This is a genomic window from Pseudomonas sp. R5-89-07 (assembly GCF_003851685.1).
Taxonomy (GTDB): Bacteria; Pseudomonadota; Gammaproteobacteria; order Pseudomonadales; family Pseudomonadaceae; genus Aquipseudomonas.
The window spans coordinates 746,545-861,157 of the sequence record NZ_CP027727.1 but is presented as its reverse complement, the minus strand read 5'-3'; the positions used below and the strand labels follow the sequence as shown (position 1 = coordinate 861,157).

The window sequence follows — 114,613 nt, the reverse complement described above, 5'->3', positions numbered from 1 at the left end:
CGCTCAGCTCGCGCACCAAAGGCCCACTGGAAGCCCTCGCCCAGCGTTTTCCGGGGCAAGTGCTGGTGGTGGCCGGCGACTTGACCAACAGCCAGACCGTACGCGAGATCGGTGAGCGGATCGGCGAAACCTGGGGCAGCCTGGACACAGTGATCCTCAACGCGGGCACCTGTGAATATGTCGACGCCAGGCAATTCGATGCGTCGATCATCGAACACGTGGTGCGCACCAACCTGCTGGCCAGCAGTTATTGCATTGAAGCCGCACTGCCACTCTTGCGGGCCGGGCGTACGCCGCACCTGGTGGGCGTGGCCAGCGCCGTGACCTACCTGCCCATGCCGCGTGCCGAAGCCTACGGTGCATCGAAGGCGGGCCTGCGCTACCTGTTCGAATCCCTGCGTATTGGCCTGTCGCCGGAGAATATCGACGTCACGGTGATCAGCCCGGGGTTTGTCGATACCCCGCTGACCGAACGCAATGACTTCCCGATGCCGTTGAGCTGGTCGGCCGACAAGGCGGCCAGGCATATCTTCGCCAAGCTGGAAAAGCGCCCACTGGAGATTGCCTTTCCAGCCATGTTCATCGCCACTTTATGGCCGCTGTCGAAGCTGCCTAACCGTGCCCAACTGATCATCGGCAAGCGCATGTTGCGCAGTCCGCCGCCGCAAAAGGACGACCTGTGAAGATCGCCATTATCGGCAGCGGCATCGCCGGGCTGACCAGCGCCTACCTGCTCAGTCGGCGCCACGACATCACGCTGTTCGAAGCGGGTGACTGCCTGGGCGGACACACCCATACGGCCAACGTCACGGTCGAGGGCCAGCGCTATGCGGTGGACACCGGTTTCATCGTGTTCAACGACTGGACCTACCCGAATTTCATCCGCCTGCTGGGGCAGATCGGGGTGCGGTTCAAACCCACCGAGATGAGCTTTTCGGTATGCGACCAGAGCACCGGCTTCGAATACAACGGCAATAACCTCAACAGTTTGTTTGCCCAGCGCCGCAACATCCTGTCGCCGGGGTTCTGGGGCATGCTGCGCGATATCCTGCGTTTCAACCGCCAGGCGCCGCTGGACCTGCAAGAGCAGCGCATCAAGGCGGACATGACCCTTGGCGACTACCTCGACGCCGGCGGTTATGGCCCGCGTTTTATCCAGCACTACATCGTGCCGATGGGCGCGGCGATCTGGTCGATGTCGTTGGCCGACATGCTTGGCTTTCCGTTGCAGTTCTTCGTGCGCTTCTTCAAGAACCACGGCCTGCTGTCGGTGAGCAATCGCCCGCAATGGTGCGTGATCGAAGGCGGCTCCAGCAGCTATATCGAACCGCTGAGCCGCAGCTTTCGCGAACAGGTGCGCCTCAACTGCCCTGTGCATAAGGTGCAGCGCACCGACGACGGCGTGGTTATCCACAGCCCGGCGGGCAGCGAGGCGTTCGACCGCGTGGTCTTCGCCTGCCACAGCGACCAGGCTCTGGCCTTGCTCGCCGACCCAAGCGAAGCCGAACAGCAGATCCTCGGCGCCCTGCCCTATGCCGACAACGACGTGGTGCTGCACACCGACACGCGACTGCTGCCCGACCGCAAGCTGGCCTGGGCCAGTTGGAACTACCGGCTGACCGGCCATCAACAGCATCAGGCCGCCGTCACCTATGACATGAACATCCTGCAAGGCATCGACAGCGCTACCACCTTTTGCGTCAGCCTCAACCAGACGCCGATGATCAACCCACTGAAAATCCTCGCGCGCTACACCTACGCCCATCCGCAATACAGCCTGGCGGGGGTGGCTGCGCAGGCGCGCTGGGAAGAGTTGCATGGCGCACACAACACCTTCTACTGTGGCGCCTACTGGGCCAACGGTTTCCATGAAGACGGCGTGGTCAGCGCCCTGCGCGTGGCACAGGCCTTTGGGGAAACCCTGTGAACAGCGCCCTGTACAGCGGCTGGATCGCCCATCGGCGGTTTTCGCCCAAGGCCCATGCGTTTCGCTATCGCATCGGCCTGCTGTACCTGGACCTCAGCGAACAGGACGCCGTGCTCGGGCTCTCGCCCCTGGCCGGCGCGAGTCGCCTGGCGCCGTTCGGCTTTCGCCAGCAGGATTACCTGCGCCAATTCACCCGCCAAGGCATGAGTTTGAGCGATGCGGTACGCCACGAAGTCGGCAAGGCCCTCGGGCGTACGCCGCAGGGCACGATCTGCCTGCTGACTCAGGCCCGCAGCTGGGGCCTGGCGTTCAATCCGGTGAGCTTCTTCTACTGTTTCGAGGCTGATGGGCAGCTGGCGGCGATCCTGTGCGAAGTCACCAACACACCGTGGCGCGAGCGCTATCACTATGTGCTGCCGGCCCAGGCGCTGGCTGGCGATGAGCACCAGCATTTTGCCGTGGCCAAGGCGTTCCATGTGTCGCCCTTCTTGCCGCGCGACCTGGAATACCGCATGAGCTTTAGCCCGCCCGCCGCCAGACTCGGCGTGCACATGGCCGACTGGCAAGGTGCGCATAAAGTTTTCGACGCTACCTTGAGCCTGCAAAAGGAAGCCCTGAGCCGCGCCAGCCTGCATCGTTATCTATGGCGCTTTCCGTGGATGACCGCCAAGACCTGCCTCGCGATTTACTGGCAGGCCCTGCGCCTGTTGCTCAAACGCTCACCGATTTTTTCCCACCGGGCCGCCGATGGCGTCTCCAGCACCGCAGTCGGGTATACCAAGGATCGCCGCCATGAAATCCCCTAGCTTATCGGTCAAGGCTAATCGCCTGAACGTCAACGGCATGACCGCTGCGCTGTTGCGCAAGGGCGTGTTGCGCCAACTCAGCCAATTGCGCCATGGCCAATTGGTGATCGTCGAGGACGGCGAGCGACAAGTGTACGGCGCACGGGAAGCGCACCTGTTGGGTGAAATCCAGATCCTCGACTCGGCAGTGTGGGGCCTGGTGGCCGCCAACGGTTCGATCGGCGCCGGCGAAGCGTTTATCCATGGCTACTGGAGCAGCCCGGACCTGACCGCCGTGGTGCGCGTGATGGTCAGCAACCTGGACGTGCTCGATGCGATGGAGGGTGGCCTGGCACGTCTGGCGCGACCGTTCACCCAGGGCCTGCACTGGCTTAACCGCAATACGCGCAAAGGCTCGCAGAAAAACATCGCGGCCCATTACGACCTGGGCAACGACCTGTTCGAGGAATTCCTTGATCCGACCATGATGTATTCGGCGGCGCAGTTTCTGACCCCCGACGACACTCTTGAGCAGGCGCAACTGAATAAACTGGAACGCATCTGCCAGAAACTGTCGCTCAAACCCACCGATCACCTGCTGGAAATCGGCACCGGCTGGGGCAGCATGGCGCTGTATGCGGCGCAGCACTATGGTTGCAAGGTCACTACAACCACCTTGTCCAAAGAGCAATTTGCCTACACCGCCAAGCGCATCGAGGCGTTGGGCCTGCAGGATCAGGTGACATTGCTGCTGCAGGATTACCGCGACCTTACCGGTGAGTATGACAAGCTGGTGTCCATCGAAATGATCGAAGCGGTGGGCCATCGCTTCCTGCCTACGTATTTCAAGCAGTGTGCACATTTGCTCAAGCCCGACGGCCTGATGCTGCTGCAAGCCATCACCATCCGCGAACAACGCTATGAGCAAGCCAAGAACAGCGTCGACTTCATCCAGCGCTACATCTTCCCCGGTGGCGCCCTGCCCAGCGTGCAAAACATGCTGCAGATCGTGTGCCGTGACACCGACATGAACCTGCTGCACATGGAAGATTTCGGCCTGCATTACGCGCGAACCCTGCGCCTGTGGCATGAGAATTTTCGCCGCGCCCATGGCCGTCTCGCCGAGCTGGGCTACGACGAATACTTCCTACGCCTGTGGGAATTCTATCTTTGCTACTGCGAGGGCGGCTTCATGGAGCGCACGATTGGCACCGCGCAGTTACTGCTGGCCAAGCCGGCTGCGATCAACCCGCCGTTGCTAGGGCGTTTCAGTGCTTAAAACCCTGGCCAATGCGGCGCTGTTCCAATGCGGCTGGTTTGCCTGTGTGCTCGGCGGCGATGGCCCCTGGTTGCTGGCGGGGCTGGCGGTATTGGTGGTCAACCTGCTGTGGATAATTTCGCTGGCCGATGACGGTGCGCTGATCGTCAGCGTGACACTCGCGGGCACGGTGCTCGACACACTGCTGCGCACGCTGGGGGTTTTCCATTTCAGCGAGCCGGGGCCGTTGATTCCGTTCTGGCTGATGCTGCTGTGGGCATTGCTGGCCACCACCTTGCGCCACTGCCTGGCCTGGACTGCCCGTCCCTGGTGGCGCGCCGCCCTGCTGGGCGCCGTGGGTGGGCCGTTATCGTATTACGCCGGTAGCCAATTGGCCGATGTGCAGTTTGGCTATGCCCTGGGGCCGACAATGGCCGGGCTGGGGCTACTCTGGGCCGCGGTGTTCGTTGGGCTGCATCGGCTGGCGCACTGACGCCCGTCGAGCATTCATACGCGCTTCGCCTGCTTGGCTTACACTGCGCGCCTATGACCAACATCCCTCACACTCAAATCACCGAACCCGCCGTCACCTGCTCGACGTGCGCGGCCTGCTGCTGCCAGTTGGAAGTGATGCTGATCACCGACACCGGCGTGCCGCAGCGCTATATCGATACCGATGACTGGGGCGGCGAAGTGATGCTGCGCCTGGACGATGGGTGGTGTGCGGCGTTGGACCGGGACACGATGATGTGCACGATTTATGAGCTTCGACCGTTGATATGTCGGGAGTTCGAGATGGGGGCGCCGGAGTGCCTGGAAGAGCGCAAAGGCATTGCCACGGTCTACCGCTGAGACTGAAATGCATGAAGATCCAAATGTGGGAGGGGGCTTGCCCCCTCCCACATTGGTTTTTCGGTGTTTCTTAAACGTTACAGCGGCATGGTGTAGTGCAGCGAGTAGCTTTCTACCCCATCGTTATTGCTGCTGATTCCGGCGTTGGAATAGTGCGTGGCGCGAATACCCACTTCATGTCCACCGGCAAACCGCAGGCCGAAACCCAGGCGGTCTTCGAACTGAAAGGACTGGCCGATGTTGTTGTCTTCCAGCCTGGTGCGAGAGAACAACGCCACCCCGATCCCGGCCTCGATGTAAGGCTTGACCGACTCTCCGGCGAACTCATACACAAACACCGGCGAGAACGACAGGCTGCTGGCGCCTGCACGCTCGTCACCTTCCCAATAGGTGTAAGCGCCGCTCCAGTAGCCCGTCAGGCGACCGACGTTGCTTTGCACCCAGCTTTTATCCCAATCCGAGGTCAGGCCCAGGCGGTAGGTCAGCGTCGAGTCGCTGGTGCTGCCCAGCCCGAACTCCAGGCCAGCGGCCTGGGTGGTAATAGAGTGTCCCACCATCACAGCCGCAATAGCAGCCATACAGAACAAGCGCTTCATAGAAACTACCTTTGCGAACGAAGTTGTTGGTTATTTACAGGCTATCTCGCTATAGAAGCTGGCGTAGAGTCAGAAGTTCAGCGAGATTTCACGAAATTTTCACGAGCCGAAGCTTCGCACAACTCCAGGATGTTTCCAAAGTGTCGGTAGGATATTTCTGAGGTGGTACACATCGCCGCTGGTCCAGAACTGCGCAGGCACGGGTGCGCCGCTGGCCAGCAAGTCGCGCTCGCCCAGCAAACGCTTGAGCTGGCGTGCGACGGCGGCGCCGGTGTCGATCAGGATGATGCTCGGCGGTAGCATCTGCGCCAAAAGTGGCTTGAGGAAAGGGTAATGGGTACAGCCGAGGATGATGGTGTCGCAACCGGCGCTGAGCAGCGGTTCGATATAACCCTGCAATAACTGGCACAGGGCCCGGCTGTTCAGATCGCCGGTTTCAATGAGTTCCACCAGGCCCGGACACGGTTGGGTAATCACCCGCACGTCGGTGGCAAAGCGGTCGAGCAAGGCGGCGAACTTGGCGCTTTGCAGGGTGCCGGTGGTGGCCAGCACGCCGACCACGCCGCTGCGCGTCGCCGCCGCTGCCGGCTTTACCGCGGGTTCCATGCCGACCAAGGGCCATTCGGGGTAGTCCTGGCGCAAATCGGCCACGGCGGCGACCGTCGCGGTGTTACAGGCAATCACAAACGCCTTGGCCCCCTGTTCGCGAAAGAACTCGGCGACCCGCCGCGAGCGCTCACGGATGAAGGCCGGGGTTTTCTCGCCGTAGGGAATATGCCCGCAATCGGCCACGTAGAGCAGCGATTCGTGGGGTAACAGCTGCTGGATTTCATCCAGCACCGACAAGCCGCCGACACCGGAATCGAACACACCGATGGGCGCGTTCTCAACCATGTTGCGTCCCGCATACGCTGCAGCCCGGATCGCGCTTGACGCGCAACTCACGAAACCGCGAGGTCAACGCGTCGACCAGCAACAAGCGCCCAACCAGCGGCTCACCAAAACCGGCCAACAGCTTCAAGGCTTCCAACGCTTGCAGGCTGCCGACCAGCCCTACCAAAGGGCCGACCACGCCGGCTTCGCTGCAGGTCAGTTCGGTGTCGCTGCCATGCCCATACAAGCAGTGGTAGCACGGGCTGTCGGGGCGACGCGGGTCGAACACCGACAATTGCCCTTCCAGGCGAATCGCGGCGCCGCTGATCAAGGGCTTGCCGGCGGCAACACAGGCGGCGTTGACCGCTTCGCGGGTAGAGAAGTTGTCGCTGCAATCGAGCACCACGTCGACGGCGGCGACGGCCGATGCCAACGAATCGGCATCCAGCGCGGTGCGATGGGCGAGCAGCGAAATCTCGGGATTGATGGCGCTCAGCCGCCCCATGGCCGAATCGACCTTCGTCTGCCCGACGCTGTGGGTGTCGTGGATGATCTGGCGTTGCAGGTTGGTCAGGTCGACCGTGTCGAAATCCGCCAGGTGCAACTCGCCTACCCCAGCAGCGGCCAGGTACAGCGCGACCGGCGCGCCCAGCCCACCCAGGCCGACGATCAACGCGCGGCTGTTTTTCAAGCGCAACTGGCCTTCGATGTCCACATGCTGCAACAGAATCTGCCGGCTGTAGCGCAACAGTTCGTGGTCGGTCAGCACGGGCGGCGTCCCAAGGTGATGCGTTCATGGCCGCCGAGGTCGATGCGGCTGTGCACCTCGTCAAAGCCTTCACTGAGCAGCAGGTCGCGCACGGCCGGGGCCTGGTCGTAACCATGCTCCAGCAACAGACGGCCACCGGCCTGCAAATGGGCCGGGGCCTGTTTGATGATCAGGCGCAGGTCGTCCAGCCCGTCATGGCCGGCCACCAGGGCACTGGACGGTTCGAAGCGCACGTCGCCCGCGGCCAGGTGGGGATCGTTGGCGGCGATATACGGCGGGTTGCTGATGATCAGGTCATAGGTATCGCCTTGCAGCGCGCTGAACCAATGACTGTTGAGCACCACCGCGTTATTGAGGTGCAGCCGCTGGCGGTTGCGCTCGGCCAGGGCCACGGCTTCCAGCACGCGATCGACGGCGGTGACCTTCCACATCGGGCGTTCACTGGCCAGGGCCAAAGCGATAGCTCCGCTGCCGGTGCCCAGGTCCAGGACCGTGGCGGGCGTGGCGGGCAACAGTTCCAGAGCGGCTTCCACCAGCAACTCGGTATCCGGACGCGGAATCAGCGTGTGCGGCGCGACCTCCAGGTCCAGCTTCCAGAAGCCTTGCTGGCCGAGGATATAAGCCACCGGCTCACCGCCGCGACGGCGTTGCAGGTACCCGGCAAACGTCAGCGCATGCTCGCTGCTGACGATTTTTTCCGGCCAGGTGTGCAAGTAACTGCGGGACTTGCCCAGGGCAGCGGCCAGCAGCAGTTCGGCATCCAGGCGCGCGGTGGGCGAGTCGGGCAGGTCAGCGGCACGCAACAGGCTGGCAATGATGGTCATTTTTTATTCACCTATCGCCGCCAATTGATCGGCCTGGTATTCGGCGAGCAGCGGCTCGATCACCGCATCAACGCCACCGGCGAGAATTTCATCGAGGGAATACAGGGTGAGGTTGACCCGGTGGTCGGTGACCCGGCCCTGGGCAAAGTTGTAGGTGCGGATGCGCTCGGAGCGGTCGCCCGACCCCACCAGCAGCTTGCGCTCACTGGCAATCGCGTTGGCGGCGGCGCTGGTCTGCTGGTCATTGAGCTTGGCCGACAGCCAGGACATCGCCCGTGCACGGTTCTTGTGCTGGGAACGTTCTTCCTGGCACTCCACCACGATGCCCGACGGCAAGTGGGTGATCCGGATCGCCGAGTCGGTCTTGTTGACGTGCTGGCCGCCCGCGCCCGACGAGCGGTAAGTGTCGACGCGCAAGTCCGCCGGGTTGATCTCGATCGCTTCCTGCTCGTCCGGCTCGGGCAACACCGCCACGGTACACGCCGACGTATGGATACGGCCCTGGGACTCGGTCGCCGGCACACGCTGAACGCGATGCACGCCGGATTCGAACTTCAGCTTGCCGTAGACGTTATCGCCCTCGACCCGCGCGATGACTTCTTTATAGCCGCCGTGCTCGCCTTCATTCTCGGACAGGATTTCCACGCGCCAGCCGCGACGCTCGGCATAGCGCGAGTACATGCGGAACAGGTCGCCGGAGAAGATCGCCGCCTCGTCGCCACCGGTGCCGGCGCGAATTTCGAGGAACACGTTGCGTCCGTCGTTAGGGTCTTTGGGCAGCAACATGCGTTGCAGGTCGCCTTCCAGCTCGACGAGCTTTTCCTTGGCCTCGCGAACCTCTTCCACGGCCATTTCGCGCATGTCGGGGTCGCTGTCCTTGAGCAGCGCCTGGGCGCCTTCGAGGTCGGCCTGCACTTTGAGCAGATTCTTGTAGGTGGCCACGATGGGCTCGACTTCGGCGTATTCCTTGGAATAGGCGCGGAACTTGGTCTGATCGGAGATGATCTCGCCATCGCCGAGCAAGGCGGTCAGTTCTTCGAAACGGTCCTGGAGCACATCCAGCTTATTGAGCAGTGACGCTTTCATTGCGGTTTTTTATCCGAAGAGCTATCTGACGCGCCCTCACCGAGGGCAAAGAGTTCCTGAGCCATGGCCAGCGCATCGAGGCGGCCTTCGGCAGTCAATTTTTTCAGTTGTACGCTGGGAGCATGCAGCAGTTTGTTGGTCAGGCCACGGGCCAGCTGCATCAGCACTTCTTCGGCGCTGCTGCCATTGGCCAGCAGCCGCTGGGCCTTGATCAGCTCCTCATCGCGCAGGCGTTCGCCCTGCTGACGATACGCCTTGAGCACATCCACCGCCGCCAGTTCGCGCAGGCGCACCATGAAGTCTTCAGCGCCGGTGCTGACCATCTCTTCTGCGGCCTGGGCAGCGCCCTGGCGACTCTTGAGGTTTTCGGCGACCACTTCATGCAGATCATCGACGCTGTAGAGGTAAACGTCGTCCAACTCGCCGACTTCAGGCTCGATATCTCGGGGAACAGCAATGTCCACCATGAAGATCGGCTTGTGCTTGCGCAGCTTCAGCGCACTCTCGACCGCGCCTTTGCCGAGGATCGGCAACTGGCTGGCGGTGGAGCTGATGACGATGTCGCTGCGCACCAGCTCGGCAGGAATGTCCGACAGCAGCACGGCATGCGCGCCGAACTGCTCGGCCAGGGTGCTCGCGCGCTCAAGCGTACGGTTGGCCACCACGATACGCTTCACGCCCAGGTCGTGCAGGTGCCGCGCAACCAGGGTAATGGTTTCACCGGCACCGATCAGCAACGCCTGGCTGCGCTGCAAGTCGCTGAAGATCTGCTTGGCCAGGCTGACGGCGGCAAACGCCACGGAAACCGGATTCTCGCCAATGGCGGTGTCGGTGCGCACCTGCTTGGCGGAATTGAAGGTGGCCTGGAACAGGCGGCCCAACAGCGGGCCGACCGTGCCGGCCTCGCGGGCCACGGCATAGGCTGATTTCATCTGGCCAAGAATCTGCGGCTCGCCCAGCACCAGCGAATCGAGACCGGACGCCACGCGCATCATGTGACGAACGGCCGCATCTTCTTCGTGCACATAAGCACTGGCGCGCAGGTCATCGAGGCTCAAATGATGGTAATCAGCCAGCCAGCGCAGCACAACATCGGCAGACAGATGCTCCTGCTCTATATAAAGCTCGCTGCGATTGCAGGTCGAAAGGATTGCAGCTTCGCGGCTGTCGGTGAGCCGGCAGAGCTGCTGCAAGGCCTCAACCAACTGCTCTGGCGTAAACGCTACGCGCTCGCGTACGTCTACCGAGGCAGTCTTGTGGTTAATACCGAGTGCGAGAAAGGCCATTCACTATCGCTGATGATGTCGGGAAGCCGACAATTGTCCTACTTCGAAAGATCCAGAACAACCACCGTCGTCTATTGTCCCTATACGTTGTGCCTATAAAGGCCCCTGTAGGAGCGAGCTTGCTCGCGAAAAACCCAGGAACACCGCTGAGTGCCAGGCTTTTCGCGTTATCGTTGACCTTCTTCGCGAGCAAGCTCGCTCCTACAAAGGCAAAAGGCAGCAATAGTCGTATTCCGAGTGCCCCGGTTATGTTTGGCCGAAGGCTTGTGTCATGATGATCCGACCGCAGGTTAGTCGTCCTCTTCCTATATGAATAGATCTTCCGCGTTGCTCCTTGCTTTTGTCTTCCTCAGCGGCTGCCAGGCCATGGCCCCCGTGTCGCCGGACGGTACACCGCCGGTGGAAGACAACACGCCCGCCCCTGAAAAGCCCAAGGTTTATTCCTCGTTCAGCGAAGAAACGGTCTATAGCCTGCTGACCGCGGAACTCGCGGGCCAGCGTAACCGCTTCGATATTGCCTTGGATAACTACGTGACCCAGGCGATCAATACCCAGGATCCCGGTATCTCGGAGCGAGCGTTTCGCATCGCCGAATACCTGGGAGCCGACCAGGCCGCGCTGGACGCCTCGCTGATCTGGGCGAAAAACGCCCCGGAAGACCTCGAAGCCCAACGTGCGGCCGCTGTGCAGTTGGCACGCGCCGGGCGCTATGACGACTCCATGGTCTATATGGAGAAAGTCTTGCAGGGCAAGGGCGACACGCATTTCGACTTCCTTGCGCTGTCCGCCGCCGACACCGATCAGGACACGCGCAATGGCCTGATGAAGAGTTTCGACCGCCTGCTGCAAAAGCATCCGAAAAACAGCCAGCTGATTTTCGGCAAGGCTTTGCTGCTGCAGCAGGACGATGAAGCCGACGCCGCGCTCAAGCTGCTGGAGCAGAACCCGCCGGAAGACGGTGAAATCGCCCCGATCCTGCTGCGCGCACGCCTGCTGCAGAACCTCAACCGCGGCAAGGAAGCGATTCCGCTGCTGGAAAAAAGTATCAAGAAATATCCGGACGACAAGCGCCTGCGCCTGACTTACGCGCGGATGCTGGTTGAGCAGGACCGCATGGAGGACGCCAAAGTGCAGTTCGCCAACCTGGTCCAGCAATACCCGGACGACGACGAATTGCGCTATTCCCTCGCGCTGGTGTGCCTGGAAGCCAAGGCCTGGGACGAGGCCAAGGGCTACCTGGAAGAGTTGGTCGCGCGCGAAAGCCATGTGGACTCGGCACACCTGAATCTGGGCCGCATCGCTGAAGAGCGTAACGACCCGCAGGCGGCGTTGCTTGAGTACGCCCAGGTCGGCCCGGGCAATGATTATCTGCCGGCCCAGTTGCGCCAGGCCGATATTCTGATGAGCAACGGTCGTACCGACGAAGCGGAGAAACGCCTGGCCGCGGCCCGCGATGCCGAGCCGGATTACGCGATTCAGTTGTACCTGATCCAGGCCGAGACCCTGTCGGCCAACAATCAGGGCGAACGCGCCTGGAAATTGCTGCAGCAAGCCTTGCTGCAGTACCCCGACGACCTGAACCTGCTTTACACCCGCGCCATGCAGGCCGAAAAACGCAATGACCTGGCGCAGATGGAAAAAGACCTGCGCCTGATCATCAAGCGCGACCCGGACAACGCCATGGCCCTTAACGCCTTGGGTTACACCTTGTCCGACCGCACAACGCGCTATGCCGAAGCCAAAGTGCTGATCGAACAGGCCCATAAGCTCAACCCCGAAGACCCGGCCGTGCTCGACAGCCTGGGCTGGGTCAATTACCGCCTGGGCAACCTCGACGAGGCCGAGCGCCTGCTGCGCCAGGCGCTGGAGCGCTTTCCAGACCAGGAAGTCGCCGCACACCTGGGCGAAGTGCTCTGGGCCAACGGCAAGCAACGCGAAGCGCGACAAATCTGGGAAAAATTCCTCAAGGAACAACCCGAAAGCCCCATCCTGCGCGGCACCATCAAGCGCCTGACCGGATCCGAGACCCTATAAGCTTATGTTCTTGCGCCACGTTATCGTTTTCAGCTTCATCGCCCTGCTCGCCGGTTGCGCGGGCATAGGCAACCGCGAATCCGTTGAAGGCCAGGGCAACCCGGCACAATGGCAACAGCACAAGGATCACCTCAGCAGCATCGACGGCTGGCAGATCGAGGGCAAGGTCGGGGTGCGTGCACCGAAGGATTCCGGCAGCGGCACCCTGTTCTGGCTGCAACGCCAGGACTATTACGATATTCGTCTGTCCGGCCCGCTGGGTCGCGGCGCGGCTCGCCTGACCGGCCGGCCGGGGCAAGTGAGCCTTGAAGTGGCCAATCAGGGGCGTTACGAAGCGACGTCACCGGAAGAGCTGCTGGAGCAGCAGATCGGCTGGAAACTGCCCGTGTCGCACCTGGTCTGGTGGGTGCGCGGCCTGCCGGCACCCGACAGCAAAAGCCGCTTGAGCCTCAACGGCGACAGTCGCCTGGCCTCCCTTGAACAGGATGGCTGGCAGGTCGAGTACCTGAGCTATGTGCAACAGAACGGTTACTGGCTGCCCGAGCGCATCAAACTGCACGGCACCGACCTTGACGTCACGCTCGTCATCAAGGACTGGCAACCGCGTAAATTGGGGCAATAACGTGACCGCCACAAAACTCACGCTACCCTCCCCCGCCAAACTCAACCTGATGCTGCACATCCTGGGGCGCCGTGAAGACGGCTACCACGAGTTGCAGACGCTGTTTCAATTTCTCGACTACGGCGATGAACTGACCTTCGCCGTGCGAGACGACGGCGTGATCAAGCTGCATACCGAATTCGATGGCGTGCCCCACGACAGCAATCTGATCGTGAAGGCCGCAAAAAAACTTCAGCAACAATCCGGTTGCCCCCTCGGCATCGATATCTGGATCGATAAAATCCTGCCCATGGGCGGCGGCATCGGTGGCGGCAGCTCGAATGCGGCCACCACATTGCTCGGGCTCAACCACTTGTGGCAACTGGGCTGGGACCTTGATCGCCTGGCCGTACTGGGCCTCACACTCGGTGCCGACGTCCCGGTTTTCGTGCGTGGGCATGCCGCATTTGCTGAGGGTGTGGGGGAGAAACTCACCCCCGTAGAGCCCGAAGAGCCGTGGTATCTCGTGCTTGTGCCGCAAGTATCTGTAAGTACAGCAGAAATTTTTTCAGATCCGTTGTTGACACGTAACTCTTCTCCCATTAAAGTGCGCCCCGTTCCCAAGGGAAACAGTCGAAATGACTGCTTACCGGTTGTAGCAAGGCGTTATCCAGAGGTACGTAACGCTTTGAATTTGTTAGGTAAATTTACCGAAGCAAAATTAACCGGAACTGGAAGTTGTGTGTTTGGGGGCTTCCCAAGCAAAGCTGAAGCTGATAAAGTCTCGGCCCTTCTTACAGAGACCCTTACAGGGTTTGTAGCAAAGGGAAGCAACGTTTCGATGTTGCATCGCAAGCTGCAAAGTCTGCTCTAAAAGGAATCGAGTGTTAGGCACTCGTTGCAACAGATACAGGGGCGTCGCCAAGCGGTAAGGCAGCAGGTTTTGATCCTGCCATGCGTTGGTTCGAATCCAGCCGCCCCTGCCATTTTCTAATACTCATCCAGGTTACCCTCAGCCTCTAGGTACTGCGCGTGTCCAAGATGATGGTCTTTACGGGGAATGCCAACCCCGATCTGGCTCGACGTGTCGTACGTCAGCTGCATATCCCTCTCGGTGACATCTCTGTCGGTAAATTCTCCGACGGCGAAATTACAGCCGAGATCAATGAAAACGTTCGCGGTAAAGACGTATTCATTATTCAGCCGACCTGCGCTCCGACCAACGATAACCTGATGGAACTCGTCGTGATGGCTGATGCCTTCCGCCGCTCCTCAGCGACTCGAATCACAGCTGTAATCCCTTACTTTGGTTATGCCCGTCAGGATCGCCGTCCGCGCTCCGCACGTGTGGCTATCAGCGCGAAAGTCGTTGCTGACATGCTGACCGTGGTAGGTATCGACCGTGTTCTCACGGTTGACCTGCACGCTGACCAAATCCAGGGGTTCTTCGATATTCCGGTAGATAACATCTACGGCTCCCCCGTTCTGGTGGATGACATCGAAGACCAGCGCTTTGAAAACCTGATGATCGTGTCCCCGGACATTGGTGGCGTCGTGCGTGCACGGGCTGTTGCCAAATCCCTGGGCGTGGACCTCGGTATCATCGACAAACGCCGCGAGAAAGCCAATCACTCTGAAGTGATGCATATCATCGGTGATGTCGAAGGGCGTACCTGTATTCTGGTTGATGACATGGTCGACACCGCCGGCACCCTGTGCCACGCGGCGAAAGCCTTGAAAGAGCACGGTGCCGCAAAAGTCTTCGCCTACTGCACACACCCTGTGCTGTCGGGCCGAGCGATCGAGAACATCGAGAACTCCATGCTGGACGAACTGGTGGTGACCAACACCATCCCGTTGTCCGCTGCAGCTCAAGCCTGTTCGCGTATCCGTCAACTGGATATCGCACCGGTAGTTGCCGAAGCGGTTCGCCGCATCAGCAACGAAGAATCGATCAGCGCGATGTTCCGCTAAGGGTCAAACCTTCGGAGCATTTAGCTGACGAAAAGCGCCCCGCCCCAGCATTCCGCTGGGGCGGGGCTTTTTTGCCCATGTCGAGTTCGGCGCTGGTCGCAAACGCCCCTCGATGATGGCTATTTTGGAGATACAACATGAACGATTTTACTCTGAACGCCCAAGCGCGTACTGACCTGGGGAAAGGTGCGAGCCGCCGCCTGCGTCACGCCGCCAACATCCCAGCCGTTGTCTACGGTGGTAACAAGCCTGCTGAATCCGTGACCATTCTGGCCAAGGAAATCGCCAAGCTGTTCGAAAACGAAGCGGCCTACAGCCACGTTATCGAGCTGAACGTCGATGGCGCCAAGCAGAACGTAATCGTTAAAGCAATGCAGCGTCACCCTTCCAAGCAGTTCATCATGCACGCTGACTTCGTTCGCGTTGTAGCTGGCCAGAAACTGACCGCTATCGTGCCTGTGCACTTTGTTGGTGAAGAAGCTCCGGTCAAGAAAGGCGGCGAAATCTCGCACGTCCTGAACGAAATCGAAGTGACCTGCCTGCCGAAAGACCTGCCTGAGTTCATCGAAGTCGACCTGTCGGCTCTGGAAATCGGCGCCATCGTTCACCTGTCCGACCTCAAGGCTCCTAAAGGCGTTGAGTTTGTTGCACTGGCTCACGGTGATGACAAAGCAGTTGCCAACGTTCACGCTCCACGCGTTGCTCCAGAAGCTGAAGAAGGCGCTGCAGAGTAATCCACTCTGTATTGCCGGAGCTTGAGGAAACATCGCGGACCGAAACGTAGCGAGAAAGCGGGCGATAACGCGGCGTTTACTCTTGAGTAAATGATGTAGTGTCGTTCACTTTCGCCGCACTGCGGTCTGGCGATCTTATCCACAACTCCAAAGGAAGGGCCCCTGTCGTGACTGCCATTAAACTGATCGTTGGCCTGGGAAATCCAGGCGCCGAATACGAACAGACCCGGCATAACGCGGGGGCCCTTTTTGTTGAGCGCATCGCCCACGCCCAAGGCATCAATCTCGTGGCCGATCGCAAATATTTTGGCCTGACCGGGCGTTTCTCGCACCAGGGTCAGGATGTTCGTCTACTGATTCCCACCACCTACATGAACCGCAGCGGCCAAGCTGTGGCGGCGCTTGCAGGCTTCTTCCGGATCAAGCCCGAAGAAATCCTGGTGGCCCATGACGAACTGGACTTGCCACCCGGCGTTGCCAAACTCAAGTTGGGCGGCGGGCATGGCGGCCACAATGGCCTGCGCGACATCATCGCGCAGCTGGGTAATCAGAATAACTTCTACCGCCTGCGGCTCGGCATTGGCCACCCAGGCGTTGCCAGTATGGTTTCAAATTTCGTCCTGGGTCGTGCGCCACGCGCCGAACAGGAAAAGCTCGATGCCAGCATCGATTTTGCCCTCGGCGTGCTGCCGGATATCTTCGCCGGTGAATGGAACCGTGCGATGAAAAACCTGCACAGCCAGAAGGCCTGACTTTTACCGAGGGGAAACACCATGGGATTCAATTGCGGCATCGTCGGCCTGCCCAACGTCGGCAAATCCACCCTGTTCAACGCCCTGACCAAGTCCGGTATTGCGGCGGAGAACTTCCCCTTCTGCACCATCGAGCCCAACAGCGGCATCGTGGCCATGCCTGACCCACGTCTGGCGGCATTGGCGGCCATCGTCAATCCCAAGCGCATCCTGCCGACCACCATGGAATTCGTCGACATCGCCGGCCTGGTCGCCGGCGCCTCGAAAGGTGAAGGCCTGGGCAACAAGTTCCTCGCCAACATCCGTGAAACCGATGCCATCGCCCACGTAGTCCGCTGCTTTGAAGATGAGAACGTGATTCACGTTTCCAACAGCGTTGACCCCAAGCGTGACATCGAGATCATTGACCTGGAACTGATCTTCGCCGACCTCGACAGCTGCGAGAAGCAGCTGCAGAAAGTCGCGCGCAACGCCAAGGGCGGTGACAAGGACGCAGTGGTCCAGAAAGGCCTGCTGGAGCAGTTGATCGCGCACTTCACCGAAGGCAAGCCTGCGCGCAGCCTGATGAAGAACATGAGCACCGACGAAAAAGCCGTGATCAAGGGCTTCCACCTGCTCACCACCAAGCCTGTGATGTACATCGCCAACGTCGCTGAAGACGGCTTCGAGAACAACCCTTTGCTGGACGTGGTCAAGGCCATCGCCGACGAAGAAGGCGCGATCGTAGTCCCCGTGTGCAACAAGATCGAAGCGGAAATCGCCGAACTGGATGACGGCGAAGAAAAGGACATGTTCCTCGAGGCCCTGGGCCTGGAAGAGCCTGGCCTGAACCGTGTGATCCGCGCCGGCTACGAAATGCTGCACCTGCAGACTTACTTCACCGCCGGTGTCGAAGAAGTACGTGCCTGGACCGTCAAAGTCGGCGCCACCGCGCCGCAGGCCGCTGGTGTGATCCACACCGACTTTGAAAAAGGTTTTATCCGTGCGGAAGTGATCGCTTACAACGACTTCATTCAGTACAAGGGTGAAGCCGGTGCCAAGGAAGCCGGTAAATGGCGCCTGGAAGGCAAGGAATACATCGTCAAGGATGGCGATGTGATGCACTTCCGCTTCAACGTGTAAGAGTTACCTGCGGTTGATACCGAAAAAAAGCCGATGCATTTGCATCGGCTTTTTTGTGGGCATCTGTATGACTCGCCTTAATAAGAAAGACCATTAAACCCAATCCCAAACGTGTGCAGAAAACTCCTATTCAAAAACACTCTTTTCAATAAAAACATTTTCAACACAGTCACAAGAAAACTTATCCTACGCCATTTAAGTAATTACCCACTCTAAATACTGGCAACAACTCCTATAGACTTCGATGTACTGAACCCAGGCCTGTGCTCCTAGTTCAGCAGTGAAGCAATAACAATGATGGAGTAATCATTCAATGTCGGCCTTCGACCACATGGAAAATGAAACGGACATTTCACTCGTTGAAGACCCCTATATTAAAAAGATCTTGTGCAGCACAGCCACCCTGAACATTGACATTTTGCTGCTGGGAGAAACCGGCACTGGCAAGGATACCTTGGCGCAACGGATTCATCGGCTTTCGGGACGGCGGGGCAGCTTCGTCGCTTTGAACTGTGCCGCCATCCCTGAAAGCCTGGCGGAAAGCCAGTTGTTCGGTGTCAACAGCGGGGCCTATACCGGGGCGCTACAATCACGGGCAGGCTCTGTCGAAGCCGCGCATATGGGCACACTGTACCTGGACGAAATTGACAGCATGCCTTTGAGCCTGCAGGCCAAGCTGCTGCGTGTGCTGGAGTCGCGTGGCGTGGAACGCCTGGGTTCGACGCGATTTATCCCGGTGGACATGCGTGTCATCGCGTCCGCCCAGCATTCGCTATTCCAAATGGTTGATCAAGGCGCTTTCAGGCGCGACCTGTATTTTCGTCTGAATGTCATTAACGTCCAGCTTCCGGCGCTACGAGATCAACGCGAACGCATCATCCCTTTGTTCTTGAAAATGATCGAAGAAGAAGCGGTGCGCTTCAACTGCACTGCACCGCCGCCTTCGGGGGCGCTGCTGCAGCAACTGCTGTGCCATCCCTGGCGAGGCAATGTGCGCGAGCTGAGGTCGACGGCAAAACGCTTCGTCCTGGGCTTGCCGCCGTTTTCAGACACCATGCAATGCGCGACTGATAGCCAGCCTCACCTTAAGGCACGCATGCAGCAAATCGAAAAAACACTGATTGAGGAGTCGTTGCGTCGTCATCAGTACTGTGTAGATAAAGTTGCGGTAGAGCTAGGGGTGGCCAAGCGGACGTTGTACTACCGGATGAAGCAGCTGGAAATACATCAGGAATAAAGCAGTCCTTTACGATCTGCCGCTTCAGAAACATCCAGAAACCTGTAATCGAATTTTATATGGAACGCCCTGCACTTATGTGCCACATATTCAGTGCCAACGGTAATTTGTAAGGAAACCTGAAAATCCTTCCAACGTCATGCTGGCATCACGTTCATTTTAACCCGACACATGGAGTACTGTTATGAATCCAGTCAGCAACTATTCTGGCTCACAAAACGCCTATTACAACACTCAAAACTCAGTCGGTTCTGGCGCAGGCGGCGCAGGCCAGGCGGAAAACAACTTCGATCAAGGGGAAAAAATTAACGACTACACCACCAAGAAGCAACTTGAAGCCAAATTGATATCGGGTATCAACCAAGCTGCTAAAGGTTTCCAATAAGAACGACTTACCTCTCCGGCCTATCAGCCGGAGAGGTAACCCTCTCGGTACAACGGGTGGTTGTGGCGACTCCCTTCAAAACCAATATATAGCCGTTAACTCAATGGGCATCTCATGCAAATAACCCGCAAGCTCTCCGAAGAAGATGCAGGTTTCGATTCCGCCGACATCACGCGAGCCCCGTCGACGTGTCAGGGAGACGCCTGTTTCTTTACATCAATGCTAGACCCCGCCTCCACGACGAGTACGTTCGCTGGCGAAGCGTATAGTTCTCCCGTACTGGCAGAAGCTGTCGCCCCCTTGAAAGACTCGAAGAAACGCATGGCAATGTTACTGAAATCAACCAACAAAGAGCTGGACATAGAAAAGTTCAGGAAATTCCCAAGTGTATTATCCAATATTCAGCTGACGTCCCAGCTGTTAGTCAAGTGCCTTGCCAAGACCACACAAGGCATCGAAAAAATATCCAACTTGCAATAGCGATCATGAAACTTATCCCCCCTATTGCAGTGTTCGTGGTTATTGCACTCCTATTGAATGGGTGCAGCGACCGTGTCGAACTTCACCGCCAACTCTCAGAACAAGAGGCTAATGAGGTCATCGCGGAATTGGCAGACAAGCATATTCGCGCACAAAAGGTTCCGGCTAAGGATGGTGTGGTCGTAACAATCAACACCAGCGACATCGGGCGCGCGGTGCGCACGTTGGAGGCAGCCGGCCTGCCCAGAGTGGCCAGAACCACGCTGGGCGATACGTTTCGTAAAGAGGGTGTCATTTCCACGCCCCTGGAAGAACGTGCGCGCTACATCTATGCGTTGTCACAGGAACTTGAGGCTACGCTTTCCAATATTGACGGAGTCATCGTCGCCCGCGTGCACGTGGTATTGCCGGAACGCATTGCGCCCGGTGAGCCGGTCCAACCCGCCTCCGCGTCAGTGTTCATAAAACATGACCCACGCCTGGATCCCGACAACATCAGCGCACGCGTCCGCCGGCTAGTGGCCAGTAGCATCCCTGGCATGGCCACCGCCATCGACAATCCGCAAAAACTCAGCGTGATATTCGTACCCGCCGCCGCTTATCAGGAGCAACAACGCCTAGTGTATTTTGGTCCGTTCCTGGTGCCCGACGAGGATCTCGGTCTATGGCGAAACAGCGTAACCATTTTCCTGCTCGCAGTGATGGCCGCTATTGGCGCCACGGTGTATGTCTACCGTCAACGCCAGCGTTTTGTGCCTGAACCACTTGCCGTCAGCGAATTGAGCGGTACGGCTCATGACATCTAGCAACGAGCTGTCAGTGAGTGAACACTTGGCTTGGGCCCAATGGTGGGCATTTCCCTGGAAGTATGCCCATGGCGACTGGGTTGGCAGCCAGTACTCTACGATTGAAGCGCTTTATCAGAGCGGGCGCCGGGTGCCGGGCCACCTTATGGATATAACAGCCTGTCTACCCCCGGCTCCGCAACCCACGGTGCTGCGCCTGGCCCTCTCGTCAAATGCGCAACTGGGCCTGGCGTTATCGCTGGTTCACGACACCTTCAATCCCGAGGCCGTCCGATCCTTGAGCGACAACCATCAGCAGTGGTGCATACGTCTTTCCAAGGCGCTCCCGCCTGCCATGCTGTCTCCCGAGGACGATCCGTTGCGACTCCTTCATAGCTGGCTCGACCCCACTATCTGGCAACGCATCAGGTTGCGCTTCGCCCGTGAACGCGCGAATGAAGTTGAAAAGAGACATCTGTACCTGGAGAACGCGAGCAGCCGATTAGACACGCTCTGGCAGGCGGTGGTCTGGCGCGTCACGTCATTGCCAGGCGAACCGATAGCCCCTGGATTGAACAGGTAGAGAGATCAACCATGTTATGCCGATGTGTCATTGAGCTGTTCAGAGACGTGCCTGGGCTCCCACGCAGCGTGATTCCAAGAGAAGAACTTGCCAATTGGAGGCAGGCAGAGCTGCTCTTGAAGGACGCCAATGAACAAGCCGAACAACTGCTGAGCCTGACGGAAAAAAAATGCGAAGCGCTACGCGAAAAGGCGTCGCTGGAGGTTTGGCTACGCGCCGATGCCCAGCTCAAGCGATGGGAGCGTGACCGTCAAGCCATGTGCGAGAAGCTCGAACAATATGCCAGTGCGATTACCAATGAAGCGCTTCTTCGCCTGCTCGATGAGACGGTCGCGCCCGCCAGGCTGGTCGCCCTTCTTAATCAATTACTGACGATCCAGGTCCCGGAAGTCAGCGCAACCCTACTCTGCCACCCGCATGATATGAATGAGATAAAACAACATCTTGCCTATCAAAAAACCACTGTTTGGAAACTTCACGCTGACGAGACAATTATTCCCCAAACACTGGTTTTGAAAACGGACGAGGGAGACTTTCGTATTAGCTGGAACTCTATGCTCACTTCATTTTTTAAACGCTGCGAAGCGATAGCGCCCATCGCCTAATTCCAAACGACTCAAGTGTTAGCCGCTGGCGAATAACAATCCAAACAACGCTAAACAGAGGAATAAGTATGAGCACACCTAGGACTCTCTCTTCTCAAGCACTAAAAAACGCCGACTCTGCTTATAAAAGCTATGACTCTTTTCCTATCGAAGACATGCAAGGAGAACAAGATGCCGAGCTGTTCTATAGCTTAACTAAGCAGATGACCGTCACCAATGCGCTTTTTACCGAAAACCTACGAATTGAGCATCAATCTCTGAAAACAACCATTGAAAGTTTTCAATAACATGCAAATTCTTATCCGTGATTGGTTAAACCGTCGCGAACATCAACTCACGTTAGTGGAAGGTGACGACGAGATCACTCTGAAACGCCAGGACGCTTTCATTCTGATGGCCGCCCAGTTGACATCGACACCTTCAGATAACGCGACCTTACTCACTTGGCTGCGCTTGGGCGCCGCCAGCTTGAATGTTTTCCAGGGCGCATTGGCTCGAAAAGCGGACAGTGGCGAACTTTGGCTCATTCAAACCCTGCGCGATGAAATGGCAGAGGCGCACGTGCTCGCCTGCCTTGAGACCTTGCTCGACCAACGCGACATATGGCGTGCAACGTTCGTACGCCTGGGCCGCCCGGCCCAGCCTAACAGGCCCACTTCGCTACGTTCACTGCCGTATTAACCAGAGAACTCCCTATGTATAACAAGAACCACAAGCACCAGCGCTTGCGCCAGGATTTGCCTGGCGCTCCAACCAAACGAACGTCTTGGTACAACCTGCTTCTGCTCTCGTGTTTGCTGACGCCAGTGCAAAGCGCGCTGGCCGCCATTCCACCTGAGTGGAAAAACACTGCCTATGCCTATGAAGCCGAACATAAACCTCTACGAGAGGTGCTTGAGGACTTCGCGCAGACTTTCGGCACGCAATTGCAAATCGAGGGCCTGCTGGAAGGTGATGTCAACGGCAAAATTCGCGCGAACACGCCGCAGTCACTGCTGGACAGACTGGGCGTTGAGCATCGCTTCCAGTGGTATCTCTATAACAACACCTTATTTATCAGCACACTGGACCAACAGGAGTCCGCGCGCCTGGAAGTCTCTTCCGAGACGGTTTCCGACCTCAAGCAGGCGCTCACCGATATTGGCTTGCTCGATAGCCGATTCGGCTGGGGCGAGTTGCCGGAGGACGGCATTGTTTTGGTATCCGGCCCCAAAAGCTATATCGAACAGATCAAGCAATTCAGCAGCCAGCGTCGCTCTGCGGATGAAAAACAGAGCGTGCTGACGTTCCCACTGAAATTCGCCAATGCCGCAGACCGCCAAATAGAGTATCGCAACGAAAAAATCGTTATTCCAGGCGTCGCCAGCATGCTGCGCGGGCTGTTGGAGCCGCGCTCTGCCACGACGCTTTCCGGCCTGGCTCAACGCTCCCCGTCCCAGTCCCAGCCCGCTCCTATCACGCCCAGCTCTGCGCGCCTGGGCAACCCGCTGCTGGGGCAAATGCTCAGCGCCCCTGCGCCCCCGGATGCCGGCATGTCGATTACGCCTCGGGCGCCAGTGGGCACCAGCCGGATCCGCGTCGAGGCGGATGTGCGTAATAACGCCATCCTGATTTACGACTTGCCGGAGCGACAAGCGATGTATCGCGAGCTGATCAGCCAACTTGATGTGGCGCGCAAGCTGGTGGAAATCGACGCGATCATCCTCGACATCGAGCGCACACAATTAAATGAATTCGGTATCAAGTGGGGCTTTCAGAACAGCCGCTTCCGTGGCGGCGTCAACATGGCGCCCGGTACCGCGTCGCAACTATCGATCGGACGCCGTGATCGCTTTTATGCCGATATTCGCGCGTTGGAATCACGTGGGCTGGCCACCATGGTATCCAACCCCTCAGTGCTGACCCTGGAAAACCAACCTGCGATCATTGACTTCAACCGTACTCAATACCTGACTGCCGGCACCAGAAACGCGACGATCCTGCCCATCACCGTGGGCACCAGTTTCCAGGTGGTTCCCCGGGTGATCACCAGTCGGGGCGGCCATCAGATCCATCTGGCGATAGACATCGAGGACGGTAACTTTGACGAGTCCAACCCCGAACGTATTGGCCCGGATGTACGCCGGGGCAAAGTCAGCACCCAAGCCGTAATGGCAGAAAAACGTTCGTTGGTGGTGGGTGGGTTCCACGTCACCGAAAGCACCGATAAACAAAACAAGGTCCCCGTGCTGGGGAACATACCTTTGCTGGGCAAGGCACTGTTCTCCTCGACCGAACGACAGAATAACCGGCGTGAGCGGCTGTTCATCCTGACCCCACGGGTGATCGGCGATCAGTCGGATCCTTCACGCTATTTGCCTCAGGACGATCAGGTCGAACTGCAGGCTGCGCTCAAGCCACTGGCGCGGCGCTACGCCCCCCATCAGCCGGTGATTAACCGCAGCGACATCACCAGCACTCTGGCGCACCTGGTCAGTGGCGAAGTGCCCAAGACGTTCAAAGCCGAGCCGATGCCGCTGGGGCTGAATACGCTGTGCAGCACCCGCGACTTGCTGGCGCTGAATACCGAACGCAGCCAGTGGTATGCAGGCCCGCAATACAACGTGGCGGTGGTGGTGCTGCGCAACCAGTTCAAGCGCAATGTGCGCATCGATGAGAAGGAATGCAGCAATTCACAAACGCTGGCGGTCACCGTATGGCCGCGTGCCTGGCTCAAGCCTGGTGAAGAAGCTGAAGTGTTTATCGCCATGCGTCCGGTCATCAAGGATGAACATCTGAGCGAGCCACGCCCTTCCCTGCTCACCCCAACCCGGACGACCTCACCATGAACCACCGACTGATGCATGCCACCCTAATGGCTGCCGTACTGCTTGTTACCGGTTGCACACCGACCTGCAAAGGCGACTCCTGCTCACGCCCACAATCGAGCAAAGACAAGATGGTGGTCTGGTGGCCACCCCAGATGCGTGTCGAACCCGGTCCTGCCGGCGAACGCTCGGACTACCAGACGATATCTTTGGAGCGTTGAACATGGAGGCAGCGTCAGACGTTTATCTCAAGCGCCAGATGCTCATCGACAACCTGGTGAGCGGGGGCTGCGCTCATCAGCAGTTGTGCCAGGGCGTCACATTCGGTTCCTGCGAGGCCGGCACCCGCAAGGGTATTACATTGCAAATCGCGAGCATGGCCCTGCAGTCCGGACAATTGGAACGGGTACTGGAACGTCGTTTTGAACAGGCGCTGGCGTTTGACGGCTGCTATATCTATCTGGACAAACAGGGCTCACTGATTATCTGGCACGCCCTGCCTACCGAACGCCAGTCCCTGGACAATATCCTCAGCCGGATGCTGTCTCTGGCCAACTTACAAGCGCTGGACCTGCTGGTTACGCGCTGATCAGCGCTGCGCAAGCTCCGGCAACGTGAGGGTTTCACGCTTGGCTTCATCGTCTAGCTCACGCAAGGTACGGTAGATCAACGCCACGGCTTGCAACGTCTCGCGGGGAATCGGCGCGCCGATCTTTTTCTCGTAGATTGTGCGGGCCAGCCACACGCACTGAATGACCGGAACATCCGCTGCCTTGGCGCGATCGATCAGCTTGCGCGCCTGTGCATCCGTGCCCTTGGCCACCAACTGCGGCAACGGCGTCTTGCCGCGACGATAATACAAAGCGACGGCAAAATGAGTCGGGTTGACGACCAACATGTCCGACTCCTCAAGCTTGGGCAACTTGACCTTGGGCTCTTCCTGAGCCAACTGGTACGCCAGCGAGCGGCGCTGCCCCTTGACGTGAGGGTCACCCTCCATGTCCTTGTATTCCTTGACCACTTCGACCTGGGTCATGCGCATGCGCTTGGCAAAGAAGTACTTTTGCAGGGTCAGGTCGGTCAGTGCCAACACCAGCAGCAATCCGATACAGGCATGGAGCAGATAGCGAAACAGCGCAATCAGCGCCAACAGGTAACTTTGCAGATCGCTGTTGGCCAGGTTAATCAGGGTGCCCAGAGAGGGCCAGACCACCAGGTACACAATCAGCCCCAACAGAAACGCCTTGGCCACGCTCATCAACAGGTTCATCACCGACTGGGCGGAGAACATTTGCTTGAGCTGGCTCATGGGATTGACCCGATTGAAATCGAGCTTGAGGGCCTCCGGGGCAAACAGAAAGCCGATCTGCATCCAGCTGCTGATCAGCTTTGTGGCAATCGCCACCCCGACCATCAACAGGGCGAACGATAAAAATACCGTCACTCCATCGAACAGCACTTCTTCCAGCGCTCGCACAAAGGGCTGATTGATCCGTGAGATCGGTAACACCATCAGTTGTTCGAAACGTTGCAAACTGCGTTGGGCGGTATACAGCGCGATTTCGCTGATAGCGGCCTGCACCAGCAACTTACCCACGTCCTGGCTCTGGGAGACCTGGCCTTTCTTACGCTGGTCACGCAGCTTTTTGGCCGAGGCAGGGTGTTTTTTCTCTCCTGAGTCACTCATGGCATCGCTACCTTGAACAACAGCCCAAGGGAATGCTTGAGGTCACCCAGCAGGCTCATGCGCCCGACGATCAAATCTTGCAACAACGCAAAATACAGCAAGAGAACACCAATACCCACCAGGCTCTTGACTGGCGGAGCCAGCGTACTCACCTGCAATTGCTGGCTGTAGACCCCCAGCAGCGCGATGCCGAACTCCAGTAATAGCAACACGGCAATGAAGGGCGCGGCGTAAAGCATCATGTGCATGAACGTATCCCCGAGCAGCGCAATAAATACGCTGAACCCATTGGGCCCCGGCAGCGGGAACCACACCGTCGGCGGCCAGATCAGGTAACTGTCCCAGATCACCTGGGTCAGCGCGCCAAGCCCCAGGCTGATCATCAACAGAAAAATCGCCAGCTGCTTGAGCATGTGCCCGATGGGCGTCGCATCCGGGCCCAGCGATGGGTTGAGCTGGCCTCCTGCCAACGCGCCTCGCTGGTTATCCAGCAGCGCGCCCACCGACTCGAACATCCAGAACGGCATCGACAGCAACACGCCCAGCAACACCCCAAGGGCCGCCTCCTTGAGCGCCAGGGCGGCGAGCATGAGCGCCGAGTAATCCAGCCCCGCCAATGCGCCATGGATGCCTGGCGCGGGGATCAGCGCAATGACCATCACGATCGTGTGCCGGGGCATGCCACGAATATGTTGAAAACTGAAGGCCGCGACCAGTAACGCGCAGGGATAGATGCGCGCCATGGCGATCACCAGACTGGGCAGGAACTCAAGATACAACAGCACAAAAGCAACCTCAGTGGAGGGCCGAGCGGCCGATCATGTCGAACGTCAGGTTGATCAACTGGATCAACTCCACGCCGATCCAGCGTCCGGTCATGATCAGCGTGATTCCCACCGCCACCAGTTTGATGCCGAACGGCAGCGTCTGGTCCTGCACCTGCATCAGCGCCTGGATCAGCGAGGTCAGCACGCCCACCACTACGGCCACGATCAGCGGTGGTGCGGTCAGTACCACTACCAGCAACATGCCCTGCTTGAACAATACGATCGGGTCCATGGTCGGCTCAGAGATAAGAAAGGAACAGGCTGTCGAGCAGCCGCGACCAGCCGGACACCATCACAAACAGCAGCAATTTGAGCGGCAGGGAAATGGTCATGGGTGAAACCATCTGCATGCCCAGCGCTAATAAGAGGTTGGAGACAATCAGGTCAATCACGATAAAGGGGATGTAGATCAGGAAGCCGATCTCGAACCCCGCCTGCAGTTGCGACAACACATAGGCAGGAACCAGCAGGATCAGATCTTCACGCTGGACCTCCTGGGCCATCTGCGCGGGCCAGAGGCGGTGGGTATTCTCCAACAGGTGGGTGAGCACGTCTGGGTCGACATTGCGCAGCATGAATGCACGCAACGGCTTGATGGCCTCTGCGCCCGTCTGCAGCACCGTCTGCACATTGCTCGTGTCCAGCGGAGAAACCTTGAGGCTTTCTGCGATCTGGTAGCCCACCGGCGCCATGATAAACAGCGTCGCGGCCAATGCGATGCCGTTGATAGCCATGCTTGGCGGCACCTGCTGCACGCCGATGGCATTGCGGGTAATCATCAGCACAATCACGATCTTCAAAAACGATGTGCAGATGATCAACAGCATGGGCATCAGCGTCAGCGTGGCAAGGAACAGTGCCAGAACGAGGGGGTCCAGCCCCTGAAGTATCATCGACCGAAAAGCACGCGCGACAGCTGCAAGCCCAGGCGGCCGTCGACTTCCACCAACTGCCCCTGCCCAATCGGCCGATCGCCGTAGTACAGGCCTGCCAGGCCAGGCGCGTAACCAGCAATGCCCAGCACCGAGCCTGGCCCCAGATTGCGCAATTCGCCCAGCGTGAGGTTCAGTGTGCCGCAGCGAACGTTCAGCGCCATGCTCAACTCGTCAAAGGGCTCGTGGCCAAAGATATCCACCACCGGCTCATCCTGCGCATCCTCGGAGTAGGCATGCGCTGCAAAATTGTCGTCCACAGACGTGTCCTCGATAGAAGAAAGAGTCAGGCACATAGTCCCGTTTTCATCGTCAATAACGCCCCGCAGCCGGTGCCTGCCCACCTGGACATACCCGCTGCCCTGCGCCTGAAAAAGCGCGAGTTCGGGAACCAGCACATCACCGGCGCGCAGGCCGCGCACTTGTGCAATGGTCAGGCGCATGCGCCCCAGGGTGACGGCAACCGCCAGTTGGAACCGCGCTGGCAGCGGGGCTGCGATAGAGCACCATGGGGCGGCCTCGCACAACGCGAGCAAAAACTGTCAGGCGCCAGCCACACATAGCCCACCACCCGCGACGCTCCCAGGCTCACGCTGAGCCGGCAACCGAACCCCGTGGGGCGGTCGGTGTCCAGAAGCCGCACGTACCCGAACAGGGCACTTATCTGCGGGCTCAGGTAGTGCTGAAGCAAGGCCCAGAACCAGGAGTCCGGATCGTTGCCGGCCTGGGCCAATGTCACCGGGCACTCGCCCATCAAGCTCAATTGCGGCCCTGGCTCGCTGAGCGCCAATACCCCACAGGCGGTTTCGAAGCACAACGATTGAACGCCAAACGGCTCAGTGCCAGGCTCGAGGCGCAATTCACCACGCTGCTCGGCAACCTGGAACGGTAGACGCAACCCGCGTCCCAGCCGCCGCCGAGCAGCCACTGCATCGGCCCTGACACTGGGCAAGGCCAGAGATGGCAGCATCATGCCGGTGCCGAATTCGCCACGCACAGCTCCACCGGCAATGCCAGGCTTGCGGCGAGCCTATGCTCACATTGGTGCCGTACGCCGCAGAGCCAGCTCGTCGTCGCTTTCTGCTGTGCCTCAAGCTCGATGTTCCATCCAACCCTTTCCCGTCGAATACGCGCGTTGATCCGCCCCAGACGTGGCAAGTACATGGCCACCGTCAGCGGCCACGTTGAAACGCTTTGCAGCCGAGGCACCAACTGCTCGGTCAACGCCTCGACCATGGCGAGATCGCCGGATGCCTTGGTGCCGGCCTGTGAGGCGCTGCGGCCCGAACCCTGTTCGTCATCACCGAACAACCGGGTAAAGAGCTGCCGTTGCTCCCAAGGCACAGGAGCGCCCACCTCGTGGACACGGTCTTCGCGAGAATCACGTCGACGGTGGCGTTCAGGCGTGTTGGCTGAAATGGACGTCATATCGATTCCTGCGTGAGTAAATTGGCCAGTTCCTGGAGTTTTTCGACTTGGCGCAGGCACGCGGAGACGTGCTTCTGCGCCATACCTACCTCTACTTCACGCTGTTCCTGCTGCCCTTGCAGCTGTTGCAACTGGCCTTCTTCACGCCGGGTGCCCGCAGACAGGCTTTGTTCCTTGCGGTTCCAGGACTTCAGCGCCTGGAAGCTCACGACCTGCCCCTGGTGTTCGCTCAACAGTTGTGCGCATTGCCGAGCCTCTTCCTGGCGGGTGTGCTCAAGCAGGTCTTGCGCTTGCTGGATATGCACCACCAGCGCTTGCTGGGATCGCTTGGCCTCGCGCAGCGCACGCTCGGCACGATCGGCGCGGTATCGACGCAAACGCCGCAAGGTTTCGATCTCACTCGGCAACGATTCAGAATGGGACATAGGCAGTCAGCTCCGTCAGTTGGGCCATGGTCGTGTCGATCGCGCAGGGCTCACGCAAGTCCTGGCGCAGGAAGCTATCCACCGCCTGGCGGCTGTCCACCGCCATATCGGTCAGGGCATCGTTGCCCGCCTGGTACTCGCCCAGCTTGAGCATCAGTTCGATCTGCTGATAGGCCGATAACAGCCGCCGCAGTGCGGTACCGGCGTGGATATGCCGAGGCTCGGCGACATTGGTCAGAATCCGCGACAGGCTGGCCAGCACATCAACGGCCGGGTAATGGCCACGCTCGGCCAGCTTGCGTGACAGCACGATGTGGCCGTCCAGCAGCGAGCGAACTTCATCGGCTACCGGGTCATTCATCGAGTCCTGCTCGATCAGCACCGTGTAGATCGCGGTGATCACGCCCTCACGCGTCAACCCGGCGCGCTCCACCAGGCGCGGCAACAGGCTGTACACCGAAGGTGGCAGACCACCACGCCCCAGCGGCTCGCCCGCAGCCAGGCCGATCTCACGCTGCGCCCGCGCAAAACGCGTCAGCGAATCGATCAGTAACAGCACACGCAGGCCCTTGCGCCGAAACCCCTCGGCGAGCGCCGTCGCGGTAAATGCCGCGCGGGCGCGTTCCATGCTGGAACGGTCGGAGGTGGAGCACACCAGCACCGCCTTGGCACGCAGCTGGTCATCCAGTTCATGGTCAAGAAACTCGCGTAACTCACGACCCCGTTCGCCGATCAAACCGAATACGATCACATCGCACTCCACGTTCCGGGCGATCTCGGCCAACAAGGTGGTCTTGCCACAGCCTGCGCCCGCAAACAGCCCGACGCGCTGGCCTTCACCCAGCGTCATCAGGCCGTCGATCGAACGCACACCGGTAGCCAGAGCGCGGTTGATCCGCGGCCGCTCCGTGGGTAACGGCGCCTCGCACAGTACGGGGGTCGCATCGGGCGTATCCGCTTCGGCGAACGCACTGGGCCCGTTGCCGGCAATCGGCCGGCCAAAGCCGTCCAGCACCTGGCCCAGCAAATCATCCCCCACGCGAACCCTGTGCGGCACGCCAAGGCGCTCTACGCCGGCGCCCACGCTCACGCCTTCCAGATTGCCCAGGGCACTGAGCACCGCGTCCTGTTGATCGAAGCCAATAATTTCGGCAAGCATGTAATCGCCAGGTTGCTTTTCAACCTGGCACAGATCGCCAATGCGTGCCTGGGGCAGCCGGCACTGCATCAGCATGCCGTTGACGCGCTGGATGCGACCGCGCATTGTGACCGGCGCAAAGCCGTCCAACGTCGCCAATTGTCGGCGTTGCCAGGCCTCCAGGCGCTCTTGCAACGAGCCGCTCACCAACGCACCTCATAGCGCTGCGCCCCGTCGAACACCACTTTGCTGTTATTGATCAGCACCAGGCGCAAACCATTCACTTCGTCGCCCACGAACAGCCGGGTACCCTCGTCCAGCACAACATGGCCGTTCGGGCCGCTGACGATCTGTACGATCTTGAACGGCAATGCGCCGTCGCGCGTGCGTACGCGGCTGATCACCGGCACAGCCGTTTCGAACTGCCCGGCAAATCGGTCGAGCATGCGCGCAACCAGATCCGCGTCCTCCTGGGAAACATCACCGGTCAGGGAAATCTGGCCATTGATAACCTGCAGGCTGACCCGTGAGGTCAACTCCCGCTCGCTGAGCATCTTCAACAGCTGCTGGCGCACCTCGAACGGCGAGCCCAGTTCGGGCTTTTGAATCACTGGCGGCATCAGCGATGCCTGCGCCTTGCGCTCTCCACTGAAGATAATGCCGGCTGCTGCAATGAGCACGGCGAACGCAAGCACCAGACTAAGCAAACGTTTTTGCTGGGACGATGGGATCGATGACAGTTTCAACGTGAGCGGCGCCTGGCCCGCAGCCTCAGGAGCGGGTGCTGCAAGCACGGGTACCGGTGGCCAAGGCTGATCGGCAGGGCTGACGCACAAGCGAACGGAGCCGATCGAAAAGACCATGTTCAGCGCAAGCTCGCCGATTTGCGCCAACACTTGCCCATTGCTGTCTTTAAGCAGCCCTGCCTCGGCCTGTACCGACCAACAGCCATCGGCCAAGTGCAAGCGTGCGTGATGCTCGGCAACCCCGGGATCGTTCAACAGCAGATCAGCGTCCGGGTTGGCACCCAGGCTCCACTGCTCACCAAACAACGGCAGCGCGGCGCCCTGATGCAAACCATCCAACACCCGCAGCTCGAACATCATGGGGCCACCCTCGATCCGCATAAGAATAAGGCGCTCATGCCGCCGCCCCACGCATCGGCGCGTCCTGCCCCAGGTCGAAACGGCCCAACACCTTGACCTTGGAACTACTCCCCAGCTCAGCGAAAGACATCACCGGCACGTGGTTGAACTCATCCAGCAAAAGGGCGCGCAGCGGGCTGCGCAGATCCTGAGCCACCAACAGCACGCTCTTGGTTTTCGGCCGTAGCACAAAGGCCTGGTTGAGCAGCCCGACCAACGCCGCACTGCTATCGTTATCGAGGGCGAAAAACACTCCGCTCTGGGTCTGGCGCAACGCTTCGCGCAGGGTGTTTTCGGTCTGGGGCGACAGTAACCAGGCGTGCAGGCCATCAGCCTCGCTGTACTGGTGATAGATCTGGGACTTGAGGGCAATGCGTGCGTAATCGGCCAGGGCGTCCGGTTCGCGCTCATGCTGGCCGTACTCGATCAATGACTCGACGATCAAGCGCACGGCGCGCAATGGCACGCCCTCACCCGCCAGGCGCTGCAGCACCGACGAAAAGCGCGAAAGCGGCATGATGCGCTGCAGTTCCTGCACCAGCTCCGGCTGGTTGTGTTCAAGCCAACTGAGGATCGACTTGCTTTCCTGAATACCGAGAAACCGCGGCCCGCTCAGCAACATCGCCCGCTTCATGCGTTCGATGATCAGGCTCTGGGCAGTGAAATGTTCAACCTCGGGGTCACCAAGCAACGGATCATCCGGGTCGAGCCACCACCAGTGCGCTTCGTCCCGCTCAGGCAGCCCTCTCTCCCCTCTGTCCGGGGGCTGCGCCAAGCCGGCGTACTCGACCGCCACCCGGTCGCTGAGGGTTGCTGTCACCACCGGTACTTCATGCACGCAAAAGCGCATCTCATCGACAGCCAGCGACTCACTGAACTCAGCTTCGAACGGCGGCAGCGTCAAACCGATATTGGCGACCAGCGCATTTCGGGCCTGACGAATCTTATGCACGATGTCGATGACTTCAGGCGTGTTGTACAACTTGGGGTTGAACTGCAGCAGATACGGCCGAGACGGGTCGAAGCCACGCAGGTCTTCATTACCGTTCTGTTCTGGAGGGACCGCTTTCTCGTCCGGCGCCGCCGGTGAGTCCTCACGCTGACGCTGGCGCATGAGGTAGTAGCCCAGGGCACCGGTCATCAGCGAAATCAGAATGAACACCAGCGTCGGCATGCCCGGAAGCGTGGCAAAGGCCAGCATGCCCACCGACGCGATCATCCAGCTCTTGGGTTCGCTGGTCATCTGCCGGGCAATTTCGGCGCCCATGTTGCTGATGCCCTTGCGCCCGTCCGGCGCCACTCGGGTAATGATCATGCCGGCCGTCAGGGAGATCAGCAGCGCGGGAATCTGCGCGATCAGGCCGTCGCCGATGGTCAGTACCGAATACAGCGCCATCGACTCACCCGCGCTCATCCCGTGCTGGAACATACCGGTCGAGAAGCCCCCCAGCAGGTTGATGACCACGATGATCAAACCGGCAATGGCATCGCCCTTGACGAACTTCATGGCGCCGTCCATGGCCCCGAACAGCTGGCTTTCGCGCGACAGCTGTTCACGCTTGTCCCGAGCCTGCACACCATCGATCAACCCGGCGCGCAGGTCACTGTCGATCGACATCTGCTTGCCCGGCATCGCATCCAGGCTGAAGCGGGCAGCCACTTCGGCGACCCGCTCCGAGCCTTTGGTGATCACCAGGAAGTTGACGATGGTCAGAATCATGAAGATCACCAGCCCCACCGCCAGGTTGCCGCCGACCACGAAATTGCCGAACGCTTCCACAATGTCGCCCGCGTCCTGCTCCAGCAGGATCAAGCGCGTGGTGGCAATCGACAGGGCCAGGCGAAACATGGTGGTCAACAGCAGGATCGATGGAAACCACGAGAACGCCAACGGCCCCGGCAAATACAGCGCCAGCACGATCAACAAGCAGGAAATACAGATGTTCAACGCGATCAGGATGTCCACCAGCCAAGTGGGCAGCGGCACAATGAAAATAAACACGATGGCCATGACCACCACCGCGCCGAGCACTTCGGCACGCCGCGCTACCTTGAGCAGCACGCCATTGATCGATGACAGCAATGTCACCCGTACGTCCTCGTCTCGCCGGGCAACGTCTGATGGCCGCGCTCTTCGCGTGCCCACTCGACCATCACGTCCTTGAATGCTTTCACGGCAGACGCCTGGGATTGCGCATCAAGCCACCACGCCTTAGGCAGACTTTTTACTTCTGCGGCCAACTCATTGAGCGACCGCAGGCGAGCGGCAAGCAGCGTCCCCCCGAACTCACTGGCCAGGCTTTGCACCTCGGCCGCATCGATACCGGTGCTGGCATACCCCAGAAAACGCTGCAACAAATCCACCGCGTCCAGATCGACATTCAGACGCCGGATCAACGCATCACAGTTGCCCAGCACCGAGCGCAGTTCACGACATTGCGCCAGCCCCTTGAGCAGCAGGCGCAATTTTTCCGTGGGCACCGACTGCGTGTGCGCCGCGATATCACCGTTCAGCGCCTGGGTCATCAGGTCGACGCCTTTGGGAAAATCCGTCAGTCCGTACATCTTCAACAGCGTTTGCAGCATCAACGCCAAGGATTGGCGAACGACCACCGAGGCGTAATACAGCGCACGCACGTCCTGACGTTCCTGCGGGTCAGCGCTGGCCTCCTTCAACGCCAAAGCGATATTCAGACCTGCCTGGATGTGCCCGCCGAAATCCTGCTTCAGCGCTCTCAAGGCCCCGCGCGCCAGGCCCTCTTCTACCGTGAGCCCACTGGTTTGCGCTTCGTTTGCGATGAATTGAAGCACCACGAAGGCACGCGCCGGGTCACTGCCGGCGAGGCTTACCAGTTTTTCGACAGTGGGCTTGCGCAGCAGCTCGAAGCGAAGCCGACGAACAACGGTTTCCAGAGTGGCTTGGCCGGGGTGACCCAGTTGTTCATATAGCTGCGCGAGTTCTGCGACAGGCGACACTTTAACGCCAATCGCGCGCCGGCCCAGGGCCTGGGCGTTGAGCGCCACTTCTTCGTTGAAAATCTGCGCAATATCATCCAGGCCCAGCGACCGGGTAGGCGCTTCGACGGAATTCACACTGGGTTTGTCCGCAGGTTGGACCTGCTGCACGTCATTGAAGGATTCGACTTTCATGGGCCGGCCAGAATGGGAAGTTTGTGTCCCTATGTGGCAAGCCGCTGCGCTCCAGTTCCATCAAAACATTTCGCCACGAGGCTATGAAAATACCCGCACATCTAGATCGAGCTTTTTGCAAATTACGGCACAAAAAAGCCCATAAACAAAATATATAGTCATGCAAATCAAGGAGTTGTTTGCTTTCCGCGTTTGGCACAGCCAGTGCAAAAGGGGTCCCTATCGAAACCATTTCGATCGAGCCTTCCCGGAGGAAAACAACATGAAAATACCCATTGGTGATCTAGCTCACCTCGTCGGCAGTTCGCCTCAGTTCATGGTCCAACTGACGGACGACCAGCAAAAGAAACTGCGACGCTTTATCCACAAACGCGTGCTCAACCCCGAAGATGCGGACGACCTTCTGCAACTGACTTACCTGGAAGCATGGCGCAACCGAGAGCGTTTCAGCGGTCAGGCCACCCTCAGTACGTGGATGTGCGGGATTGCTCAGAACTTGATCCGCAACCACTTCAGGCGCATGTATGCCAAACCTGTACATTGCGAGTTCGATGAATCGTTGTGGCATGGCCAGGAGGAACACAACAGTCTGGACTGGGAATTTGAAGTCAACCGACGCCTGGAAAAAACCCTGAGCGCCATCGATCATCTGCCGATTGAAATGCGCAAAACGCTGTACGCTTCGCTCGAGACCGACGGCAGCTATCAGGACACTGCCGATGCGTTGGACATCCCGATCGGCACGGTACGCTCACGCTTGTCACGGGCGCGCGAACAGCTTAAACGCGTGACACACAACCCGTTGCTGCCGTAAGTCCCGCTACAGCAACACCGTTGGGCGAAAGGGATATCTGCCCAACGCGATTGGCTGTTTACATGCGCGGCGGCAAGAGACCCACAGCATGAAAGGCACCCTGCCACTCGTCGCCATAGAGCGTGTTTTTCGTTAAACAGTTGAAAGCGTAGAAAAAAACTTAACAAAACCTCTTGACGCATTCCCGTTCTACGCGAATAATGCGCGCCACTTGGCTACATAGCTCAGTTGGTTAGAGCATAGCATTCATAATGCTGGGGTCCGGGGTTCAAGTCCCTGTGTAGCCACCAAGTACTAAAAACGGCTTACCGAAAGGTAGGCCGTTTTTTTATGCCCGCTGTTTACCTTCAGGCCATGGACACCGGCGTCCTTATGCGCAGGTCCCCCAGGTCAATCGTCAGGTCATGGCGAGGCAGGCTGCTCAGCGTATCGTTCAAGTTCATCCGCAGCGGTTTATCCGCATTCACCCCGTACTCAAAGTCGACGTTGACCTGTTTTTGCGTATGGCTGAGGGCGGCGCTGCTGGAAAAACTCAGATTAGTCATGGCCGGCACCGACATGCCATGGGACTGGCTCGCGGTGTAGCTCATGCTCAGGCTTTTGACGCGCAGGTTGTTCGGATCTACCAGGGCCTGCCTGATCAACGACTCGGTGTTTTCACCCGCCAACAGGCTGCGCTCGATCGTACGCAAAACCTCTGGCTTGAGTTCCATGCCAAGCTTCACCGAGGTACCCTCACCCCGCTGCAGTTGACCGATCACCTGGGCAAACTGCGGGTCATCCTGGAGCCACTGCTCGATGGCGGCCTTGTTGGCCGGCGCGACGTCGTCCAGCCAGTCATGCCGACCATTGTCGCGCAAGCCCACGCGCGTGACGGACGACTCGACCGACGCCAACTGGCGCAGCCCCTTGCCCATCAAGTCCTGCTGGGTCATCAACTTGTCCAGCGCCTGAGTGATCGCGTGATAAGCGTCCGGCTTTGTTGCCAATGGCGGATGAGTGGAAAAAAACTGCTGCAACTTGGCCAGCTGTTCTTTTGGGGAGCCCTGCGCGCCCAACGGACCAATGGCGGCCAAGTCCCGTTTGAACTGGGGTGAATACAGTGACAGGCTGCTGTGAATGTCATCGATCTGAGTCTGAGTCACTGGCTGCGGTGGCTTGAAAGAAAAACTGAAGGCCTGTGATTGCCCACGATCAAACTTCATCATGACCGAGACTTCCGGCAAAGCAAAAACTGCAGTCGCGGGTCCGTCTCCCCCGGCCCTGCCCGCCAACGCCAGCGCATTGATCGGCGCGAAGTTGGCCCCCACACCACCCTGCCTCAGCCACTGCGTGCCGCTTGTTTCGCCATGGCTGATGTCCGCCGCGGAGCGCGTGATGGATTGGCTTTTATCCGTATGCGCAAGGTTGAGGTTACCTGCCACGCCGATACCGGCGCGCAATACTGAGTCCAGCTCGGTAATGTTCTCCTGCGGGTTATACATTAAACGCAGTTGCGCGAGCAGATCCAGGTTAACGTCAGCACTGAGTTTGGAGCTTTCGCCAGTCGCGTGTTTTTCTCCCAGCGCCAGCAAGTCGTGGAATCTCCCAGACTGCCCCATCAGTATCGACATCATCTTGCCGAAGTCCGATTCCTTCACGTCAAAACTGATGTTCAATCCAGTGTTCTTCGCAACGGCAGCCGTCAGCTCACCGGCAAGTCTCACACCAGGGCCTACTGCGCCTTCCCCTCGCCCCAGCGTCACACCCGTGGCCAGGGAACCGGCCAGGCGCCGCATATCGTCGCTGCTGATCTCAACCCTGGCACCTTTATCGGTACGACTGATACTCACGCCATGGGTATGAGACTTGGACGCCCCCAGAAAAAACTCGACAGACGCCATGGGTTTTATGCCGGTCATCATCAGCCCCAGGCTTTTGCCCTGGGTTCGGCTGGGATTGAGGGTTTGCCCAGTTTCCATCTGCTGCACTTGCTGTGTCATTGCCTGCGTAATGGATGCATCGGCGGGTAGTCCCAACAGTCCCGAAAGGTGCCAATGCAAGGCAGACCCCGGTGTGCCGAGGTCCTTGGCCAATAGCTTGAAATTGTCATACAAGGATTCCGCCTGCCTGTAACTGACGACGTTCTGGCTGGACAGTTTATGGATAGGGCTCTCGTCGAAGCCTTTCATCACAGCGTCCAATGACGCTTCGATTCTTTTCAACGCGCTGGCGCCATGGCCGGAAACGCTGTCGAGTTCCTTGACAAGATCAGTCAGTTGTTTGAGCGCACTGGCATGGTGAATCAGGTCACCCTCGACGATTGCCGAAGGGTGGTCGAGATTGCGCTTACTTTCAGGTTTCCACTTGGGCAGGGTCAAACCCTGACCTTCGAAGTTGGCCAGCAGCCCTGCGGTTGAATGCTCCGATGAAGGCGCAACCCGTTTGAACGCCTCGTACAGTTGGTGCAGCGTCGACTCAGGGTTCGCCAGCGTTCGGCTCAGCGTGGGCTGTGGGTCAAATGCCAGCCCATGTACGGCCCCTAACAGGCGGGCACTCGATTGGCTGCTTTCTGTTACCCGCGTCAACGCCTCGGTGATCTGCCCGGCCAATGCCTGTCGCGGCCCGGGCTCACTCAGGGCTGCAAGGCGCGCATTCAGGTCAGCGGCAACCGGCTTGCTCTTGGAGAGAAGTTTGAGCTGCTCGTGCAGTTGCTTATCGTCAGCGTAAACCTTCTCCAGCCCCCGGCGACCGTTAACGTAATGTTGAAGGGATTTGCCTTTCTCACTGAGGGCTTGCAAAGGATGGAAATGCGCATTGATCCCCTGGAAAAAATTGCGTTTGAGCGGCACGCCTTCACGGGTTTGCCCCATCACATTGCTACTGACCGTCAGCGCGCCCCCTGCCACAGGCGTGCGCATCTGAGTGGCCGCTAACGTATCGGCCAATGAGGGAACCTGTACCGCTGCTGCCAGCGGCCCCCACTCCATTGCGCCCAGGGCCGCCTTATCGAGTCGATGGAACTGCTTGTTCCAGCCGCCAATCAAGTGCTTGTCAGCCCCTATCCGCAAGGACTCCAGCGATTGGCCTTGCGGCAATTCAACCTGGGTCCAGCGTGGCGCGGCACCGTCGCGGCCCTGCCAGGCGTGGTAATCGGCCTTGAACAGTTCGCCTGCCTGGGTGTGTGCATAAAGATTTGCTTCATGATCCAGCGCCAGTGTCTTTATCGCGAGCGCAGGTGAAAGGTGTAATGAGCTGACCTTGCCGTCCACGCACGCTTGCAACTGATGGTCCTTGTCGACGGTTACAAAATTGCGGCCGTCGGCGATGGCGAAGCCGGTGACAGGGCGCTGTGCAGAGCCCGCCAGTACCTCGTCAAGCGACACCTGGGGACGCGGTTTGGGGAGTGCGCTCAACTCATGGCTGGCCCCCTCAAAGACCGGGTCACGCACCTTCTGGATGGTCACCGCTTTGAGTTGCCCTTCCTGCAGCACATAGGCACGTCCGTCCAACCCGCGCTCCAGGTGCGCGACGCCTTGCTGCGCGCAGTTGTCCCAACGTTGCGCCGCCGCATCCCAGCTCAACAATACGCCTGAATCCAACGCCACCCTGCCCCGGGGCCCCAGATCGACCGCCGTCGCCAGCGCCTGCTGGCTGGGTAACGGCAGGCCTTTCTCGATCCCCTTGACCAGCACATCGCTCAGGTTCCACTCCGGGCGCAGTCCGCTTGCGTGACCCAGGGGCACGCTGTGCAGTTGCTGCCGGGCATCGCGGACCTGGGTATTGAGCTGCCCGGCGTCATCATGGAAGAACCCCTCGGCACGCACGGCGCCCTTGAGCACCTGCTCCAGTGGTTCGAGTGACTGCGCAGCCATCGGCAACACGCCATCCCGAGCCTGCCGCACATCCGCGCGTAGCAGTTCACCATTGGCCGTGGCGCCATACAGCGTGCTGCCAGCCAAGCCGACTCGGGCGAGTTGTACAGGCGCGCCGGTCTCATCAACCGGGCGAACATCCGCCGCGCCGGCTCCCTGAATCTGCACAACTGTGGTGCCTTGAATCTGACTCAACACGACCGAGGTGCGCCCGTCTGCACTACTGTCCAGCGCTCCCTGAGGGGTCTTCAACAGTTGCCCCTCACCGGTCAGCCCAATACGGCTGTAGGCCCGGTTGTCAGCGTCGGGCAACCAGGACAGGATGAGGGGCTCGAAGCGATACAGGCGCCCTTCGTCCAGACGAAACTGCTTGCCGTCGACCGTCGTCTGTACACCGCTGACGCTTGCCAAATGCCCTCGGCCGGGGTTGTCCAACAAGGATACGCAACCGTTGCCGCCGGCAGTATCGGGCAGGCTGCTTTTGAATATCGCCGCGACAGCGGGTGTGGGCTGAATATGAAACAGGTACTGTCGCTCGTCCCTGAACCGCAACGTGCCTGCGGCTGAGGCACCATCGGCGACATAGTGTTTGTTTGGTGCGTTGAGATGACCGGCGATATCACGTCCCAGCCTGGTCATGTCAGGTTCCAACAGGCCATCCTTGAGGCGCATATCAAACAGCATTGAAGCTGGGTTCAACGATTGATAACGCGGTTGCTGCTGGGCAGGCACCGTGGCCTTGCCGGGACGTAAGCAGTGGTCGATAACGTTACGCTGCGCCTGGGTCACACCCTCTAGTGTTCTGTGCATAACTGGCTCCAGAAATAAACTAATACCAGTCAAGGTGTGAAGGTTTAGGTTGCTTTGGTTCCAGCGTCACGAAATAAAACCAAGCCCCGGCGGGTCCGCCCAGAAAAACACAGTCACCCGGACCATCTGCTCCTCTGCTGCGCTAAAGTCTCCGACAGGAAGACCAGATCATTCTCAAAATGAACGGAGTTCAGCACGTGCTTTTTATTTCCCGCCGTCAACTGACAATAGTTGCCACCACCCTCGCCCTGGCCGGCTGCCACACTGCAATCAATGAACAACCGCCCGCACCGGAGCTGGGCTCGGGCTATCGCACCGACCTCACTCCCCGCCACGCCGAGCGGCATATGGCTGCCGCCGCCAACCCATTGGCCGCCGAAGCCGGGCGCGAGATGTTGCGCCAGGGCGGCTCGGCAATTGATGCGGCCATAGCCATGCAAGCGGTGCTGACCTTGGTGGAACCGCAATCCTCCGGCATCGGCGGTGGTGCATTCATCATGCTGTGGGACGGCAAAAAAGTGCATGCCTATGATGGTCGTGAAACCGCACCGGCCGGGGCGACCGAGCGCTTATTCCTGAACGCCGACGGTACGCCAATGGCATTCACCGATGCGCAGATCGGCGGGCGCTCGGTGGGCACGCCGGGAGTGTTGCGGGCACTGAAAATGGCGCACAGCAAGACCGGCCACCTGCAATGGGCCAAGCTGTTCGAACCGGCGATTCGTTTGTCTGAACAGGGCTTCGCGATTTCCCCGCGCTTGCACAGCTTGATCGCGGCAGACCGCTTTATCGCGCAATCGCCAGACATGGCAGCTTACTTTCTGAATGCCGACGGGTCGCCGAAAGCCACCGGCACGCTGCTGAAAAACCCGGCGCTGGCCAAGGTGTTCAAACGTATCGCCAAGGAGGGGCCGGACGCGCTGTATCAAGGCCCGATTGCCGATGAGATCGCACGCAAGGTGCAGGGCCATCGCAATGCCGGCAGCCTGACTCAGGCCGACCTCAAGGGCTACGTCGCCAAGGAACGCACACCGTTGTGTACCGACTACAAACAATGGAAGGTCTGCGGCATGCCGCCGCCATCGTCGGGTGGCATCGCTGTGGCGCAGATCCTGGGGACGTTGCAGGCGTTGGAAACCCGCGACCCACGCCTGGCCATCGCGCCGATGACGCCAACCCAAAGCACCTCCCCCGCCGGGCTTGAACCAGCGCCTGAAGCCGTGCACCTGATCGCCGAGGCCGGGCGCCTGGCCTTCGCTGACCGCGCGCTCTATGTGGCCGATACGGACTTTACGCCGGTGCCGGTGGCCGGCCTCGTCGCCCCCGATTACCTGACCCATCGCGCCGCACTGATCGGTGAGCGCAGCATGGGCGTAGCCAAGCCAGGCCAGCCGGCGGGCATCCAGGTCGCCTACGCGCCAGACCGTTCGCCGCTGCGCATCTCCACCTCGCAAGTGGTGGCCGTGGATGACCAGGGCGGCGCCGTATCGATGACCACCACGGTGGAAGCTGCGTTCGGTTCCCACTTGATGGTCCAGGGCTTTTTGCTGAATAACCAGATGACCGATTTCTCGTTCATCGCCGAAGAAAACGGCCAGCCAGTCGCCAACCGCGTGCAGCCCGGCAAGCGTCCGCGCTCTGCCATGGCACCGACGCTGGTGTTCGACCGTCAGAGCGGTGAATTGCTGGCCACGGTGGGTTCGCCGGGTGGCTCGCAGATCATCGAATACGTGAGCAAGTCACTGGTGGCCATGCTCGACTGGAAACTCGACCCGCAAGCGGCCATCAACCTGCCCAACTTCGGCAGCCGCAACGGCGCGACTGAACTGGAAGCCGGATTGTTCAGCCCTGGCGTGAAGCAGGTACTGAAGAGCAAGGGCCATGAGCTGAGCGAAATAGAGATGACCAGCGGCGTCCAGGCGATTGTTCGCACACGTGATGGGCAGGGCAAGGTGTCGCTGAGCGGCGGTGCCGACCCGCGCCGCGAAGGCGAAGCACTGGGCGATTGATTCACCCTGTGTGGCGGGGGAACGTGCTCCCTCGCCACTGTGGACGCGGCTCAGCGGTTGATCTTCAAGCCCTTGCGCGCGGCATGCCGTTCCAGCGCCAGCTCGATCAAGCGGCTGACCAGTTCGCTATAGCTCATGCCGGCCGCCTGCCACAACTTGGGGTACATGCTGATGCGGGTGAAACCGGGCAGCGAGTTGATTTCGTTGATCAGCACTTGGCCGTCGTCGGTGAGGAACACATCGACCCGCGCCAACCCCGCGCATCCCAACACCTCGAAGGCTTCAATCGCCAGGCTGCGAATCCTCTCGCTGGCTTCATGGCTGATATCCGCCGGCACCACCACCTGGGCCGCATGGGCATCGATGTATTTGCTGTCATAGGAGTAGAAGCCGCTGCTGACCACAATCTCGCCGCAGCCACTGGCGATAGGGTTCTCGTTGCCCAGTACGGCGCATTCGATCTCGCGGCCCTGGACGGCGGACTCCACCAGCACTTTTTCATCGAAACCCAAGGCCAGTTCGACCGCCGCGTGGTACTCGGCTTCGCTGCCGACTTTGCTCACACCCACTGACGAGCCCTGGTTGGCGGGTTTGACGAACATCGGCAAACCGAGCTTGCCTGCGGCCGCCTCAAAAGACGTGCGCGCCGCATTGCCGCGGGTCAGCGTGATGAACGGGGTGACGGCAATGCCGGCGTCGCGCAGCAGGCGTTTGCTGATGTCCTTGTCCATGCACACCGCAGAGCCAAGCACGTCGGAGCCGACGAAGGGCAGGTCTGCCATGCGCAGCAGGCCTTGCAGGCAACCGTCCTCGCCAAGGGTGCCGTGAACGATCGGGAAGATCACGTCGATGTGTTCCAGCAAGCCCCTCCCAGACGTCTCAACCACTTGCTGGCTGGCCTTGCCGGGCACCACCGCCAGTTCACGGTTGGACTGGTTGAGGGCAATCAGGGCCGGGTTTTCCTGGTTGATCAGGAAGTTCGAGGTGTCATTGAGGTGCCAGTGACCGGTCTTGTCGATACCGATCAGAACCGGCTCGTAGCGCGAGCGGTCGAGGGCGTCGACGATGTTGCGCGCCGATTGCAACGACACTTCGTGCTCGGCCGAACGGCCGCCAAAAATGATCCCTACCCGCACCTTGCTCATGACCCGGCCTCACTGTTGAAAGTAAGGCTTATTACCACGGGCTGCCGCTGGTTTGCCAGCCTCTGCACAATCGTACAAGACCCCGGCAGACAACGAATACAGACTGGGTTAACGTGTTTCCATCTCCTTATGTGACAAGTCACCATGGGCAACCCTACCCACACCCTCGACTGGCTGCACCGCGCCCCGCACGCCAGCGGCCTGGACCGTATCGAGGCGTATTTTGCCGGCTTTGCGTTCGACCCCCATCGCCATGACACCTACGCCATTGGTCGCACGTTATTCGGTGTGCAGAGTTTTCACTATCGCGGCGGCATGACCCATAGCTTGCCCGGCACCACCATGGTCATCCATCCCGATGAAGTTCATGACGGTCGCGCAGGCAGTGCCGAAGGCTTCAAGTACCGGATGATCTATGTGCAGCCGGCGCTGATCCAGCAGATCCTCGGCGGCAAGCCGTTGCCCTTCATACCCGGCGGTGTGTCCACCGACCCACGGCTGCATCGCGCCAGCGAAGTGTTGCTGCAAAGCCTGGATTGCCCGATCGACCCGATGCAGGAGCAGGACGCGATGTTCGACCTGGCCCAGGCGCTGAGCAATGCGAGCGGCGCAATCGCTAAACGTAAATCCTTCGACTACATCGCCGCCGAGCGTGCCCGGGAATTTATCCACAGCGCCCTGGGCCGCAGCATCACTCTGGATGAAATGGCCGACCACGCAGGGCGCGACCGCTGGGCGTTGTCGCGGGATTTCCGCTTGCTGTTCGGCACCAGCCCTTACCGCTACCTGACCATGCGTCGGTTGGATTTGGTGCGCCACTTGTTGGCCCAAGGTCAGCCATTGGTGGACGCGGCGATGACCGCAGGCTTCACCGACCAAAGCCACATGACCCGGCAATTTCGCAGCACCTACGGCATGCCGCCGTCGCGTTGGGTGAAGATGCTCGGGCGCTGATCCAGACTTGGAATGCATTCAAATGTGGGAGCAAGCCCCCTCCCACCTTTTAGATAAGGTGGCGTTGCTGGCATTTGGTCATGGTTTGTAAAGGGCCAGCAAGCCGTGTCCCTTTAAATTGCAGGACGTTTCCGAGACAATCTCCGCCGCCTTGTGCCTGTTGGAATCGATGGCTAGTCTTCGATCCGTCACTGCCTTTTCAGTGATCGGGTTTTTAGTCGCCCAGACTCTAATCAGGCGCATGGTCCTCCATGAGGTTTTATGGTGGCTGTGCGCAGGGCACCCTCGGGTGCGCCGGATTTTCCTGATTAGCCGGTCGACTAACCTGCGTACAGCCGCCACCCTTCGTTTAGTCGCGACTCGAACCTGAAGACACCACAAAACCCATGTGGGAGCTGGCTCGCCTGCGATGCAGACACCTCGGTACATCAGGTACACCGAGGTGATGCTATCGCAGGCAAGCCAGCTGCCACAGTTGATCTTCGCTGCTTTGAGCATTGCGCTCGCTTGACTGGGCCTGCCCCCTTGGTCAGAGCTGGTGCCCGACAACCGGTTGGCCGATGGCCAGGAAATTCCCACCCGCCACGTGGTGCAACGTGCGCAGTTCATCATGCCCTTCAAAATGCCAACGGCCCTCGCTGAATACCCGTTCATCAGCATAGGCCGCAACCACTTCGCCCAGGAACAGATCATAGGTCTGCTGATTATGCGGCTCAGGCAGCAGGCGGCACTCCAACCAGGCCACGCAACCTTCCAGCATCGGCGCCTCGGTGTGTTCACCGCTGAAGCTGTGCAGGCCGTAGGCCGCGAATTTGTCGGTTTCAACGCCGCTGGTGTTGCCGACCGTTTGCACCAGGTCGGCCTGCGCAACACAGGGCACCTGGAGCACGAAGGTGCCGGCCCCTTCGAGCAGTTGTCGAGTCAAGGTGGCCTTGTCCAGAACGACCGCGACTTTGGGCGGATCAAAATCCAGCGGCATGGCCCAGGCAGCGGCCATGACATTGCGCTGGCCGTTGTGGGCTGCGCTCACCAACACGGTCGGTCCGTGGTTGAGCAAACGGTAAGCCTTGGACAGTGGTACGGGGCGACGGAACGTAGGGCTCATGGTCGATCAGCTCTGTAAGCGATAAAAGACCTACGATACCTCAAGCACAAGCCCGACAGGTCAGCTCGACAGCTGATTGGCAAACTGCCCGACCGCGCTCACCACCTTCTGCGCACCGTCTTGAATCTCGACAATCACGGTACCCGCCTCGGCCGCAAGGGCCAGGCCCTGCTCGGCTTGCGCACGTCCGTCGGCCATCAAGGCCACCGCGTCGCGGGCCATGTCCTGGTTCTGACGCACAACGCCGACGATTTCCTCGGTGGCTTTGCTGGTGCGTGACGCCAGTTGCCGCACCTCATCGGCCACCACCGCGAAGCCACGTCCCTGCTCACCGGCGCGCGCCGCTTCGATGGCCGCGTTGAGCGCCAGCAGGTTGGTCTGTTCAGCGATACCGCTGATGGTCTTGACGATGCTGCCGATCACCTGGGACTGAGCGTTCAACGCCTCGATCCCTTCACCGGCCTGCTGCATGTGCTGGGCCAGGTCGCGCATCACGTCCACCGCCTGGGTCACTACAGTGGTGCCGCGCTGGGCGCTGTCATCGGTTTGCAGGGAGGTGCTGTAGGCAATATTGGCGGCCTCGGCCACCGCCTGCTCGCGGTTGACCTGGTCAGTGATCACCGTGGCGAACTTGACCACTTTGTACAGCCGCTCATTGGCGTCCGCCACTGGGTTATAGGTGGCTTCCAACCACACCGCACGGCCATGACTGTCCACGCGCTTGAAGCGCGCCGCGACGAACTCGCCCGCGTTCAGGCGCTTCCAGAATTGCTGGTACTCAGGGCTGTTGTATTCCTGCGGCTCGCAGAACATACGGTGATGCTTACCCTGGATCTGCGCCAGGCTGTAGCCCATGGCACCGAGGAAGCGATCATTGGCGGTGAGCACCTGGCCGTCCAGGTCGAACTCGATCAATGCAGTGGAGCGCATCAACGCGGTGATGAGGTTTTGATGCTCACGCGAGCTTTCGATGGTGCGCGTGAGGTCGCTGGAATAGATCGCAAAATGCTTGATGCGCCCGTCCGAACTGCGCACTGGCTGTGAGATCGAGCGTAGCCACGCCTCTTTGCCATTGCCGCGCATCAGGCGTACGGCGCCAGCGAAATGTTCGCCGCGCGCCAGTGCATGCTTGAAGCGCAACTGAAATTCGTCCTGGCGAACGTGGGCCGGCACCAGGTCTTCGATCGGCCGCCCCACAATCTCGCCCAGCGAGTAAGCCAGTTCTTGCAGGAAATTGGCATTCGCCCACTCCACCCGCCCATCGGCGTCCAGCGTCAGGCACAGCATTTCGCTTTCCAGGCTCTCTTTGACCTGGAGCAAGCTCGACAATTCTTCGCGAAGAGCCGACAGCTCCTGCTTCAGGCGGGTATTGAACATGGGGCACCAATAGGCAAGTGGGGAGGGTGTCTTTCCTGCATCGGCGCTGCGGGCTTTTTCTGAAGAGGGGCTGCAGGCAGTGGCCGAACTATATTTTTAAATCCTTCAGCCTTCATTCAAATCCCCTCCGCGCTTGGATCGCGAGTTGCACCAAAACGACCCATTACGCTTGGGTCGTTGCGGTATCAGGTATGCTTTTCAGGCTGAAACAAAAAGAAACATATTAGCCAACCTGTTCGATAAGGAGTCCTGTTTTGGAGTTATCGACCGCCGCGTGGATGGTCCACGACACCCGCTTGATGTTCTGCGTACTGCTGGCGATTGCCAGCATCATCGTGCTGATCAGCGCGACCAAATTGCCGCCGTTCCTGTCCATTCTGATCGGTACGTTCATCGCCGGGGTCGGTGCCGGGTTACCACCGGAAGAAGTGGCCAAGGCGTTCAGCAAAGGCGCCGGGGCGATCCTCGGCGAAGCCGGGATCATCATTGCCCTGGGAGCAATGCTCGGTGCGCTGATGGCCGAATCCGGCGCTGCCGACCGTATCGCCACGACCTTGCTCGGGCTGGGCAAGGGCAAGTCCTTGCCCTGGGTGATGGCGCTGGTCGCCATGGTGATCGGCCTGCCGTTGTTCTTCGAAGTCGGCCTGGTGATGATGGTGCCGATCATCTTCGTGATGGCCAAGCGCTCGAACCAGCCACTGCTGAAAATCGCCATCCCCGCACTGGCGGGCATGACCACCCTGCACGCGCTGATGCCACCGCATCCCGGGCCGCTGATCGCGGTGGGCGCGCTGCACGCCGACCTGGGCCTGACCATGCTGCTGGGATTGTGCCTGGCGGTACCGGCGGTGATCCTGGCCGGCCCCCTCTACGGCAACTGGCTGTCCAAACGCCTGCACGTGGATGAACCGGCCGAGATCGGCGCGCTGTTCAGCGCACCGCCCAAGGCGCCGCGCCAGCCGAGCTTTGGCGTGTCACTGCTGATCATCCTGTTGCCGGTGATTCTGATGCTCGGCAGCACGCTTGCCAAAGTCGCGTTGCCTGCAGAAAGCACGGTCGGCCTGACCTTGAAATTCCTCGGCGAACCGCTGATCGCCCTCGGCCTGGCGGTGATCGCCGCAGTGATCTGCCTGGGCTGGGCTGCCGGCATGCCGCGCGCCGACGTCGGCAACACCCTGCGCAAAGCCCTTGCGCCCATCGCCGTGTTGCTGCTGACCATCGGCGCGGGTGGCGGCCTCAAGCAAACGCTGCTTGACGCCGGCGTGAGCCAGACCATCAGCAAGGTCGCGGAAGGCGCACACATGCCGTACCTGTTGCTGGCCTGGTTGATCGCCGTGGCGTTGCGCCAGGCCACCGGCTCGGCCACCGTCGCCACGACCACCACGGCGGGCATCCTCGCGCCGATGATGGCCGGGCTCGCGGCGACCCAGAGTTCACTGGTGGCGCTGGCGATTGGCGCCGGCTCGGTGTTCTTCTGCCACGTCAATGACGCCGGATTCTGGATGGTGCGTGAGTACTTTGGCTTGCAGCTCAAGCAGACGATCTGGGTGTGGTCGGTGTTGCAGACCATCGTCTCGGTGGTCGGGCTGGTGGGTACACTGCTGCTCTGGCATTTTCTGACCTGAGCCTCAGCCAGCCAGGGTGTGGCGCTTGCCGAACAGCGCCGCACTCCCGGCCCCCACCGCCCCCATCACCACGCAATAGCCCACGCAAATCCACGGACTCGTGGGCATCAGCGCAATCAGCATCAGCGGCGTGGTACTCGCCCAGAGTGCATAGGCAATGTTGTAGGTGAAGGAAATTCCCGACACGCGCACCTGCGCCGGAAACAGCCCAACCATCACTGACGGCACCGCGCCCACCACACCGCAACTCAAGCCTGCCACGGCATACGCCGCGCCCAGCCAGATGCCGCCGCTGATCAGGCTGGCGTACAGGATAAATACCCCCACCGGCAGCAGCAGGCTGTAGACCAGTACCGCGCGCCAGGCACCAATACGGTCCACCAGCAGGCCCGCCAATACGCAGCCGATGTTGAGGAACACAATCCCCAACGCGCTCAGGGCGAAGGTGTGGCTGGGGCTCATGCCGAAGGTTTTCTGCATCATGGTCGGGGTGATGACGACGAGCACCACCACCGCCGAGGTGAGCACACAGGTGAGGATCATCGCCGGCAGCAACACGGCGCGGTGGTCGCGCAATATGGTGCGCAGCGGCAGTTCGGCGGCAGCCTGGCGGCGGGCCTGCATTTCGAGGAACACCGGAGTTTCGCTGAGCCAGCGACGCAGCCATACGCCGATCACGCCGAATACGCCGCCAAGCAGGAAGGGCAGGCGCCAGGCGTAGTCGAGAATTTCGGCCGGGGTAAACACCTGTGCAAGCAACGTAGCCGTGAGTGCGCCCAGCAAGTAGCCGAACGTCAGGCCCGCTTGCAGGAACCCCAAGGCATAGCCGCGATGACTGCGCGGGGCGTGTTCGGCGACGAAGGTCCAGGCACTGGGCACTTCACCGCCTACCGCAGCGCCTTGCAGCACGCGCAGCGCCAGCAGGATCAGCGGTGCGAAATAGCCGATTTGCGCGTAGGTCGGCATGATCCCGATCAGCAGGCAGGGCAAGGCCATCATCAGGATGCTCAGGCTGAACACACGCTTGCGTCCCAGGTGGTCGGCAAAGTGCGCCATCAGGATGCCGCCCAGCGGGCGCGCCAGGTACCCGGTGACGAAGATGCCGAAGCTTTGCAGCAGCCGCAGCCACTCGGGCATTTCCGGGGGGAAGAACAGTTGGCTGAGGGTCAGCGCGAAGAACACGAAGATAATGAAATCGTAGATTTCCAAGGCGCCACCGAGGGCGGCCAGGCCCAGGGTTTTGTAGTCGGAGCGGGAAAAGCGCTGCGCCTGTGAAGAAAAGGTGGCAGTCATGTACAAGCTCGGCAGACAGACAAAATGGCGTGCAGGTTATGAGTTGAACCGGATCCTGGCAATCGCGGCGGATATATTTGTTTTACTCATTGATCGATGAAGATAACTACATTCACAAATCAATGAGCGTAGAGGAACATGCCGGAAAACTGCCGAACCCATAATAAATACAAGAGGAAAGACTCGTGGCCGATGCTATCGAAGAAAGCCGCTATGCCCGGTTCGCCCTGCGTTGCTCCAACTTTGCCGAGCGCTGGTTTCCGGACTCCTGGGTGTTCGCCGCCCTCGCCGTGATCATCGTCGCGGTGGCTACCCTGGGCATGGGCGCCGCGCCCACCGAAGCCGCCAAAGCGTTTGGTGACGGGTTCTGGAGCCTGATCCCGTTCACCATGCAGATGGCGTTTGTGGTGATCGGTGGCTATGTGGTCGCCAGTTCGCCGCCTGCAGTGAAACTGATTGACCGCCTGGCGCGCATCCCCCGCAACGGTCGCTCGGCGGTGGCCTGGGTTGCGCTGATTTCCATGGTGGCGTCGCTGCTCAACTGGGGCCTGTCCCTGGTGTTCGGCGGCTTGCTGGTGCGCGCACTGGCCCGGCGCACGGACCTGCGCATGGACTACCGTGCCGCTGGCGCCGCTGCCTATCTGGGCCTGGGCGCGGTGTGGGCGCTGGGGCTGTCGTCATCGGCCGCGCAGTTGCAGGCCAACCCGGCCAGCTTGCCGCCGTCGATCCTGGCGATCACCGGGATGATCCCGTTTACCGAAACCATCTTTTTGTGGCAATCCGGCGTGATGCTGCTGGCGCTGATCATCGTGTCGCTGATTATCGCCTACGCCACCGCACCGGGCCCGAACAGTGCGCGGGACGCCAAGGCCTGCGGCGTCGACCCGGCGTTCAACCTGCCCAAGCTGCAGGCGCCAACCCGCCCAGGCGAATGGCTGGAGCACAGCCCGCTGCTGACGATCCTGCTGGCGTTGCTGGCGGCCGGCTGGTTGTTCCACGAGTTCTCGACCAAACCGGCAATCAGCGCCATCTCCGGGCTCAACACCTATAACTTTCTGTTCATCATGGTCGGCGCGCTGCTGCACTGGCGCCCGCGCAGCTTCCTTGATGCGGTGGCCCGCGCCGTGCCGACCACCACCGGCGTGCTGATCCAGTTCCCGCTGTACGGCTCGATTGCAGCGCTGATGACCGTGGTCAAAGGCGGCGACGGGCAGACCCTGGCGCACCATATCTCGCTGTTCTTCACCTCCATCGCGTCCCACGACACCTACGCCCTGCTGATGGGCGTGTACTCGGCGGTGCTGGGCTTCTTCATCCCTTCCGGCGGCGGCAAGTGGATCATCGAAGCGCCCTACGTGATGCAAGTGGCCAACGACCTGCAATATCACCTGGGCTGGGCGGTGCAGATCTACAACGCGGCCGAAGCGCTGCCGAACTTGATCAACCCGTTCTATATGTTGCCGTTGCTCGGGGTGTTGGGCTTGAAGGCGCGGGACTTGATCGGCTTTTCGTTCGTGCAGTTGCTGGTACACACGCCGCTGGTGTTGTTTTTGCTGTGGGCGTTGGGGACGACGTTGAAATATTTGCCGCCTGTCATGCCGTAACGCGGTCCCTGCTGAGGCGGGCTTGCTACATAGTTCGTGCGATCGGTTCATGGATCGGCGACTGGCAACCCGTCTCTCCTGCATTGATGCGCCCGGCGGCATCTCCGATGACCTGCATAGGGCTTTTCCCACCCGACGCAGTGGCACCTCCTGACTCCTGCAGCCAGCGTCTTTGATTAACCTGATTCGGATGATCCCTCACCCAACACCAAGGAAAATCCGATGACTCCACTGTCCAAATCACTGGAAGAGTTGCTCAGCGAAATCTACAAGGATGGCAACGTGTCGTTCGTTGAATACAAGGCCCTTCGCGATAACGCCGATGACCGTATGGCCGCGGTGATCAAGGAGTTCGGCCGGCATAACAACGTAACGGCTTTCCAGAAAGCGATGGACGTGGCCATGCAGTTGCTGCAGACCAGCGTCATCGATGCGAAGAAAGCCAAGCTGACTGACACAGGCGAGGCCATCGTCAAGGATGCGTTGACGGCCCAGGTCGAGTATTTGCGCGCCGGCGGCCAACTGGCACTGCGCTTGTTGTGAGCTTGATAGCTCGCACAGCACTGTCTTCGTTCCGTCATATTCCATTGCTACCGTCCTGCGAAATATCTTGCAACATCTCGCCAAGGATTCCCCTGCAATGACTGACGCGCCCGAAGACCGCCCGACTCCCGATTCCAACGCCCAATCGCCGGTAGACACCAGCCGCCGACGCTTCCTGGGCGGCGCGGCAGTGCTGGGGGTAGGTGCGAGCTTGAGTGCCTGCGGCAATACCAGCCAGGCACCGGGTAAACCGGTGCCGCGACCGCTCACGCCCCAGGAACTGGACAAGGCACTGCGCGACAATGTGAAGACCGTGGTGGTGATCTACGCCGAGAACCGCAGCTTCAACAATTTGTTCGCCCATTTTCCGGGACTGGAGAACCCGCTCTCGGCGCTGTCCGCCAGCGACTACCAGCAGCGCGACCGTGATGGCAGCGTGCTGAGCGCCCTCCCCCCGACCTGGGGCGGCGTATTGCAGGTGGGCCCGCAAAGCGTGGATGGCGTGACCTACCCGAGCGCGGTGCAGTTTCAGGAAAACCTGCCCAACGCACCGTTCGCCCTCAAAGGCCCGAATGCCGAAGACTTGCCGCTGAGCCTGGTGACCCGTGACTTGTGGCATGTGTTCTACCAGAACCAGATGCAGATCAACGGCGGCAAGAATGATGGTTTCGTCGCCTGGGGCGATTCCGGTGGACTGGTGATGGGCCATTACGCCCAGAGCCGCTACTCCCTGCGCCTGTGGGACGTGGCCAAGGAGTTCGTGCTGTGCGATAACTTTTTCCAGGGTGCGTTTGGTGGCTCGTTTCTCAACCATCAATATTTGATCAGCGCCACCGCGCCGACCTACCCCAATGCCGCGCAGTCGGTGGCCAAGGCGCAGATCGCCACGCTGCAAAGCGACGACCCCACCGACACCCGCCTCAAGCCCTTGGACACTTCACCGGCCAGTGCCATGGCCGGCCCGCCGCAGTTCGGCCCCAGTGCCTTGACGCCAGACGGTTACGCCGTCAACACGCTGGCTCCGCCTTACTGGCCGACTTGGATCCGCGACCCGCAAAACCCGGACTTTTCCAAACCGGACTTGCCCAATGTGCTGGTACCGCAAACCCACGAACACATTGGCGACAAACTCTCGAAAATGAACATCGACTGGGCCTGGTACGCCGGCGCATGGCAAGCCACCCTGGATCAATTCAAGGACTCGGGCGGCATCCCCAAGATTCCGAATTTCCAGTATCACCATCAGCCGTTCAACTACTTCAAGCAACAAGGCCCCGAAAACCGTGCCGAGCGGGACAAGCGCCTGCGCGACGGCGGGCTGGGCGATGAATCGAGCACCAATAGGTTCTTCGCCGACGCCGAAGCGGGCAAGCTGCCTGCCGTGAGTTTCTACAAGCCCCAGGGCAACCTGAACATGCATGCCGGCTATGCCGATGTGGCCTCGGGCGACCGCCACATCGTCCGCGCCCTGAAGGTGCTGCAGGAAAGCCCGCAGTGGAACAACATGGTGGTGGTCGTGACCGTCGATGAAAACGGCGGATGGTGGGACCACGTAGCCCCGCCCAAGGGCGACCGCTGGGGCCCGGGCACGCGTGTTCCGGCCTTGGTGGTGTCGCCGTTCGCGCGCAAAGGCACGGTCGACCATACCGTCTACGACACCGCGTCGATCCTGCGCCTGATCACCCGCGTGTTTCAATTGGAAACCCTGGACGGCCTCAAGCAAAGAGATGACGCGATGATCGCCCGCGGCCAGAAACCCATGGGTGATTTGAGTAACGCCTTGCAGTTCAGCGTGTAGGTTTACTTATCCATTCGCGACACGCCCGGCGATTTAGCACGCGGTTTTCCTGGTCAGCCGCTACTGTGTGAAGGTGGGCTTTCATCCCGCGCAGACGGGCTTTCGCTGACAAGGAACCAACTATGTTCAAACCGACCAGGCTAACCTTGACCCTGGCCGCACTGCTGGCCAGTGCGGTCGTAAAGGCCGACATCGAAGTGCCATTAGGCAGCACGCAGCGTGTCACCCAGTTGTTTGCGTTTCCCAATAACTGCAACGTAATCTGCTTTCGGCCCTGGACGCTGGAGCAGACCGCCGAGCATTATTTGAACCAGAGCCTGCAACGTGACGGCTACAGCCGGGCCAAGGTCAGCGTCAAGGTGCATGACGGCCAGGTCGCAGCAACCTTCAGCGGCGTGCCGCAGAGTTACAGCCAGCCCCTGACGGCGCTGCTCGACACCGCCGACCTGGCTTACCAGGGCGCCAGCCGGCTCAACAGCGACGGCAAGTGGGCCTATAACTGGTATCTGTTCCTGCCGCTGGGCATGGCCCTGGAAAACCGCAAAAGCATTGAGCTGCTGCACTTTCCGCCGGACTATTCGCTGACCCAGGCCCAGGACTACCTGGAATCGGCCACCACCGACCGCTGGGCAACCTTGCTCACCGACAATGGCATTCCTGCCGGCGAAACCCCGGCCTACCAGACCATCATCGATATCGCCCCGATCGCCGCGCCGTCGAATGCCGGTAAGGACCTGGAAGCCGTCTACGGCTATTTCACCGACTACCAGACCCGCATGGTCAAGGAATTGAGCCTGCGCCCCAACGGTACGTTGCCAATGGTCGCGTTCGGCGCGCCGGTGCGCAGTTGGATCAAGCAACAATACGGGCAAACGGTGGCGGTGCTGGGCCTGGCGCAGATCAGCCCGGAGCCGGGCAAGCCGGTCTCGGTGCTCGGCGCCAACCACCCAAGCTACATCTGGTATGCCGCCAGCCCGGATACTTATGACGGTAATGAGCAGAAGGCCGATGAAGCCGGCTTGAAAGTGATGGGCCAGGATCTTAGTGCAGCCTGCTGGCAAGCCGGCATGGGCCAGAAACCCGCCAGCGACGCGAATGTATTGCTCAAGGCGTGCATGAACACCTGGCAAGTCACGCGCAAAGAGCAGACCTGCGAGCTGTTCTATACCTCGGTGCGAAACCTGAGCCCGGAGCAGGCCAACGCCAAATGCGCCACGCCCACCATCAAGGCCCAGTTGAAGCAACTGCGCAGTGCAGCACCCGCGCCCAGTCTCGCGCCACCCGCACTGTAAGAAACGCCGGCGATTTCTACTGTCAGATTTGACAGTAGAAATCGGATCCGACTTCGGCGAGTCTTGAGCGGCGTCCATTTGCTGCAAGACTGGCAGTCAGTTTGCTCCCGCAGGTCCATGCAGCCCTCCCAGGAGAGCCATGAAAATTCAAGCCATGGATAAGGCTAAAGCGGCTGTGATTGACTGCCTTTATCCGTTCAAGACATTGCGCGTCGATCAAGGTTACCCCTCGACCGAGCAATTCCAGATCGTGCAAGACGCCGAGGGGGTAACCGCCGGAATAAAAGCCCGCGTCGGGTTTGACAGCCGCGTGCGCATCGCCAGGATTTCCGGCTACGCCGTCAGCGAACAGCGCGCGAATACGCTGCAGCTGTCGCCACGCATACACTTGTACGACGCCTGGTTCTGCGGCCTGTTGCAGCACTCGTGCAACCCGAACGTGTTCCTCGATGCCACTTATCTGGAACTCTGGAGCGTGCAGCCCATCCCCGCCGGCACCGCATTGACCCTCGACTATGCCGCCACCGAAGACGCGCTGTCCCGGCAGTTCGCCTGCCATTGCGGCGAGCTGAACTGCCGGGGCTGGATCACCGGCAGCAAGGAGCCGTTGAATGCCGAGGGCCAGGCCTTCATGGCCTGGTGGCGCGAGCGTAAACGGCCTTAGGCTTCGCCCAGCGGCCGCAGACGGTACTGCGGTGGCAACTGCTCAAAGCCACTGATGGTGGTGTTCAAGCTCTTCCAACGGCCATCCTTGATGCCATAGATGCAACCATGGATCGACAGGCTCTGCCCACGGTGCCAGGCGTTTTGCACAATGCTGGTATGGCCGACGTTGGCCACCTGCTGAATAACGTTCAGCTCGCACATGCGGTCTACGCGTTCTTCTTCAGTGGGCAACTGGGCCAGCACGTCGCGGTTTTCGTAGTAGAGGTCACGAATGGTGCGCAGCCAGCCGTCGATCAGGCCGAACTGGCGGTCCTGCATCGAGGCGCGCACGCCGCCGCATCCGTAGTGGCCGGTGACGAGAATGTGTTTGACCTTGAGCACATCGACCGCGTACTGGATCACCGACAGGCAATTGAGGTCGGTGTGCAGCACCACATTGGCCACGTTACGGTGCACGAACAGATCACCGGGCAACATGCCGACGATCTCGTTGGCCGGTACACGGGCATCGGAGCAGCCGATCCACAGGTATTCCGGGGTTTGCTGGCGGGCGAGCTTGGCGAAGAATTCGGGATCTTTCTGTTTGATCGCATCCGCCCAGCGTTCGTTGTTGTCTAGCAGGTCTTGTAATTCGTTCATCAGGGAAAACCTCAGGAATGATGCGCAGTTTTGTGACTGACAACCCCTCGTCCGGGTCACGCCTGGCGCAAATTAGCTTGAATCTTTGGGGCGCAGAGCCGGTCCACACACTATAAGCCCCACAGTATGAGGATTGGCCATGACTGAATCACGACGTCCCTACGGCGCTACGCAGCCCGAACCGATTGATGACAACGAAGACCGCATGGGTTCGATGCGCGAGCTGGATTTTGACGAAGAAGACCAGACAGCGGAAATCGGCGATGAAATCCCACGTGGCGAACGCGAGCATCTGATGCCCGACGAACGGGTGCGCGAGGCCGGGCTGACGGGGGCTTCAACGGATGACCATGAGTCGACAGATGATGATATGAGCCCGGAAACGCTGATCCATGAGGATGGCGCGCGGGATGCACGGGAGGAAGGGGAAGATAATGCCGCCGATTATGACCTGAGCATCGTCGATGAAGATGAGATTGGCGGTGGGAATGGGTTGGATGAGGCCGAACTGGCCGACCTGGACCCACTCAACGGCAAGCGCTGACACAGCGCAGTTCAAAATGTGGGAGGGGGCTTGCCCCCGATAGCAGGGTGTCAGTCACTGCACAAGTTGACTGATACACCGCTATCGGGAGCAAGCCCCTCCCATATAGGGTTCGGCGTTTAGTCGACCAGGGTGCAGGCCATCACGACCGCGTCTTCGCGGCCACCCACGGCGGGGTAGTAATCCCGGCGCCGGCCGATTTCGTTGAAACCGTAGCGCTCATACAAGCGGAATGCCCCGGCATTGCTGTCGCGCACTTCCAGGAAACACTCGCGGGCATTGGCCGCATAGGCGCGGGACATCAAATGCTCCAGCAACGCCAGGCCCAGGCCTCGGCCCTGATTCTCCGGTTTAACGGTGATATTGAGCAGGTGCGCCTCATCAAGGGTGATCTGCACCACGCCATGGCCCACCTGCTGCTCACCCTCGAACATCAGCCAGATCTGGTACTTGCCCAGCCCGTCGAGAAAGATGCCGCGGGTCCATGGGTGGCTGAACGCCGCATATTCGATCTTCAGCACGGCATCGAGGTCGGCCTCGGTCATCGGGCGGAAGGATAAAGCCTCACTCATCGGTTGTTTTCCAGCGCGCCATCAGCCGGCGCATGGCTTGCCAGACATCAGCCTTACGCTGTGGCTCTTCCATTAATAATTCCAGGCCCGGCAGGGCCCATACCGAACCCAGCCCTTCGACCTGCAGCTCGCGGTACCAGGCTTCGGCATTGGCCTCGCCGGCAAAGCGCACGGCGGGCAGGCCGATCAGCCACAGACAGACACACGGTTCGTCTTCCAGGCGTGCCGAGACAAAGCTTTGTACGAAATCCCGCGCCGCTTCCGGGCCCTGGTCCATGGTGCCGCGCACCAACAGCGGCCAGCGCACCGGGTCGCCGATAATTTGCGGGCTGTCGGGCAGGCCGGCGGCACGCAGCATGTCCTTGAGCAGCAGGTAGGCCGGGTCCCGCGACTGGAAGCGTTCGCCAGTGGGCAATTCCACCAGCAACAGGCAACGCCCGGCGCGTAGCAGTTGCAGGGCAAAGCGTGGCGGCGGCACCACAGGAGCCTTGGCCACCGGGGCAGCGTCTTCTGCGACCACCGCCTTGACCACAGGAGACGGGCGCGGCACCTCGATCTTTGTGCGCTCCAAAGGCGCCCGTGTTTCCGGCACCGGCTTGACCACCGCAACCGGGGCCGCGGCCTCCTCGCCGGAAGGCTCGAACGCCTCATAGGGCTCCAGCGCCTGCAACAGCTCGGGCCGCGACGGCGCGGCAAACGGCAGTTCGGTGCGGGGCAGCCAGTTGACCACCTGCATGGCAGTCAAGTAAGCGCGACGTCGGGACTCGATAAGCACAGCTCGGCCACTTGTGGATAACTAAAGAGCGGGGATTCTACCGCTGTTCGACAACAATCGCCCACTGCGCGCTGACCGGCTGTGGATAAATCCCGCGCCCGATGCAGTACAATCGCGACTTTTAATCGCCAACCAGCCGGCCACTCCCATGATCGAACCCAAGCGCGTCCTGCGCGCCCTCGCCGAACACTGGGCCTTACTTGAGCCACTGTGCGAACACTTCGACCAAGGCACCCTGAGCCTTGGCGAGCTGCGCGCACAATTGGCCGCCCAACAACTGGACAGCACGCCCCAGGACATCACCAGCCTGCTGGACGTGTGGATTCGCCTGGATATCCTGGTGCCTGTGGCCAAGAGCCCGAACCGTTTCGAGCTCAACGCGCAGATCCACGACTTCCTCGCCTATCTTCGCAAGGAGCACCGGCTTGGCCTGTGCCTGGAAATCGAAGCCTACCTGCGCCACCTCGAGCGCCTGGCCGGTTATATCCAGGACGCTTTCGACATCCGCGACGGCCACGACCTGGCCCGGCAGTTGCGCCTGCTGGATATGCGCGTACGGGATGTGCTGAAAAAACTCGCCAACGATGAGCAGGCCCTCGCTGCCGTGGCCGACCGTGCCAAGACCAGCGACCGGCAGATCCCGTTGCGCCAGCGTTATGCCGAGGTATTGGCCACCTGGGACGAATACGTCGAACCGATGATCCAACTGGTGAACGCCGACGGCGCGTTCGAGCAAGGCGTGCGCAAGGTGGAAAATGTGCTGCTGCGCATGCTCACCGAGCAACAGCGTCTCGGCCACCTGGTGGACGACGACATGCTGCTGCGCACCCATGCGCGCATCCTCGAGATGCAGACCAGTGCCCAGCTGACCCTGCGCCATGCGCGCGAGCTGCTGTTGCCGCTACGCGAAGAAGCCCGCCGGCACAACGCCGTGACCCGTGGTGCGGCGCTGGCCCTGTCGGCGATCCGGCGCAAAGGCCTGGATGCAGTGCCGCAGGCCGCCATGCCGATGTTCAGCCGGCCGCAAAGCACCTTCCTGGGCAGTGCCAGCCAGGTCGAGGCGTATGTGTATGCCCTGGCGAATTTCGAGCCGAAACCGGCGCGCTTTCCCAAGGCGCACAAAACCCACAAGGGCCAAGCCCCGCGCGCGCCGCGAACGGTCAAGGAAATGCTCGAGCGCTGCGAAGACGCCCTGCCGATGCCGGACCTGATGACCTGGCTGCTGGAGCAGGAACCGGACGGCGCGACCGACGAGTTGCTGTACTGGTTCTCACGGCTCTCGCGAGAAAAACGCTTCAAGCGCGAACGCCTGGAGCGCCGCGACTACCACACCCACGAGCACCAGGTCAGCCTGCGCTCCTTCGCCCTGCTCCCGGCCGGCGTTGACGCTACCGAGAATTCTGCGAGCACGCCTTATGCATCTTGATCTATCCGAACTGTCCCAGCTGGCGCCGATCTTTCGCGAGCTGTTCAAGGGTTACCACGTCAGCCGCCGCGACCCGGAGCTGTACGCACAACTGTCGAATTTCCAGGACCAGTACCGCACGCTGTTCAAGGCCCTGGGCTTTGAGCTGGTCTGCGATACGCGGGGGTTCTACTACTTCGTGCCGGACACCGCCGTGGCCGCCGCGCAGGTGAACAAGACCGCCCAGCGCCTGGCGCTGTTCACCTTCATCATCGTTGAGCATCTGGCCGACCAGGGCCGCGATCCGGTCGCCGTGCTCGATGGCGGTAGCCTGGGCCGCGATGAACTGCCGTCGTTGCTGGAGAAATACCGCGACCTGTTTATCCAGGCCGAAGTACAGACCCAGGAAGAACTCGAAGAAAAAATCATGCGCCGCATGACCCAACTGGGCTTTGCCAGCGAAGACAACGGCATCTATCGCTTCCTGCCGCCGATGCATCGCTTCCTCGATGTATGCCTGTCGGTGCAGCAGGACCGTGACCTCGCCGCCAGTGTGCACAGTGTATTGCCGCTGCCGGCGCCGGTGATCATCGACGAAGACAGCGATGAAAAATTACTGAAGACCGATGACCCGCTGGATCTGAGTGACTTCGCTGAAGAAAGCGAAGAAGACGCCCTCGCCCGCGCGATTGCCGAAGAACAGGAGACCGATGCATGAGTAAGGAACGCTACGGCATACGCCGCTTCGCCCTGTTGAACACCGCCGGCTACAGCCTGGGTTTGTTCCCGCTGGAAGAACCGTTGTCGGTGTATGGCGCGAACAACCTGGGTAAGTCTGCGTCGATCAACGCTTTGCAGTTCCCGATCCTGGCGCGCATGTCGGACATGAGTTTCGGCAAGTACACCCTGGAGCAATCGCGGCGCTTCTACTTTGCCACCGACACCAGCTACATCCTGGTGGAAGTCTCGCTGCCCCACGGCCCGCACGTCATTGGCGTGGTCGGGCGCGGCCCGGGCGGTGGTTTCGGTCACCAGTTCTTTGCCTATGCCGGCAAGCTGGACCTGGCCCACTATCAGAAGAACGACACCTGCCTGCGCCAGAAAGAGCTGTTCACCAATCTTGAGCGCGAAGGCCTGAAGGCCTATGAGCTTAAGCCTGATGAACTGCGGCGCTTGCTGGTGGGCGGCCACACGTCGATTCCGCTGGACCTGACGCTGATCCCCCTGCGCTCCACCAGCGAACAGAGCCTGAAGACCTTCCGTGCGTTGTTCATCAACCTGCTGCACATGCGCGAAATCACTGCGGCCAAGCTCAAGCAACTGTTCCTCGATGCGTTCGAACACAGCTTGCGCTCCGGCAGCGTCGATTACATCGCCGCATGCGAAGAAGCCTTCCGCGATGTGCGGCGCATGGAACAGGACTACAACTCGCTGGTGGCCGCCGGGCCTTTGGTCGAAGCGCTCGCCAATGGCGTGAAGCAGCGCGACATTCTGCGCGGCAAATTGCATCGCCTGTCGCCATTGCTGGATTCGCTGCTGGGCACCTGGTCGGATTACGCCAGCGCACGCAAGGAAGAGCTGACGATCCAGGCCGAACACTATCGCAACGAGCAGGACGCGCTGCAGAACGACCAGCGTGGCGGCACCCAGGAGTTGATGCGCCTGGAGCGCGAGATCAGCGGCATCCAGCGTTGGCTGGGCGAGCTGTCGGTGCTCAAGCATCGCTTCGCGCTGGTCGATGACGTGAAGGTGCTCGAGCAGCAACTGCTCGCGGCCAAGGACGCTCACGATGAGTTGGCGGGTGCGCTGGCACAGTCCCGTCAGTTCAGCGCCGAGGACCTGAACGAGCGCCTGCGCGACCTGGAAAAACGCTTGAAGTCGGTCAAGCAGCAACTCGATCACGCAGACAACAACAGCTACGCCAAACTGCGCGAAGAGTTTTCGCAGCAGGACGTCGAGCGCCTGATGCGCCTGTTCAACAGCTCGTTGTTCAGCCTGCCGCTGGGCGAGCACGGCATCACGCTGGACGAGGAAGGCCAGTGGGTCAAATCCCTGGAACAGATCCTCGATGGCTTCAAGGGTGAGCGTTTCGAAGTGCCGGGGCTGTCCATCGACATCTCGCACATCGAGCCACCGGCTCTGCAGGCGCTGGCGGATCGCGCGGCATTGCGCGACCAGAAAGAGCGTCTGGAAAAAGAACTCAAGCAACTGAAAACCCAGCATGCGGTCGCCTCTGACCGAGCGGCGAGCAAGACCCAGACCGAAGCCCTGTACCAGCAGGTGCTGGACGCGCAGAAGGCGCTGGAAGATTTCCGCCGCACCCAGACCCTGAGTGCGGAAGAAGGCGAGAAGCTGGAAAACCTCGCGCAGATGGAAGCGGCCCAGGACGAATTGAAGCGCTCCAGCGACGCGTTCACCGAGCGCGTCCAGCAGCTGTCGGCCAAGCTGCAACTGGTCGGCCGGCAGATCGGCGATATGGAAGCCAAGCAACGTACGCTGGATGATGCGTTGCGCCGTCGCCAGCTGCTGCCGGCAGACCTGCCGTTCGGCACGCCGTTCATGGACCCGGTCGACGACTCCATGGACAACCTGCTGCCGCTGCTCAACGACTATCAGGACAGCTGGCAAGGCTTGCTGCGCGCCGATGGCCAGATCGAAGCGCTGTATGCCCAGGTGCGCCTCAAGGGCGTGGCCAAGTTCGACAGCGAGGATGACATGGAGCGTCGTCTGCAACTGTTGATCAACGCCTATGCCCACCGTACCGATGAGGCATTGACCCTGGGCAAGGCGCGCCGTGCGGCGGTCACCGATATCGCACGGACCTTGCGCAATATCCGCAGTGACTACGACAGCCTGGAACACCAACTGGCGTTGTTCAACCGCGAAATCAACAAGCGCCAGGTTTCCAACCTGCAGAGCTTTCGCATCGTGCTGGCGCCGAACAAGGAAGCCCTCAAGCACATCGACCAGATCATCCACAGCGCCGGTCAATATGAGGAAGGCGAGACCTTGTCGGTGTTCGACCTCAGCCAGAGCGCCGAACAGGACAACAAGAACGAAGAGGCCAAGGAATACCTGGCCCGCCTGGTGGCGGCCAACCATAACCAACTGGGCCTCAAGGACCTGTTCGAACTGGCGTTCGAGATCACCAAGGTGCATGGCCAGCCGGTGATTCACACCGATATCGATGGCGCCGCGTCCAACGGCACCACCATGACCATCAAGGCGCTGACCAACATGTACTTGTTGCTGCACCTGATGGACCGCGACCAGGCCGGTCGTGTGCGCTTGCCGTACTACCTCGACGAAGCCGCGGATATCGATGAGAAAAACCAGGCGGCGCTGCTGGAAACCAGCCTGCAGCTGGGCTTCGTGCCGATCCTGGCCAGTGTGAAGCCGCAGGTGTCTGCCCAGGTGGCGATCGACCTCGAAGGCGGCAGCGGGCCGAACGGGATCTACATCGATGAGGCGGACTGGAAGTATATTCGTCGACATGATGTGGTGAAGGCGACGATTAACGTGCAGGCCGATGAGCCGGAGTTGGATGAAGTCTGACGTGTAGCGCTGAAAAGCAAAAAGGCCGCGATCTTTTGGATCGCGGCCTTTTTTTGTGGGCTGGCGTTTTGTATTGAGTTTGAAGGCCTCATCGGGGGCAAGCCCCCTCCCACATTCTGATTTGTGAATACATTCAAAGTGTGGGAGGGGGCTTGCCCCCGATGGCTGCGCCTCGGTCTACTTGCCCAGCGGAATCTTGGGCGCCCAGGTCAGCCACTCGTCCTCGAACTTGTCGAACAGCGCAAAGGTCTGCTGCGGGCGCGCCGGGTTGCCCATGCGTTCGCCATCAGGCGTGGCAAAGGCAATGCCGCCGGCAACCAGGGTCTCCAGAGACTCGGTACGCACCGTCGCGCCCTTGAACAAGCCGAAGTCGAGTCCGAAGCCGCTGGTGTTCCAGAAGCGGCTGCCACTGCGTACCAACGGCGCGTACTTGGGTTCGATCAGGATGTGCACCAATACACGGTCGGCGGTCTGCCCCAGCTCATAGCCGGTGACCTTGCCCACGGTAACTTCACGGTAGGTGACCGGCACGCCTTCCTTGAGCGAACCACGGCGTGCGGCGCTGAGTGTCAGGCTCAGGCCCGCCTCCTGGTGCACGGCTTCCGGCGGCTGGGCAAGGGCGACAAAACTCTTCTGCGGGCCGGCGTTTTTCGCAGCCGGCTGCACTTCGATGTATTGACCGGTGACCAGAGTTTCCAGATTTGCCGTCTTCATCAGGCCCAGCTCAGGCTTGACCACCCAGAACTGGCTGCCAACCCGCGCAATGCGGTCGGCCACTTGGGTGATACGCGCCTTGAGCAGCACCGATTGCATGTCGGCACTCAGGTCTACGCTCTCAATCTTGCCCACATCCAGGCCTTTGAAGCGCACCGGCGTGCCTGGGCTCAAGCCGTCGGCGCGATCGACCTTGATGGTGACCAGCGTGCCATGTTGATTGGCAGCGTCACGATCGGCGAACAAGCGGAAACGGGGGATGCGTCTTTTCAGCGGCACATTCGGTTCCGGCGTTTCGAAGGCGATACCGCCGGCCATCAGGCTGGCCAGGGATTCACTTTTCACCTGGATACCGCCGGTAAGCCCGCCAGTGAGGGTGACACCGCTGGCATTCCAGAAACGCGTCGAACCATTGACCAGGCCTTCATACTCTTTCTCGATATGAACCCCGATCACCAATTGCTTTTTCTTGCGTGAAAACTGGTAGCTCTGCACCGAACCGACCTTGACCTGCTTGTACAGAATCGGGCTGCCGACATCCAGCGAGCCCAGGTTGTCGGTAAGCAACACCATGTGCAGGCCCGGGGAGCGCAGGTCCAACGGCGGGGCCTTGGCGCGGGCCACGTACTCACGTTGCGGCGGGGTGCCTTTATCACCGGGGCGGATGGCGATGTAGTTACCTTTGACCAAGGCCTCAAGGCCAGTAATACCGGCCAGGGAGATGGACGGCTTGACCACCCAGAACTGCGTGTCCTGAACCAGGTAGTCTTCGGCCAATGGGTCGAGGGTCAATTCAGCGCTGGCGCTGGACAGGTCGGGGTCGATCTTCAGGGTTTTCAGGCTGCCGACCTGGATACCTTTGTACATCACGGGCGTACGTCCAGCCTGCAGGCCTTCGAAGTCGGCAAGCTTGACCTTGACCTTGATGCCTGCGGCGGCGGCGTCGAAATCTTCGTACAAGCGGAAAGGCAGGCTCGGGTCGGTGGGCGGACTGTCCTTGCGATTTTCCGGCGTGGCGAACGCAATGCCCCCGGCGACGATGCTGGAGAGGGATTCGCTGCGCACCTTCACACCGGACAGGTTGGCGTCGATGCTGATGCCGCTGGCGTTCCAGAAGCGCGTATGTTTGCGTACCAGGTTGGCGTAGGTCGGTTCGATATAGACCTTGATCTCGACGGTACTTTGGTCTTCAGACAGCAGGTAGCTTTTGACCTGACCGACCTGGATCTGCTTGTAGAACACCGGGCTGCCACGGTTCAGCGAACCCAGGCGATCGGCCTTGAGGGTCAGGTGCAGGCCGGGCTTGGCGTCGGATAACGGCGGCTCTTCGGAGAGTGCCTTGAACTTGCGGGTGGGCTCACCATCGCCTGGGCTCGCGGCGATGTAGTTGCCCGAGACCAGGGTTTCCAGGCCAGTGATGCCCGCGAGGCTGACGCTGGGCTTGACCAGCCAGAAGCGAGTATTGGTCTTGAGATACTGTTCGACATCCTTGTTCATTTCGATGGTGGCAATCACTCCACGATTGCTGCCTTCGTCATCCAAAGCCAAGGCCTTGACCTTACCCACCGTCATGCCTTTGTAGACCACTTCGGTCTTGTTGACTTGGATACCTTCGCCGCTTTCAAAGCGGACCTGGATCTCGATACCCTGCTGGGAGTAGGCACGCCAGCCCAGCCAGCCACCGATGATCAGGGCAATCAGGGGCAATACCCAGATGGCCGACCAATTGGATGCAGGGCGGGTTTTAGCTTTAGGCAAATCACTCATGGTCGTCATCCGACTCCGTGTTATCCCAAATCAGTCGGGGATCGAAGGTTACTGCGGCAAGCATCGTCAAGATCACCACACTGGCGAACGCTGCAGCGCCGAGATTGGCTTCGACACTGGCAAGTCGCCCAAAGTTTACGACCGCCACCAGGATGGCGATCACGAAAATATCCAGCATGGACCAGCGTCCGATGAATTCGATGAAGCGGTACATCAGAATGCGCTGCTGCGCGGACAGCGGTTGACGACGCTGCACCGAAAACAGCAGCAGGCCGATACCCACCAGCTTAAACGTTGGTACCAGGATACTGGCGATAAACACCACAGCGGCAATCGGAAACATGCCGTGCTGTACCAGCTGGATCACGCCGGACATGATGGTACTGGGGTCGCCTTGGCCGAGGGAGTTGACGGTCATGATGGGCAGCAGGTTGGCGGGGATATACAAGATCGCCGCAGTGACCAGCAGTGCCCAAGTGCGTACGAGGCTATTGGGGCGACGTGCGTGGATCAATGCACCGCAACGGGTGCAGAGTTGCTCATCGGCTTCGGCTTGCTGCTTGTTCAACTCGTGGCATTCAGTACAAACCAGAATGCCTGCATCAATTGCCCGCATGGTCGTCCTCTCCTGACAACGCTTGCCAGATCTGATGGGGTGACATGACCACCTCAAGCAGGATCTGAACCATCAATAGACTGACAAAGCAGACCAGGCCCAAGCCAAGCGTAATGGAGGCCATATCAGCCAGCTTCACCAGTGCGACCAGTACGCCCATCAGGTACACCTCCAACATCCCCCAGTCTTTCATATGGTGGTAGATGCGGTAGAACAGCAATCCATAACTGCGGCCGATATTCCAGCGGATGCTCAGCAGCACAGCCAGTTGGCACAGCAATTTGAGCAGGGGAATGCCCATGCTGCACAGGAACACCACAATGGCGACGCCTTGCATGCCGGTATTGAACAGGCCGACTACGCCGCTCCAGACGGTGTCCTGCGAGGACTGCCCGAGTAGATTGAGCTGCATGATGGGTAAAAAATTCGCAGGGATATACAGCAGCAGTGCAGCCAGCACCAAGGCAAGGCTTCGCTCGACGACATTGTGACGGTGAGCGTAGAGCTCGTAACCGCAACGCGGGCAATGAGCCTTCTCATCAAGGGCGAGCGCGGGTTTGCGCATCAGCAGGTCGCACTCATGGCATGCCACCAAGTCGTCCAGGGGTAAGTCCGACACCTCGAGGGCATCAACCGGATCGGGCATAAATAGGGCTCGGGCTCTAAAAAAGGTTAGGCGCCTATTCTAGTGGTCTGGTTCACAAATAACTGTGCAAATTTGTCAGGGCTGTTGGGATAGCGCTGACGATCTTCGCGAGCAAAATGGAGTCTGCAGGCGGTGTGATTTTCGACCGCCCAAAACAAAACCCCAACTGCTTTCGCAATTGGGGTTTCGGAATTTAATCTTGACGATGACCTACTCTCACATGGGGAAACCCCACACTACCATCGGCGATGCATCGTTTCACTGCTGAGTTCGGGATGGGATCAGGTGGTTCCAATGCTCTATGGTCGTCAAGAAATTCGGGTACTGAGTCGTGACCAGCTGGCCTCGCTTCAGCAAATTGGGTATGTAATAGAAGTCGGTGTTTTGCGAGCGTCGAACTTTCGGTTCATTGCGTCTTCACACACCGCAATCTGGCCTTTCGACGCAAATTGCTTGGGTGTTATATGGTCAAGCCTCACGGGCAATTAGTATTGGTTAGCTCAACGCCTCACAGCGCTTACACACCCAACCTATCAACGTCGTAGTCTTCGACGGCCCTTCAGGGAACTCAAGGTTCCAGTGAGATCTCATCTTGAGGCTAGTTTCCCGCTTAGATGCTTTCAGCGGTTATCTATTCCGAACATAGCTACCCGGCAATGCCACTGGCGTGACAACCGGAACACCAGAGGTTCGTCCACTCCGGTCCTCTCGTACTAGGAGCAGCCCCTCTCAAATCTCAAACGTCCACGGCAGATAGGGACCGAACTGTCTCACGACGTTCTAAACCCAGCTCGCGTACCACTTTAAATGGCGAACAGCCATACCCTTGGGACCGGCTTCAGCCCCAGGATGTGATGAGCCGACATCGAGGTGCCAAACACCGCCGTCGATATGAACTCTTGGGCGGTATCAGCCTGTTATCCCCGGAGTACCTTTTATCCGTTGAGCGATGGCCCTTCCATACAGAACCACCGGATCACTAAGACCTACTTTCGTACCTGCTCGACGTGTCTGTCTCGCAGTCAAGCGCGCTTTTGCCTTTATACTCTACGACCGATTTCCGACCGGTCTGAGCGCACCTTCGTACTCCTCCGTTACTCTTTAGGAGGAGACCGCCCCAGTCAAACTACCCACCATACACTGTCCTCGATCCGGATAACGGACCTGAGTTAGAACCTCAAAGTTGCCAGGGTGGTATTTCAAGGTTGGCTCCACGCAGACTGGCGTCCACGCTTCAAAGCCTCCCACCTATCCTACACAAGCAAATTCAAAGTCCAGTGCAAAGCTATAGTAAAGGTTCACGGGGTCTTTCCGTCTAGCCGCGGATACACTGCATCTTCACAGCGATTTCAATTTCACTGAGTCTCGGGTGGAGACAGCGCCGCCATCGTTACGCCATTCGTGCAGGTCGGAACTTACCCGACAAGGAATTTCGCTACCTTAGGACCGTTATAGTTACGGCCGCCGTTTACCGGGGCTTCGATCAAGAGCTTCGCGTTAGCTAACCCCATCAATTAACCTTCCGGCACCGGGCAGGCGTCACACCCTATACGTCCACTTTCGTGTTTGCAGAGTGCTGTGTTTTTAATAAACAGTCGCAGCGGCCTGGTATCTTCGACCGGCATGAGCTTACGGAGCAAGTCCTTCACCCTCACCGGCGCACCTTCTCCCGAAGTTACGGTGCCATTTTGCCTAGTTCCTTCACCCGAGTTCTCTCAAGCGCCTTGGTATTCTCTACCCAACCACCTGTGTCGGTTTGGGGTACGGTTCCTGGTTACCTGAAGCTTAGAAGCTTTTCTTGGAAGCATGGCATCAACCACTTCGTCATCTAAAAGATGACTCGTCATCAGCTCTCGGCCTTAGAATCCCGGATTTACCTAAGATTCCAGCCTACCACCTTAAACTTGGACAACCAACGCCAAGCTGGCCTAGCCTTCTCCGTCCCTCCATCGCAATAACCAGAAGTACAGGAATATTAACCTGTTTTCCATCGACTACGCTTTTCAGCCTCGCCTTAGGGACCGACTAACCCTGCGTCGATTAACGTTGCGCAGGAAACCTTGGTCTTTCGGCGTGGGTGTTTTTCACACCCATTGTCGTTACTCATGTCAGCATTCGCACTTCTGATACCTCCAGCAAGCTTCTCAACTCACCTTCACAGGCTTACAGAACGCTCCTCTACCGCATCACTTACGTGATACCCGTAGCTTCGGTGTATGGTTTGAGCCCCGTTACATCTTCCGCGCAGGCCGACTCGACTAGTGAGCTATTACGCTTTCTTTAAAGGGTGGCTGCTTCTAAGCCAACCTCCTAGCTGTCTAAGCCTTCCCACATCGTTTCCCACTTAACCATAACTTTGGGACCTTAGCTGACGGTCTGGGTTGTTTCCCTTTTCACGACGGACGTTAGCACCCGCCGTGTGTCTCCCATGCTCGGCACTTGTAGGTATTCGGAGTTTGCATCGGTTTGGTAAGTCGGGATGACCCCCTAGCCGAAACAGTGCTCTACCCCCTACAGTGATACATGAGGCGCTACCTAAATAGCTTTCGAGGAGAACCAGCTATCTCCGAGCTTGATTAGCCTTTCACTCCGATCCACAGGTCATCCGCTAACTTTTCAACGGTAGTCGGTTCGGTCCTCCAGTTAGTGTTACCCAACCTTCAACCTGCCCATGGATAGATCGCCCGGTTTCGGGTCTATTCCCAGCGACTAGACGCCCTATTAAGACTCGCTTTCGCTACGCCTCCCCTATTCGGTTAAGCTCGCCACTGAAAATAAGTCGCTGACCCATTATACAAAAGGTACGCAGTCACCCAACAAAGTGGGCTCCCACTGCTTGTACGCATACGGTTTCAGGATCTATTTCACTCCCCTCTCCGGGGTTCTTTTCGCCTTTCCCTCACGGTACTAGTTCACTATCGGTCAGTCAGTAGTATTTAGCCTTGGAGGATGGTCCCCCCATATTCAGACAAAGTTTCTCGTGCTCCGTCCTACTCGATTTCATGACTAAGAGATTTTCGCGTACAGGGCTATCACCCACTATGGCCGCACTTTCCAGAGCGTTCCGCTAATCTCAAAGCCACTTAAGGGCTAGTCCCCGTTCGCTCGCCACTACTAAGGGAATCTCGGTTGATTTCTTTTCCTCAGGGTACTTAGATGTTTCAGTTCCCCTGGTTCGCTCCATACACCTATGTATTCAGTGTAAGGTAACCATCTTATGATGGCTGGGTTCCCCCATTCAGACATCTCCGGATCAAAGTCTGTTTGCCGACTCCCCGAAGCTTTTCGCAGGCTACCACGTCTTTCATCGCCTCTGACTGCCAAGGCATCCACCGTATGCGCTTCTTCACTTGACCATATAACCCCAAGCAATCTGGTTATACTGTGAAGACAACATTCGCCGAAAATTCGAATTTCTCAGTTAAGAGAACTCACAAATTTTACCTTAGCCTGATCCGTTACCAGTGAAAGTAACGTTCAGTCTATCTTTCTATCACATACCCAAATTTTTAAAGAACGAACTAGTCAAAGACTAGAAATCAACATTCACCATCACAACGATGGAATGCTCATTTCTAAGCTTTATACCGACAGAAGCAGTAGTGGTGGAGCCAAACGGGATCGAACCGTTGACCTCCTGCGTGCAAGGCAGGCGCTCTCCCAGCTGAGCTATGGCCCCGTATTTCTACAGGCGTTTCCCACACAAAATTGGTGGGTCTGGGCAGATTCGAACTGCCGACCTCACCCTTATCAGGGGTGCGCTCTAACCAACTGAGCTACAGACCCAATTTCGGGCTGCTTCTTTCGTCTTCTTCAATGAATCAAGCAATTCGTGTGGGAACTTATGGAGCAGCTGATGTCGTCGATTAAGGAGGTGATCCAGCCGCAGGTTCCCCTACGGCTACCTTGTTACGACTTCACCCCAGTCATGAATCACACCGTGGTAACCGTCCTCCCGAAGGTTAGACTAGCTACTTCTGGTGCAACCCACTCCCATGGTGTGACGGGCGGTGTGTACAAGGCCCGGGAACGTATTCACCGCGACATTCTGATTCGCGATTACTAGCGATTCCGACTTCACGCAGTCGAGTTGCAGACTGCGATCCGGACTACGATCGGTTTTGTGGGATTAGCTCCACCTCGCGGCTTGGCAACCCTCTGTACCGACCATTGTAGCACGTGTGTAGCCCAGGCCGTAAGGGCCATGATGACTTGACGTCATCCCCACCTTCCTCCGGTTTGTCACCGGCAGTCTCCTTAGAGTGCCCACCATTACGTGCTGGTAACTAAGGACAAGGGTTGCGCTCGTTACGGGACTTAACCCAACATCTCACGACACGAGCTGACGACAGCCATGCAGCACCTGTCTCAATGTTCCCGAAGGCACCAATCCATCTCTGGAAAGTTCATTGGATGTCAAGGCCTGGTAAGGTTCTTCGCGTTGCTTCGAATTAAACCACATGCTCCACCGCTTGTGCGGGCCCCCGTCAATTCATTTGAGTTTTAACCTTGCGGCCGTACTCCCCAGGCGGTCAACTTAATGCGTTAGCTGCGCCACTAAGAGCTCAAGGCTCCCAACGGCTAGTTGACATCGTTTACGGCGTGGACTACCAGGGTATCTAATCCTGTTTGCTCCCCACGCTTTCGCACCTCAGTGTCAGTGTTGGTCCAGGTGGTCGCCTTCGCCACTGGTGTTCCTTCCTATATCTACGCATTTCACCGCTACACAGGAAATTCCACCACCCTCTACCACACTCTAGTCAGTCAGTTTTGAATGCAGTTCCCAGGTTGAGCCCGGGGATTTCACATCCAACTTAACAAACCACCTACGCGCGCTTTACGCCCAGTAATTCCGATTAACGCTTGCACCCTCTGTATTACCGCGGCTGCTGGCACAGAGTTAGCCGGTGCTTATTCTGTCGGTAACGTCAAAACAATCACGTATTAAGTAACTGCCCTTCCTCCCAACTTAAAGTGCTTTACAATCCGAAGACCTTCTTCACACACGCGGCATGGCTGGATCAGGCTTTCGCCCATTGTCCAATATTCCCCACTGCTGCCTCCCGTAGGAGTCTGGACCGTGTCTCAGTTCCAGTGTGACTGATCATCCTCTCAGACCAGTTACGGATCGTCGCCTTGGTGAGCCATTACCTCACCAACTAGCTAATCCGACCTAGGCTCATCTGATAGCGCAAGGCCCGAAGGTCCCCTGCTTTCTCCCGTAGGACGTATGCGGTATTAGCGTCCGTTTCCGAACGTTATCCCCCACTACCAGGCAGATTCCTAGGCATTACTCACCCGTCCGCCGCTCTCAAGAGAAGCAAGCTTCTCTCTACCGCTCGACTTGCATGTGTTAGGCCTGCCGCCAGCGTTCAATCTGAGCCATGATCAAACTCTTCAGTTCAAACATCTTTGGGTTTTTAAGAAACCCTAAACTTGGCTCAGCAATCGTTGGTTACATCTTTGATTTCTCGCGGAGTAACTTGTGATGCTGATAATCTTGTTGACTATCAGTCTGACTCCACAAGCACCCACACGAATTGCTTGATTCAGTTGTTAAAGAGCGGCTGGTTAAGATCTTTCGTCTCAACCGAGGCGCGCATTCTACAGCAGCCTCATTTGCTGTCAAGTGGTTATTTTCAGAAGTTTTCGAAGATTTCTTCAACAACTTCAACCACTTGCGCTTGCGATCTCTCGTAAGCGGGAGGCGAATTCTACAGCGTTACACGCTGCTGTCAACACCTCTTTTTCAACTTCCTTTTGGCTTCGATGAACTGAAGCACCCTGCTGCTGAAACCTACTTAACTCATTGTTTACCAAGGAGTTTTCCGTTTCGACTGCGCCGGAAGTGGGGCGAATTATAGGCTTTCAGAATCTGCCGTCAACCTTCTTTTTCACATTTCTGTCATATAAGTCAAAAAGCCCCAGAAACGCAAAGGCCGGCCCCCAAGGGGCCGGCCTTTTACTTACCCAGCCTTACAGGCTAGGGAAAGCGAACTGCGACGCTTCATGGCTGGCCCGCTGAGGCCAACGCTGGGTGATCGCCTTGCGACGCGTATAGAAACGCACCCCATCCGGCCCATAGGCATGCAAGTCGCCAAATAGCGAACGTTTCCAGCCACCAAAGCTGTGATAAGCCACTGGCACCGGCAGTGGAACGTTAACCCCCACCATGCCGACTTCGATCTCATCACAAAACAGACGTGCCGCCTCACCATCACGGGTGAAGATGCAGGTGCCGTTGCCATACTCATGATCGTTGATCAGTTGCATCGCCGCTTCCAGGCTGTCCACCCGCACCACGCACAACACCGGCCCGAAGATCTCTTCCTTATAGATACGCATCTCAGGGGTGACGCGATCAAACAGGCTGCCACCGAGGAAGAATCCTTCCTCATGCCCGGCAACGCTCAAGCCACGGCCATCGACGACCAGCTTTGCCCCCGCCGACACACCGTCCTCTATATAACCACTGACCTTGTCCCGGGCCTGCCCTGTCACCAATGGCCCCATATCCAGTCCACAGGTTGTGCCCGCGCCGATCTTCAGCGCCTTGACCTGCGGCACCAGCTTGGCAATCAACGCATCTGCCACCTGGTCGCCCACGCATACGGCCACCGAGATCGCCATGCAGCGCTCACCGCAAGATCCATACGCCGCGCCCATCAAGGCACTGACTGCGTTATCCAGGTCCGCGTCCGGCATCAACACCGCGTGGTTCTTCGCCCCGCCCAGTGCCTGCACGCGCTTGCCGCGCCTGGTCGCTTCGGAATAGATGTACTCGGCAATCGGCGTCGATCCTACAAAGCTAAGCGCCTTGACTTCAGGTGCTTCGATCAATGCATCCACCGCACCTTTGTCACCATGCACCACGCTCAGTACGCCCTTGGGCAAACCCGCTTCCTGCAGCAACTGTGCGATCAGCAGCGTCGAACTCGGGTCACGCTCGGACGGTTTGAGAATGAAGCAGTTACCGCATACGATCGCCAGCGGATACATCCACAGCGGCACCATCGCCGGGAAGTTGAACGGCGTAATGCCCGCCACTACGCCCAGCGGCTGAAAATCCGACCAGGCATCAATATTCGGGCCCACATTGCGGCTGTATTCGCCTTTGAGAATCTCCGGCGCCGAGCACGCGTACTCCACGTTCTCGATGCCACGCTTGAGCTCACCGGCAGCATCTTCCAATGTCTTGCCGTGCTCTTCGCTGATCAACTGCGAGATGCGCGCCTCGTTCTGCTCCAGCAACTGCTTGAAACGGAACATCACCTGGGCACGTTTGGCCGGCGGCGTATTGCGCCAGGCCGGGAACGCGGCCTTGGCCGAGTCGATCGCCTGTTGAATGGTTTCGCGACTGGCCAACGGCACCTGGTGAATCACCTGGCCAGTGGACGGGTTGTACACGTCGGCGCTGCGACCGCTGTCGTTAACCAACTCGCCGTTGATCAAATGCTGGATAAGGCTCATGCAGGGCTCCTGAAAAATGGTTCTATATAGAAGGAGAAATCAGTCGATCTTGTTCAGCACTTCACCGACCGCATCGAACAGGCGATCCAGATCCTGCGGCTTGCTGTTGAAGGTTGGCCCGAACTGCAGGGTGTCACCACCAAAACGCACGTAGAAGCCGGCTTTCCACAGTGCCATGCCGGCCTCGAACGGACGCACGATCGCGTCACCGTCACGCGGGGCAATCTGGATGGCACCCGCCAGGCCGTAGTTACGAATATCAATCACGTTCTTGCTGCCCTTCAAGCCATGCAGCGCATTCTCAAAGTGCGGCGCGACTTCGGCTACGCTCTGCACAAGGTTTTCCTTTTGCAGCAGGTCCAGCGCCGCCAGGCCGGCCGCGCAGGCCACCGGGTGCGCCGAATAGGTGTAGCCGTGGGGAAATTCCACCGCGTACTCAGGCGTCGCCTGGTTCATGAAGGTCTGATAGATCTCACTGCTGGCAATCACCGCGCCCATGGGAATCGCGCCGTTGGTGACTTGCTTGGCGATGCACATCAAGTCCGGGGTCACGCCGAAGCTGTCGGCGCCGAACATCGAACCGGTGCGGCCGAAACCAGTGATGACTTCGTCGAACACCAACAGGATGTTGTGCTGATCGCAGATTTCACGCAGGCGCTTGAGATAGCCCTGCGGCGGCACCAGCACGCCCGCGGAGCCGGCCATTGGCTCGACAAACACCGCGGCGATGTTCGAAGCATCATGCAGCTCGATCAGCTTGAGCAACTCATCGGCCAATGCGATACCGCCCTGCTCCGGCATGCCACGGGAAAACGCGTTACTCGCCAGCAGCGTATGCGGCAAGTGGTCGACATCCATCATTGCCTGGCCAAACAGCTTACGGTTACCGCTGACACCGCCGAGGCTGGTGCCAGCAATGTTCACACCGTGGTACCCGCGGGCGCGGCCGATCATCTTGGTCTTGGTGGCCTGGCCCTTCAGGCGCCAGTAGGCGCGCACCATCTTCACTGCGGTGTCGGCGCACTCGGAGCCGGAATCGGTGAAAAACACATGGTTCAGGTTGCCCGGGGTAAGGTCGGTGATTTTTTCCGCCAACTGAAAGGACAACGGATGACCGTATTGGAAGCCCGGCGAGTAGTCCAGGGTGCCCAACTGCTTGGCCACCGCTTCCTGGATTTCCTTGCGCGTATGCCCGGCGCCGCAGGTCCACAGGCCCGACAGCGAATCGTAGACCTTGCGCCCCTTGTCATCGGTCAACCAACTGCCTTCGGCAGCCACGATCAGCCGCGGATCGCGCTGAAAGTTACGGTTGGCGGTGTAAGGCATCCAGTGAGCATCCAGCTTGAGTTGGCTGGCCAGGGACGATGGGGCGTTTTCCGGCATGTTCATCAGCAAAACCTCGCAAGGCAAAAGGCAGCGTCGGGATTGAAAAAGCGTTGTTGCAGCTAAATTGCCACGGGGATAAAGTCGGTGAAATTCAACTCTTCTAACCTTCAGTCAGGACTTCACTAAACTATGAGCAGCCGTCGTCCCGACCCTCTGGCCCAGGTCAGCGACTTTGATATCCGCTTGCTGCGCATCTTTCGCAGCGTGGTGGAGTGCGGCGGGTTTTCGGCGGCCGAAACCGTTCTGGGCATCGGTCGCTCGGCCATCAGCCAGCAAATGAGTGACCTGGAACAGCGCCTCGGGCTGAGGCTATGCCAACGTGGGCGTGCGGGGTTCTCGTTGACGGAAGAAGGCCGCGAGGTCTATCAATCGGCGTTGCAACTGTTGAGTGCCCTGGAAAGTTTTCGCACCGAGGTCAACGGCCTGCACCAGCACTTGCGCGGAGAGCTGATCATCGGCCTCACCGACAACCTCGTCACCCTGCCCCATATGCGCATCACCCACGCCCTGGCACAGCTCAAGGAGCGCGGCCCGGATGTGCAGATTCAAATCCGCATGATCGCCCCCAATGAAGTGGAGCAAGGCGTACTCGATGGTCGCCTGCACGTTGGCGTGGTGCCCCAAGCCAGCGCGTTGTCCGGCCTGGAGTACCAACCGTTGTACAGCGAACGCTCGCTGCTCTATTGCGCGGTCGGCCATCCGCTGTTTTATGCCGACGACAAGCAACTGGACGACACCCGGCTCGACAGCCAGGACGCCATCGCCCCCACCTTCCGTTTGCCCGCCGAGATCCAGGCCCATTACCAGGCGCTCAATTGCACCGCCAGCGCCTCGGATCGCGAAGGCATGGCGTTCCTGATCCTCACCGGCCGCTATATCGGCTACCTGCCCGACCACTACGCCAGCCTGTGGGTACAGCAAGGCCGACTACGCGCGCTGAAATCGGCTACACGGTTTTACGATTTGAGCCTGGCATCGGTCACGCGCAAGGGCCGGCGCCCCCATTTGGTGCTGGAAAGCTTCCTCGAAAGCCTGGCAGCAACGCGCTAACGCGAGGCTTCAGCAAAAAGCTGAGCAGGTGGACAGCTTTTTGCAAGGCACATGGACCTTGAACCGTCCGCCCCGAGTTGACCCGCCATGCCACCAGAATCCAACGACCTGATCTACGGCCTCGACGACCGCCCCAAACCTCTGCCCGCCCTGCTCGCCGCATTGCAACATGTGCTGGCCGCATTCGTCGGCATCATCACTCCGCCCTTGATCATCGGCTCCACCCTGGGCCTCACCGCGCACTTGCCCTACTTGATCAGCATGGCGCTGATGGTCTCCGGCGTCGGCACGTTCATCCAGGCCCGCCGGCCGTTTGGTATCGGGGCGGGCATGATCTGCCTGCAGGGCACCAGTTTTGCGTTCCTGGGTGCGGTGCTGTCGGCCGGTTTCCTGGTCAAGCAACGCGGCGGCAGCCCTGAGGACATCCTGGCGATGATCTTCGGTGTGTGCTTTTTCGGCGCCCTGGTGCAAATCGTGCTGAGCCGCTTTATCGGCCAACTGCGCCGGGTCATCACGCCCTTGGTCACCGGAATTGTGATTACGCTGATCGGCATCAGCCTGATAAAAGTGGGGATCACCGACCTCGGCGGCGGGTTCAACGCCCCCGACTTCGGCGCGCCCACCAACCTGGCCCTGGGCCTGTTTGTGGTAGCGACGATTATTCTGCTCAACCGCTCGAACACGCCTTGGGTGCGCCTCTCGGCCATCATTATCGGCCTGGCGTTGGGCAGCCTGGCCGCCTGGTTCAGCGGCAAGCTGGTGCCCCAGGCCTTGCCCGACTTGCCTTTGATCAGCCTGCCTACGCCGTTTCGCTTTGGTTTCAGTTTCGACTGGAGCGCCTTCCTGCCAATCGCGCTGATTTATCTGATCAGCAGCATCGAAACCGTCGGCGACCTGACCGCCAACTGCATGATTGCCCGTCAGCCCATCAGCGGTGCGTCTTATATAAGCCGACTCAAAGGCGGCGTACTGGGTGATGGCGTCAGTTGCATGATCGCCGCCACGTTCAGCGCCTTCCCCAATACCACCTTTGCGCAAAACAACGGGGTGATCCAACTCACTGGCGTGGCAAGCCGATACGTCGGCTTGTACATCGGCGTGGTATTGGTTTGTCTTGGCTTGTTTCCCATGATCGGCGCGGTGCTGCAGCAAATTCCCAAACCGGTGCTGGGCGGTGCAACCCTGGTCATGTTCGGCAGTGTCGCCGCAGCCGGTGTGCGTATCCTTGCGCAGGCGCCGCTGGACCGACGCAGCATGCTGATCATTGCCACCTCGTTCGGGGTCGGCCTGGGCATCGCCGCCCAACCCAACCTGCTGCACCTGATGCCAACCCTGGTGCAGAACGTATTCGACTCCGCCATCACCAGCGGCGGCCTGACTGCTCTTGTGCTGTGCCTGCTATTACCCGAGACCAACACCAGCGAAACGATTGCAAACAACACGCCTGAAAGCGACTCACTGGAATCGCTTTGACGGTTTTATTGCATCAACACTTGTCTGAGGCTTGAGGGTGGGTTATCTGTGCACACGTCGCCTCTATCGATCAGCACGGAAACCTCCATGAGCCTCGAAGTTCCTGCCCACAGCAACCACGCCGGTAAACCCGCCAGCCGCATTCGGCAAAAGAACGAACAAGCGATTCTCCAGGCTGCTGAAGATGAGTTCGCGCGCCATGGCTACAAGGGCACCAGCATGAACACCATCGCTGCCAGTGCCGGGCTGCCCAAAGCCAACTTGCATTATTACTTCACCAACAAGCTTGGCCTGTACATTGCGGTGCTGAGCAACATCCTGGAATTGTGGGACAGCACGTTCAACGCACTGACCGCCGAGGACGACCCGGCCGTCGCCCTATCCCGCTACATCCGCACCAAGATGGAATTCTCACGCCGCCATCCACAGGCCTCGCGAATCTTCGCCATGGAGATCATCAGCGGTGGCGAATGCCTCACCGAGTATTTCAGCCAGGACTACCGCGCCTGGTTCAGCGGTCGTGCGGCCGTGTTCCAGGCCTGGATCGATGCCGGCAAGATGGACCCCGTCGACCCGGTGCACCTGATCTTCCTGTTATGGGGCAGCACCCAGCACTACGCCGACTTCGCCACCCAGATCTGCCGCGTCACCGGTCGCACCAAGCTGACCAAGCAGGACATGGAAGACGCCGGCACCAACCTGATCCACATTATTCTCAAAGGCTGTGGCATCAAGCCGGCCCAATAAACGAAGCGATTTATGCCATTCACGCTCACAGGTTGTTGCGAATTTCGTGAAGAAATACGCAAAAGCCGCTTTATCACCCTGGCAGCGCCGATCACCAGCCCGCAGGACGCCCAGGCGTTTTTCGAGCAGCACAGCGACCTCAACGCGACGCACAACTGCTGGGCCTGGAAGCTGGGCGATCAATACCGCAGCAACGACGACGGCGAACCCGGCGGCACCGCCGGGCGGCCCATTCTTGCGGCCATCGAAGCCCAGGGTTTCGATCAGGTCGCCGTGCTGGTCATTCGCTGGTACGGCGGCATCCAGCTGGGCACCGGCGGGCTGGCCCGGGCCTATGGCGGTGGCGCCAACAAGTGCCTGCAGAATGCCGAACGCATCGAGCTGATCAGCCGCATACCCTTGAGCTGCGCCTGCGCATTCGCCGAGCTGAACCTGGTCAAACTGCGCGTTGCCGAGCTCGGTGGGTTGGTGGTGGAGGAAACCTTCACCGCCAACGGTGTCGAACTGCAACTGGCTTTAGGCGAAGAGCAGGTGGATACCCTGCAAGCCCAACTGGCCGACCTGAGCCGTGGACGCATCCTGCTGCAACGCTGAAAACTGTTACTGTTATTTGCTGAACTCCCTGAACCGCGACTCTAAAAGGAAGCTTTTCATGTCTACGCCAAAAACCGCACTGATCATCGGCGCCTCGCGCGGGCTGGGCCTTGGCCTGGTCAAGCAACTGCTCCAGGACGGCTGGGACGTGACCGCCACCGTGCGCGACCCGAACAAGGCCGACGCCCTGAAAGCCGCAGGCCCGGTGCAGATCGAGAAACTCGACATGGACGACCAGCAAGCCGTAATCGCACTGGCCCAGCGCCTGAAAGACCGCACCTTCGACCTCCTGTTCGTCAACGCCGGCGTCAAGGGCCCCGCGAACCAGGAGCCTGGCCACGCGACCCTGGCGGAAGTCGGCCAGCTGTTTTTCACTAACGCCGTGGCCCCGATCAACCTGGCCCAGCGTTTTGTCGGGCAGATCCGCAAGGACACCGGGGTGCTGGCCTTCATGAGTTCGGTACTGGGCAGCGTGACCATCCCCGACGGTTCGGACCTGGCGCTGTACAAAGCCAGCAAGGCGGCGCTCAACTCCATGACTAACAGTTTTATCACCCAACTGGGCGAGCCCAAACCGACAGTGCTATCGCTGCATCCGGGCTGGGTAAAAACCGACATGGGCGGCGAGAACGCGCACATCGACGTTGAAACCAGCGTGCGCGGCCTGGTGGATCAGGTAAATGCCTACACCGGCAAAGGCGGTCATCATTTCGTGGACTACAAGGGCGACACCATCGCCTGGTAAAAGACTACCCATAAAAATGTGGGAGGGGGCTTGCCCCCGATGGCGGCGGATCAGTCACTTAGATGTCGACTGACACTCCGTCATCGGGGGCAAGCCCCCTCCCACACTGACCGCGTCCGCTTGCCGGCATGTGGACCAACACGTAATCTACCCGCCTCGCCCTCCCCGGCGACCCTGGATCAGCAGACAGGGCAACACTGAGCTGGCAAACCTGAACCCATCATTCAGAGGAGCCGGCCAATGCCTGCGACCCGTATCTGGTTAAAAAACCCCCTCGCTATCTTTACTGCCAATGGCCTCGATGCCCGTGGCGGCCTGGTGTTGCAAGACGGTGTCATCATCGAAGTGCTGGCCCAGGGGCAGTCTCCCGCACAGTCCTGTGCGCAGGTGTTCGATGCCCGCGAGCATGTAGTCCTGCCCGGGCTGATCAACACCCACCATCATTTCTACCAAACCCTGACCCGCGCCTGGGCGCCGGTGGTCAACCAGCCGCTGTTTCCCTGGCTGAAAACCCTGTACCCGGTCTGGGCCCGACTGACTCCGCAAAAACTTGCCCTGGCGTCGAAAGTGGCACTCGCCGAATTGCTGCTCTCCGGCTGCACCACAGCGGCAGACCACCACTACCTGTTCCCCGACGGGTTGGAAAATGCCATTGATGTGCAGGTCGACAGCGTGCGCGAACTGGGCATGCGCGCCATGCTCACCCGCGGCTCCATGAGCCTGGGCGAAGCCGATGGCGGGCTGCCGCCGCAGCAGACCGTGCAACAAGGCCAAGTGATCCTCGACGACAGCCAGCGCCTGATCCACCACTACCACGAGCGCGGCGACGGCGCGCAAATCCAGATCGCCCTGGCGCCCTGCTCACCGTTTTCGGTCACCCCCGAAATCATGCAAGCCAGTGCAGAGCTGGCCAACACGCTCGACGTGCGCCTGCACACGCACCTGGCGGAAACCCTCGATGAGGAAGAATTCTGCCTGCAGCGTTTCGGCCTGCGCACCGTGGACTATCTCGACAGCGTCGGCTGGCTTGGCCCGCACACCTGGCTGGCCCATGGCATTCATTTCAACCCGGATGAGATCGCCCGCCTGGGCGCCGCCGGCACGGGCATCTGCCATTGCCCGAGTTCGAATATGCGCCTGGCCTCCGGTATCTGCCCGACCCTCGACTTGCTCGCCGCCGGTGCCCCGGTCGGCCTGGGGGTGGACGGCTCCGCGTCCAACGACGCCTCGAACATGATCCTCGAAGCGCGCCAGGCCTTGTACATCCAGCGCCTGCGTTACGGAGCGGAAAAGATCACGCCCGAAGGCGTGTTGGGCTGGGCGACCAAAGGCTCGGCGCAGCTACTGGGGCGTGCGGATATCGGTGAGCTGGCCGTAGGCAAACAGGCTGACTTGGCGTTGTTCAAACTTGATGAGCTGCGCTTCTCCGGTAGCCACGACCCGATTTCAGCGCTGTTGTTGTGCGGCGCGGATCGCGCAGACCGGGTGATGATCGGCGGCAAGTGGCGGGTCATCGACGGGCAGGTGGAAGGCCTGGACCTCAAAGGCTTGATCGCCGATCACACCCAGGCGGCGCGCCAGCTGATCGCCGGCACCTAAGCCAAACGAAGCTTAAAATGTGGGAGGGGGCTTGCCCCCGATGGCGGTGTATCAGTCAGTATTAATGTTGACTGAACCACCGCTATCGGGGGCAAGCCCCCTCCCACATTTGCTCTATGGTGATATTGAAAGCTGGTTACAGCCCCAGCAGCGACAGCATGATAAACGTTGCAAACAACACAAAGTGCGTCATCCCTTCGATGGCATTGGTCTCACCGTCATTGAGATTGATCGCACTGACGATCAGCGTGATAAACACCATCACCGTCTGCACCGGCGTCATCGCCATCTGGAACGGCTGGCCGGTATAGAGCGCCATCGCTTCCATCACCGGTACCGTCAGAATCACCGTCGACAACGAGGCACCCAGTGCGATGTTCACCACCGACTGCATGCGGTTGGCCAAGGCGGCGCGCAACGCCGTGAGAATTTCCGGCGCGGCGGAAATGGCCGCCACCACAATCGCGGTAATCACTGGCGGGGCACCCGTGCCTTCCAGGCCCAGGTCGAGGGTCTTGGACATCACCTCGGCCAGCGCGCCAATCACAATCACGCCAAACACCAGGGTGCCAATCGAGAACGCCAGGCTCACGGGGGGCGCCTGCTCGTGTTCCGGCAATTTTTTGCGACGCTTTTCCGGGTAGCTGTAGCTGAAGAAATAACTGTGTGGGCCTACCTGCATTCTCAGGAACAGGGTGTAGAGCACCATCATCGCGCCAATGGTGAAGGCCGAATAGATTTTCCAGTCGGCCTCGGGGATGAATTCCGGCACCACCATCGACACGCCCATGGCGGTGAGGATCATCACGCTGTAGGTGCGCGCCGAGTCATCGTTGTAGGACTGCTCGCCATGCTTGATGCCGCCCATCAGCGCGGCCAGGCCGAGGATACCGTTGATATCGAGCATGACGGCCGAATAGATGGTGTCGCGCACCAGGGTGGGGGAGGGTTCGTTGCTCATCATGATCGCCAGGATCACCACTTCCACCAGCACGGCGGCCAGGGTCAGGATCATCGTACCGTAGGGGTCGCCGACCTTTTCCGCCAGTTGCTCGGCATGATGGGCCACACGCATCGACGCCATCACGATAAACGCGATCAAGGCAAGGCCGGCGAGCAACGCCACCATCTGCCCGCTGTGGAGCATCCAGTGTTCCAACGGGTAGGCGGCAATGGCAGCAATCAGCGCCAGCAGCATGAATTTTTCTTGCTTGAGGGAAGTGAGCATGGAGGGCCTTTATGTGCAGCGAATCAGTCATCGTTGGGGTACAGACTGCGCCACGCCGCTAACGTTTCGTTACACCTTAGTTCACGCCGCCCTTGTGCAAATAAATCAAATACTCTCCTGCTGGTCAGGTTTTGCCGATTATTTCAGCCATGGCCTGTAGAATGCCGCCATTGCACCTGATGAGATTTTAGACATGTACGATTGGCTCAACGCCCTGCCCAAGGCTGAACTGCACCTGCACCTGGAAGGCTCGCTGGAGCCTGAGCTGCTGTTCGCCCTGGCCGAACGCAACAAGATTGCGCTGCCGTGGAACGACGTCGAAACCCTGCGCAAGGCCTACGCCTTCAACAATCTGCAAGAGTTTCTCGACCTGTATTACAAAGGCGCCGATGTGCTGCGCACGTCTCAGGACTTCTACGACCTGACCTGGGCCTACCTGCTGCGCTGCAAAGCCCAGAATGTGATCCACACCGAACCCTTCTTCGACCCGCAAACCCACACCGACCGTGGCGTGCCGTTCGAAGTGGTGCTCAACGGCATCGCTGCCGCGCTCAAGGATGGCGAGCAGCAACTGGGCATCACCAGCGGCTTGATCTTGAGCTTCCTGCGCCACCTGAGCGAAGCCGAAGCCGAAAAAACCCTCGACCAGGCGCTGCCGTTCCGTGACGCGTTCGTCGCCGTCGGCCTGGACAGCTCAGAGATGGGCCACCCGCCGAGCAAATTCCAGCGTGTGTTCGACCGTGCCCGTCATGAAGGTTTCCTCACCGTAGCCCACGCCGGCGAAGAAGGCCCGCCCGAATACATCTGGGAAGCCATCGACCTGCTGAAAATCCAGCGCATCGACCACGGCGTGCGCGCCATCGAAGACGAGCGCCTGATGCAGCGCATCATCGACGAGCAGATCCCGTTGACCGTTTGCCCGTTGTCCAATACCAAGCTATGCGTATTCGACGACATGGCCCAGCACAACATTCTCGACATGCTCGAGCGTGGCGTGAAGGTCACGGTGAACTCGGATGACCCGGCCTACTTCGGCGGTTATGTCACCGAGAACTTCCACGCGTTGTACACCTCCCTGGGCATGACCCGGGACCAGGCCAAACGCCTGGCGCAAAATAGCCTGGATGCGCGACTGGTGAAGCCTTAACCGCTGGCTAATGTGGGAGGGGGCTTGCCCCCTCCCACAGGGGTTTTGCGTTGATCTCAGATTTCGGTGAGTTCTTCCAACGTCTTGCCCTTGGTCTCCATCCCGAATACCCACACCACCAGCGCCGCCACTGCGAAACACAAGGCGCCCAAGGCAAATACCCCGCCCTGCCCGGTTATCGGAAATACCAACCCGGTCACCAGTGGCCCCAGCAACGACCCCACCCGCCCAATTGCCGAGGCAAACCCGGAACCGGTTGCGCGCGCCGAAGTGGGATACAGCTCAGGCGTATAGGTGTACAACACCGCCCACATGCCAAACAGAAAGAACTGCATCAACAAGCCGGACGTAATCAGCAGCCCCACGTTGCCGCCAAACACCGCACTCTGGCCATACAAAAACGCCATCACCCCGCCACCCAGCAGCGTCACCACGCACACCGGCTTGCGCCCCCAACGCTCGACCAGCCAGGCGGCCATGAGGAAACCCGGTATCCCGCCCAGGGAGATGATCACCGTGTAATACACCGATTGCGTCACGGCAAAGCCTGACTGCTGCAGCAACGCACTCAACCACGAGGTCAGCCCGTAGAAGCCGAGCAAGGCAAAGAACCACACGCTCCAGATCATCAGGGTGCGTTGACGGTACTGCGCCGACCACAACTGCTGGAAGGCCGAGAAGAAAGTGCCAGGCGCGCTCGCCACTCGCGGCAGGGCAACGGGCTCCGGCAAGTCGGCGCGGCCGAGGGAGTCGCGCACCTTCTGTTCAATGCCCAGCAACACCTTGTCCGCCGCCTCGTGGCGCCCAGCCTGTTCCAACCAGCGCGGCGACTCCGGAATGAAAAACCGGATGGCCAGCACAAACACCGCCGGCACCGCCAGCACGAGGAAGATGTCGCGCCAGCCGACCACTGGCAGCAGGAAATAAGACAACACCCCAGCGGCAACAAACCCAAGCGGCCAAAAACCATCCATCAGCGCGATATACCGACCCCGTCGCTTTGCCGGAATCAGCTCCGACAACATCGACTGTGCGATGGGAAATTCCATGCCCATGCCAATGCCCAGCAGGATACGAAACAGCGTCAGCGTCTCAACGGTCTGCGCCGTGGAACACAAGTAACTGGCGACGCCCCACAGCACGATGCTCCACTGAAACACCGGCTTGCGTCCGAAGCGATCCGCGAGCATCCCTGAGAGCGAAGCGCCGATCACCATGCCGAAAAAGCTCGAACTGGCCAGTAGCCCGGCTTGGGCCGTACTCAGGCCGAACTCGGTTTTGATCGAGCCTAATAGAAACGTCATCATTGCCAGGTCCATGGAATCGAAGAAAAACGCCAGGGCAATAATGATGAAGATGATTCGGTGGTAACCACTGATGGGCAACCGTTCCAGCCGCTCTGCTGCGCTATAACCCTGAGTACCCATGCCGCATTCCCCATCTGGAAATCCCCTCTGGGAGTGTGCGGCATCGCCTGCCCCGGCAATTGCTGGATGCGACCTGACCGAAACTAAGAGCGACGCTCCTGCGGCGTGGCCAGCCGGCTAATTTCTTTCAGCCCTACTTCGCTGACAGACAAGGCCTGGGATTCGTCGATCGCACTGACCCAGTTTGACTGCAAAAACAGTTGCAGCAACCCTGCGCCGAGCGCACCGCCCACATGGGGTTGCTGTTGGCTCCAGTCGAAACAGTCGCAGACCAGAGGCGATGAGAACGCCTGGATAAAAATACCCAGCTGCGCCAAATGCCGGTTGCCCTTGACCGTGACTTCGGTACGTTGTTCGTAACGCTGGATCCACCCGGCCTCCGTCATCCGTTGGTACAGGCCGGCCGCCAGCTCGCCGCCGAGGTGGTCCTGGCACACGCGGGCGCGACGCAACAGCGGCGGTACCGGCAACGCCGGCGGCGGAGTATTCCGCGTACAGCGCCCCACACTGGCCATGGTGGTTGTCGCCAGCGCATCAAGGGCGGCGCTGACATCCGCGGCCGCCATGCGAAACAGCCGCCTGCCCCGGCGTGCTTCGACCCGCAGCAGCCCGCTGCCGGTCAACCGCGCCAAATGGGCATTGGCCGACGCCGCAGACAGCCCGGCGAACATCGCCAGCTCCTCTGAAGATTTCGCCGAACCGTCCATCAATGCCCACAGCATTGCGGTGCGCTTGGGCTCGGCAAGCAAGCTGGCGATATGACTGATACCTGGTGCCTGTTCCATCTCTCGACTCCCTGTTGAACCGTTTTTCTGCTGCGGTTGGCGCCAAAGTATAGGGGCCAGAACCGCCGGTTCCATGGGGTCTTACAGCCCGGACAAGGACAGCACTTGAGCGAAATTTCCTGCTTTGCTGGAGGCCATTACTTCGCAGCGAATCGCTCCGACCGTTGTGCCGCCAATGTCGCACAACGGGCCACGAGCATTTCCCGCAGCAAGTTGACGGGCTTACTCAACTGCGCACGATGCGCGCACAGCAGGTTGAGCGGTGTGCGCTCACCGCGCAGCTCCGGCAGGATCAAGCGTAAGCGTCCAGCCACAACGTCGGTACTCACATCCAGCCAGGATTTATAGGCAATGCCGACGCCCGCCACCGCCCAGCGACGCACCACGTCGGCGTCATCGCTGACGCGATCCCCCGTGACGGTCAGGCTGACCTCGCGCTTGCCGTCGTAAAAGCGCCAATGGTCATGCACGCGGCCAGCGAGCATATAAAGCAGGCAATTATGCTGGGCCAGTTGTTCGAGGTGCCGCGGCTCGCCGTGACGGGCCAGATAACTCGGCGCGGCGCACAGCACCCGTACATTCTCCGGGGCGATGGGCAGCGCAACCAGGCTGGAGTCCTCAGGCTCGCCATAACGCAAAGCGATATCCACAGGCTGCCGGAACAGGTCGGCAATGCGATCACCCAACAACAGGCGCACGCTCAGTTGCGGGTATTCGCGCTGGAAATCATCCAGCCAGGGCAACAGCTGATTGCGCCCGAAATCCGAAGGTGCCGACAGTTGCAGCATGCCGCTGACGTGGTCTTGCCCGCTGGCCAACAAACGCCGCCCTTCATCCAATGAACTCAACGCGGCGCGGGCGTAGGTCAGAAACCCCTCACCTTCGGCGGTCAAGCGCAGGCTGCGGGTAGAGCGCGCCAGCAAGCGCGTGCCCAGTTGGTGTTCTATGCGCTTCAACGCGGCGCTGGCCACCGCCGGGGAAAGGTCCATCACCCGCGCGGCCGCCGACAGGCTACCCAGGTCCGCCGCCCGTACAAACAATTGCAAATCATCAAAGCGCAGCATGCATTCCCGCCAATTATCAATGTTTTATTGAAACAGCCCTCTGTTTTATCCGCTTTTATCTGCACAGGAAATAGCCAATCATCTGGCCATCCCGTTACGCATCGCCCAGGAGTTGATTATGCCTACTGCCTTTAACGTCATCGCCACGCTGATCGCCAAGCCCGGCCAACAGGCCACTCTGGAAACCCTGCTGCGTGATCTGCTCGAACCGACTCGACAGGAACCCGGCTGTGAGCAGTACGACCTGCACCAGGACCTGCAACACCCCGAGACGTTCTACATGCTCGAGCGCTGGACCGATGACGCGGCCCTGGCCGACCACGACCAAAGCGCGCATATCCAGAATTTTCGAACCAAGGCCGCCGACGTGATCGAACACTTCGAACTCAAGCGCCTGCAGTTTCTCGCCTGACCACGAGCCCCTTACCTGGAGACATCATGAAAGCCATCGCCTACTACACTTCCCTGCCCATCAGCGACGTTAACGCCCTGCAAGACATCGAGCTGCCTGAACCGGTCGCCGGGCCGCGCGACCTGCTGGTGGAAGTCAAAGCCATCTCGGTCAACCCGGTGGACACCAAGGTGCGCCAGAACGTCGCCCCGGAACATGGCGCCGCCAAGGTGCTCGGCTGGGACGTGGCCGGTGTGGTAAAGGCAGTCGGTAGCGAAGTGACGCTGTTCAAGGCCGGCGACAAGGTGTTCTACGCCGGCTCCCTGGTTCGCCCTGGCGGCAACAGCGAGCTGCACACCGTGGACGAACGCATCGTTGGGCATATGCCGCAGAGCCTGGGCTTTGCCGAAGCCGCGGCGCTGCCATTGACCGCCATCACGGCCTGGGAGCTGCTGTTCGAACGCCTGCAGGTGCCCGAGGGCAAGGTGGACCAGGGCCAGAGCCTGCTGATCGTCGGTGCGGCGGGCGGCGTGGGTTCGATCCTGACCCAGTTGGCCCGCCAGCTCACCGCGCTGAAAGTCATCGGTACCGCCTCGCGCCCTGAAACTCAGGCGTGGGCCAAGGCCCTGGGCGCCGAGCTGGTGATCGACCATAGCCAGCCGTTGAGCGAAGCGCTGAAGCAAGCCGGCCACCCCCAAGTGACCCACGTCGCCAGCCTGACCCAGACCGACCATCACCTAGATCAACTGGTAGAAGCCCTGCAGCCGCAAGGCAAGCTGGCGTTGATCGACGACCCCAAGGCCCTGGACGTCAGCAAGCTCAAGCGCAAGAGCTTGTCGCTGCATTGGGAGTTCATGTACACCCGCTCGATGTTCGAGACACCGGACATGATCGAGCAGCACAACCTGCTCAATCGGGTGGCCGCGCTGATCGACGCCGGCACCCTGGAAACCACGGTCGGCGAGCACTTTGGTGTGATCAACGCGGCCAACCTGCGGCGTGCCCACGCGCTGCTGGAAAGCGGCAAGGCCAAGGGCAAGATCGTGTTAGAGGGGTTCTAAAAAAGCGGCTGTCGGTGTCGTCTGTTGCTGTTGTAGGTAATGGACGACACCATTAGTCCGACAGTTGACGTTTGTCATATTTGCCAACGCATACAGGTTTATATTGGCCGCCTTTGCCACGATTCTTTTACGTGAGGAAGTCAGCAATGAAGATCCTGATAAAAGCGTTAGCAAAATCCCAGTGGGAGGTCCGCCTGGACCAGAAGTCGATTATCTTCCATACCGAAGCCGAGGCGCGTGCCTTTGCCGATACCTTGCAGGCCCGCATCCAGGCCCCCCACCGTTTCCCACTCAGCCAGCAACGCGCCGCCGCCGGCTGATCGTCCGCTTCAGACCTGCGCTTGCGCGGCCCTGGCCCGTTGCAGGCGCTGGGTCGACATCGCAATCGTCACCGCCAGCACACCGCACAGGCTGATCACCATCGCCATCGGCATCGCCGTGCCGTCGTGCAACACACCCACCAGCGATGCAGCACCCGCCGCCACACCGAACTGAATGCAACCGAGCAACGCCGACGCGCTGCCTGCGCGCGCGCCTTGCCCGTTCATGGCGCAGGCCGAGGTGTTAGGCAAAATGCAACCCAGGCTGGCGATACAGATAAACAGCGGCACCAGCAACGGCCACAGGGCTTCGGTGCGCAGCGCTGCAATCCCCAGCAGGGCCAGCGCCGCCGCGACATAAACCCACACCGTACGCGAGAGCAAGAACGCCGGGCCGCGTTTGGCCAGTAACCGTGCATTGAGCTGCGCCACCAGGATAAAACCGGCGGCGTTGGAGCCAAACAGCCAGCCGTAATGCTCGGCGGGAACGCCGTACAGCTTGATGAACACGAACGGCGAACCGGCGATGTAGGCAAACATCCCGGCAATCGAGATGCCGCCGGTCAAGGCGTAGCCCAAGTAGACCCGGTCCGACAACAGCGAGCCGTAGCGGCGCAGCGAGCCGGACAACGGCTGGCGCGGCTGATGCGCCGGAAAGGTTTCCGGCAAGCCCACGGCCACGGCAATGGCCGCCATCACGCTGAACAGCGACAGTGCCAGGAAAATCGACTGCCAGCCCCACACCCCCACCATGATCCCACCCGCCAGCGGTGCGAGAATCGGCGCCAGGCCGGTCACCAGCATCAGTTGCGAATACACCTTGGCCGAGCCCACGGCGTCGCATTTGTCACTCACCACCGCCCGCGAGATCACCATGCCCGCGCAACCGCCGAGGGCCTGCACGAAGCGCGCACCGATCAGCCATTCCAGGGACGGCGCATAGGCACAGGCGAAAGATGCGAGGGTAAACAGCGTGACGCCGCTGAGCAGCGGCACGCGCCGGCCAAAGCGGTCGGCCAACGGGCCGTAGATCAATTGGCCGATGGCCAGCCCGCCGAAATACACCGCCAGGGTCAGCTGGATGTGTTTTTCGTCGGTGGCAAAGGCGGTCGCCATCGCCGGGAAGCCCGGCAGGTAAAAGTCGATCGCCAACGGCGCGAAGGCGCTCAAGGCGCCCAGAATCAGAATAATGCGAAGGTTCATCAGACATCCAAGTGAGTCGGCAGCCCGACAGTCTAGCCGTGCTTCGGCGTCTTGAACATTAAGATAGCTCGCTAACTATCGACAATCAGACGACTGTGTAGCCCTCTTCCTTGATCAGCTCCGAGATCTCGTCACGCTCGAGTTTGCTCTGCACACTGACTTGCTTGGCCGCGAGGTCCACCGTGACCTTGGCATCGGCATCCTGGGCCTGCACCGCCTGGGTCACCGCACGAACACAATGGCCGCAGGTCATTCCTTCAACATTGAATACTTGCATGACATGACTCCTTTGATGAGGTTGAACGCAGTCTCGACCTTGCCATCATGGCAAGGTCAAGTTTCGGAAAACTCGGCCGGGCTGGCATTCGGTCGCGACGTCGGCCAAGCTTCACCTTCAATAGATGTGAACCACGGAGCATTCGCCATGCGCTGGTCGTTATTTGCCCTTGCCGGCCTGATGAGTTTTTCTGCCGTTGCGCCCGCCGCTGAAGACTATGCGGTGCTGATCATTTCCCGCGAGCGTCTTGAAGTGCCGACCAACTGTGAGATCGGCCTCTACATTCAAGATCAGTTGGCCGGGCGCCTGTTCCAGGAACAAGCCACTTCCTTCAATTTGCCGCCGGGTGATGTGTCATTGCGCCTCAAGCTGCTGCCGGGCCAAACCCCAGGCTGTTTGCCCGGCATGCTCGCGCCGCCAGCACAGAACATCACGCTCAAAGCCGGAGATGTACGCAAACTGCGGATCGCCCAAGGCCCGGACGGCATGTACCTCAAAGCCGCTACGCTGGAATACTGAAGGCGCTTGACCTTACCCATGGGTCAAGGTCGATCCTAGGGGCATCGTCTTCCGGAGGACTGCCCCATGAATGGACCCACCACCTTTGACCTGCCCATCGGCGGCATGACCTGCGCCAGTTGCGCCGGCCGTGTGGAGCGTGCGCTGGGCAAGGTGCCGGGGGTGCAACGCGTCAGCGTCAACCTGGCCAACGAACGTGCCCACGTTGAAGGACTCCACCCACTGGATCCCGGGGTATTGATCGCCGCGGTCGAAAAAGCCGGCTACACCGCCACCCTGCCCCAGAGCGAAACCGCCACCCAGGCCAGTCAAGCCCAACGCCTGCATCACGAGCGCTGGGCGCTGATGCTGGCGATCATGCTGGCGCTGCCCCTGGTGCTGCCGATGCTGGTGGAACCCTTCGGCGTGCACTGGATGCTCCCCGCCTGGGTCCAATTCGCCCTGGCGACGCCGGTGCAATTCATCCTCGGTGCGCGTTTTTACAGCGCGGCGTGGAAGGCCGTGCGGGCCGGTGCGGGCAACATGGACCTGCTGGTGGCGATCGGCACCAGCGCCGGTTACGGCCTGAGCGTCTATCAATGGCTCACACGGCCCGCTCCGCACTTGTATTTCGAAGCCTCGGCCGTAGTGATCGCGCTGGTGTTGCTGGGTAAATATCTGGAAAGCCGCGCCAAGCGCCACACCGCCAGCGCCATCCGCGCCCTCGAAGCCTTGCGCCCCGAGCGGGCGGTGCGCGTGCTGGAGGGCCGCGAGGAAGACGTGGCCATCAGCGCACTCACGCTCGGCGACCTGGTTCTGGTCAAGCCGGGCGAACGTTTCCCGGTGGATGGGGAAGTGGTCGACGGCCAAAGCCATGCCGACGAAGCGCTGATCAGCGGCGAAAGCCTGCCGGTGCCGAAACAGCCCGGCGATGCGGTCACCGGCGGCGCCATCAACGGCGAAGGCCGGCTGCTGATACGCACTCGGGCCCTGGGTGCGGAGAGCGTGCTGGCACGCATCATTCGCCTGGTCGAAGACGCCCAGGCCGCCAAGGCACCGATCCAGAAACTGGTGGATAAGGTCAGTCAGGTATTCGTCCCCGCCGTGCTGGTTCTGGCGTTGCTCACCCTGGCGGGCTGGTGGCTGTACGGCGCGCCGCTGGAGAGCGCAATCATCAATGCGGTCGCGGTACTGGTGATCGCCTGCCCCTGTGCCCTGGGCCTGGCGACGCCGACTGCGATCATGGCCGGCACCGGTGTCGCCGCGCGCCATGGCATTCTGATCAAGGATGCCGAAGCCCTGGAACATGCCCAGGGGGTGAGCGCCGTGGTGTTCGACAAGACCGGCACCCTCACCTCGGGCGCGCCGAAGATCGCGCATTTGGCGGCGCTGGACGGCAACGAATCCTTACTGCTGCAACAGGCGGGCGCCTTGCAGCGCGGCAGCGAGCACCCGCTGGCCAAGGCCGTGCTGGAGGCCTGTGAAGAGCAGGGGCTGAAGGTGGCCGATGTCAGCGCCAGCCAGTCCCTGACCGGACGCGGCATTGCCGGCACCCTTGACGGCCGGCAACTGGCCCTGGGCAATCGGCGCCTGCTCGAAGACGCCGGCCTTGATGCCAGCGCCTTGAGTCAGCAAGCCACCGCCTGGGAAGCCGAAGGCCGCACCTTGTCCTGGCTGATCGAACAAGGCGCAAATCCCCGCGTGCTGGGGCTGTTCGCGTTTGGCGACACGCTCAAGCCGGGCGCACTGCAGGCCGTGCAACAACTCAAGGCGCAACACATCAGCAGTCACCTGCTCACCGGCGATAATCGCGGCAGCGCGCGGGTGGTCGCCGAGGCGCTGGGCATCGACGATGTACACGCCGAAGTGCTGCCCGCCGACAAAGCCGCCACCGTGACCGAGCTGAAAAAAACCGGCAGGGTGGCCATGGTCGGCGACGGCATCAACGACGCACCGGCCCTGGCCGCAGCCGATATCGGCATCGCCATGGGCGGCGGCACCGACGTGGCCATGCACGCCGCCGGCATCACCCTGATGCGCGGCGACCCGCGCCTGGTGCCGGCGGCCCTGGAGATCTGCCGCAAGACCTACGCAAAAATCCGCCAGAACCTGTTCTGGGCCTTTGTATATAACTTGATCGGCATTCCCCTGGCGGCCTTCGGCTTGCTCAACCCGGTGCTGGCCGGCGCGGCGATGGCGTTGTCCAGCGTCAGTGTGGTGAGCAATGCGTTGCTGCTCAAAACCTGGAAACCCAAGGACCTGGAGGATCAACGTCCATGAATATCGGCCAAGCCGCTCGCCAAAGCGGGCTGAGCGCGAAGATGATCCGCTACTACGAATCCATCGGCCTGCTCAAGCCAGCCCACCGCACCGACAGCGGTTACCGCATCTACGGCGCAGACGACCTGCACACGCTGGCGTTCATCAAGCGCTCGCGGGACCTGGGGTTTTCACTGGAAGAAGTCGGCAAACTGCTGACCCTGTGGCAGGACCGGCAGCGAGCCAGCGGCGACGTAAAAGCCCTGGCGCGCCAGCATATTGATGAGTTGAATCAGAAGATTCGCGAGCTGGAGCAACTGCGCGATACGTTGCAGGACCTGGTGGAGCACTGCCAGGGCGACCATCGGCCGGATTGTCCGATTCTCAAGGAATTGGCTTCGGGTAGTTGCTGCGCCTGATGCCCAACTGACTCAACACAAAACCAAATGTGGGAGGGGGCTTGCCCCCGATGGCGGTGTATCAGCCACTGTCAATGTTGACTGAACCACTACTATCGGGGGCAAGCCCCCTCCCACACTTCGATCTCCATGGGCCGAAAGATCACTGCATCCAAGGCGGCGGCGGTTCTTCGGCGGTTTTGGTCGATGGCGCATCATCCGCCGCGCGGATCGCCTGCTTGCGCTCTTCATCCAGCCGCGCCGCTTCGATCTCGCGGATCACACCGCCCACGTCCGCCAGCTCTTCCGGCTCGTCGAACTCGCCGGTCAGAACACTGGCTGGGTGCAGGGTGCCGGCTTCGTACAGCGCCCACATTTCCTTGGCGTATTTGGTCTTCTTCAGCTCCGGGGCAAAGCGCCCGAAATAGGAAGCCATGTTGCCCACATCCCGCTCCAGCATGTTGAACGCATGGTTGTTGCCCGCCGCGTCCACTGCCTGGGGCAAGTCGATGATCACCGGGCCCGTCGGTGTGAGCAGTACGTTGAACTCCGACAGGTCACCGTGCACCAGCCCTGTGCACAACATCAGCACAATCTGGGATATCAGGAAGGCGTGGTATTCACGCGCCTGGTCCGGCTCCAGGGTCACGTCATTCAGACGTGGCGCCGCATCGCCGTATTCGTCGGCCACCAGTTCCATCAATAGCACGCCTTCAAGAAAGTCGTACGGCTTGGGCACGCGAACGCCGGCACCGGCCAGGCGGAACAACGCCGCCACTTCGGCGTTCTGCCAGGCATCTTCGGTTTCTTTCTTGCCGAACTTGGAGCCCTTGGCCATGGCCCGGGCCTGGCGGCTGTTACGGACCTTGCGGCCTTCCTGGTATTCGGACGCCTGACGAAAACTTCGTTTATTCGCCTCCTTGTAAACCTTGGCGCAACGCAATTCGTTGCCGCAGCGCACCACATAAACAGCTGCTTCTTTACCACTCATGAGTGGGCGCAGCACTTCGTCGACCAGACCGTCTTCGATCAGGGGTTCAATGCGTTTAGGAGTCTTCATCAGCTTTTATTGTGGGTCCTGTATTACCAAACACGCGTGTGGCACTCGTTATACGGCAATCGGCGCGCCGGTGGGAGAGGCTACCGACCTCTGACCCGCGAAGAATGCATTCATCAGGCCAATTTTGCGGGTCATCAACGCTCGATAATCGCCGTCACGCCCTGGCCTCCCGCCGCACAGATCGAAATCAGGCCGCGCCCTTTACCGGCTGCATCGAGCAGCTTGGCCAGGTTGGCGACGATGCGCCCACCGGTCGCGGCAAAGGGGTGCCCGGCCGCCAATGAGCTGCCCTTGACGTTGAGACGGCTACGGTCGATGGCGCCCAGCGGCGCATCCAGGCCCAGGCGCGTCTTGCAATAGTCCGCGTCTTCCCAGGCTTTGAGCGTACACAACACTTGAGCGGCAAATGCTTCGTGGATCTCGTAGTAATCAAAGTCCTGCAGGGTCAGGCCGTTTCTGGCCAACAAGCGCGGTACGGCGTACACCGGCGCCATCAGCAGGCCTTCGGCACCGTTGACGAAATCCACCGCTGCCGCTTCGCCATCGCGCAGGTACGCGAGGATCGGCAAGCCACGTTCCCTGGCCCACGCCTCGCTGCCCAGCAGCACCAGCGAGGCGCCGTCGGTCAGCGGCGTAGAGTTGCCGGCGGTCAGCGTGCCCTTTTCACTTCGTTCAAAAGCAGGCTTGAGCGCGGCGAGTTTTTCCAGGGTCAGGTCGGGGCGCAGGTTGTTGTCGCGGGTCAGCCCCAGAAACGGCGTGAGCAAATCGTTATGCCAGCCTTCGGCATAGGCGGCGGCCATGTTCTGATGGCTCTGCAGTGCCAGCTGGTCCTGTTCGGCGCGGGGGATCTGCCAGGTCTGCGCCATCAGCTCGCAGTGCTGGCCCATGGACAACCCGGTGCGCGGCTCACCGTTGCGCGGCAGCTGCGGCTTGAGGTGATGCGGACGAAGTTGTAACAACACTTTGAGCTTATCCGCCACGGACTTGCTGCGGTTAGCCTGCAGCAACAGCTTGCGCAGGCCTTCATTGACGCCAATCGGCGCATCGGAGGTGGTGTCCACTCCGCCGGCAATGCCGCATTCGATCTGGCCCAGGGCGATCTTGTTGGCCACCAGCAAGGCGGCCTCCAGCCCGGTGCCGCAGGCCTGTTGCACATCGTAGGCCGGGGTTTGCGGCGACAGGCGCGAGCCCAGCACGCATTCGCGGGTGAGGTTGAAATCACGGGAATGCTTGAGCACCGCGCCGGCGGCGACCTCGCCGATGCGCAGGCCATGCAGGTTGAAACGTTCGATCAGGCCTTCCAGGGCGGCGGTGAGCATCGCCTGGTTGCTGGCCGTGGCGTAGGGGCCATTGGAGCGGGCGAAAGGAATGCGATTACCGCCAATGATCGCCACACGGCGCAATTGAGTCATGGAAAGCTCCCTCTGTCTGTTATGGGCTTGATCAGTGAGCCTAGTCGAACGACTGCTACCCTGGAATGGTCAACCTTTGAACCCCAGCCTTCGGAGAGCGTTCCATGTCTGACCGTTATATCGACTTCGCCAATTCCAGCCTCGGCCATCGCCTGGTCGCCGCCCTTGGCCTGCCGTCACCGGTACGCCTGGAACGCTGGCAAGCCGGGCGCCTGCGCCCGGTGGAGGGTGCGCTGCTGCTGGGCGGTGGTGCGCTGGTGACTAAAGTCTTGCCGTTTGCCAACAAACTCACCGATGCCATCTACGGCTACGGCGCCGAAGCACTGGATGTGCCGGCGTGGATCCCCGGGCACGGCCCCAAACTCAAGGCGGTGGTGTTCGACGCCAGTGCCCTACAGCACACCGACCAGCTCAAGCAGCTGCGCGAATTCTTCCAGCCCTTGCTGAAAAACCTCGATCACAGCGCCCACCTCGTGCTCCTTGGCCGCGCCCCGGAAAGCCTCAGCGACCCGTTCGCCGCCAGCGCCCAGCGGGCCCTGGAAGGGTTCAGCCGCTCGCTGGCCAAGGAGTTGCGCGGCGGCGGCGTGATGCAGCTGCTGTACGTGGGCGACGGTGCCGAAGACCAGTTGGAAGGCGCGCTGCGGTTTTTCCTCTCGCCCAAGAGCGCCTACATCTCCGGGCAGGTGATTCGCCTGCAGGCCTGCGCTACGCCGGTCGAAGACTGGACACGCCCATTGGCCGGGCGCACAGCACTGGTCACCGGCGCTGCGCGGGGTATTGGCGCGTCCATCGCCGAAACCCTCGCCCGCGATGGCGCCGACGTGATCCTGCTGGATGTGCCCCAGGCCAAGGCCGACCTCGAGGCCCTGGCCGCCCGCTTGAATGCGCGCACTCTCACCCTGGATATCTGCGCCGAAGACGCTGCCGCCCAATTGATCGAACACCTGCCCGATGGCCTCGATATCCTGGTGCACAACGCCGGCATCACCCGCGACAAGACCCTGGCCAACATGACCCCGGAATACTGGGACGCCGTGCTCGCGGTCAATCTCAATGCGCCCCAGGTGCTGACCAAGGCGCTGCTCGACAGCGGCACCCTGCGCGACAACGCCCGCGTCGTGCTGCTGGCTTCCATCAGCGGCATTGCCGGCAATCGCGGGCAAACCAACTATGCCGCGAGCAAGGCTGGGCTGATCGGCCTGGCCCAGGCGTGGGCACCGCTGCTGCACGCCCGTGGTATCAGCATCAACGCCGTGGCCCCCGGTTTTATCGAGACCCAGATGACCGCGCATATTCCGTTTGCCTTGCGTGAGGCCGGGCGACGCATGAGTTCGCTGGGCCAGGGCGGTGTGCCGCAGGACGTGGCGGAAGCCGTCGCCTGGCTGAGCCAGCCGGGTTCTGGCGCGGTCAGCGGCCAGGCGCTGCGGGTGTGTGGGCAAAGTCTTCTGGGAGCATGACCATGCAGTGGCAGACATTGGACAGCACTCCGTTCCTGCCGCCGCTGTACTGGCGTGCGGCGCTCAAGCGCAAGGTCACTGGCAGCGTTCTGCCCGAACGCGGCTTGCGCTGCCAGGTACGCGTCGACCCCAAGGCAGTTGCCGCATACTGTGAGGTCTGCGGTTTCGCCGACAGCCCGATGCTGCCAGCGACTTATCCGCATGTCCTGGCATTCGGCCTGCAGATGCAACTGCTCACCGACAAGGCGTTCCCGTTTCCGTTGCTGGGGTTGATCCACCTGAGCAACCGCATTCGCATTCATCGCCCTCTGGGCAGTGTGAGTGAGCTGAGCGTCGGGGTGTACACGGAGAATCTAAAGCCCCATGCCAAGGGCGTGACCTTCGATTTGGTGACCGTGGTCGAGGACGCTCTTGGTCTGCTCTGGGAAGCGCAAAGCACGATGTTATGCCGAGGCGTGAAGCTTGACGGCGAGGCCGAGGAACACGCGTGGTTGGTAGACGCGCCCCTCAGCGAACTGACACGTTGGAAAGCACCTGCCGATATCGGTCGCCGCTATGCCCGCGTGTCCGGCGATTACAACCCGATTCATCTCAGCGCACCGACGGCCAAGTTATTCGGCTTTCCCCAAGCCATCGCCCACGGGCTGTGGAACAAGGCGCGCATGCTCGCGGCGATGAGCGAACAACTGCCGGCCGCCAACATCGAAATTGAAGTGCAGTTCAGGAAACCCGTACGACTGCCCAGTGAACTAAGCCTGATGACCAGCGGCGCTGGCTCACGTGGCGAGTTGGTATTGAACGGCGCTGGCGATATCCAACACATGCTCGGAAGATGGCGACCGATTGCCTGACCCCACCTGATTAATTGTATATATACACCTTAAGTTATAGCGGACCCGTCCGGGCCCGCTATGTTGTTTAACCCGTTGTTTTACATATCTTAAATATTTCATCATTTAAAAAATTATAACGTTCGTATTAGTCGTTAAGCCGACTAAGACCTTATGTATATAAATCGTTAATACCAACTTGAGCATTGCGAGAAAACCGGCCCGGGTCTGTGATAGCCACACGGACAAACGTATCGCTAGCCAAAGAAATAGCGAGCGTTTGAAACAACCAAGGTTGTACCAGGTGCAAGGAACTCAATCATGAAAACTCAAGTCGTGTTTTGGAAAGCAAGTACTGCGCTGGCATTGATTCTGGCCATGAGCCTCGGCGGCTGCAGCAGCGGTGGTGGCGGGCATAAATCGAACGTGGCGGCGTCCTCGCCGGATGCTGGCGCAGGTGCCGGTGGAGGCACGGGCGGTGGCACAGGTGGCGGTACTGGCGGTGGTACTGGCGATGGCACAGGCGGTGGCACAGGCGGTGGCACAGGCGGTGGCACGGGCGGTGGCACGGGCGATGGCACAGGCGGTGGCACTGGCGGCGGCACAGGCGGTGGCACGGGCGGTGGCACGGGCGGCGGCACAGGCGGTGGCACGGGCGGCGGCACAGGCGGTGGCACGGGCGGCGGCACAGGCGGCGGCACGGGCGGTGGCACGGGCGGTGGCACGGGCGGCGGCACAGGCGGTGGCACGGGCGGTGGCACGGGCGGCGGCACAGGCGGTGGCACAGGCGGCGGCACGGGCTCCACAACCACCCCGCTCGTTACTGGCCAGATCGCCGGCACCCTCGGCACCACCGTGGGCAACGTAGGCGCAGCGGTCGGTGATCTGGGCTCGACCTTGAACGGTGTCCCAATCGTTGGCACAACAGCAGGCGGCCTGGTCACTTCGGCCGGCACCGCCGTCACCAGCATCGGCACTGGCGTGACCGCCGGCTTGGGCTCTCTGGGCACCGACAAAAACTCCCTGGGCATCACTGTCGCGGGTGTCGGCACTGGCGTCGCTGATCTGGGCGACGGCCTGTCGACTACCGGCAAATCGCTGTCGACTACCCTCGGTGGGGTTCCCGTTGTCGGCGGTTTGACGGGCGGCGTAGGCGGCGCAGTCGGTGGCGTGGTGGATAAAGTGGGCACCACGGTGACCATGCTCGGCGACACCCTCAGCACTGCCAGCACCACTGGCCCATTGGGTTCGCTGACCGGCACCCTGGGCGGCAAAGTCCTGGTGCCCGTGGTTTCGCTGGTGGAAAACACCACCGGCAACCTCGGCACGGCCACCGGCCTGGGTACGCCTGTCGGCGGCCTGGTGGATAAACTGGGCGCTACCGTCACCAGCCTCGGCACTCAGGTCGCAAGTACCGGCGGTACCGGCAACCCTGTGACCACCGTCGTCGGCAGCGTGCTGACGGGCGTAGGCGGCACACTCGACAAGTCCAGCGGTTACGTGGCACCAACCGGCGGCACCGCAGCCCCCGGTCTACCGGAACTGGTCGGTGGCCTGGTGAACAACGTCGGTACCGGCCTGAACATCGGCAACACCAACAGCACCGTCAGTGCAGCCGGTGTAACTGGTGGCGCACTGGGCAACACCATTGCCTCCGTGGGTACCGTTCTCGGTGGTACGGGTGTCGCCAATACCGGCGCCACTGCACCGGTCGCCACTGTGGCCACGAGTGTCGGCGCAGCCTTGAACCCCGTGACATCCGGCGTCACCGCACTGACCCAGAACATCGGCACTACCACCGGCGTCGGCGCTCCGGTCAACGGCCTGGTGACGCAAGTCGGTGGTGCGGTCGCCAGCCTGGGCACTAACCTGACCACAGCCAACGCCAACCCGGTCACCAATACCCTGGGCACCACCGTAACCGCCGTCGGCAACACCGTAGGCTCGGTAGGTGGCCTGGTCACAGGCGGCACCGGCGGTACCAGCGGTGGCCTGCTCGGCGGCCTGAATATCGGCACCACCACCAGTACCGCACCTACCACCGGCGGCACTGCAGCCACGGGAGGCCTGGGCGGTTTGTTGAACGGCCTGACCGGCAAATAGAAATGCACCTGGCCGATTAGACGGCCTCCCCTACAGCGCCTACGCTTGGTTGAGACGAGAGACCCTGACTAAGTCTCTCGTCTTTTTTATGGGCGGCTGCTGGATGTAGACAGCCAGCGCCCTCCCGAACCGCGCCCAGAACGCGGCGGGTCCGAAACGCTGCTGCAGTTGACCATGGAGTGTCCTATGCGCGTGTTTACGCCGTTGTTCTTGCTTACCCTCAGCGCTTATGCCCAGGCCGAGGCCCTTCCCAGCTTTCTCAACAGCAACGACACCATCCGCACCTTGCCGGTCCCCAACCTGCCCGCCGACGCCTACCGACCGGCCACGCCGCAAACCCAGGTACCGCAAGCGCCGCCCACTGCGGGCCAGCCACTGTTAATGGATACCAAGGTCACCATCCGCAAGCTGCAGATCGAAGGCGGTACGGTCTACCCGCTCACCGAGACGGCCCAGGCCTACGCAGCGTTGATTGGCCATGAGACCAATCTTGCGCAACTGATCGAGGCCACCCGCGGCATCACCCGGCGCTACCAGCAGGACGGTTACCTGTTGTCCTACGCATTCCTGCCACAACAGAACTTTGAAAACGGCCTGGTCCGCGTGGTGCTGGTGGAGGGCTACATCAAGGACTATCAACAAACCGGCGACATCGGTTCGGTGTCGGCCTATGTCGACAAGCTGGCGCAAAAGTTGGTGGCCGAACGCCCACTTACGCGCAAGACCTTCGAACGCTACACCACGCTGATGAGCCGCATCCCCGGCCTCACTGTACAGGCACAAGTGCCGCCGCCAGGCACCACCGATGGCGCCACGCACATGCAGATCCAGGCCAGCCGCAAACCCTTCACCACCAGCATGAGCCTGGTGCAGAAAAGCCGTGGCGGCACCCAAGCCTTGCTCAGCGCAACCAGCAATTCTCAAACATCTCTGGGCGAACAGCTGACGCTCAGCGGCCTGTTCCCGCCCGGCGAGGACAAAGAGCACTACTACCGTGTGGACTACAACCAGTTCATCAATGCCGAGGGCACCCAGCTGGCGCTCGCCGCCGAGCGCTATCGCGCCGACCCCCACAGCAGCGTGCAACTGGACGGCGGCTTCGAACTCAAACCGCACCAGTCGATCGATCGCTATTCCATCGGCCTGAGCCACCCCTTCATTGCCTCGCCTACCGAGTCGCTCAGCCTGGGCACGCGCCTCTACGCAGTGGACCAGACCACCCGCTATAAACTGGTGGGCTACCCGCTGCGCTTCGATATCGAATCCAACCTGCGCGCCCTGGCCGTCGAGGGCGACTGGCGCAAGGCCGACGCCCGACAGTTGCGCATCCTCAGTGGCGGCCTGTATCAAGGCATCGACGGTTTGGGCGCCAAGGCCCGCAGTGACCTGGACGTGGCAAAACCTGACCTCGACTTCTTCCGCCTGCGCCTGTCCGGCGTGCAGAGCGACAAGTTCTTCGACAACTGGCAAGGCGTGCTTTCCGGTGCGCTCTACTGGAGCAATAACACCCTGCCCGACAGCGAACGCGCCACGTTCGGCGGGCAGAACTTCGGCCGTGGCTACCCCGATGACCAGGGCTCGGGCGACAAGGGTTGGGGCGTGGCGTACGAGGTCAACTACAGCTTCAACCGTGCCGGCGACTGGGTGAAGGTGCTGCAACCTTACGTGGTGCTCGACCGCGCCAAGACCTGGTTCAACGACCTGCCGGTCAAGGCCAGCGACATGTCTTCGGCGGCGGTGGGCCTGCGCTTTGGCGACAGCAAGTACTACAACATCGCCCTGGAAGCCGCCAAGCCAATGTCGGACATCGCCCTGGACAGCTTCAACCGGCGGCCGCGTTATACCTTGAGTTTCAGTTATCAGCTCTGAAGCCCATCCTTGTAGGAGCGAGCTTGCTCGCGAAGAATGGCAAGACGACGCGGGGCGTCAGGACGCCCGCGTCATCGTTAACGTCCTTCGCGAGCAAGCTCGCTCCTACAACAGGAGCATTGTTTTGGGAAACAAACTGTTCAGCGTATCGACCAATCGCGGGAGGTAAATGGGCTTGCGAAACAGGTCCAGTACCTGCAGGCGCAGCATGTCGCTGACGTCATCCATCTCGGCATGCCCGGACATGACGATCACCGGCAGATGGGAGCGAGAGGTGTGTTCGCGCAAACGCTTGATCAGGGAAATACCGCTTTCCTCAGGCATGCGCAGGTCGGTAATGACCAAGGCAATATCGGGGTGAAAGGTGAGTTCCTGCAAAGCGAACGTCACCGAGGTAGCGGTAAAGCAAATGAAGCCCTCGTTCTCCAGCGATTCGGCCAGTTCAACGAGGGCATCTTCTTCGTCGTCCACCAGCAGGATCTGCTGGCGGGGGGATACGGCAGCATTCATGAGCACGACCTGATCTTACCCGTCAAAAACTAAAGGAATCGCGCAGTGCCGCCTGAGGGTCAGGGCTTGATGGTAGTTGTGATTTTGTCGAACAGCGCGGTGATCTGTGGGGACAGTGTAGTCCCGGCTGCCAATATCACCAGTGCGACGATTGCCACCAGAATGAGATATTCAATCGCCGTCGCTGCGTCTTTACGCTGGAAAAGCAGCCGAAGTTGAACGTGAAGCCTCATCAACATATCCAGGATCATGATCCTGCTCCTCGCATTCTGACTGGCCTAAGGCGCCGGGGTAATGGCGGTGGTGATTTTGGTGAAGAACGCAGTGATCTGAGGTTTCAAGGTGGTCCCGGCTGCCAGTATTACCAACGCCACGATCGCCACCAGGATGAGGTATTCAATCGCCGTCGCCCCGTCCTTGCGATGAAACAGCAACTGAAGTTGAACATGCAGTCGAATCAACAGATCAAGCAACATAGTGTGTCTCCTCTGGCGACCAAGCGCCCTATCCCGGTACCGCACAGTAATCGCGATGTGCCATCTGAGCATTGACAACAAAGCCCACCCTCACAACTGTAAGAAATGATTAGTCCTAAAGTAGTAGGTGCTTTTTTGACGCTGTAAATGCGTGTTTTCAAAGGACAGGTCCTACACCGTGAAGAAATCTTTCTGTCAGTAATGGCATTTTGTCCTAGCTGAACTACCTTCAAATAGCGAAATAGTTAGTCACTGTTCATAGCAGCCGGGTTGCGGAATTAGCCTGTTGGACGGGCTGTAGTGCAACAGGAAAAGGAGAGCCGTCATGAACACGCGTCTGAGCATGGTACTGGCCGGTGTGTTACTGGTCGGTGCGCTGTTTGCCGGTTACTGGGGGTTGGTGCTCAGCCGTGAGCCTGCTCCGGCGCCGCCACCGCCGCCAGCGGCTGCTCCTGTCGAAAAGGCCGTTGCCGTGGTGGAAGACCAGACCCGTCAATCGGTCGTAGTGCTGACTCACGATGTGCCCCCCTTCGTCGCCCTGAATGCCGCTGACCTGAGCATCGAGAAACTGCGCACGGCACCGACCGGCAGCATGAGCCGTATTGACCAGGCCGTTGGCCGCACGCCATGGCGGGCGCTCAGTGCAGGCACCTGGCTCAACGAGGAAAGCTTCACCCCTGGCGGGCCGCTGGCGCGCATGATCCGTGCCGATGAGCGCGCCCTGGCGGTTGCCGTCGATGAAGTGATCGGCGCGGCAGGCCAGTTGAGTCCTGGCGACTATGTGGACGTGCTGCTGTACCTGCGCCAGGACGCCGCCAACCCTGAACAATCGGCCCAGGTGGTGATCCCCGCGATGCGCCTGCTCAGCGTCGGCGACCAGATGGGCCTGACCAACGACGGCATCCCCGCCTCCCCTCCCGCGCTGACCGCCGAAGAGAAAGCCCAACGCCATGCCCCCTCGCGCACCGTGGTACTGGCAGTACCCGAACCGTTGCTGAGCCGGCTGATGCTGGCTACCCAGGCCGGCACCTTGCGCCTGGCCGTGCGCAGCGCCGACGAACGCCTGCTGAGCCATTACTGGGCCGGCGAAGGCGACGCACCGGGCAACCTGCAGAACGCGAACCGCGACCTTTATCAGTTCACGCAACTGGCCTTCGCCCAGGCACCTAAAAAAGTGGCGCTGAGCAACGCCCCGCGCCGCTCCGGCGTCGAGGTGATACGCGGCAATCAAGCAACCCAACAACCCCCCGACTGAACAAGGATGCTGTGCATGAACCGACGTTTCATACCGGTGTTCACGCTGAGAATCACCTGTGCGTTGCTGCTGTCGCACCTGTCCATCGGGCTGGCGATGGCGGCTGCGGGCAACTGCGCCAGCCTGGGTCAACTGCCTGCCGCGTTGTCGGTAGGCGAAGGCCTGCAACAGGAACTGCAATCACCGGTGGCGATCACGCGACTGGCCATTGGTGACCCGAAAATCGCCGACGTGCGCCTCAATGGCGACCGTGGTTTCCTGTTGACTGGCGTCGGCCCCGGCACCACCAGCCTGATGGTCTGGACCGCCTGCTCGGCCACCCCGCGCCAGAGCATGGTGTTCGTCAAGGGCAAGGCCAACACCGCCTTGACCAGCCTTTCGCTGTCGCCCGCCGATGACCCTTCGCTGCCCAGCCAGGTACAGACCGATATCCGTTTCGTCGAAGTCAGCCGCACCAAACTCAAGGAAGCCAGCACCAAGATCCTGGGCATCGGCAACAACTTCTTCCTGGGCAGCCCCAACTTGCTGTTCCCCACGCCAAGCACCTTCAAACTGCCGGTGAGCGCGGACAACTTCAACATCGGCTTTGGCGGTGGCCGCGTCTCGGCCATGATCAACGCCCTGGAGAGCAGCGGCTTCGCCTACACGCTCGCGCGGCCGAGCCTGGTTGCCATGAGCGGGCAAAGCGCAACCTTCCTCGCGGGCGGCGAAATACCGATTCCGGTGCCGAGCAGTGGCAGCGATAACATCTCGATCGAATACAAGGAATTCGGCATTCGCCTGACCCTCACGCCGACGGTCATCGACCGTAACCGCATTTCCCTGAAGGTGGCGCCGGAGGTCAGCGAACTGGATTACACCAACGCCGTGGTTCTCGACAATATCCGCGTGCCGGCCCTGACCATTCGCCGCACCGATACCAGCGTGTCCCTGGCCGATGGCGAAAGCTTCGTGATCAGCGGCCTGATCAGCAGCAACACCACCACCAACATCGGCAAGTTCCCAGGCCTGGGTGATATCCCGATCCTGGGGGCGTTCTTTCGCGATTCGTCGGTCAAGCGCGAGGACAAGGAGCTGCTGATGATCGTCACGCCGCACCTGGTACAACCGCTGGCGGCCAACGCCCAATTGCCGTCGTTGCCCGGTGAGAAAATGCGCAACTATGACCCGAACTGGTACCGCCTGTTCTTCCTGGAAAATGGCAATTTCGACCGACTCAACGGGTTGTCCCAATGAGCGATCATCTGAGCCAGACCTTTCTGGCAATCACCCGTAATACCACCGACCTGGAATGGCTGCAGGGCGCACTGGCGCCCCTTGGCCAAGTGGTCAGCGCCGGCAGTGGCACCCTGGATGAATTGCTGGCGCTGGTCGACGTGACCTTCGCCAACCTGGTATTCGTCGGCCTCGACCGCGAGCATCTGGTGGCCCAGAGCGCGCTGATCGAAGGCGCCCTGGAAGCCAAGCCGATGCTGGCCATCGTCGCCCTCGGTGACGGCATGGACAATCAACTGGTGCTCAACGCGATGCGCGCCGGGGCAAGGGACTTCGTCGCCTACGGCTCACGCTCCAGCGAAGTCGCCGGCCTGGTGCGCCGCCTGAGCAAGCGCCTGCCGCCGGTCGCCAGCAATACGCAACTGGGCGGGCTGTCGGTGCTGTACGGCACCCAGGGCAATTCCGACGGTGCGCTGCTCGCCAACCACCTGGCGCTGGTGGTGCAGAAGAGCGGCCAGCAAACACTGCTGCTCGATCTGGGCCTGCCACGCGGTGACAGCCTGGCGCTGCTGGGCCTGGAAAGCTCGTTCAATTTCGGCGATGCCCTGCGCCATATGCGGCGGCTTGACGCCACGCTGATCAACAGCGCGTTCACCTCTGCCGAAGACGGCCTGCGCATGCTCGCCTACGCGCCCAACGACGAGCCCCTGGAGCGCACCAGCGCCGCCGAGCTGTACATGCTGCTCAGCGCGCTGCGCCAACATTTCCAGCACATTGTGGTGAACCTGGTCGGCCAGCCGGACAGCGAAGCCCTGCGCACCTTCGTCAGCCATTGCGACAAGCTGCTGTGGTGCACCGACCAGAACGTACTGGACTGCCGGCGCAACCTCGCCGTACTGACCCAGTGGCGTGAAAAGGGCATGAAGCTCGACCACGCCAAACTGCTGGTCGATCGCTACATCAAAAGCTGCGCGCCGGACGCTGATGCGCTGAGCAAGAGCTTCGGCCTGGAAGTGATTGCGGTGTTGCCACTGAGCCCGGAGGTCCGGCTGAACGCCGAGAATCAAGGGCAAACCCTGTTTGCATTGGCTCCGCGGGAGGCGCTGACTCAAGCGCTGAGAACCCTGGGCGAACGCTTGGCGAAACGTTCCGAAGACACCGCCAGAAAAGCGCCCAGCCGCTGGTTGGAACGCTTGTTGGGAGCCGATAGATGATCAGTGAAAAACTCTTCGGCGCCCCCGCGCGTGGCCTCGCTGGCAACGCCGACCACGACGGCCTGAAGCTGGTGCTGCATCGCTACATCATCGATGCCATCGAAGAGTCGGGGAAAAATCTGCTGGAAGGCTCGCGCCAATCATTGGCGCAATTTGTCATCGACAAAGTGGCCGAGTACATCAACCGCATGCACCTGGCGATCTCGCGCTATGAGATGGAGCGCCTGGCCGAAGAAATCGTCGACGAACTCACCGGCTTCGGCCCGCTGGAAGTGCTGCTGCGCGACCCGTCCGTCACCGAAATCCTGGTCAATGGCCCGCACCGGGTGTTTATCGAGCGTGACGGGCTGCTGCACCAGAGCGACCTGCGCTTTATCGACGCCCACCACGTGGAGCGCGTCATGCAACGCATCCTCGCACCACTGGGGCGGCGCCTGGATGAGTCGTCGCCGATGGTGGATGCACGCTTGCCCGATGGCAGCCGGGTCAATGCGATCATCCCGCCGATTGCCCTGGACGGCCCCTGCCTGTCGATCCGAAAGTTTCGCAAGGACATGCTCAAAAGCAGTGACCTGGTGGCCATGCAGACCATCGACCAGAACATCTTCGACTTCTTCCAGGAGGCGGTGGGCAAGCGCTGCAATATCCTCATCAGCGGCGGGACCGGCACCGGCAAGACCACACTGCTGAATATTCTCAGCCAGTTGATCAACCCCCATGAACGCCTGGTTACCATTGAAGATGTGGCCGAACTGCAATTGGGTCACCCCCACGTGGTGCGCCTGGAAACCCGCCCACCGAATGCCGAGGGGCATGGCGAGGTCAAGGCCAGCGACTTGATCCGCAACGCCCTGCGTATGCGCCCCGACCGCATCATCCTCGGCGAAATCCGCGGCGTGGAAGTGCTTGATGTACTCACCGCCATGAACACCGGCCACGACGGTTCCATGAGTACCGTGCATGCCAACAATGCCGCCGATGCCCTGCTGCGCCTGGAAACCCTGGTGGGGCTGACCGGCCGCGCCGTCGCGGAAAAAACCCTGCGGCAAATGATCTGCGCGGCGCTCGACGTGGTGGTGCAACTGACGCGCCTGCCGGACGGTCGTCGCTGCGTCAGCGAAGTGGTCGAGGTGGTGGGCATCCGCGAAGACGTGTACGTGACCAACACCCTGTTTCGTCATGATCGGCGCACCGGCTTCGGCTTCCTGCGCGAGGCGGTCAACCCCGCCGGCGACAAACTGCGCCGCGAACCGGCCTAGCCCTGAGGAGAATCGAGCATGACCGGGGCCATCCTGCTACTCATCTGCGTGATGTTGATCGGCCTGTCGATTCGTTCCTTCCAGAATGGCTTGCGCCGTGCCCAGACCGAACGCGTGCTCGGCCGCCTCGCCGAAGGCCAGCCGCAGCTCGTGCAAGAGGCCGGTTCGTGGAGTGGTGTGGAACGCATGTTCCTGCGCGCCGGCCTGGGCAAACCCAGTGACAGCCTGGGGCTGTGGCTGGCCGTGTGGGGCCTGGGCGTGGCGCTGGGGCTGATGCTCGCCAGTTGGCCCGGCCTGGTGGTGATGCTGGTGTTGCCGCCCGTGCTGCTGCGCCTGTACATCGCCTGGCGCTACCAACGCCGGATCAAGCGCATGATCGAACAACTGCCGCAGCTGCTCGACCACACCGTGCGCAGCCTCAAGGCCGGGCGCACCCTGGCCGACGCGGTGCTGGGCGGTATCGAGGTAGCCGAAGACCCGCTGAAAACAGCCATGGGTCGGATCCAGCGCAACGTGCAACTGGGCGTCAGCCTGCCGGAGTCCGTCCATGACTTCGCCGAATTCTATGAGCGTGATGAATTTCGTCTGTTCGCCTTGGGCTTGAAGGTTAACCACCGCTATGGCGGCAACGCCAGCGAGCTGCTGGAGAACCTGATCAAGATGATCCGCGAGCGCGAGCAGGCTGCACGCCAACTGCGCGCCCTGACCGGTGAAACCCGGGTGACCGCCTACGTGCTCACGGCACTGCCGATTTCCATGGTGGGTTATTTCCTGGCGGTCAACCCCGCCTACCTGATGACCATGTGGAACGATGGCACCGGCCGCATGCTGTTATTCGTGGCCCTGGGCATGCAGGTGCTCGGCTGTTTCACCTTGTGGCGCATGTTGCGGAGTGTATGAGATGGCTATTTCGCTACTGATCAGCGCCGTGTTGTTTCTGACCGCCCTGGCGTTGGTACTGGCCAATCTGATCAAGCACCGGCGTGGTCAGCGCCTGGTTGCCCAACGCCTGCAGGGCCAGATGGGCCGCGAACACCGCCTCGGAGCAATGATGCGCCAGCTCGGCAACAGCCCGCTGGCGCAACGCTCGGTCAGCCTGGACAACGAAACCCAGACGCTGCTCAATCGCGTCGGTTGGCGCAAGGCCAGCCAGCGCTCGATGTTCGCCGCCTTCCAGATCGGCACGCCGGTGCTGCTGTCGATCATTGCCGTGATCGCTCAGCAGGTGCTGTTTCCCAAGAGCGACTCGCCATGGCTGGTGCCGCTGATCGCGCTGGGCGTCGGTTATCTGTTGCCCAAGCGCATCCTGGCCAGCGTGGCCAAGGCGCGTCAGCAGCGTATCGCCCAAGAGGTCTCGACCTTCATTCCGCTGCTGCGGATCCTGTTCGAATCGGGCATGGCGGTCGAACAGGCGTTGCGCGTGTTGAGCATCGAAGCGCAACGCCTGCTGCCGGCCCTCACCCATGAACTGCGGCTGATTCTGAGCCGAGTCGATTCCGGGCTGGAACTCAGCGAGGAACTGGGCACCACCGCCAGGCTGCTGGCCGTGGATGAGTTCACCGACACCTGCATCATTCTTCAGCAACTGGTGCATCAAGGCGGCGGCGCGATGAAGTCGTTGCTGGCGCTCAAGCAATTGCTCGATGACCGACGCCTCACGCGCATCCAGGAATTCGTGTCGAAGATGTCGGCGAAGATGTCAGTGGTGATGATGGTGTTTTTGTTTCCCGCTTTGCTGATCGTGCTCGGGGGGCCGGCGTTCATCGGTATCACCCGGGCGTTGAGTAATTTATAAGGAGCGTCCCGATGAAAGCCTTGATCGCCGGTTTGAGCCTGTTGCTGCTGGGGGGGTGCGCCACCAATGGCCAAACCCCATGGAGCGCCCTGACGGCCCCCGGCAGCTGCCCCAAGCCCAGCTCGGATCAGGAGCTGTCGTTGAACCTGGCCGATGAAATGGCCAACGACGGCAAGCTGCACGCCAGCCTGGCCAACCTGCAGGGCTTGCCGGCCGGTTTGCCCCAGGTCCGACTGCGCCAGGCCAAGGCTTATCGTTTGCTCGGGCGCAACGAGGCAGAGCCCCTTTACCGCAGCCTGCTCGGCACCTGCATGGCCGCCGAAGGCGAGCACGGCCTGGGGCAGCTGGCGTCGGCCAAAGGCGACAACGGCCAGGCCATGGCCCACTTGCAGCGCGCGGCGCGGCTGGCGCCCACCGACGAGAAAATCCGCAATGACCTGGGCGTGGTGTACCTCAATCAACTGCGCCTGGAAGACGCGCGCTTTGAATTCATGACCGCCATGGAACTCAAGCAGAACGACCCATTGGCAGCGATCAACCTGGTGACACTGCTGATCTATCAAGACAACTGGAAACAGGCCGCCCAAGTGGTCAGCCAGATGGGCCTGAGCCCCGAACACGTCACCGAAGCCCAGGCCCGCGCCGAAAAACTCAAGGCTTCACGCGCCCCAGCCGCCAAGGCCATGGACCAGATCGCCACGGTCGTTGACGCCAACAGCACCCCGAGGAACTGATGATGAAACTGCCCTGTCTCGCAAGCCTGGCCGTGCTCGCGCTCCCCTTGAGCGTCATGGCCATCGAGCCTGGCCCCTCTTCCCCACAGCAGGCCGCCACGGAGAACTGGCTGACCTTGCAGATCAGTGGCAGGGCCGCGTCAACCACGCCACAGGCAGCGTCCGCCACCGAACGCGACGTGGCCGCCCAACGCTGGGTGGAGAGCTTCAAGCATGAGATCCCGGAATTTTTCGAGCAGAAAGTCGGTGGGAAAACCGAGGGCGGCAACTGAGCAAGCAAAAATGTAGGAGCGAGCTTGCTCGCGAAAAACTCACAGGCGCCGCGTTCATTCAGCAAGCACGCGCTAACGTCGACGTTTTTCGCGAGCAAGCTCGCTCCTACATCATTACCCCGTCGCCTCTCAGTGGGCCGTCACCCGCTGGCGCATCGCCGAGTTGTTCGGCGACAACGCCAGGGCCAGCTGCGTGCGGTTATGCATATGGGTCAGCCGCAACACTTGCGAAACATACAGTTTGACGGTGTTCTCGGTGATGCCCAGCTCGCAGGCAATCTGATAGTTGGTCTGCCCCTTCCCAACCAGCCTGGCCACATCCAGCTGGCGCGGTGACAGCTGGTTGAAGATCGCCGGAATTTCCACCGACCCGGCTTCTTCCGTCGAGGCCTCGTCACCCTCCGGACTGCGGCGCACTTTATCGAGGTCCTGGTACAGGTCGTTGATCGATTCGGAAAGAAATTGCAGCTTCTGGTTCAGGTTTCCCAGTTGCAGCTCTTTCTTGCGCTCCTGCAACGCCGCCTCCTGACGCTGCAAGCCTTCTAGCAACTCCTCAAGGTTGATCGGCTTCTGGTAGTAGTCCGCGATACCGGCGCGCAGGGCCTTGATCACGTCCTGCTTGTCGGCGCGCCCGGTCAGCATGATCGCCTCGAATACCCGCTGCCTACCGGCAACCTTTTGCAGGGCCTGGACCAGCTCGATGCCGTCCATGCCCGGCATATGCAGGTCACACAGCACCAGCCCGATCTCGGTATCTTCGCTGAAACGCTTCAAGGCTTGCTGGCTGGACTCACACGGGACACAACGGAACCCGCTGCTTTCAAGAAATTCACACAGCTCTTCCACGATCAGCGGCTGATCATCGACCACGAGCACTTTTACTGCAGAGATAAGCTTGTTCACGCGCTACTCCATGCCTGGCAAGCCAAAAGATTGACCCATCCTTAACCGCGAATATTCCTACACAACGCTTCATTAAACGTAGACGTACTTTCCGACTATGTACATAGCGTTAATCCCCTGTGACGTTTAATGGATCCAAAACCAGACCAGCGTGAATCCCGCCAGTAAGAAGGGCGCGAACGGCAGCTTTTTTGACGGTCCAGGCAGCAGGTGCCCGAGGCACGCAATAAGCCTTTGACTCATAAGCGGCCAGAGCTTTGGCGCCAGCAACAGCCAGAGCACATTCGCCACCGCAGCGCCGATAAACGACCACAACAGATAGTCGGCATCCGACACCAATGCCAAGGCCGCGAGCAACTTTACGTCCCCGGCGCCAAGGCGGCCCAAGGCGTAGCCCGGCAAGGTCAACAGCAGCGCCAGGATAAACGCCCACAGGCCCTGACCGATGGAGGCCCCGAGCCAGGTGCTGCCGGTGCAGAACAGGTAAACCCCCGCCAACACCGCAACCCCCAGCGTCAGGCGATTGGCGAGCAATCGCTGCCGCGTATCCTGCACCGCACATATGCCCAGCCACAACAGCACCACCGCACCCTGGATCACGTAAAAAACATCCCTTTTCGCCGAATGATTCTATGCTGATATCAAGTAGTAGCCGTCAGGGTAGACGCGGTGATGAAAACTAGCCTCCCCAACCAGCAAAAAGGCACCGCCGCGATTGAGTTCGTGGCCGTGTTCGTGATGTTCTTCGCCGTGTTCTACGGCATGGTCAGCTATAGCCTGCCACTGCTGTTACTGCAGTCGTTCAACCAGGCCACCGCCGAAGCCGTGCGCCTGAGCGTGGGGCTCGACCCGGCGATGCAGGATTACGGCACTGCGGTGCAAACCACCGCCAAAAGCGCGATCACCAATCGCCTGCGGTGGATCCCTAACGCGTATAAATTCGATGCTGCGACCCAGGTCAACACCAGTTTCGTTAATGGCCTGCTGTCGGTGCAGATCAACTATCCCTCAGCCAACCTGCAGGCGGTGATGCCCTTTATTGTGCTGCCCGGCATTGGCAGCGTGCCGCAGTTGCCAGTGACCCTGCAGGCCCAGTCGAGCCTGCAGTTTTGACCTCCGGGGACAAACTGTTCGGGCGCTTGCTCGGCCGTGGCGGCGCGCTGGCCATCGCGCCCGCTGCGCCGCCTTCGGCCGGTTTGCAGGTGCACTTGGATGCACACGGTCAGGTGCTCGATATCAGCGGCACACTGCGCTCACAACTGGCGCCCCATGCCGAGGCGTTGCCGCTGCAAGCCTTGCTGTGGCCCCACAGCGCCCTGATGATCGAGGGCGTTCCCGCCGACTGGCAGCGCCATAGCCTTGACCTGGATTTCCAGGGCATCGGCGGGCAAGTCCTGCACACCCGTGGCACCCTTGAGCCCTGCGAGCAGGGGTGGCGGCTGCAGGCGGTAGACATCGGCGATTTGCTTGACGGTCGGCAACTGGCCGAACAGCGCGAACAGAATCAGCAGTTGGCCAGCCAGGTCAGCGAGCAACTGCGCGTGTGCAGCCTCAGCCGACTGCCCGAGGTGTTCAACGAACAGCTGTGCAGCGTGGCGCAGCGCTGGAAAATCCCCTGTATCGCCCTGGCGCTGCTCGATCAGGAGGATCAGGGCTGGGTGGTCTACAGCCAATACGCCCAGCATGACGCGCCCTTGTTCTGGCACCCCGGCCAGCGGCTCGGCACCTGCCTGGACAGCCTCAACGGCACCACGCCATTGAGCCTGCAAGCGCCGTACGGTCGCGGTGAACACCCGCGCTTGCACAGTGTGTTCGGCAATGCCGATGGTTTCCTGGTGCCCTACCGAGATGGTCAGGGCGTCGCCGCGTGGCTGCTGTGCGGGGCCTACAGCGGCCACCCCGACACCCGCGAGCGTGA

General features: G+C 60.3%; 105 protein-coding genes, 4 tRNA genes, 3 rRNA genes and 3 pseudogenes (2 of these 115 running past the window's edge). 66 read left to right on the top strand and 49 right to left on the bottom strand.

The window, feature by feature from the left end; all coding sequences use genetic code 11:
* The 6 genes in view from C4J94_RS03765 to C4J94_RS03740 are tightly spaced (at most 53 nt apart) and all read left to right on the top strand, a layout consistent with a single transcriptional unit that may run on beyond the window.
* On the top strand, window positions 1-683 hold the 3' portion of the coding sequence (locus C4J94_RS03765) for an SDR family oxidoreductase (protein WP_124385042.1). Its footprint begins 100 nt before the window's first position; 683 of the gene's 783 nt are visible here — the last part of the coding sequence; its start codon lies beyond the left edge, outside the window; its stop codon occupies window positions 681-683.
* Window positions 680-1,927 (top strand): NAD(P)/FAD-dependent oxidoreductase, encoded by a 1,248-nt coding sequence (locus tag C4J94_RS03760; protein WP_124385041.1) that lies wholly within the window; start codon window positions 680-682, stop codon window positions 1,925-1,927. Before C4J94_RS03765 ends, C4J94_RS03760 begins: the two co-directional genes overlap by 4 nt.
* Window positions 1,924-2,733 (top strand): DUF1365 domain-containing protein, encoded by an 810-nt coding sequence (locus tag C4J94_RS03755; protein WP_124385040.1) that lies wholly within the window; start codon window positions 1,924-1,926, stop codon window positions 2,731-2,733. The genes C4J94_RS03760 and C4J94_RS03755 overlap by 4 nt, the downstream gene beginning before the upstream one ends.
* Complete coding sequence (locus tag C4J94_RS03750; protein WP_124385039.1) at window positions 2,720-3,991, top strand: cyclopropane-fatty-acyl-phospholipid synthase family protein; 1,272 nt, start codon at window positions 2,720-2,722, stop codon at window positions 3,989-3,991. Before C4J94_RS03755 ends, C4J94_RS03750 begins: the two co-directional genes overlap by 14 nt.
* Window positions 3,984-4,463, top strand: coding sequence for a DUF2878 domain-containing protein (locus tag C4J94_RS03745; protein WP_124385038.1), 480 nt, complete (start codon window positions 3,984-3,986; stop codon window positions 4,461-4,463). The genes C4J94_RS03750 and C4J94_RS03745 overlap by 8 nt, the downstream gene beginning before the upstream one ends.
* A gap of 53 nt (window positions 4,464-4,516) precedes the next feature.
* The gene (locus C4J94_RS03740; RefSeq protein WP_124385037.1) at window positions 4,517-4,822 is read left to right on the top strand and encodes a YkgJ family cysteine cluster protein; all 306 of its coding nucleotides are present in this window, start codon (window positions 4,517-4,519) and stop codon (window positions 4,820-4,822) included.
* 77 nt (window positions 4,823-4,899) lie between these two features.
* On the opposite strand, the gene C4J94_RS03735 is transcribed toward C4J94_RS03740, so the two are convergent.
* From C4J94_RS03735 to hemA, 6 genes are all read right to left on the bottom strand, one after another.
* A complete protein-coding gene (locus C4J94_RS03735) occupies window positions 4,900-5,418 on the bottom strand; it encodes an acyloxyacyl hydrolase (RefSeq protein WP_124385036.1) in 519 nt (172 codons plus the stop codon).
* Window positions 5,419-5,517: 99 nt separating this feature from the next.
* On the bottom strand, window positions 5,518-6,312 hold the full coding sequence (gene murI / locus C4J94_RS03730) for a glutamate racemase (protein WP_124385035.1): 795 nt from the start codon (window positions 6,310-6,312) through the stop codon (window positions 5,518-5,520).
* Window positions 6,305-7,060, bottom strand: coding sequence for a molybdopterin-synthase adenylyltransferase MoeB (locus C4J94_RS03725; RefSeq protein ID WP_124385034.1), 756 nt, complete (start codon window positions 7,058-7,060; stop codon window positions 6,305-6,307). Before C4J94_RS03725 ends, murI begins: the two co-directional genes overlap by 8 nt.
* Window positions 7,054-7,884, bottom strand: coding sequence for a peptide chain release factor N(5)-glutamine methyltransferase (prmC, locus tag C4J94_RS03720; RefSeq protein ID WP_124385033.1), 831 nt, complete (start codon window positions 7,882-7,884; stop codon window positions 7,054-7,056). The genes C4J94_RS03725 and prmC overlap by 7 nt, the downstream gene beginning before the upstream one ends.
* Before the next feature lie 3 nt (window positions 7,885-7,887).
* Window positions 7,888-8,970 carry a peptide chain release factor 1 gene (gene prfA / locus C4J94_RS03715; protein WP_124385032.1) on the bottom strand — a complete coding sequence of 361 codons (1,083 nt, stop codon included), beginning with the start codon at window positions 8,968-8,970 and terminating at the stop codon, window positions 7,888-7,890.
* Window positions 8,967-10,256, bottom strand: a complete 1,290-nt coding sequence (gene hemA / locus C4J94_RS03710; protein WP_124385031.1) for a glutamyl-tRNA reductase — start codon at window positions 10,254-10,256, stop codon at window positions 8,967-8,969. Before hemA ends, prfA begins: the two co-directional genes overlap by 4 nt.
* 309 nt (window positions 10,257-10,565) lie before the next feature.
* Here hemA and C4J94_RS03700 point away from each other — a divergent pair, with 309 nt between their 5' ends.
* The 19 genes from C4J94_RS03700 to C4J94_RS03610 all read left to right on the top strand — a co-directional run bounded on the left by C4J94_RS03700 (window position 10,566) and on the right by C4J94_RS03610 (window position 24,944).
* Window positions 10,566-12,290, top strand: a complete 1,725-nt coding sequence (locus tag C4J94_RS03700; protein ID WP_124385029.1) for a tetratricopeptide repeat protein — start codon at window positions 10,566-10,568, stop codon at window positions 12,288-12,290.
* A 4-nt stretch (window positions 12,291-12,294) separates the two neighbouring features.
* Window positions 12,295-12,912 carry a lipoprotein insertase outer membrane protein LolB gene (lolB, locus tag C4J94_RS03695; RefSeq protein ID WP_124385028.1) on the top strand — a complete coding sequence of 206 codons (618 nt, stop codon included), beginning with the start codon at window positions 12,295-12,297 and terminating at the stop codon, window positions 12,910-12,912.
* Window position 12,913: 1 nt separating this feature from the next.
* Window positions 12,914-13,765, top strand: a complete 852-nt coding sequence (gene ispE, locus C4J94_RS03690; protein ID WP_124385027.1) for a 4-(cytidine 5'-diphospho)-2-C-methyl-D-erythritol kinase — start codon at window positions 12,914-12,916, stop codon at window positions 13,763-13,765.
* A gap of 37 nt (window positions 13,766-13,802) precedes the next feature.
* A tRNA-Gln gene (locus tag C4J94_RS03685) sits at window positions 13,803-13,877 on the top strand.
* Window positions 13,878-13,923: 46 nt separating this feature from the next.
* A complete protein-coding gene (locus tag C4J94_RS03680) occupies window positions 13,924-14,865 on the top strand; it encodes a ribose-phosphate pyrophosphokinase (protein WP_003208392.1) in 942 nt (313 codons plus the stop codon).
* A gap of 137 nt (window positions 14,866-15,002) precedes the next feature.
* On the top strand, window positions 15,003-15,599 hold the full coding sequence (locus C4J94_RS03675; protein WP_124385026.1) for a 50S ribosomal protein L25/general stress protein Ctc: 597 nt from the start codon (window positions 15,003-15,005) through the stop codon (window positions 15,597-15,599).
* Between the two features lie 167 nt (window positions 15,600-15,766).
* Window positions 15,767-16,351 carry an aminoacyl-tRNA hydrolase gene (pth, locus tag C4J94_RS03670; RefSeq protein WP_003188350.1) on the top strand — a complete coding sequence of 195 codons (585 nt, stop codon included), beginning with the start codon at window positions 15,767-15,769 and terminating at the stop codon, window positions 16,349-16,351.
* Between the two features lie 21 nt (window positions 16,352-16,372).
* A complete protein-coding gene (gene ychF / locus C4J94_RS03665; protein WP_057725888.1) occupies window positions 16,373-17,473 on the top strand; it encodes a redox-regulated ATPase YchF in 1,101 nt (366 codons plus the stop codon).
* 313 nt (window positions 17,474-17,786) lie between these two features.
* Complete coding sequence (locus C4J94_RS03660; RefSeq protein ID WP_124385025.1) at window positions 17,787-18,710, top strand: sigma 54-interacting transcriptional regulator; 924 nt, start codon at window positions 17,787-17,789, stop codon at window positions 18,708-18,710.
* A 184-nt stretch (window positions 18,711-18,894) separates the two neighbouring features.
* Window positions 18,895-19,095, top strand: coding sequence for a hypothetical protein (locus C4J94_RS03655; RefSeq protein ID WP_124385024.1), 201 nt, complete (start codon window positions 18,895-18,897; stop codon window positions 19,093-19,095).
* A 114-nt stretch (window positions 19,096-19,209) separates the two neighbouring features.
* Window positions 19,210-19,575 (top strand): type III secretion apparatus protein RspB, encoded by a 366-nt coding sequence (locus tag C4J94_RS03650; RefSeq protein ID WP_124385023.1) that lies wholly within the window; start codon window positions 19,210-19,212, stop codon window positions 19,573-19,575.
* 5 nt (window positions 19,576-19,580) lie between these two features.
* A complete protein-coding gene (gene sctJ / locus C4J94_RS03645) occupies window positions 19,581-20,381 on the top strand; it encodes a type III secretion system inner membrane ring lipoprotein SctJ (RefSeq protein ID WP_124385022.1) in 801 nt (266 codons plus the stop codon).
* A gap of 13 nt (window positions 20,382-20,394) precedes the next feature.
* The gene (locus tag C4J94_RS03640) at window positions 20,395-20,943 is read left to right on the top strand and encodes a type III secretion protein (protein ID WP_124385021.1); all 549 of its coding nucleotides are present in this window, start codon (window positions 20,395-20,397) and stop codon (window positions 20,941-20,943) included.
* A gap of 11 nt (window positions 20,944-20,954) precedes the next feature.
* Window positions 20,955-21,548: a type III secretion system stator protein SctL gene (gene sctL / locus C4J94_RS03635; RefSeq protein ID WP_124385020.1), complete on the top strand. Its 594-nt coding sequence runs from the start codon at window positions 20,955-20,957 to the stop codon at window positions 21,546-21,548.
* Between the two features lie 68 nt (window positions 21,549-21,616).
* On the top strand, window positions 21,617-21,835 hold the full coding sequence (locus tag C4J94_RS03630; protein WP_124385019.1) for a type III secretion protein: 219 nt from the start codon (window positions 21,617-21,619) through the stop codon (window positions 21,833-21,835).
* Between the two features lies 1 nt (window position 21,836).
* A complete protein-coding gene (locus C4J94_RS03625; protein WP_124385018.1) occupies window positions 21,837-22,229 on the top strand; it encodes a type III secretion protein in 393 nt (130 codons plus the stop codon).
* A gap of 14 nt (window positions 22,230-22,243) precedes the next feature.
* Entirely contained in the window at window positions 22,244-24,376 is a 2,133-nt protein-coding gene (gene sctC / locus C4J94_RS03620; RefSeq protein ID WP_124385017.1) for a type III secretion system outer membrane ring subunit SctC, read from the top strand.
* Window positions 24,373-24,576, top strand: a complete 204-nt coding sequence (gene hrpT, locus C4J94_RS03615) for an HrpT family type III secretion system protein (RefSeq protein WP_124385016.1) — start codon at window positions 24,373-24,375, stop codon at window positions 24,574-24,576. The genes sctC and hrpT overlap by 4 nt, the downstream gene beginning before the upstream one ends.
* Before the next feature lie 2 nt (window positions 24,577-24,578).
* The gene (locus tag C4J94_RS03610; protein ID WP_124385015.1) at window positions 24,579-24,944 is read left to right on the top strand and encodes a transcriptional regulator; all 366 of its coding nucleotides are present in this window, start codon (window positions 24,579-24,581) and stop codon (window positions 24,942-24,944) included.
* On the opposite strand, the gene sctU is transcribed toward C4J94_RS03610, so the two are convergent.
* The 11 genes and pseudogenes from sctU to C4J94_RS03555 all read right to left on the bottom strand — a co-directional run bounded on the left by sctU (window position 24,945) and on the right by C4J94_RS03555 (window position 35,087).
* Window positions 24,945-26,042 (bottom strand): type III secretion system export apparatus subunit SctU, encoded by a 1,098-nt coding sequence (gene sctU / locus C4J94_RS03605; RefSeq protein WP_124385014.1) that lies wholly within the window; start codon window positions 26,040-26,042, stop codon window positions 24,945-24,947.
* Entirely contained in the window at window positions 26,039-26,827 is a 789-nt protein-coding gene (gene sctT, locus C4J94_RS03600) for a type III secretion system export apparatus subunit SctT (protein WP_124385013.1), read from the bottom strand. Before sctT ends, sctU begins: the two co-directional genes overlap by 4 nt.
* A 10-nt stretch (window positions 26,828-26,837) precedes the next feature.
* Window positions 26,838-27,101, bottom strand: a complete 264-nt coding sequence (sctS, locus tag C4J94_RS03595; RefSeq protein WP_124385012.1) for a type III secretion system export apparatus subunit SctS — start codon at window positions 27,099-27,101, stop codon at window positions 26,838-26,840.
* A 7-nt stretch (window positions 27,102-27,108) separates the two neighbouring features.
* Complete coding sequence (gene sctR / locus C4J94_RS03590) at window positions 27,109-27,762, bottom strand: type III secretion system export apparatus subunit SctR (protein WP_124385011.1); 654 nt, start codon at window positions 27,760-27,762, stop codon at window positions 27,109-27,111.
* Window positions 27,759-28,774 (bottom strand): annotated as a pseudogene (locus C4J94_RS03585) (FliM/FliN family flagellar motor switch protein). Before C4J94_RS03585 ends, sctR begins: the two are co-directional and overlap by 4 nt.
* Window positions 28,771-29,229, bottom strand: coding sequence for a type III secretion system HrpP C-terminal domain-containing protein (locus C4J94_RS03580; protein WP_124385010.1), 459 nt, complete (start codon window positions 29,227-29,229; stop codon window positions 28,771-28,773). The pseudogene C4J94_RS03585 and the gene C4J94_RS03580 overlap by 4 nt, the downstream one beginning before the upstream one ends.
* Window positions 29,226-29,654, bottom strand: a complete 429-nt coding sequence (locus tag C4J94_RS03575; RefSeq protein ID WP_124385009.1) for a YscO family type III secretion system apparatus protein — start codon at window positions 29,652-29,654, stop codon at window positions 29,226-29,228. The genes C4J94_RS03580 and C4J94_RS03575 overlap by 4 nt, the downstream gene beginning before the upstream one ends.
* Complete coding sequence (locus C4J94_RS03570; protein WP_124385008.1) at window positions 29,641-30,999, bottom strand: FliI/YscN family ATPase; 1,359 nt, start codon at window positions 30,997-30,999, stop codon at window positions 29,641-29,643. The genes C4J94_RS03575 and C4J94_RS03570 overlap by 14 nt, the downstream gene beginning before the upstream one ends.
* Window positions 30,996-31,895, bottom strand: a complete 900-nt coding sequence (locus C4J94_RS03565; protein ID WP_177413471.1) for an FHA domain-containing protein — start codon at window positions 31,893-31,895, stop codon at window positions 30,996-30,998. The genes C4J94_RS03570 and C4J94_RS03565 overlap by 4 nt, the downstream gene beginning before the upstream one ends.
* 37 nt (window positions 31,896-31,932) lie before the next feature.
* Complete coding sequence (sctV, locus tag C4J94_RS03560; RefSeq protein ID WP_124385006.1) at window positions 31,933-34,026, bottom strand: type III secretion system export apparatus subunit SctV; 2,094 nt, start codon at window positions 34,024-34,026, stop codon at window positions 31,933-31,935.
* Entirely contained in the window at window positions 34,023-35,087 is a 1,065-nt protein-coding gene (locus tag C4J94_RS03555; protein ID WP_124385005.1) for an HrpJ domain-containing protein, read from the bottom strand. The genes sctV and C4J94_RS03555 overlap by 4 nt, the downstream gene beginning before the upstream one ends.
* A 262-nt stretch (window positions 35,088-35,349) precedes the next feature.
* Between C4J94_RS03555 and C4J94_RS03550 the strand changes: the two genes are divergently transcribed.
* Both C4J94_RS03550 and C4J94_RS03545 read left to right on the top strand, forming a co-directional pair.
* Window positions 35,350-35,901 (top strand): RNA polymerase sigma factor, encoded by a 552-nt coding sequence (locus C4J94_RS03550; protein WP_124385004.1) that lies wholly within the window; start codon window positions 35,350-35,352, stop codon window positions 35,899-35,901.
* A 213-nt stretch (window positions 35,902-36,114) separates the two neighbouring features.
* A tRNA-Met gene (locus tag C4J94_RS03545) sits at window positions 36,115-36,191 on the top strand.
* Window positions 36,192-36,248: 57 nt separating this feature from the next.
* On the opposite strand, the gene C4J94_RS03540 is transcribed toward C4J94_RS03545, so the two are convergent.
* Window positions 36,249-40,565 carry an AvrE-family type 3 secretion system effector gene (locus tag C4J94_RS03540; RefSeq protein WP_124385003.1) on the bottom strand — a complete coding sequence of 1,439 codons (4,317 nt, stop codon included), beginning with the start codon at window positions 40,563-40,565 and terminating at the stop codon, window positions 36,249-36,251.
* 197 nt (window positions 40,566-40,762) lie between these two features.
* Between C4J94_RS03540 and ggt the strand changes: the two genes are divergently transcribed.
* The gene (gene ggt / locus C4J94_RS03535) at window positions 40,763-42,574 is read left to right on the top strand and encodes a gamma-glutamyltransferase (protein WP_372240854.1); all 1,812 of its coding nucleotides are present in this window, start codon (window positions 40,763-40,765) and stop codon (window positions 42,572-42,574) included.
* Between the two features lie 50 nt (window positions 42,575-42,624).
* On the opposite strand, the gene ddlA is transcribed toward ggt, so the two are convergent.
* Window positions 42,625-43,719, bottom strand: a complete 1,095-nt coding sequence (gene ddlA / locus C4J94_RS03530; RefSeq protein WP_124385001.1) for a D-alanine--D-alanine ligase — start codon at window positions 43,717-43,719, stop codon at window positions 42,625-42,627.
* A gap of 144 nt (window positions 43,720-43,863) precedes the next feature.
* Here ddlA and C4J94_RS03525 point away from each other — a divergent pair, with 144 nt between their 5' ends.
* The gene (locus C4J94_RS03525) at window positions 43,864-44,673 is read left to right on the top strand and encodes an AraC family transcriptional regulator (protein WP_124385000.1); all 810 of its coding nucleotides are present in this window, start codon (window positions 43,864-43,866) and stop codon (window positions 44,671-44,673) included.
* 529 nt (window positions 44,674-45,202) lie between these two features.
* On the opposite strand, the gene C4J94_RS03520 is transcribed toward C4J94_RS03525, so the two are convergent.
* From C4J94_RS03520 to C4J94_RS28055, 3 genes and pseudogenes are all read right to left on the bottom strand, one after another.
* Complete coding sequence (locus tag C4J94_RS03520; protein WP_124384999.1) at window positions 45,203-45,778, bottom strand: flavin reductase family protein; 576 nt, start codon at window positions 45,776-45,778, stop codon at window positions 45,203-45,205.
* 60 nt (window positions 45,779-45,838) lie between these two features.
* A pseudogene (locus C4J94_RS28060) lies at window positions 45,839-46,270 on the bottom strand (methyl-accepting chemotaxis protein); the annotation flags it as partial.
* A gap of 108 nt (window positions 46,271-46,378) precedes the next feature.
* A pseudogene (locus tag C4J94_RS28055) lies at window positions 46,379-47,065 on the bottom strand (PAS domain-containing protein); the annotation flags it as partial.
* A 344-nt stretch (window positions 47,066-47,409) separates the two neighbouring features.
* On the opposite strand from C4J94_RS28055, the gene C4J94_RS03510 reads away from it, so the two are divergent.
* The gene (locus C4J94_RS03510; RefSeq protein WP_124384997.1) at window positions 47,410-48,780 is read left to right on the top strand and encodes a gluconate:H+ symporter; all 1,371 of its coding nucleotides are present in this window, start codon (window positions 47,410-47,412) and stop codon (window positions 48,778-48,780) included.
* A 3-nt stretch (window positions 48,781-48,783) separates the two neighbouring features.
* On the opposite strand, the gene C4J94_RS03505 is transcribed toward C4J94_RS03510, so the two are convergent.
* Window positions 48,784-50,073, bottom strand: a complete 1,290-nt coding sequence (locus C4J94_RS03505; RefSeq protein WP_124384996.1) for an MFS transporter — start codon at window positions 50,071-50,073, stop codon at window positions 48,784-48,786.
* 185 nt (window positions 50,074-50,258) lie between these two features.
* Here C4J94_RS03505 and C4J94_RS03500 point away from each other — a divergent pair, with 185 nt between their 5' ends.
* The 5 genes from C4J94_RS03500 to C4J94_RS03480 all read left to right on the top strand — a co-directional run bounded on the left by C4J94_RS03500 (window position 50,259) and on the right by C4J94_RS03480 (window position 55,974).
* Window positions 50,259-51,677 carry a short-chain fatty acid transporter gene (locus tag C4J94_RS03500; protein WP_124384995.1) on the top strand — a complete coding sequence of 473 codons (1,419 nt, stop codon included), beginning with the start codon at window positions 50,259-50,261 and terminating at the stop codon, window positions 51,675-51,677.
* 222 nt (window positions 51,678-51,899) lie between these two features.
* Window positions 51,900-52,220, top strand: coding sequence for a hypothetical protein (locus C4J94_RS03495; RefSeq protein WP_124384994.1), 321 nt, complete (start codon window positions 51,900-51,902; stop codon window positions 52,218-52,220).
* 97 nt (window positions 52,221-52,317) lie between these two features.
* Window positions 52,318-54,018, top strand: a complete 1,701-nt coding sequence (gene acpA / locus C4J94_RS03490) for an acid phosphatase (protein ID WP_124384993.1) — start codon at window positions 52,318-52,320, stop codon at window positions 54,016-54,018.
* 122 nt (window positions 54,019-54,140) lie between these two features.
* Window positions 54,141-55,310 (top strand): hypothetical protein, encoded by a 1,170-nt coding sequence (locus tag C4J94_RS03485; RefSeq protein ID WP_124384992.1) that lies wholly within the window; start codon window positions 54,141-54,143, stop codon window positions 55,308-55,310.
* 139 nt (window positions 55,311-55,449) lie between these two features.
* Window positions 55,450-55,974, top strand: coding sequence for an SET domain-containing protein-lysine N-methyltransferase (locus C4J94_RS03480; RefSeq protein WP_124384991.1), 525 nt, complete (start codon window positions 55,450-55,452; stop codon window positions 55,972-55,974).
* Here C4J94_RS03480 and can read toward each other — a convergent pair.
* A complete protein-coding gene (can, locus tag C4J94_RS03475; RefSeq protein ID WP_124384990.1) occupies window positions 55,971-56,615 on the bottom strand; it encodes a carbonate dehydratase in 645 nt (214 codons plus the stop codon). The genes C4J94_RS03480 and can overlap by 4 nt on opposite strands.
* A 139-nt stretch (window positions 56,616-56,754) precedes the next feature.
* On the opposite strand from can, the gene C4J94_RS03470 reads away from it, so the two are divergent.
* Complete coding sequence (locus tag C4J94_RS03470; protein WP_124384989.1) at window positions 56,755-57,159, top strand: serine kinase/phosphatase; 405 nt, start codon at window positions 56,755-56,757, stop codon at window positions 57,157-57,159.
* Window positions 57,160-57,278: 119 nt separating this feature from the next.
* Here C4J94_RS03470 and rimI read toward each other — a convergent pair whose 3' ends face one another.
* The gene (gene rimI / locus C4J94_RS03465) at window positions 57,279-57,731 is read right to left on the bottom strand and encodes a ribosomal protein S18-alanine N-acetyltransferase (RefSeq protein WP_124384988.1); all 453 of its coding nucleotides are present in this window, start codon (window positions 57,729-57,731) and stop codon (window positions 57,279-57,281) included.
* A complete protein-coding gene (locus tag C4J94_RS03460) occupies window positions 57,724-58,467 on the bottom strand; it encodes an energy transducer TonB (protein ID WP_124388916.1) in 744 nt (247 codons plus the stop codon). The genes rimI and C4J94_RS03460 overlap by 8 nt, the downstream gene beginning before the upstream one ends.
* Before the next feature lie 187 nt (window positions 58,468-58,654).
* On the opposite strand from C4J94_RS03460, the gene mksB reads away from it, so the two are divergent.
* The 3 genes from mksB to mksF are packed head-to-tail and all read left to right on the top strand — an operon-like array spanning window position 58,655 to window position 63,466.
* The gene (mksB, locus tag C4J94_RS03455; RefSeq protein ID WP_124384987.1) at window positions 58,655-59,932 is read left to right on the top strand and encodes an Mks condensin complex protein MksB; all 1,278 of its coding nucleotides are present in this window, start codon (window positions 58,655-58,657) and stop codon (window positions 59,930-59,932) included.
* A complete protein-coding gene (gene mksE, locus C4J94_RS03450) occupies window positions 59,922-60,629 on the top strand; it encodes an Mks condensin complex protein MksE (protein WP_017134536.1) in 708 nt (235 codons plus the stop codon). Before mksB ends, mksE begins: the two co-directional genes overlap by 11 nt.
* The gene (mksF, locus tag C4J94_RS03445; RefSeq protein WP_124384986.1) at window positions 60,626-63,466 is read left to right on the top strand and encodes an Mks condensin complex protein MksF; all 2,841 of its coding nucleotides are present in this window, start codon (window positions 60,626-60,628) and stop codon (window positions 63,464-63,466) included. Before mksE ends, mksF begins: the two co-directional genes overlap by 4 nt.
* Window positions 63,467-63,643: 177 nt before the next feature.
* Here mksF and C4J94_RS03440 read toward each other — a convergent pair whose 3' ends face one another.
* From C4J94_RS03440 to C4J94_RS03395, 10 genes are all read right to left on the bottom strand, one after another.
* A complete protein-coding gene (locus tag C4J94_RS03440) occupies window positions 63,644-65,947 on the bottom strand; it encodes a PqiB family protein (RefSeq protein WP_124384985.1) in 2,304 nt (767 codons plus the stop codon).
* Window positions 65,940-66,563 carry a paraquat-inducible protein A gene (locus C4J94_RS03435; protein ID WP_124384984.1) on the bottom strand — a complete coding sequence of 208 codons (624 nt, stop codon included), beginning with the start codon at window positions 66,561-66,563 and terminating at the stop codon, window positions 65,940-65,942. Before C4J94_RS03435 ends, C4J94_RS03440 begins: the two co-directional genes overlap by 8 nt.
* On the bottom strand, window positions 66,550-67,209 hold the full coding sequence (locus C4J94_RS03430; protein ID WP_124384983.1) for a paraquat-inducible protein A: 660 nt from the start codon (window positions 67,207-67,209) through the stop codon (window positions 66,550-66,552). Before C4J94_RS03430 ends, C4J94_RS03435 begins: the two co-directional genes overlap by 14 nt.
* Before the next feature lie 197 nt (window positions 67,210-67,406).
* Window positions 67,407-67,522, bottom strand: a 5S ribosomal RNA gene (rrf, locus tag C4J94_RS03425).
* Between the two features lie 151 nt (window positions 67,523-67,673).
* Window positions 67,674-70,565, bottom strand: a 23S ribosomal RNA gene (locus C4J94_RS03420).
* A gap of 247 nt (window positions 70,566-70,812) precedes the next feature.
* Window positions 70,813-70,888: transfer RNA gene (locus tag C4J94_RS03415), tRNA-Ala, on the bottom strand.
* Window positions 70,889-70,918: 30 nt separating this feature from the next.
* Window positions 70,919-70,995, bottom strand: a tRNA-Ile gene (locus tag C4J94_RS03410).
* An 81-nt stretch (window positions 70,996-71,076) separates the two neighbouring features.
* Window positions 71,077-72,613 (bottom strand): 16S ribosomal RNA (locus tag C4J94_RS03405).
* The 16S, 23S and 5S rRNA genes sit together here with 2 tRNA genes alongside, the layout of an rRNA operon.
* A gap of 572 nt (window positions 72,614-73,185) precedes the next feature.
* Window positions 73,186-74,679: a CoA-acylating methylmalonate-semialdehyde dehydrogenase gene (locus C4J94_RS03400; protein ID WP_124384982.1), complete on the bottom strand. Its 1,494-nt coding sequence runs from the start codon at window positions 74,677-74,679 to the stop codon at window positions 73,186-73,188.
* 39 nt (window positions 74,680-74,718) lie between these two features.
* The gene (locus tag C4J94_RS03395) at window positions 74,719-76,068 is read right to left on the bottom strand and encodes an aspartate aminotransferase family protein (RefSeq protein ID WP_124384981.1); all 1,350 of its coding nucleotides are present in this window, start codon (window positions 76,066-76,068) and stop codon (window positions 74,719-74,721) included.
* 126 nt (window positions 76,069-76,194) lie between these two features.
* On the opposite strand from C4J94_RS03395, the gene C4J94_RS03390 reads away from it, so the two are divergent.
* The 6 genes from C4J94_RS03390 to C4J94_RS03365 all read left to right on the top strand — a co-directional run bounded on the left by C4J94_RS03390 (window position 76,195) and on the right by C4J94_RS03365 (window position 82,273).
* Window positions 76,195-77,115 (top strand): LysR family transcriptional regulator, encoded by a 921-nt coding sequence (locus C4J94_RS03390; RefSeq protein ID WP_124384980.1) that lies wholly within the window; start codon window positions 76,195-76,197, stop codon window positions 77,113-77,115.
* 87 nt (window positions 77,116-77,202) lie between these two features.
* Window positions 77,203-78,588, top strand: coding sequence for a uracil-xanthine permease family protein (locus C4J94_RS03385; RefSeq protein ID WP_124384979.1), 1,386 nt, complete (start codon window positions 77,203-77,205; stop codon window positions 78,586-78,588).
* Window positions 78,589-78,675: 87 nt separating this feature from the next.
* Window positions 78,676-79,335: a TetR/AcrR family transcriptional regulator gene (locus C4J94_RS03380; RefSeq protein ID WP_124384978.1), complete on the top strand. Its 660-nt coding sequence runs from the start codon at window positions 78,676-78,678 to the stop codon at window positions 79,333-79,335.
* 12 nt (window positions 79,336-79,347) lie between these two features.
* Window positions 79,348-79,929 (top strand): YigZ family protein, encoded by a 582-nt coding sequence (locus C4J94_RS03375; RefSeq protein WP_124384977.1) that lies wholly within the window; start codon window positions 79,348-79,350, stop codon window positions 79,927-79,929.
* Between the two features lie 58 nt (window positions 79,930-79,987).
* Complete coding sequence (locus tag C4J94_RS03370; RefSeq protein WP_034134634.1) at window positions 79,988-80,674, top strand: SDR family oxidoreductase; 687 nt, start codon at window positions 79,988-79,990, stop codon at window positions 80,672-80,674.
* A gap of 240 nt (window positions 80,675-80,914) precedes the next feature.
* Window positions 80,915-82,273, top strand: a complete 1,359-nt coding sequence (locus C4J94_RS03365; RefSeq protein ID WP_124384976.1) for an 8-oxoguanine deaminase — start codon at window positions 80,915-80,917, stop codon at window positions 82,271-82,273.
* Between the two features lie 136 nt (window positions 82,274-82,409).
* On the opposite strand, the gene C4J94_RS03360 is transcribed toward C4J94_RS03365, so the two are convergent.
* A complete protein-coding gene (locus tag C4J94_RS03360; RefSeq protein WP_124384975.1) occupies window positions 82,410-83,501 on the bottom strand; it encodes a calcium:proton antiporter in 1,092 nt (363 codons plus the stop codon).
* Between the two features lie 193 nt (window positions 83,502-83,694).
* Here C4J94_RS03360 and C4J94_RS03355 point away from each other — a divergent pair, with 193 nt between their 5' ends.
* Window positions 83,695-84,648 (top strand): adenosine deaminase, encoded by a 954-nt coding sequence (locus tag C4J94_RS03355; protein WP_124384974.1) that lies wholly within the window; start codon window positions 83,695-83,697, stop codon window positions 84,646-84,648.
* A 56-nt stretch (window positions 84,649-84,704) separates the two neighbouring features.
* On the opposite strand, the gene C4J94_RS03350 is transcribed toward C4J94_RS03355, so the two are convergent.
* From C4J94_RS03350 to C4J94_RS03340, 3 genes are all read right to left on the bottom strand, one after another.
* A complete protein-coding gene (locus C4J94_RS03350) occupies window positions 84,705-86,075 on the bottom strand; it encodes an MFS transporter (RefSeq protein ID WP_124384973.1) in 1,371 nt (456 codons plus the stop codon).
* Between the two features lie 83 nt (window positions 86,076-86,158).
* A complete protein-coding gene (locus C4J94_RS03345) occupies window positions 86,159-86,860 on the bottom strand; it encodes a helix-turn-helix transcriptional regulator (RefSeq protein ID WP_124384972.1) in 702 nt (233 codons plus the stop codon).
* A 137-nt stretch (window positions 86,861-86,997) separates the two neighbouring features.
* Window positions 86,998-87,924, bottom strand: coding sequence for a LysR family transcriptional regulator (locus C4J94_RS03340; RefSeq protein ID WP_124384971.1), 927 nt, complete (start codon window positions 87,922-87,924; stop codon window positions 86,998-87,000).
* Between the two features lie 118 nt (window positions 87,925-88,042).
* On the opposite strand from C4J94_RS03340, the gene C4J94_RS03335 reads away from it, so the two are divergent.
* The 3 genes from C4J94_RS03335 to C4J94_RS27545 all read left to right on the top strand — a co-directional run bounded on the left by C4J94_RS03335 (window position 88,043) and on the right by C4J94_RS27545 (window position 89,696).
* Window positions 88,043-88,336: a putative quinol monooxygenase gene (locus C4J94_RS03335; RefSeq protein WP_124384970.1), complete on the top strand. Its 294-nt coding sequence runs from the start codon at window positions 88,043-88,045 to the stop codon at window positions 88,334-88,336.
* A gap of 26 nt (window positions 88,337-88,362) precedes the next feature.
* Window positions 88,363-89,376, top strand: a complete 1,014-nt coding sequence (locus C4J94_RS03330) for a zinc-binding alcohol dehydrogenase family protein (protein WP_124384969.1) — start codon at window positions 88,363-88,365, stop codon at window positions 89,374-89,376.
* A gap of 146 nt (window positions 89,377-89,522) precedes the next feature.
* Window positions 89,523-89,696 (top strand): hypothetical protein, encoded by a 174-nt coding sequence (locus C4J94_RS27545; RefSeq protein ID WP_164484509.1) that lies wholly within the window; start codon window positions 89,523-89,525, stop codon window positions 89,694-89,696.
* 9 nt (window positions 89,697-89,705) lie between these two features.
* On the opposite strand, the gene C4J94_RS03325 is transcribed toward C4J94_RS27545, so the two are convergent.
* Window positions 89,706-90,899 carry a multidrug effflux MFS transporter gene (locus C4J94_RS03325; RefSeq protein WP_124384968.1) on the bottom strand — a complete coding sequence of 398 codons (1,194 nt, stop codon included), beginning with the start codon at window positions 90,897-90,899 and terminating at the stop codon, window positions 89,706-89,708.
* An 85-nt stretch (window positions 90,900-90,984) separates the two neighbouring features.
* Window positions 90,985-91,176, bottom strand: a complete 192-nt coding sequence (locus C4J94_RS03320; protein WP_124384967.1) for a heavy-metal-associated domain-containing protein — start codon at window positions 91,174-91,176, stop codon at window positions 90,985-90,987.
* 147 nt (window positions 91,177-91,323) lie between these two features.
* On the opposite strand from C4J94_RS03320, the gene C4J94_RS03315 reads away from it, so the two are divergent.
* From C4J94_RS03315 to cueR, 3 genes are all read left to right on the top strand, one after another.
* Window positions 91,324-91,695 carry a hypothetical protein gene (locus C4J94_RS03315; protein ID WP_124384966.1) on the top strand — a complete coding sequence of 124 codons (372 nt, stop codon included), beginning with the start codon at window positions 91,324-91,326 and terminating at the stop codon, window positions 91,693-91,695.
* Window positions 91,696-91,761: 66 nt separating this feature from the next.
* Window positions 91,762-93,954 carry a cation-translocating P-type ATPase gene (locus tag C4J94_RS03310; RefSeq protein WP_124384965.1) on the top strand — a complete coding sequence of 731 codons (2,193 nt, stop codon included), beginning with the start codon at window positions 91,762-91,764 and terminating at the stop codon, window positions 93,952-93,954.
* Entirely contained in the window at window positions 93,951-94,352 is a 402-nt protein-coding gene (gene cueR / locus C4J94_RS03305; RefSeq protein ID WP_124384964.1) for a Cu(I)-responsive transcriptional regulator, read from the top strand. Before C4J94_RS03310 ends, cueR begins: the two co-directional genes overlap by 4 nt.
* 142 nt (window positions 94,353-94,494) lie before the next feature.
* On the opposite strand, the gene C4J94_RS03300 is transcribed toward cueR, so the two are convergent.
* Both C4J94_RS03300 and C4J94_RS03295 read right to left on the bottom strand, forming a co-directional pair.
* On the bottom strand, window positions 94,495-95,391 hold the full coding sequence (locus C4J94_RS03300) for a PA4780 family RIO1-like protein kinase (RefSeq protein WP_124384963.1): 897 nt from the start codon (window positions 95,389-95,391) through the stop codon (window positions 94,495-94,497).
* 134 nt (window positions 95,392-95,525) lie between these two features.
* Window positions 95,526-96,803 carry an acetyl-CoA C-acetyltransferase gene (locus C4J94_RS03295; RefSeq protein WP_124384962.1) on the bottom strand — a complete coding sequence of 426 codons (1,278 nt, stop codon included), beginning with the start codon at window positions 96,801-96,803 and terminating at the stop codon, window positions 95,526-95,528.
* Window positions 96,804-96,907: 104 nt separating this feature from the next.
* Here C4J94_RS03295 and C4J94_RS03290 point away from each other — a divergent pair, with 104 nt between their 5' ends.
* The 4 genes from C4J94_RS03290 (at window position 96,908) to C4J94_RS03275 (ending at window position 103,062) form a co-directional block, all read left to right on the top strand.
* Window positions 96,908-98,260: a 3-oxoacyl-ACP reductase gene (locus C4J94_RS03290; RefSeq protein WP_124384961.1), complete on the top strand. Its 1,353-nt coding sequence runs from the start codon at window positions 96,908-96,910 to the stop codon at window positions 98,258-98,260.
* 2 nt (window positions 98,261-98,262) lie between these two features.
* Window positions 98,263-99,111, top strand: coding sequence for a MaoC family dehydratase (locus tag C4J94_RS03285; RefSeq protein WP_124384960.1), 849 nt, complete (start codon window positions 98,263-98,265; stop codon window positions 99,109-99,111).
* 300 nt (window positions 99,112-99,411) lie between these two features.
* The gene (locus C4J94_RS03280; RefSeq protein WP_124384959.1) at window positions 99,412-101,193 is read left to right on the top strand and encodes a collagen-like triple helix repeat-containing protein; all 1,782 of its coding nucleotides are present in this window, start codon (window positions 99,412-99,414) and stop codon (window positions 101,191-101,193) included.
* Between the two features lie 186 nt (window positions 101,194-101,379).
* Window positions 101,380-103,062 carry a ShlB/FhaC/HecB family hemolysin secretion/activation protein gene (locus tag C4J94_RS03275; protein WP_124384958.1) on the top strand — a complete coding sequence of 561 codons (1,683 nt, stop codon included), beginning with the start codon at window positions 101,380-101,382 and terminating at the stop codon, window positions 103,060-103,062.
* Window positions 103,063-103,167: 105 nt separating this feature from the next.
* Here C4J94_RS03275 and C4J94_RS03270 read toward each other — a convergent pair whose 3' ends face one another.
* Genes C4J94_RS03270 through C4J94_RS03260 form a run of 3 tightly spaced genes read right to left on the bottom strand, consistent with a single transcriptional unit; the run spans window position 103,168 to window position 104,048 of the window.
* A complete protein-coding gene (locus C4J94_RS03270; RefSeq protein WP_124384957.1) occupies window positions 103,168-103,572 on the bottom strand; it encodes a response regulator in 405 nt (134 codons plus the stop codon).
* 59 nt (window positions 103,573-103,631) lie between these two features.
* Complete coding sequence (locus tag C4J94_RS03265) at window positions 103,632-103,823, bottom strand: Flp family type IVb pilin (protein ID WP_124384956.1); 192 nt, start codon at window positions 103,821-103,823, stop codon at window positions 103,632-103,634.
* Window positions 103,824-103,850: 27 nt separating this feature from the next.
* Entirely contained in the window at window positions 103,851-104,048 is a 198-nt protein-coding gene (locus tag C4J94_RS03260) for a Flp family type IVb pilin (protein WP_124384955.1), read from the bottom strand.
* 325 nt (window positions 104,049-104,373) lie between these two features.
* Between C4J94_RS03260 and cpaB the strand changes: the two genes are divergently transcribed.
* From cpaB to C4J94_RS03220, 8 genes are read left to right on the top strand one after another with little or no spacing between them, the layout of a single operon-like run.
* Complete coding sequence (gene cpaB / locus C4J94_RS03255) at window positions 104,374-105,303, top strand: Flp pilus assembly protein CpaB (protein WP_124384954.1); 930 nt, start codon at window positions 104,374-104,376, stop codon at window positions 105,301-105,303.
* Between the two features lie 15 nt (window positions 105,304-105,318).
* Window positions 105,319-106,539 (top strand): type II and III secretion system protein family protein, encoded by a 1,221-nt coding sequence (locus tag C4J94_RS03250; protein ID WP_124384953.1) that lies wholly within the window; start codon window positions 105,319-105,321, stop codon window positions 106,537-106,539.
* Window positions 106,536-107,732, top strand: coding sequence for a pilus assembly protein (locus C4J94_RS03245; protein ID WP_124384952.1), 1,197 nt, complete (start codon window positions 106,536-106,538; stop codon window positions 107,730-107,732). Before C4J94_RS03250 ends, C4J94_RS03245 begins: the two co-directional genes overlap by 4 nt.
* Entirely contained in the window at window positions 107,729-108,991 is a 1,263-nt protein-coding gene (locus tag C4J94_RS03240) for a CpaF family protein (protein WP_124384951.1), read from the top strand. The genes C4J94_RS03245 and C4J94_RS03240 overlap by 4 nt, the downstream gene beginning before the upstream one ends.
* Before the next feature lie 18 nt (window positions 108,992-109,009).
* Complete coding sequence (locus C4J94_RS03235) at window positions 109,010-109,891, top strand: type II secretion system F family protein (protein WP_124384950.1); 882 nt, start codon at window positions 109,010-109,012, stop codon at window positions 109,889-109,891.
* Window position 109,892: 1 nt separating this feature from the next.
* Window positions 109,893-110,786, top strand: coding sequence for a type II secretion system F family protein (locus C4J94_RS03230; protein ID WP_124384949.1), 894 nt, complete (start codon window positions 109,893-109,895; stop codon window positions 110,784-110,786).
* Window positions 110,787-110,797: 11 nt separating this feature from the next.
* On the top strand, window positions 110,798-111,520 hold the full coding sequence (locus C4J94_RS03225; protein WP_124384948.1) for a tetratricopeptide repeat protein: 723 nt from the start codon (window positions 110,798-110,800) through the stop codon (window positions 111,518-111,520).
* Between the two features lie 2 nt (window positions 111,521-111,522).
* Window positions 111,523-111,792, top strand: a complete 270-nt coding sequence (locus C4J94_RS03220) for a DUF3613 domain-containing protein (protein ID WP_124384947.1) — start codon at window positions 111,523-111,525, stop codon at window positions 111,790-111,792.
* Between the two features lie 129 nt (window positions 111,793-111,921).
* Here the strand turns inward: C4J94_RS03220 and C4J94_RS03215 are convergent, their stop codons facing one another.
* Both C4J94_RS03215 and C4J94_RS03210 read right to left on the bottom strand, forming a co-directional pair.
* Window positions 111,922-112,695 carry a response regulator transcription factor gene (locus tag C4J94_RS03215; RefSeq protein WP_124384946.1) on the bottom strand — a complete coding sequence of 258 codons (774 nt, stop codon included), beginning with the start codon at window positions 112,693-112,695 and terminating at the stop codon, window positions 111,922-111,924.
* Window positions 112,696-112,821: 126 nt separating this feature from the next.
* The gene (locus tag C4J94_RS03210; RefSeq protein WP_124384945.1) at window positions 112,822-113,295 is read right to left on the bottom strand and encodes a prepilin peptidase; all 474 of its coding nucleotides are present in this window, start codon (window positions 113,293-113,295) and stop codon (window positions 112,822-112,824) included.
* Window positions 113,296-113,367: 72 nt separating this feature from the next.
* On the opposite strand from C4J94_RS03210, the gene C4J94_RS03205 reads away from it, so the two are divergent.
* The gene (locus C4J94_RS03205; RefSeq protein ID WP_124384944.1) at window positions 113,368-113,808 is read left to right on the top strand and encodes a TadE/TadG family type IV pilus assembly protein; all 441 of its coding nucleotides are present in this window, start codon (window positions 113,368-113,370) and stop codon (window positions 113,806-113,808) included.
* Window positions 113,805-114,613, top strand: partial view of a PAS domain-containing sensor histidine kinase gene (locus C4J94_RS03200; protein ID WP_124384943.1) — the 5' end (the start) only. Its footprint extends 1,924 nt past the window's final position; 809 of the gene's 2,733 nt are visible here — the first part of the coding sequence; its start codon is at window positions 113,805-113,807; its stop codon lies beyond the right edge, outside the window. Before C4J94_RS03205 ends, C4J94_RS03200 begins: the two co-directional genes overlap by 4 nt.

Coding starts and splice junctions, on each gene's coding strand:
- C4J94_RS03315 (WP_124384966.1), top strand. CDS start 91,324: ATGCGCTGGTCGTTATTTGCCCTTGCCGGCCTGATGAGTTTTTCTGCC.
- C4J94_RS03555 (WP_124385005.1), bottom strand. CDS start 35,087: ATGAAAGTCGAATCCTTCAATGACGTGCAGCAGGTCCAACCTGCGGAC.
- C4J94_RS03225 (WP_124384948.1), top strand. CDS start 110,798: ATGAAAGCCTTGATCGCCGGTTTGAGCCTGTTGCTGCTGGGGGGGTGC.
- C4J94_RS03290 (WP_124384961.1), top strand. CDS start 96,908: ATGTCTGACCGTTATATCGACTTCGCCAATTCCAGCCTCGGCCATCGC.
- mksB (WP_124384987.1), top strand. CDS start 58,655: ATGATCGAACCCAAGCGCGTCCTGCGCGCCCTCGCCGAACACTGGGCC.
- C4J94_RS03735 (WP_124385036.1), bottom strand. CDS start 5,418: ATGAAGCGCTTGTTCTGTATGGCTGCTATTGCGGCTGTGATGGTGGGA.
- C4J94_RS03335 (WP_124384970.1), top strand. CDS start 88,043: ATGCCTACTGCCTTTAACGTCATCGCCACGCTGATCGCCAAGCCCGGC.
- cpaB (WP_124384954.1), top strand. CDS start 104,374: ATGAACACGCGTCTGAGCATGGTACTGGCCGGTGTGTTACTGGTCGGT.
- prfA (WP_124385032.1), bottom strand. CDS start 8,970: ATGAAAGCGTCACTGCTCAATAAGCTGGATGTGCTCCAGGACCGTTTC.
- C4J94_RS03320 (WP_124384967.1), bottom strand. CDS start 91,176: ATGCAAGTATTCAATGTTGAAGGAATGACCTGCGGCCATTGTGTTCGT.
- C4J94_RS03295 (WP_124384962.1), bottom strand. CDS start 96,803: ATGACTCAATTGCGCCGTGTGGCGATCATTGGCGGTAATCGCATTCCT.
- C4J94_RS03740 (WP_124385037.1), top strand. CDS start 4,517: ATGACCAACATCCCTCACACTCAAATCACCGAACCCGCCGTCACCTGC.
- C4J94_RS03300 (WP_124384963.1), bottom strand. CDS start 95,391: ATGAAGACTCCTAAACGCATTGAACCCCTGATCGAAGACGGTCTGGTC.
- C4J94_RS03625 (WP_124385018.1), top strand. CDS start 21,837: ATGCAAATTCTTATCCGTGATTGGTTAAACCGTCGCGAACATCAACTC.
- ddlA (WP_124385001.1), bottom strand. CDS start 43,719: ATGAGCAAGGTGCGGGTAGGGATCATTTTTGGCGGCCGTTCGGCCGAG.
- C4J94_RS03250 (WP_124384953.1), top strand. CDS start 105,319: ATGAACCGACGTTTCATACCGGTGTTCACGCTGAGAATCACCTGTGCG.
- C4J94_RS03275 (WP_124384958.1), top strand. CDS start 101,380: ATGCGCGTGTTTACGCCGTTGTTCTTGCTTACCCTCAGCGCTTATGCC.
- C4J94_RS03540 (WP_124385003.1), bottom strand. CDS start 40,565: ATGCACAGAACACTAGAGGGTGTGACCCAGGCGCAGCGTAACGTTATC.
- C4J94_RS03355 (WP_124384974.1), top strand. CDS start 83,695: ATGTACGATTGGCTCAACGCCCTGCCCAAGGCTGAACTGCACCTGCAC.
- C4J94_RS03470 (WP_124384989.1), top strand. CDS start 56,755: ATGACTGAATCACGACGTCCCTACGGCGCTACGCAGCCCGAACCGATT.
- C4J94_RS03655 (WP_124385024.1), top strand. CDS start 18,895: ATGAATCCAGTCAGCAACTATTCTGGCTCACAAAACGCCTATTACAAC.
- C4J94_RS03435 (WP_124384984.1), bottom strand. CDS start 66,563: ATGCGGGCAATTGATGCAGGCATTCTGGTTTGTACTGAATGCCACGAG.
- C4J94_RS03380 (WP_124384978.1), top strand. CDS start 78,676: ATGAGCCTCGAAGTTCCTGCCCACAGCAACCACGCCGGTAAACCCGCC.
- can (WP_124384990.1), bottom strand. CDS start 56,615: ATGAACGAATTACAAGACCTGCTAGACAACAACGAACGCTGGGCGGAT.
- sctR (WP_124385011.1), bottom strand. CDS start 27,762: ATGATACTTCAGGGGCTGGACCCCCTCGTTCTGGCACTGTTCCTTGCC.
- mksE (WP_017134536.1), top strand. CDS start 59,922: ATGCATCTTGATCTATCCGAACTGTCCCAGCTGGCGCCGATCTTTCGC.
- mksF (WP_124384986.1), top strand. CDS start 60,626: ATGAGTAAGGAACGCTACGGCATACGCCGCTTCGCCCTGTTGAACACC.
- C4J94_RS03660 (WP_124385025.1), top strand. CDS start 17,787: ATGTCGGCCTTCGACCACATGGAAAATGAAACGGACATTTCACTCGTT.
- C4J94_RS03400 (WP_124384982.1), bottom strand. CDS start 74,679: ATGAGCCTTATCCAGCATTTGATCAACGGCGAGTTGGTTAACGACAGC.
- C4J94_RS03245 (WP_124384952.1), top strand. CDS start 106,536: ATGAGCGATCATCTGAGCCAGACCTTTCTGGCAATCACCCGTAATACC.
- C4J94_RS03575 (WP_124385009.1), bottom strand. CDS start 29,654: ATGTCCCATTCTGAATCGTTGCCGAGTGAGATCGAAACCTTGCGGCGT.
- C4J94_RS03220 (WP_124384947.1), top strand. CDS start 111,523: ATGAAACTGCCCTGTCTCGCAAGCCTGGCCGTGCTCGCGCTCCCCTTG.
- C4J94_RS03480 (WP_124384991.1), top strand. CDS start 55,450: ATGAAAATTCAAGCCATGGATAAGGCTAAAGCGGCTGTGATTGACTGC.
- murI (WP_124385035.1), bottom strand. CDS start 6,312: ATGGTTGAGAACGCGCCCATCGGTGTGTTCGATTCCGGTGTCGGCGGC.
- lolB (WP_124385028.1), top strand. CDS start 12,295: ATGTTCTTGCGCCACGTTATCGTTTTCAGCTTCATCGCCCTGCTCGCC.
- C4J94_RS03260 (WP_124384955.1), bottom strand. CDS start 104,048: ATGTTGCTTGATCTGTTGATTCGACTGCATGTTCAACTTCAGTTGCTG.
- C4J94_RS03375 (WP_124384977.1), top strand. CDS start 79,348: ATGCCATTCACGCTCACAGGTTGTTGCGAATTTCGTGAAGAAATACGC.
- C4J94_RS03285 (WP_124384960.1), top strand. CDS start 98,263: ATGCAGTGGCAGACATTGGACAGCACTCCGTTCCTGCCGCCGCTGTAC.
- C4J94_RS03360 (WP_124384975.1), bottom strand. CDS start 83,501: ATGCTCACTTCCCTCAAGCAAGAAAAATTCATGCTGCTGGCGCTGATT.
- C4J94_RS03235 (WP_124384950.1), top strand. CDS start 109,010: ATGACCGGGGCCATCCTGCTACTCATCTGCGTGATGTTGATCGGCCTG.
- C4J94_RS03440 (WP_124384985.1), bottom strand. CDS start 65,947: ATGAGTGATTTGCCTAAAGCTAAAACCCGCCCTGCATCCAATTGGTCG.
- C4J94_RS03520 (WP_124384999.1), bottom strand. CDS start 45,778: ATGAGCCCTACGTTCCGTCGCCCCGTACCACTGTCCAAGGCTTACCGT.
- C4J94_RS03525 (WP_124385000.1), top strand. CDS start 43,864: ATGGGCAACCCTACCCACACCCTCGACTGGCTGCACCGCGCCCCGCAC.
- sctL (WP_124385020.1), top strand. CDS start 20,955: ATGTTATGCCGATGTGTCATTGAGCTGTTCAGAGACGTGCCTGGGCTC.
- sctU (WP_124385014.1), bottom strand. CDS start 26,042: ATGAGTGACTCAGGAGAGAAAAAACACCCTGCCTCGGCCAAAAAGCTG.
- C4J94_RS03430 (WP_124384983.1), bottom strand. CDS start 67,209: ATGCCCGATCCGGTTGATGCCCTCGAGGTGTCGGACTTACCCCTGGAC.
- C4J94_RS03205 (WP_124384944.1), top strand. CDS start 113,368: ATGAAAACTAGCCTCCCCAACCAGCAAAAAGGCACCGCCGCGATTGAG.
- C4J94_RS03370 (WP_034134634.1), top strand. CDS start 79,988: ATGTCTACGCCAAAAACCGCACTGATCATCGGCGCCTCGCGCGGGCTG.
- C4J94_RS03230 (WP_124384949.1), top strand. CDS start 109,893: ATGGCTATTTCGCTACTGATCAGCGCCGTGTTGTTTCTGACCGCCCTG.
- C4J94_RS27545 (WP_164484509.1), top strand. CDS start 89,523: ATGAAGATCCTGATAAAAGCGTTAGCAAAATCCCAGTGGGAGGTCCGC.
- C4J94_RS03485 (WP_124384992.1), top strand. CDS start 54,141: ATGTTCAAACCGACCAGGCTAACCTTGACCCTGGCCGCACTGCTGGCC.
- C4J94_RS03565 (WP_177413471.1), bottom strand. CDS start 31,895: ATGTTCGAGCTGCGGGTGTTGGATGGTTTGCATCAGGGCGCCGCGCTG.
- cueR (WP_124384964.1), top strand. CDS start 93,951: ATGAATATCGGCCAAGCCGCTCGCCAAAGCGGGCTGAGCGCGAAGATG.
- C4J94_RS03580 (WP_124385010.1), bottom strand. CDS start 29,229: ATGACGTCCATTTCAGCCAACACGCCTGAACGCCACCGTCGACGTGAT.
- C4J94_RS03310 (WP_124384965.1), top strand. CDS start 91,762: ATGAATGGACCCACCACCTTTGACCTGCCCATCGGCGGCATGACCTGC.
- hemA (WP_124385031.1), bottom strand. CDS start 10,256: ATGGCCTTTCTCGCACTCGGTATTAACCACAAGACTGCCTCGGTAGAC.
- C4J94_RS03265 (WP_124384956.1), bottom strand. CDS start 103,823: ATGATCCTGGATATGTTGATGAGGCTTCACGTTCAACTTCGGCTGCTT.
- C4J94_RS03330 (WP_124384969.1), top strand. CDS start 88,363: ATGAAAGCCATCGCCTACTACACTTCCCTGCCCATCAGCGACGTTAAC.
- sctS (WP_124385012.1), bottom strand. CDS start 27,101: ATGGACCCGATCGTATTGTTCAAGCAGGGCATGTTGCTGGTAGTGGTA.
- C4J94_RS03350 (WP_124384973.1), bottom strand. CDS start 86,075: ATGGGTACTCAGGGTTATAGCGCAGCAGAGCGGCTGGAACGGTTGCCC.
- C4J94_RS03390 (WP_124384980.1), top strand. CDS start 76,195: ATGAGCAGCCGTCGTCCCGACCCTCTGGCCCAGGTCAGCGACTTTGAT.
- C4J94_RS03495 (WP_124384994.1), top strand. CDS start 51,900: ATGACTCCACTGTCCAAATCACTGGAAGAGTTGCTCAGCGAAATCTAC.
- C4J94_RS03345 (WP_124384972.1), bottom strand. CDS start 86,860: ATGGAACAGGCACCAGGTATCAGTCATATCGCCAGCTTGCTTGCCGAG.
- prmC (WP_124385033.1), bottom strand. CDS start 7,884: ATGACCATCATTGCCAGCCTGTTGCGTGCCGCTGACCTGCCCGACTCG.
- C4J94_RS03700 (WP_124385029.1), top strand. CDS start 10,566: ATGAATAGATCTTCCGCGTTGCTCCTTGCTTTTGTCTTCCTCAGCGGC.
- C4J94_RS03675 (WP_124385026.1), top strand. CDS start 15,003: ATGAACGATTTTACTCTGAACGCCCAAGCGCGTACTGACCTGGGGAAA.
- C4J94_RS03240 (WP_124384951.1), top strand. CDS start 107,729: ATGATCAGTGAAAAACTCTTCGGCGCCCCCGCGCGTGGCCTCGCTGGC.
- C4J94_RS03460 (WP_124388916.1), bottom strand. CDS start 58,467: ATGCAGGTGGTCAACTGGCTGCCCCGCACCGAACTGCCGTTTGCCGCG.
- sctC (WP_124385017.1), top strand. CDS start 22,244: ATGTATAACAAGAACCACAAGCACCAGCGCTTGCGCCAGGATTTGCCT.
- C4J94_RS03270 (WP_124384957.1), bottom strand. CDS start 103,572: ATGAATGCTGCCGTATCCCCCCGCCAGCAGATCCTGCTGGTGGACGAC.
- C4J94_RS03280 (WP_124384959.1), top strand. CDS start 99,412: ATGAAAACTCAAGTCGTGTTTTGGAAAGCAAGTACTGCGCTGGCATTG.
- C4J94_RS03365 (WP_124384976.1), top strand. CDS start 80,915: ATGCCTGCGACCCGTATCTGGTTAAAAAACCCCCTCGCTATCTTTACT.
- C4J94_RS03750 (WP_124385039.1), top strand. CDS start 2,720: ATGAAATCCCCTAGCTTATCGGTCAAGGCTAATCGCCTGAACGTCAAC.
- acpA (WP_124384993.1), top strand. CDS start 52,318: ATGACTGACGCGCCCGAAGACCGCCCGACTCCCGATTCCAACGCCCAA.
- C4J94_RS03325 (WP_124384968.1), bottom strand. CDS start 90,899: ATGAACCTTCGCATTATTCTGATTCTGGGCGCCTTGAGCGCCTTCGCG.
- ychF (WP_057725888.1), top strand. CDS start 16,373: ATGGGATTCAATTGCGGCATCGTCGGCCTGCCCAACGTCGGCAAATCC.
- hrpT (WP_124385016.1), top strand. CDS start 24,373: ATGAACCACCGACTGATGCATGCCACCCTAATGGCTGCCGTACTGCTT.
- sctJ (WP_124385022.1), top strand. CDS start 19,581: ATGAAACTTATCCCCCCTATTGCAGTGTTCGTGGTTATTGCACTCCTA.
- C4J94_RS03505 (WP_124384996.1), bottom strand. CDS start 50,073: ATGACTGCCACCTTTTCTTCACAGGCGCAGCGCTTTTCCCGCTCCGAC.
- C4J94_RS03395 (WP_124384981.1), bottom strand. CDS start 76,068: ATGAACATGCCGGAAAACGCCCCATCGTCCCTGGCCAGCCAACTCAAG.
- C4J94_RS03630 (WP_124385019.1), top strand. CDS start 21,617: ATGAGCACACCTAGGACTCTCTCTTCTCAAGCACTAAAAAACGCCGAC.
- C4J94_RS03340 (WP_124384971.1), bottom strand. CDS start 87,924: ATGCTGCGCTTTGATGATTTGCAATTGTTTGTACGGGCGGCGGACCTG.
- C4J94_RS03385 (WP_124384979.1), top strand. CDS start 77,203: ATGCCACCAGAATCCAACGACCTGATCTACGGCCTCGACGACCGCCCC.
- C4J94_RS03610 (WP_124385015.1), top strand. CDS start 24,579: ATGGAGGCAGCGTCAGACGTTTATCTCAAGCGCCAGATGCTCATCGAC.
- rimI (WP_124384988.1), bottom strand. CDS start 57,731: ATGAGTGAGGCTTTATCCTTCCGCCCGATGACCGAGGCCGACCTCGAT.
- C4J94_RS03550 (WP_124385004.1), top strand. CDS start 35,350: ATGAAAATACCCATTGGTGATCTAGCTCACCTCGTCGGCAGTTCGCCT.
- C4J94_RS03650 (WP_124385023.1), top strand. CDS start 19,210: ATGCAAATAACCCGCAAGCTCTCCGAAGAAGATGCAGGTTTCGATTCC.